The following is a 115,343-nucleotide window of genomic DNA, read 5'->3' on the forward strand; positions in this document are numbered from 1 at the left end:
TGCCTCTTCCAAAGGAATCTTGCCATCCATACGCACATGTACTTCAATGGCACAATAACTCCCAATACGACGTGTACGCAAATGATGCGGTGAACTGACACCGGGAAATGACAGAATGGTCTCCTGTATCTGATTTTCCACCTCGACAGGCAACGATTTCTCCAGTAGTTCATCTACACAAGGTATGAGCAACCGGATAGAGACTTTCATAATAAAGAAGCTTACTATCACTGCCGCTATCGGATCGAGTACCCGCCAATGGGGACCCAACAAAATTGCGCCACCAATACCGATAGCTGTGCCAATGGAAGAAAGTGCATCACTCCGGTGATGCCACGCATTGGCAATCACTGCCTGTGAGTTCAATTTCTTTCCCTTAAATACTGTATAGCGATAAATAACTTCCTTTGAAACAATGGATATCAACGCTGCTGCCAGTGCCAGAATACCCGGTTCCTGCAAAGAACCTCCCTGCAAGAAACGATAAATGGACGATACACCGCTCCAAAGAATACCAAATCCCACAAACAGCAACAGAATACCGATAATAGCCGTAGCCAATGTCTCGTACTTTCCGTGCCCGTAATCGTGGCTTTCATCCTCGGGCTTGGCAGATATACGCACAAACAGAATCACTATAATATCAGTGACAAAGTCCGACAATGAATGAACCGCATCTGCCAGCATAGCAGCACTATGACCGAAGAAAGCGGCAAAGAATTTGAATACAAGCAAGAGGAAATTTACAATACTACCCATCACAGTCACCCGGTAAATTCCTTTTTCCCGTTCAGTGTTTTGCTTGTCCAACGCTTGTTCCATTATCCAGCCGTTTTTTTATAAATCGTTGCAAATATAGTACATAAATCCGTTTGTTTCTGCAATTTACCGGTTATTTTCTACCAACAAAGAATATTTTGGGGATAGATTGAACGAGTGATAACAATTATTTGTTTACTTTGTAGGCGTGAGTTAGCTACAAGTTACAAGCTACGGGCTACAATTGCCATGCGGCTCGATGCTTATGTAGCAGTTTTTATACTTGTAACCTGTAGCTCGTAACTAAAAACTTTTAAATATATGGCTAAGAACAAAGAAAAGAAAGCCGGCAAACGGATGAAGAAAAAAGAACTCATCGCCGCGCTAATGGATTTTTTCCATTCAAAACCCGACGAAGTACTGTCTCTGAAATACATATTTGAACAACTTCATCTCACCACGCATCCCCTGAAGATGTTATGCAGGGATATCCTGAGTGACCTGTTGTTGGACGACTATATCACTGAAGTGGACAAAAGCAAGTATAAGCTGAACAACCACGGCGTAGAAATGGTGGGTACTTTCCAACGTAAAAGCAACGGAAAGAACTCTTTCATTCCTGAAGGTGGCGGCGATCCGATATTCGTTGCCGAACGTAACTCGGCACACGCTATGAACAATGACAAAGTACGCATCTCCTTCTATGCCAAACGTCGTGGACGTGAAGCCGAAGGGGAAGTTATCGAAATACTGGAACGTGCCAACGATACCTTTGTCGGTACATTGGAAGTAGGCAGTTCATACGCTTTCCTCGTAACGGAAAACCGTACACTTGCCAACGATATCTTTATCCCGAAAGAGAAGCTGAAAGGCGGGAAAACAGGTGATAAGGCCATCGTGAAAGTGGTGGAATGGCCTGACAAAGCCAAAAACCCCATCGGGCAAGTCATCGACATCCTGGGTAAAGCAGGTGACAATACCACGGAGATGCACGCTATCCTCGCCGAGTTTGGTTTACCTTACGTTTACCCTTCTTCCGTAGAAAAAGCTGCAGACAGAATCCCAGCCGAGATTTCCGCCGAAGAGATTGCCAAGCGCGAGGACTTCCGGAATGTGACTACTTTCACCATCGACCCGAAAGATGCCAAGGACTTCGACGATGCTCTCTCTATCCGTAAAATAAAGGATGGCTTGTGGGAAGTAGGTGTGCACATTGCTGATGTCACCCACTACGTCACCGAGGGCAGCATCATCGATAAGGAAGCTGAAAAGCGTGCCACATCTGTTTATCTGGTAGACCGTACCATTCCGATGCTTCCCGAACGCCTCTGTAACTTCATCTGTTCCCTGCGTCCCGATGAAGAGAAACTGGCATACTCGGTCATCTTTGAGATCAATGAAAAAGGAGATGTGAAGGATTCACGCGTGGTACATACGGTAATCAAGTCCGACCGCCGCTTCACTTACGAGGAAGCACAACAGGTGATTGAGACTAAAGAAGGTGACTTCAAGGAAGAAATCCTGATGCTGGATACCATTGCCAAGGCATTACGTCAAAAACGTTTCGTCTCCGGAGCCATCAACTTCGACCGCTACGAAGTGAAATTCGAGATAGATGCAAAAGGCAAACCCATCAGCGTTTACTTCAAAGTGTCCCAAGATGCCAATAAGCTGGTAGAAGAGTTCATGCTGCTTGCCAACCGTACCGTAGCCGAGAAGATCGGTCGCGTACCGAAAAACAAGAAAGCAAAGGTATTCCCTTATCGTATCCACGATCTTCCGGACCCGGAAAAGCTAGATAACCTGGCGCAATTCATTGCCCGATTCGGTTACAAGCTACGTACCAGCGGTACGAAGACGGATGTATCCAAGTCCATCAACCACTTACTGGATGATATTCAAGGGAAGAAAGAAGAGAACCTTATCGAAACCGTATCCATCCGTGCCATGCAGAAAGCGCGTTATTCCACGCATAACATCGGGCACTACGGATTGGCATTCGATTACTATACGCATTTCACCTCCCCCATCCGCCGGTTCCCGGATATGATGGTACACCGCCTGCTCACCAAATACCTAGCTGGCGGACGCAGTGTTTCCGAAACTAAGTACGAAGATCTCTGCGACCATTCCAGCAACATGGAGCAAATTGCAGCCAATGCCGAACGTGCTTCTGTGAAGTACAAACAGGTAGAGTTTATGACGGAACGTCTGGGACAGATATTCGACGGTGTAATCTCCGGTGTAACGGAGTGGGGGCTGTACGTAGAGTTGAACGAAAACAAATGTGAAGGTATGATACCTATCCGTGACCTCGATGATGATTACTATGAGTTCGACGAAAAGAACTACTGTCTGCGTGGACGCCGCAAGCACCGCACGTATAGTCTGGGTGATGCAATTACGATTAAAGTGGCACGCGCCAACCTGGAGAAGAAGCAACTGGACTTTGCTTTGGTAGACTAAATAATCTAAATAATGTATGAAGGTGCGGAATCCGTGCCTTCATACATTATTATTGTTTCTGCTTTACATATCCGGAAGGTGAAACCCCATACTCATTCTTGAAACATTGCCGGAAATAAGCCACGCTACTAAATCCCGTCATATAGGAAATCTCTGAAATTGTATATTCACCAGATATCAACATCTCCACACTTTTACGCATCTTTACCTTACGAATAAACTCATTGGCCGACATATCTGCCAAACCTTTAATCTTCCGATATAGGGTAGAATGACTCATACACATCTTATCTGCAATGAAAGCCACATCCATCTTCTCCATCTCTATGTTCTCCTCGATGATCTGCGTAATTTTCTGCATAAACTCATTATCCAGCCTGTTCAGTGAACTTACAGCTTGTTCCTGAGCAGGCTTTACATCGGCCAGTAATAATTGCGAAGCAATCTTCTTGCGTGTTTCCAGCAAGTTATTGATACAGCTATGCAGCAGTTTTGCACTGAATGGTTTCGTCAGATAAGCATCCGCACCCGAGGCATAGCCTTCCTCCTTGTCATGCAAAGAATCCTTGGCCGTCAGCAGGATAACCGGAATATGACTGGTACGCATATCCTCTTTTACTTTCTTACAAAGTTCCACTCCATCCATAATCGGCATCATGATGTCCGATACTATAACATTCGGAATCCGCGCTTGTGTCAATTCCCAACCTTCTTGTCCGTCTTTGGCAGTAATCACTTCATAAATATCAGCAAACGAACTTTTTATATACTCACGAATATCAGAGTTATCCTCCACCACGAGCACAATGGGACATCCGTCCAAAGCAGGATCCATTCCGCCCATATCCTCCGTTGGAATGGGCAGTTTTTTCACCTTGCTCTCCACATGAATTGCATTAGGATAAGTATTCTCCGTCAACAAACGCAAGATAAATGTGGTTCCCACTTCTGGTGTACTTTCCACCTTCAGCATACCTTCGTGCAAATCGGTAAGTCCTTTCACCAGTGCCAGACCAATACCTGAACCTGATGCCTGAAACTTACTTTTAGCCTGATAATAACGGTCGAAGATATGCGGTAATGCTTCCGGCTCGATACCATGCCCGGTATCTTTCACACTGATTTCCGTATATTTTATCTGCATTTCCTCTACCGAACGCAAGGTCAGTGTTATCTCTCCTTCCGAAGTATATTTGACGGCATTACTCAATAGATTATCCAATATGATAGTGACCATATCCGCATCATAGAACAGCTCGGCATCTTCGGTTTCAATATGAATATGGTAAGCCACCTTATTGTTGGGATTCAGCTCTTTATAACGCAGCCCGATTTCCTGTACCAGTTGTGCCAGATTTCCCCTTGCCACTGCCAGTTTCCGGTTTTGAGTCTCTGTTTTACGGAACTCCAGAATACGATTGATTAGATTCAGCAGGCGGGTAGCACTATCGTGGATGATACTGATCTTATTGGCATGCTTGGGAGATAGGGTACCATCACTCAACAGATCTTCCAATGGTCCCAGAATCAGCGTTAGCGGTGTACGCAACTCGTGCGTAATATTAGTATAGAAACGCAGCCTTTCATTGTTCAGTTCCAAGTCATTCTGACTTTTTCTGCGTTCCAGATCCAATGAACTTTCCAAGTCTATCTTATGCTTATAGAAATGAAGTAATCCATAGAGAGCCAGGACAAAGAGCAATACATAAACCAGTTTGGCATACCATGTGAGCCAAAACGGTGGCTGTATATGAATCACCAGCGAAGCCTCTTTCTCATCCCATTCCTGGTTGCGAATACGTGTCTTTACTTTAAAGACATACGTACCGGGAGAAATATTACGAAAAGTTACCTGATTCTCTCCTTGCGTGTTATACCAGGCTTTTTCTAACCCCTCCAGCATATAAGTAAATTCTACTTGCGGGCTTTGGGTATAGTCCAGCACATTGAAAGATATCTTGAATGTATTCTGATTATACGGTAAATTTATCTCCCCATCAGCAATAGGCATCGGCAATTCCTCGTCATGACTCTCTTTCATACGGTGATACGTACAAAAACGGGTAATGACAATAGAAGATACCTCACGGTTAGTAGGAATATCCTTGGGATTAAAATAACACGCACCATTCTGTGAACCAAAATACATGGTGCCATCAGAAGTCATGCAGGTAGATCCATTCATAAAATCACCCATAGGTACTCCGTCGTGATGGCTATAATTATAAAACACCTTCTTCGCCTCATCCAGCCGGGAGACTCCACCATTCGTACTGATCCATATTTGATGAAGCTTATCCTCAGTAATAGCACGCACCTGACTGTTTTCCAAGCCATTCCGTTCTTTAAAGACTTCGTACTTCTCCGGATTGGCCGTATCATGGAAAAGTGCCACTCCCTCACGCGTAGCAACTAATATCCTTTGTCGGGAATCCTGCATCATATGGTTGACGGCATTCGAACAGAAACCATTTTCAACTACGAAATTATATATAAGCTTATTGTTCAGATCGAATACCGAAACACCTTTGCCGAATGTTCCTATCCACAGTTTATCTTCTTTATCCCTCAAGATACCATGTATCTTTGTATCCGGCAGCTGACTTTGAATGAAACCTGCCACTTCCAGCTTTCCGTTTTCATAGATATAAAGTCCGCTCTCCGTCCCAACCCAGATACTCCCGTTTTTATCTTCATAGAAACAATGAACATTCAGGGTTTCCTCGTGAGACGTTTTACCGATACGGGTCATTTTCTTGTTTTGCAGATCATACAGAAGAATACCGTTCAGATAAGTCCCCATCCACAACCGGTCCTGAGAATCTTTATACACAACATTAATATGAGTATTGGATTGAGTCTGATAAGAACGCAATAAGAAAGTATCTATCAGCTTATTCTTCTGAAAAACAGCAAACTCACCTTCGCCCCCAACCAACACTTTATCATCTTTTGCAAATAATCCCCAAACTTGTTTACTACTCTGTTTACCGTCTCTTTCCACTGTGTAGGGCAACATATTAAAAATGGGCTGTGCATAACTTATAAAATCGACTCCTCCCCGGTAATTCCCCAGCCAGATATTCCCGAAGCTATCTTGAAAAGCACATCTGGCATTAGGTCCCGACAGGCCGTGCACATCATTGGTAGCAGGTATATTCTGAAAATGTATATGGGTTGGTGAAGTAAATGCATTCTGTTGCATATCGAGTATACTGACACCACCCATATTGGTGCAGATCCACAACCGTCCATCCCTCATCTGTTTTATATCCAGCACCTGATTGGAAAGCAACGAGTTCTCATCGCCCGGAATATGCCTGAAAGTGGTGAACTTTTCGGTTGCAGGATTAAAGATGGAGAGTCCTTTATTCGTACCTACCCATATATTTCTTTGTTCATCTACACACAAGGCAACGACAAGTCCTCCCGGAAGGCTATCCGGATCATTGGAAACGTGCTGATACCTTTTTATTGTATGATCCTTTAATGAAATGACACTCATCCCCTTGCCATCATGCCCGACATACAGATTTCCCCGACCATCATCACAGGCTATATAGTTTTTCAATCCACCCAGTCCTTTCACATTGTGTTCATAGTAATGAGTGAATTTCCCGGTTTCGATATCATAATAATGGATACCTACATGATAGGTGGTAATCCACAACCCTTTTTTGTCGAAGGAAGGGATGATATTGGTAATATCATTGGTTGCAATAGTGCCATCTCCCGCCCTGTATACAGTGAACGTATCCGCATCACAATCGAACACACACAGGCCTTCACGTTGGGTACCTATCCACACTTTATTGTCGCGCGGATCGGCACACACACAGTTCAGTTCATTGGCACTCAGCTTCGAGGTATATTTTTTATAAACCGTAAACTGCCTGCCATCGAATTTATTCAGCCCGCCCTCGGTGGCAAACCACATGCATCCTTGTTTATCCTGGGTAATCCCCACCACGTAATTACTGGACAGCCCGTCTTCTACCCCCAGTCTTTTAATCGTATAGGGTTGTGCTCCCGATTTTGCAACCAAAAGAATAATCAGTCCCAGAAATAGCAGAGTGTTCTTCATTTGAATCTGTTTTATTTTAAAAGTAATAGCCTGGAACCTGTATATAGTTCCTTACGAAGTAGTCCCAAAGATGCACTAAAAATTCAACATAAACCAACCAATAATTCGTCTTGAACGATTTTTGTATTCTACTTGCCTATTTTTCTATCTATGGCTTTCCATTTAGCATCTAATTTTGCAATGACAAAAGTATAAAAACTAAAAAATCTAATATTAATGAAAAGAAGAAATTCTCCAAGTTTTTTAGGTAACCGGCCTCTCATTGAAGGAGCCGATTTATCCGGATTACTAATTTAATCACCTTATTTGGTCTAATAAAAAAAGAAAAACGATGAAAGAAAACTCGTTCAAAAGAAACCGGAAGGTCCTCACAGCCTTATTGCTTTGCACTGGTTTCATCGCAGCTCAGCCCCTCGCAGTAATGGCTGAAGACAGTGTAACTTCCGTACATGCAGTTCAGCAACAGAAACAAACCGTCACAGGTATTATCAAGGATGCAACAGGAGAAGCCATCATCGGTGCCAGCGTATTGGAAAAAGGCACATCGAACGGCACAATCACTGATTTGGATGGTAAATTCACCCTAAGTGTCACTCCCAACGCAACATTAGTTATTTCGTATATCGGTTATCAGACACAGGAACTACCTGTTGTCGCCGGAAAAGTAATGGATATACAAATGAAAGAAGACGCCGAAATGCTGGATGAGGTAGTAGTAGTAGGCTATGGTACTACCAAGCGCAAGAACTTTACAGGTTCGGTTTCTACCGTAAAAGCCTCGGAAACTCCGCTGGCACTGATGCCTACCTCCAATGCAATGGACATTCTGCGTGGTACGGCTACCGGTATCACGGTATCGCAGCAACAAGGAGCCGGACAGGCACCTTCATTGCAGGTTCGTGGTCAGAAATCAGTAAATGGTGGTTCTACTCCGCTGATCGTAATGGACGGTGTGATCTATATGGGAAGCTTCCGCGACATCGATCCGACAACTATCGAAAGCATGAGTATCCTGAAAGATGCTACTTCACTCGCAGCTTACGGTTCGCAAGCTGCCAATGGTGTAATTATGATCACTACCAAGAAAGGAAAGTTGGGTAAACCCGTCATCAACGTCAATACTTCCTGGGCTTTCTCTACAGCAGCAGCAAAACCGGACTTGTTAAGTCCCGAAGATTATGTAAAGAAAGTAAACCTGTTGAGTGGTCTGGCAGAGGACGCCGATCCTACATGGATGCGAGAGTTCGAATACGAAAACTACAAAAACGGAAATACCATCGACTGGTACGACTATTGTACCCGCACCGGATTGATGCAGAACTACTCAGCTTCTGTTTCGGGAGCTACGGAGAAGATTAATTACTATCTGTCCGGTACATACACCGACCAGCAAGGAGTTGTGAAAGGAGACGATTACGACCGCACCGCCCTGACAGCACGCTTGCAATCGGACATCACAGACTGGTTGCAATTAGGCGGACAGGTAAACTACACCTACAACGACTATTCCGGAGCCAGCGTATACGACCTCTACCAAGCCATCCGTCTGAGCCCTTACGGTCGTGCCGAACGTGCCGATGGCGGTGGATTGGAGAAATTCCCCTGTAATGAGGGTATTTACCGTATCAATCCGATGTGGAATGTAGAGAGCGGTACTATCGACGACCATGACACGTATGCCACTACCTCCATGAAAGGACACGTATTGGTGAAATGTCCCTGGGTAGAAGGTTTGACTTACCGCCTGAACGGTAGCTATTCCGTAGAAAACATCGAACGCGATTACTTTACGCATGAAGGATATTACGTAAAAGAAGGTTCCAGCGACGACCGCTATTCCGCCTCTACTGTAGCCAATTACTTGGCCTCAGCAAACGGTTACAGCGCACGCACAAAGAACACATCATGGGTATTAGACAATATAGTAAACTGGCAGCGCCAATTCGGTAAGCACTATGTAGACCTGACTTATGTATATACGCGTGACTCTTACGAGTACAGCTACCGTCGTTTCGACGGTTCCGACTTTGCCGCACTGGGTAACACCAACCTCAGTTACGACGGACTGAACCTGGCAACCACACAGAAGATCAACGGTCTGAACTATACACGCCACACCAACGTAGGTTATCTGGGACGTGCCAACTACAACTACAACGATACATACCACCTGAGTATTTCCGTACGCCGTGACGGTTCCAGTGTCTTCGGTGCAAACCACAAATGGGGTACTTTCCCGGCAGTAGGTCTGGCATGGACAGCATCCAACGAGGCTTTCATGAAGAATATTAAAGCCATCAGCTACCTGAAGTTGAAAGCATCCTGGGGTAAGAATGGTAACCAAAGCCTTTCTCCTTACGAAACACTTTCCAAAATCACATTGGGACAGTCAGGAGGTTACAGCTATCCGTTCGGTAACACTTCATTAGTAAGCTGGGGACAGCGCATCACCTCGATGGGTAACTCCGACCTGGGATGGGAAGAAACCGAATCATTCAACTACGGCTTCGACCTGGGATTAATCGACAACCGCATCCGCCTGGAATTCGACGGATACTTCTCCAAGACCACCAACCAGATATTCAACCGTAACATTCCGGTTATGATCAATGGTCTGACCAGCATGAAAGCCACCATGGGACAGGTAAACAACTGGGGTATCGAAGTTAACCTGAATACTACCAACATCCAGACAAAAGACTTCAACTGGGGTTCCACACTGACTTTCTATATGAACCGCAACAAGCTGAAAGAACTCTACGGAGACGGTCAGGACGATATTACGAACTCCCTGTTCTTGGGTAAGTCATTGGGTGCTATCTATGGTTACAAGAACATTGGTATTGTACAAGAAGAAGATACAGAATATATGGCAGCCAACGGTGCAGAACCGGGTGACGTGAAGTTTGCCAACCTGGACGGTAGCGAAGACGGTAAAATTACAGCCGACGACCGTACCATCCTGGGATACAAAAAAGAAAACTTCCGCATGAGCTTTGGCAATACATTCCGCTACAAGGACTTCGAACTTTATATGTTGTTCACCGGCATCTTCGGTGGAAACGGCTACGGACAAGCTGTAAACTACTACGCTTTCCGTACTTCTTCCGACGTACAGGGCGACAATAACTTCAACCACGGCTGGTGGACTCCCGAAAACAAGAGTAACAAATATCCGCGTATCAACTATACCGACGGACGCTACACTCCGCTACAAGGATATGGCTTCGTGCGTCTGCAAGACCTCAGCCTGTCCTATACTTTCCGCCAGCCTTGGGTACAGAAAGCAGGTATCGGGAATCTGAAGGTTTACATGGCTTGCAAGAACCTTTTCACCATCTCCGGATGGGAAGGCGGTGACCCTGAAGTTCAACAAACATTAGGTAGCGGTTACACTTACGGATACCCGTTGTCGCGTACCGTTTCGTTTGGTCTGAATTTAACGTTCTAACTCTATTAAAAACACTAAAGATGAAAACAAAAAAATACATATTCATAGCTGCCGCAGCTTCCATGCTTGGCATGACGACGTCTTGTGACGATGAAGGCTTCCTGACGGAAAAGCCGAAGACAATCTACACCACCGACAACTCGTACGAAACGATTGACCAGGTGAAGGCTTGTATCACTAACTTGTACATCCACATCCGCTACTGGTATCAACAAGACTACTTCCTGAAAGGACTGGGTACTGATGTGCTGGATACCCCCTATTTCCGCAGCACGGGTAACGGTTACTGTAACTTCGCCAACTGGTCGAGCACCAACAGCAGTTCCAATAAAATTTATGATGCCATGTTCCAAATGGTGAATTATGCCAACCAATCACTGGAAGGTTACAATAAAGAAGGTCTGCCCTGGGAGAGTGAAGCACAGCGTAGTGAAGCCTATGGTGAAATCATGTTCTTCCGTGGCTACGGTTACCTGACAATGGGTGAGTTGTTTGGTGGAGTTCCCCTGGTAGATCAATTCTATCAGACATTGAAACTGGACTTTGTACGTTCCAGCCGCGAAGAGACGTATAACTTCGCTATTACCGACCTGGAAGCTGCGGCAGCAGCACTGCCCGACTATCCATCGGAAGCCGGACGCGTGTCAAAGGGAGTCGCTTACCATTTCCTGGCCGAAGCCTATCTGGCACTGGCTACCATCAAGAGCAATGACACCGAATGCCTACGGAAATCCATCGAATATGCCGACAAAGTAATGGCACTACATCCGTTGATGACAGAGCGTTTCGGTACACGCAGCATCCCGGGAGGGGGAACAACGAAAAATGGCATAGCTGCCTACTATGAAGATGGTAATGTATTCTTCGACCTCTTCCAGCAAGGAAACTACGATTATGCTGAAGGAAATACGGAAGCACTGTGGACTTTGCAGAACGATTATACGGTGTATCACGAATATGGCGGAAACAACTTTGTAGGTTATCCCCGTGAAATGTCTCCCGTTCTTCGTGACGTAGTGTGGAAGACTGAATATGCCGAAAACGGTGCAGCAGCCGGACCGTGGGCTGGCAATATCGACGAAAGCGTATATCCGGGCGGAAACGTATCAGCCTACGTAGGTGGACGCGGTGTAGCCAATATGGCTCCTACTACTTATGTAATTAGTGACGTTTGGGAAGGCGATTACGAAGATGATATACGCAATGCACCCTGCAACATCCGCCGCCAGTTTGTGTGCATGGATACGAAGCATAGCATGTACGGTAAACCAGTTCCTTACGAAATGCTGGATTATAATACTCAGAAGATAACAGAATTCTTCCCTGTCTGGACTAAACTTGCTCCAATCGACGACTGGGGATATGACGACCTGGCCGACGGCGGTAACCGCTCTAACATGTATTGCGACCAGTATGCACACCGTTCGGCAGAAACTCTGCTGCTACGCGCCGAAGCCAATTTGCGTGCAGGTGACAAAGGCGCCGCTGCTACCGACATCAACAAACTGAGAAACCGTGCACAATGTACAAAACTGGCTACAGCAGACGAAATAACACTGCAATACATCCTCGATGAACGGGTGCGTGAGTTATTCGGTGAAGAAAGAAGATGGGCAACTTTACTCCGCATGGGAAATGAAGGAATCGAGAGTCTTAACAACCATGCAATGTATATTGCAGACCAGCCTTTCTGGGGCGGATATTTCAAATCGGACAAAGCTCAAGTTACGAAGTGGAACCTCTTCCCGATACCACAGACAGTGATCGATACGAACACCGGAGCTATAATAGAACAAAATCCGGGCTGGTAATTCCAACAAAGCCGATAATATAATAACTCTGCTCTACAACGGAAAATGATTTTCCATTGTAGAGCAGTTTTTATATCTTTGCACCAAATAAAAAACACTTATTCAGCCCTATGAAGACAATCGCAATCACCGACCCAGCTGAGATTGAAGCAATTATCCGCAAATGCCCTTACTGTACGGTAGGTATCACCGATTCGGAAGGCAATCCCTATGTAATCCCCATGAACTTTGCTTACCGGGACGGTATCATCTATCTGCATTCCGGTCCCGAAGGCGGCAAAGTGACGATGGCAGAACACCACCCGCGCGTTTGTATCACCTTCTGCGAAGGGCACGAACTGGTATATATGCATCGCCAAGTGGCATGCAGTTACAGCATGAAGTCGCGTAGTGTGATGTGCCACGGAAACGTCCGTTTCATAGAGGATATGGATGAAAAGCGACGTATACTCGACATCATCATGCAGCAATACGTCGACTACGAGTTCAAGTATAGCGAACCTGCCGTGCGCAATGTGAAAATATGGGAGATCAAGGTAGACAAGATGACTTGCAGATCCTTCGGGCTTCGACCTAGCGAAGTATAGGTTTACGCCCCTCTCGTACGCACGCGAACACCCGCGCGCATTTACATCATCATATTCCTTCTGATAGAAAACTTGACAATCGCCATCGCCTGTATAGATGCGAGTGGAATATCCATCGGTTCATGATGCGGATTGTAGCTCACCAGCTTGATGCAACCTTCCACATCGGAACGGTTCACATACTTCACTGACAAGTATTCGTCGCCGTCAATGCAAAATGACACCAGATACATCTCTCCGTAAATGACGCTGCTGAAACTGTTAACTTCCTTAAAGCCCACAACATCCCCCGATTTCAGAATGGGATACATACTGTCTCCACTGATGTAGAGTGCTCCGTCGCAGGCAGGTATGTTCGGAATCTGTATCCTTCCCACCACATGCTGATCCTTGTTGGCAAGCAATGTTTTCAAGTTGGCGGCAGCGGTGATGTCATACAACGATATGCTACGATTATCCAGAGCCTCAACCGCTTTGGGGTTATGTATCATCTCCACTTCGCCCTGCACTATCCCACTGTTGCATATTTTCGTCTGATGCACAGGAGTTCCTTTACCTACCAACAACCAGTTGTAGTCCACATCCTTCAATTTCTCCAGCAGCAGCGGAAAGTCAATGCTGTTTCGTGCACACCAGTTACTCAGGGTAGAACGGGAGACACCAAGGTAGGCGGCTAATGCCGCATCATTCCTCAGGTTCAACACAGTCTTTGCACGCTTCACTATTTCCGAAACATTCAATACTAAGTCCGATTTTTTCTCCATAATATTATTGTATATAAGTCAAAATATGATAACGGTTCATTTACAATCCATTACGCATTTTCTGAAAATTAATTGCTAAAACAATTTGGGTTGTATCCGAAAACAACTCTATATTTGCAGTGGCAAAAGTAAGCAAGTTATTTTTATATCGCAAACAAAAAGAGAAGAATTATGAAAAACAAACATTTCAGGTTTCGAAATAGAGAACCGCCCGCAAGATATATAGATGCAAGGCGTAGCATATATAGATGCAACACGTTGGATATATAGATGCTACACACAGGATATATAGATGCTACACACAGGATATATAGATGCTACACGACAGATATATATACTCAGTCAACAGGATATACTTACTAAGAACATTTCACTATGGAACAGACACTTACCCCTACCTTATACACTTGTAGATATTGCTTGAAGGAACTTCCCGCCGAAGCCTTCTACATAGACAAACGTACCCGGAAACCGGAAAGTCGCTGCAAAGCATGCCGCAGCGCCGCCTATAGAAAACGCTACGTAGATTCGCGCTTTGTGAACATCGCTTCACACACTCCCCTCCTAATCACCGACATACAAGATCAGAAGCGGCGTATGACCCTCATTCTGCATGCCCTCCAAGTGGTGAAAGAGAGCGTAATCCGCAAACGAAGAAAACTCATCGAAGCTGACCTTCACCAAGAATCATTAATTATTAATCATTAATAACCACCACCATGTCCAGAATCAAAAAACGGGGACTCGATTATTTCCCCGTCGACATCGGCTTCATGAACGACCGCCTCGTGCGCCGTATCATGAAGCGCGAAGGCGAAGGTGCCCTCGCCACCTTAATGTGCGCCTTCTCCTGCATCTACGGCGGCGAAGGCTACTATGTCCATGCCGACGACCTCTTCTACGACGACCTCTCCGCCAACCTCTACAATCAGTCGGCCGCCGATGTGAAACGCATCCTCGGCCTCGCCATTGAGTATGGTATCTTCCATCCCGGTATTTTCAGACAATACGGTGTGCTCACCAGCGGAGAAATACAAAGCCAATACCTCTTCAGCACCAAACGCCGCAAGTCCAGCGTTATAGACGAGCGATTCCGTATCAGCAACGGAAGAAAGGAAGAGCCAAAGGAAGTGACTCCAGAAAAGACAGAAGAAGAAACCAAGGGAGAGCTCGAAGCTGTTACAACTGAATGCCAACACATTACTGCCGGCAAAAAAGAAATAGCTTCTTCCGAAAAGAATGAAATGGAAGAAAATAATGTAACATTTAAGTTCCAAAATGAAACATCCGGTACACATAGCATAGCACAGAATAGCATAGCACAGAATAGAAAAGAATATCCCCTCCTCAATAGTTCCCCCGGCGGGGGAACTCAGAACGCGGACTTGAAGTCCGCGGAGGAAAGGGAGGAGGAGATTCTGTTTTCACAAAGAGAAGCGGGTTCGGAAGATGCCGTACTCAAAGAAATGTCTTCAAAAAAAGCCTCTTGCAATCGCCCGCCTCGCAAGAAATGGACCGATGACGATATCTCACGCCTGCAACCGCCCCAGGACGGACTAAAACGCAATCTGGACGGACTGGTCTTTAATCTCCGACAGCACCACATCACACAGCAGGAACAGTACGCCATCATCCTCAAGAGCAACTTCGGCATTATCGGACATCCCATCTGGAAAGGTTTCTTCGACCTGCGCGAAAGCCACGGAAAAATACGCTTCCCGGGAAAGTACCTGCTGAGCTTGTGCGTGAAATAAGACAGGTTACACATCGCAAATAATTCAAAAACACTTTCTGATAAAAAACGGATAAATTCACTTTTTAGTTCACAAAAGAAGTCTTACATTTGCAATGTGGTTAAGCTTAAGACACAAAAATCAAACATTTTTATTAACAATTTAAAACCAATGCAAATTATGCCAGTATTTTATAAAGCAGCCCAATCTATTTTAGAAAACAAAGCCGGCAAGAAACTATTTTACCCGCGTATTGTACTGAAAGGCAACGTAACTACCGATCAGATTGCCCGTGAGATTGCAGAATACTCTTCCCTCTCCAAAGGCGACACTAAGAACACGATCGACAACCTGGTGAGAGTAATGACCACTCATCTGCAATCTTCAGAAAGCGTCACCCTGGATGGCTTCGGCACATTCCGTATGACCATGAAATCCAATGGAAAAGGCGTGGAAGCCGCCGACAAGGTTTCGGCAGCACAAGCCACTCTGACGGTACGCTTCCTGCCCAGCTACACCAAAAATCCCGACCGCACCGTAGCCACCCGCTCCATGGTGACAGGTGTCAAATGCCTCCCTTACAACTCCAAAGTAACCGGAAACGGTTCCGGTGGTGGCAGCAGCAGTGGTGGCGACGGCGGAATCGAGGATAATCCGCTGGACTAAACGCCAATGTACCTCCGCAACTCATCTACGTCCAACAACACGTGCACAATACTAATACTACGGCTTAGCCAAACTATTCACTATTTTACTAACTAAACTATTTTAATCCAAAAAGAATCATGAGAAGTATCAACTTAATCGTGGTGCATTGTAGCGCCACCCGGGCAGATCATGCCCTCACGACAGAAGAACTGGAAACCATTCATCGCCGTCGCGGCTTCCGTGGCATCGGCTACCACTATTACATCCGTCGGGATGGCACTGTAGCCAACACCCGTCCCCTGGAGCTTATCGGTGCACATGCAAAGGGGCATAATGCTCATTCAATAGGCCTTTGCTACGAAGGCGGGCTGGACTGTAACGGACATCCTGCAGATACCCGTACGCCGGAACAAAAAAGTGCGCTCCGCCTGCTGGTGCACCAGTTGTTGAAACGGTACAGGAACAGCTACGTCTGCGGGCACCGCGACCTTAGTCCGGACCTGAACGGGAACGGGGTGATAGAACCGGAAGAGTGGGTGAAAGTATGCCCGTGCTTCGAGGTAGGAAAGGAATTATAAACAATTAAAACATTAAACATTATGAAAATGAGCAAAAACACTTGGAAGATCATTCTGAAGGTAATCGTGACCGTGGCTACAGCCATTGCAGGGGTACTGGGAGTGAAAGCCATGACACCGTAAAAGGTAAACCCGCTACCCCAATGCGATAAGATGCGATGCATTGGGGTAGCCTTCCAATAAGAAAAGAGACAACAAATTATTCTATTCACTTTTATATTTATACAGCAATGGCAAATCATAAAATTTACTATCTACTACTATTTTTCCTGCTCCCATTTTCTTTTTTAGGAGCGCAAAACGGAGTAGCCGACCAATTACTGAAAGCTACATTCCATCCCAGCCCGCAATCTGCCGCCTATGCCCGCTATGGGGAATATCCGGTGGATCATTCTACAGGAGTTCCCAAAATAGAAATTCCGATCTACACACTGAATACCGGAGACTATGAACTCCCTATCTCTATTTCATATCATGCTTCGGGCATCAAAGTATTGGATGTTTCCGGTCCAGTAGGACTGGGATGGACGCTGAATGCCGGAGGGGTAATAACTCGTACGGTATGCGGAGCACCTGATTTCGAAGGTTTTAATTACCGGATGTTCTTCAAAAGTAAGGCAGATGTAGAAAAACGACTATCAGAATCGGCCATGGAACCAAGATTGTGGAACCGTGTATTTGCAGGCGTTCCCGAATACGATTCCGAATCAGACCGATACAGCTATAATTTTGCAGGCAAAGCCGGTATGTTCCGCTACAATGTTTATAATGAAACTCCTTTTACCATCCCTCATGAACCAATAAAAATAGAGAGAACAAGCAAAGGATATAAAGTAATTGATACCGATGGCACGACTTATTACTTTGAGGCAAAGGAATCATGCAGGTCGCCCCAAATGAACATCTATACCAGTGCCTGGTATCTGACCAAAATAGAAACTGCAGGCCGCAAGAATGTGATAACCCTTTCATACACCCCAGGAGATAGTTATATTATAAGATATCGCTCTCAGTTTCTGCACAAGGGGAATGTGGTTACCTACAGTGAAGGAATGGGACAAGACTATGTCGCGAATGAAACCACCGGTAATTTTGGTGGAGATGTATCTATGCCAATTTATTTATACCAAGTTCCCATGTTAAGTTCCATCAGCTGGAACAATGTCAATATAACTTTCAGTTATGCCAAGGATAGACTGGACACACAGAAGGAGCGTCTAACGTCCATTACGGTAAAAGACAATAATTCAACCGTCAAACATGTTACTTTCAATAATAATGCATACTTTGGCAACCATTCCTCCAACTACAGGATGAAACTTGGCAGTCTTTCCATGAAAGGGAACACAACCAATACCATAGCCGACAACTATACATTCTCGTATGACACATCGACACCTCCGGATCATTACAATGCTTCCAATGCAGGAGCCCCTGCAAATTCCTATTGCCGTGAAGACTATTGGGGATATTATAATGGAACGCAGAATTATAATATGATTCCCGATGGTGTATTCCCAGCCTCAGGTTTGGCAGACCGAAATGCTTCTCCTTTACACATGCAGATGTGTATGCTTAAAACAATTCAGTACCCGACCGGAGGCAGCACAACCTTCAACTTTGAAACCAACCGGACTGGTGCTTATTCATACATCGGTGGATTACGGGTTGCGGAAATTATTAATAAGGACCACAACGGCACTATCTTAGAGCAGAAAACTTATGAATATGGGCGAGGAGAAGCTACAATGGAAATCTTAAACGAGTTGTTCTCCTATGAGGATTACTTCCTTTATTTTATACGACAAGCAAATGGAGCATACCAATGTAGGGGCAACCTGCATCAGATTGCCGTGGCTTCACCCATCCTTCCCCTTACCGGTTGGAGCGGCAGTCCCGTCTTTTACAATGAAGTGACAGAATACAAGGGACTAAGATCGGCCAACGTAGGAAAAACTGTTTATAGGTTTACGCAAGACTTTGAGAGCAGCTATCCCGGAGCAGAGGAGGAAGATGTGCCCGTCCCCGTACCTTTGCGCTTTTATTCCGGCCTTTACAACAATGACGAAGGCTTGGTTCCGGCTTTGCTGAAAGAGAAAAATCTCTACAAAAACAATAATGGCACTTACGTCAAGCAGTTGTCGGAAGAATATGAATATACGGAACTTGTACCTCCCAATGACTCTATCTCTATCGGTGTACGCTTAGGAAGATTGGGAATAGGGGTGATCTATTACGAAAATGTACTCTCCAGTTGTGCTCCTTATTCCAGTTTGGACGAATTTTACAATTCCATCGTATATACCAATGTACGCGGTTACAGGAAGCTGCGCAAACTGACAAGCGTAAAGACAACGGATTATGAACGAAACGTAGTCGCAACCCGTACCTATCAATACGACCCTCAACTGCGCTGCTTGCAGCCGATAACGGAAACCACAACCAATAGTGACGAGGATAATTATACCACTAAAACCTATTATCCCTTTCAACAGGCCGGAACAGTTTACAGCAATATGGCTGCAAAGAATTATGTGGATACTCCCATAAAGAAAGAGAAATATTGCAACTCCGCCCTGTTGTCTACCGACCTTACTACCTATCAGCAAGTGGGCGACAAGTTTCTGCCGGATAACATCAGCCAGCAGAAAGGCAACAATGTAAGCAGGGTACTGGTACGCTACGAGAGATATGACAGCAAGGGAAATCCGCAATACCTGACTACGCTCGGCAACCGGAAAATTGTCATCCTGTGGGGATACAACTACCGCTATCCCATAGCACGCATAGAAGGGTTGACTTATAGCGAAGTAACGGCGAAAGTAAGCGAAAGCACAATTTCGTCAATAGCTTCCGGCACTGCTCCCACTCAGGCACAACTGGACAACATACGTTCCTCTCTATCCAATGCATTAGTCACTACTTACACCTATGCCCCTTCTGTAGGAATAACCACAGAGACTGCGCCGAATGGATATAAAAAGACCTATCCGTACGACGTAATGGGACGCCTGAGTCAAATAGCCGACACCAATGGGACAGTGGAAACTTATCAATATCAATATAAACAGTAATACAACAGAATGAATATGAAACGAATTTATCTATTATATCTATTGTTGCTGCTTCAGGCAACGGCAGGACATGCCCAGGATAGTTCTCAGAACTACATCCTGACCCGCACCATGCTTAAATCCGACACGAAGTCTTACTTGAGCAAAGTGGTTTACTATGATGGATTAGGCCGTCCGTTCCAGACAGTGAACAAGGCGATAGAGAATACTAATAAGAAAGGAGTGTCTCTTGCCACCCTCCAAGAATATGACGCTGCGGGGCGAGAGACGAAGACCTGGCTTCCGGCGGTTATAACCCCTGATTATCTTGCTCCGGCCAGCTTCAAAAGTAGCGCACCCGCCAGTCACGGTAATGACTCCCGCCCTTATCAAGAAGCCGTTTACGAGACTTCTCCGCAAAACCGCATTGTGAAGCAATACGGCGCGGGGGCAGACTGGCACAGCGGACATCCGGTTGCAACGGAGTTTATGGGCAACAGTGCAACCGCACAGCTACGCTGCACCCGGTATAAAGTAACTTCGGCAGGTGCTTTAGAGGCTTCGGGAGACTATGCCAACGGCACACTGAACGTAACCCGAACAACGGATGAAGACGGAAATATGTCCTATACCTTTATGGACAAGATAGGGCGCACACTACTTGAACGCAGAATGAACGGCAGCGAAGCGCTTGATACTTATTATGTATATGATAACTATGGAAATCTGTGTTATGTATTGCCACCGGCTATAAATGGCAATATCAGTACCGATAACCTGAATCTTTATGCGTATCAATATAATTACGACGGATGCAACCGCTGCATCCGGAAGAAACTGCCAGGCACACAATACATCGAATATGTATATGACAATTCCGACCGGTTGACATTCTCTCAGGACGGCAGTCAGCGTGCTTTATCCGCCCAAAACTGGACCTACTATAAGTATGACCAATTGAACCGTCTGACCGAACAGGGCTTGTGCACCAACAAGGTGACGACCTCCGGAACCACCGTACACATCATGAACTATTATGACAGCTATAGTTTCATTGGGACTCAAGGTTTTACCGGTAGTAACTTCTCCACAGATACATCCGGCTACGGTAAAGGCGCTTTGACAGGGCAAATGGTGGCAGGCATAAACGGTAATCCCGTCTGGAAAGCTTTCTACTATGACATTCGTGGGCGTGAAGTAAAGCGTGTGGAAAGCAACGCCATGAACGGTTACGACGTGACTACAACTTCCTACAGCTTCACCAACAAGCCGCTGACCCTGACCCATGTGCACACTTCAGGAAGCAAAAGCCTGACAGAAGTCCACACCTACAGCTATGACTACGCCGACCGACTATCAAAAGTGCAACACAAACTGGACAACAATACCATCGTCACCCTTGCCGAATATACCTATGATGATCTTGGTCGCATGGAGCAGAAGAAGCTGGGTGGAACTGCACATAGTTCAACCTATTCCTACAACATCCGCAGTTGGCTGACCGGCATTACGGGTAGTAAGTTCACCCAAACGTTGGCCTACAATAACAGTACCGCCGGCTACAACGGCAACATCACCGCAATGGGCTGGACGGCAGACGGTGACAGTCACAGCTATACTTTCACCTACGACGGCTTGAGCAGGCTGCTGAATGCCACACACGGCGCAGGGCGTTTCACCGAAAAGGTGACTTCGTATGACAAGAATGGCAACATTAAAGGATTGCAACGCTACGGACAGACAGGTGCTTCCACCTATGGCTTAATCGACAACCTTTCGTATACATTGAACGGCAATCAATTGAACCGTGTGGATGATGCCGTGAACGCCTCTGCTTATAATGGAGGTTTTGAATTCAAGGATGCTGTGAAGCAGGCAAACGAGTATGCCTATGACAATAATGGCAATTTAACTAAAGATTTAAACAAGGGAATAGAAGAAATTCAATACAATTCACTAAATTTGCCAAAACTGATAAAGTTTAAGGATCAGAGTACTATTACTTATACTTATGCGGCAGACGGGACAAAGCTCCGCGTGGAACATAAGATAGGAAGTAGCACTACCCGGACAACTTACTGCAGAAATGTGATCTATGAAGGTAGTATAGCCAAGTATTTATTGACGGAAGAAGGATACGTCTCTTTGGATAACGGAGAGTATTATTATTACCTGAAAGATCATCAGGGAAATAACTGGGTAGTTGTAGATCAGAATAGTAACGTGGAGGAAACAAATCATTATTACCCGTTTGGCGGTGTATTTACAAATACAAGAAATGCACAACCTTACAAGTACAATGGCAAGGAACTTGATACAAAGAAGGGGCTGAACTGGTATGACTATGGGGCGAGAATGTATGATGCAGCACTGGGAAGATGGCATGTGGTAGATCCGTTGGCGGAGAAATACTATTCAGTTTCCCCTTATAACTATTGTATGAACAATCCAGTAAATGCAATTGACTCAAATGGGGAGAAAATAGTTTTTGTTAATGGTTTCTTAGGTTTTGGTTCACCGACTGGAGGTTCGGCATATTGGGGAGGAACAAATAGTAGTTTTGTCAGAGGAGCACAGGCTTTTTTACAAGATAAATCTACTTATTTTGCAAATATTGAATATAACTATTGGCGTAGTTCTACTTTCTTACGCAATTTGGATGGATATAATTATGCTAAGGAAAATTATTCTCAATTAATAAATGGAATGAATTCAAAGGATGTGTTTCATTTTGTATCTCATAGTATGGGTGGTGCTTTCTCCGAGGGGATGATCAGATACCTTGAAGAACAGGGATGGACTGTCAATACAGTGTTTCATTTAAATGCATGGCAGCCAACTGAATTGTATGGTGTAAAAGGACCTCTTCGCGTTGACGCTACGATAACGAATGATTGGGTGCAAGGTTTAAGTCTTCCAATCAGTGGTAATCGTGATATTCCAAATGCTGATTATAAAATAAGAAAAAAGAGTACAAAAGAATGGAAGTCTATACATCGAGACTTAATTGATGATGGAGACTTTTGGAATATCAATAATGAGATGAGTTGGAACGACGCTATGTCGTTGATACAAAAATGGATACAGCAAAACCCAAATATAAAAGTAAATGGAAACTAAAACCCTTTTCAGAATATTATTAATTATTTTAGGATTCTATGCCTTAGGATTCCAGTTTGTGAATTTTATTTTTGGAACTACGGTTTGTAAATGCTCAAATGATTATATATTATTTTTTTGCTATAAAATTGAAAGTATATTTCATTTATTTTCTATCTTAATTTACATTTGGTTTATTGTATATCAAATAATTATGATACAAAAGAGAAACTTAGATTCCATCCATAGAAGGACAACATCCAAATTGAACAAATATTTTATCCCAAAAAATAGATTAAAAAACTTTGTTAGAATACTGTTGATTGTATTTGGAATAGGTGCATTAGGCTTTCAACTTTATCATTTAGTTTTCACGACCATGATTAAAATAAGTACATTTGGGATAAAGGATTGTTTTATGGGAGAATTTGTTCCGCATATCTTATCTATAGTGATTTGTATTTGGTTTATTCTACATAAATGGCAATCTTTAGAATTAAAATAAAGATATTTCCTTAGATAGATAAATTAAAGTCAGAGTATTAGCATTTCCTATATCCGCACTAAATTCAGAATCCTTGCCTGCACAGATGCACATTTGTAAAGGCAAGGATTATTTATTGCTCCCTGTACCTTTACACTTATACTCCATCTTTACAATAATGATAAAGGGATGATTCTGGCTTTGCTTGATGAAAAGACTTCCTATAAGAGCGACAATGACACTTACATCAAGCAATTGTCGGGAGAAATATGAATATAAAGCAACGCCATGAACGGTTACGACATGACTACAACTTCCTACAGCTTCACCAACAAACCGCTGACCTTGACCCATGTGCACACTTCAGGAAGCAAAAACCTGACAGAAGTCCATACCTACAGCTATGACTACGCCGACCGCCTGTTGAAGGTACAGCACAAACTGGACGGCGATACCATCGTCACCCTTGCCGAATATACCTATGATGACCTTGGTCGCGTGAAGCAGAAGAAGCTGGGTGGAACTGCACATAGTTCAACCTATTCCTACAACATCCGTAGTTGGCTGACCGGCATTACGGGTAGTAAGTTCACTCAAACGCTAACCTACAACAACGGTACCGCCGGCTACAACGGCAACATCACCGCAATGGACTGGACGGCAGACGGTGACAGTCACAGCTATACTTTCACCTACGACGGCTTGAGTCGACTGCTGAATGCTACCCACGGTGCAGGACGTTTCACCGAAAGGGTGACTTCGTATGACAAGAATGGCAACATCAAAGGATTGCAACGCTACGGACAGACAGGTGCTTCCACCTATGGTTTAATTGACAACCTTTCTTATACATTGAACGGCAACCAATTGAACCGTGTGGACGATGCCGTGAACGCCTCTGCTTATAATGGAGGTTTTGAATTCAAAGACGGTGTGAAACAGGCAAACGAGTATACCTATGACAATAATGGCAATTTAACTAAAGATTTAAACAAGGGAATCATCGAGATTCAATATAATTGTTTAAACTTACCAAGCAAGGTCGTGTTTAGTGACGGAAAGGAAGATATTACCAGAATTTAATCAACAATAATAAATTATGAGATAAAGAAAAAATGGACAACTAAGAATACACATATAAAAAAGAATGCTAATCAAGATTATGTTGAGCCCGAGAAATGGTATGATAAATTAGGAACATGGATTGCAATTGCAATTCTAGTTATTTTGTTAATTGCTCTAAATAATCATATTGTCGGTTATGATAATTTTATTGGTATTCCAAGTGAATGGGTAAGATCTTTGTTCGATTAGTTATTTATTAGCTCCGTTAGTCTAAAAATGGCTAACGGACTATTTACGAACTTTGAATGAAAAAAGGACGACTATGTAGTTTCAGAAGGGATTGACACGGACGGACAGACCATCACCATAATACAGGGAACAGCCCTAAAAACAGGTTCGCCCGATAAGAATTATATCTGGACTATATCACTTATTATGACAATCCGAATTATTAAGGGGAAATATCCATACATTAGTAAAATGCAATATCAAAAAGGCCTTATCTGTCAAATAATAATCATTTCATCCCAAACCCTATAACCATCCTTCTACCAGGGCTACACCCTTTTGGTCTAAAGGTGTAGCCATCACCGCAAAATGGTGTAGCCATCCGGGGTAAAAGGTGTAGCCCTACCAAAGTAGGGCCACAGGCACTTCTAAAGGACATAAAAGAAATATTTATCTATACCATTCCAAATTCAGTCTGTACGACATTTTCAATCAGAATACTTCTTCACTCCGAAATCCGATAACAAATATCCAACAGATTTTCATTAAAAGAATCCGTCAGACATCTTACAGCGGATATTCTTCGAACGCATACAGCAACGTCGAAAGATAACGTTCGCCTGTATCCGGCAATAATACGACTATTGTTTTTCCTACGTTTTCAGGAAGAAGTGCCAGACGGGTAGCTGCACTGACTGCTGCTCCGGACGAAATTCCTACCAACAAACCTTCCAACTTAGCCAATTCACGACCCGCACGAATAGCATCATCATTCGTTACCTGCAGAATTTCATCTACTACTGCCGGATTGTAGTTCTTAGGAACAAAACCGGCACCGATCCCCTGTATCTTATGTGCTCCCGGTGCACCTCCCGAAAGTACGGGAGAATCGGTAGGTTCCACTGCCACCACCTTCACCCCCGGATTATGCTTCTTCAGGGCGGCACCTACACCGCTAACGGTTCCACCGGTACCGACACCGGCTACAAAAATATCAACAACACCTTCCGTATCCCTCCAGATTTCCTGTCCCGTAGTACGTTCGTGCATGGCAGGGTTTGCAGGGTTATCAAACTGCTGAAGAATTACCGCACCCGGAGTAGCAGCTTTCAGTTCTTCAGCACGGGCTATGGCACCCTTCATACCATTGGCACCCGGTGTAAGCACCAGTTCGGCACCAAGGGCTTTCAGCAGGTTACGGCGTTCTACACTCATGGTGTCGGGCATCGTAAGAATCAGTTTATAACCTTTTGCAGCAGCTACAAATGCAAGCCCGATTCCGGTGTTTCCACTGGTAGGTTCTATAATAGTGGCTGCGGGGTTCAGTAAACCTGAAGCTTCCGCATCTTCAATCATCGCCAATGCCACGCGGTCTTTCACACTTCCGGCAGGGTTAAATGACTCCAGTTTCACGATCAGACGGGCTTTTAAACCTTTCGCTTTATTGTAATTGCTCAGCTCCAGCAAGGGAGTGTTGCCCACAAGATCAGTGAGCTGTTTTGCTATCTTTTTCATAACTTATTGGGTTTTAATTTATACTCTTCTTTATAAAGTACAAAGATAGCGAGATAACGGTTCACAAGAAATACCATATTTGTGGGATTTTCATACTATAAATGAGGGATTTTCGCTGAGAATAGTTACCTTTGTGCCCACCTTATTATAAAAGGATATCCCAATGAGTCCATTGAACTTTACTCACATTTTGACACAGGCAGTCGATGAACTATCGGAAAGTTCGTCTTACAGAGGACTGTTTCATCAGCACACGGACGGTAATCCATTGCCTTCGGCCAAAGCGTTGCATGACATCGTAGAGCTGTCGCGTGCCATACTTTTCCCCGGTTATTTCGGTAATTCCACAGTCAACAGTCGTACCGTAAAGTACCACATCGGAGTGAATGTTGAACGTTTGTTCGACTTACTGACCGAGCAAGTGCTTGCAGGTCTTTGCTTTACCGGCGACGGCGAATGCAGTTGCTGCACCGAACTCCAACGTGAAGAAGCTGCGTTGATTGCCGCCAAGTTCATCAGCCACCTGCCGGAAATGCGCCGTGTACTGGCTACGGATGTAGCGGCTGCTTACAATGGAGACCCTGCCGCACATAGTTTCGGAGAAGTAATCAGTTGCTACCCAGCCATACGCGCCATCAGCAATTACCGTATTGCGCACGAACTGCTGAGGCTCGGTGTTCCTCTCATTCCCCGCATTATCACCGAAATGGCCCATAGCGAGACGGGAATAGATATCCACCCGGGTGCCGTCATCGGCAGCCACTTCACCATAGACCACGGAACAGGTGTGGTAATTGGTGAAACATGCATTATCGGCAATAATGTGAAACTGTATCAGGGAGTGACGCTGGGTGCCAAGAGTTTCCCACTGGATGCTGACGGCAAGCCGATCAAAGGTATTCCACGCCATCCGATATTGGAAGACAATGTTATCGTCTATTCCAATGCCACCATCCTAGGACGCATCACCATCGGACAGGGTGCCACAGTAGGCGGTAATATCTGGGTAACGGAAAATGTGCCGCCAGGAGCGAGAATTGTACAGACTAAAGCAAAAAAATAACCGCCGCGCAGGTCAAAGCAACCCGTTCGCAGGACACAAGTGTTCCGGCAGAACGACACAAGTATTTCAGAAAAGCCACACAAGTGTTGCATACGGAAAGTACAAGTGTTTCAGAAGAGAGAGAAATTGAATATATAATTATAAAGAAAAACAACAAGATAGAAGAAGTTGCAACAACTTCAGCCATCAAATTGTAAATCGTAAAATCAAAAACAAATAAATGGAATCCTTTCAAATGATTGCCAAAACCTTCCAAGGACTGGAAGAAGTACTGGCACAAGAACTGACTGCATTAGGAGCAAACGACATAGAAATAGGCCGACGCATGGTGTCTTTCAGTGGAGACAAGGAAATGATGTACAAAGCAAACTTCTGCCTGCGTACAGCAATACGTATTCTAAAACCAATCAAAAGCTTCACTGCCAAGAACGCCGATGAAGTGTATGACCAAATCAAAGCTATCTGCTGGGAAGAGATCCTGAATGTAGAAAAAACCTTTGCCGTAGATGCCGTTGTATTCAGCGAAGAGTTCCGCCATTCCAAGTTCGTTTCTTACAAAGTAAAAGATGCCATTGTGGACTATTTCCGTGATAAGTTTAACAAACGCCCGTCCGTACGCATCAACAAACCGGATGTATTGCTGAATATACACATTGCACAGACCACTTGTACGCTCTCTCTCGACTCATCGGGCGAGTCACTGCACCGCCGCGGGTACCGCCAGGAAGCGGTAGAAGCTCCGCTAAACGAGGTACTGGCTGCCGGAATGATATTGATGACAGGATGGAAAGGGGAATGTGACTTAATAGACCCGATGTGTGGTTCGGGTACAATTCCCATTGAAGCGGCACTGATTGCACGCAACATTGCTCCGGGAGTGTTCCGCAAGGAATTCGCTTTTGAGAAGTGGAATGACTTCGATCAGGATTTGTTCGACATGATTTACAATGACGATAGTCAAGAACGCGAATTTACGCATAAGATATATGGCTACGACAATAACCCGCAAGCTAATGAAATAGCTACACACAATGTGAAAGCGGCAGGTGTATCGAAAGATATTGTCTTGAAGTTACAGCCGTTCCAGCAATTTGAGCAACCCGCGGAGAAATCAATGATCATCACCAACCCGCCTTATGGAGAACGTATCTCTACCAACAACCTGCTGGGATTGTATCAGATGATAGGCGAACGCCTGAAACATGCTTTCATCGGAAACACGGCATGGGTGCTTTCTTACCGTGAAGAGTGCTTCGACCAGATAGGACTGAAACCGACCGCCAAGATACCTTTGTTCAACGGTGCACTGGAATGTGAATTCCGTAAATACGAGATTTTCGACGGAAAGTATAAGGAGTTCAAGAAGCAGGAAGGTGAGGGCGAAGGCGAAAACGAAGAATCCGGCTTCAAGTCTAGAGAACCGAGAGAATTCAAACCAAGGGAATCTCGTAAACCGGGCGAATTCAAATCCAGAGACGACAGACCGAGGGAGTTCAGACCAAGAGACAGCAAACCCCGTGAGTTTGGTTCAAAAGAAGATAGGCCGAGAGGTGAGTTCAAGCCGAGGGAGTTCCGCAAGGATGGAGACCGGGAACGGAAACCGTTCGACAGGGAACGCCGTCCGGGAGGAAGCGGAGAGTTTAAGCCGAAAAGGGAGTTTAAGCCGAGAAAGAGGGAAGACGGGGAGTAAGTTGCTGATAAACAGTTTGAGGTCACAAATTGTGACCTCAAACTGACAAAACATAAAAGAGATAAGTTACAAGTATCAACTTGATATTCCAAATTGGGAGTTCAAGTCAGGGAAGTAGAAGATAACTTATTGGTAGACAATATAAGGTCGCAATTTACGACCTTAAAAGGACAAGGCATAAATGGATGATCTAATTATTATAGAGAATAAGATATACGAAATCAGAGGTCAGAAGGTGATGCTGGACTTTGATTTGGCGAAGATGTATGAGGTAGAAACAAAATACCTCAAACAAATGGTAAGAAGAAATGCAGAGCGATTTCCTGAAGATTTTATGTTCCAATTATCAAACGAAGAAGTTAACTGTCTGATTTCCAGTTTGAGGTTGCAAATTGCAATCTCAAACAAAGGCGGTACCCGCTACTCCCCTTTCGCCTTCACCGAACAAGGCGTCGCCATGCTTTCCGGTATCCTCCGGAGTCCCAAAGCCATCGAAGTCAACATCAACATCATGCGCGCCTTCGTCCGTATGCGACAATATCTTCTCTCCCACGTCCCAAAGCAAGAGCTTGAAGAACTGAGAAAGCGTATTGAATATTTGGAAGAAGACGTCACTTCCGACAGAGACAGTTACGAGAAACAATTCGACGAGCTCTTCTCCGCCTTCGCAAAGCTGAGTGCTGCAATACAAGTGAAAAGCACTCCGATGGACAGAATAGAAATAAAAGGATTCAGAAAAGAGAATGACAATAAATGACTATGAACATGAAGATAATCTGTAAATGGATGGGAATAGCGCTATTGGCGTTACCCACTCTCTTTGCAACAAACGTTATGGCACAAGTTTTAAAGAAACCAACGCTGGAAGATTTGCTTCCTGGCGGAGAAACCTATCGCATTGCTGAAAACAAATGGTATCAGTGGTATGGTGATGCCGCATGCTTAGAATTGGGTATCGACAGTATAAAAGGCATCTGGGCAGTAAATGGAGTAGGAGCAAAAGCAGGAGAAAATTTCACAGTCATTACCCTGAAAGAGGCCAATAAGCTATTGGCAGAAAAAGAGTTAGGAAAGTTGCGTAACTTCTACTCCGCAAAGACCATCAATACTCCCCACAGTGCTGTTATTGGAATTCTGCTCCAAGTAGACCCACTCCTTTTGCTGAACACCGGTAAATACCGCGTACTTATCGACTGGAAAAAGAAAGAGTTAATTTGGAACCAACCGTGTCCCGCCCAAGCTGCCAATGAAGATTGGAACGAAGTGAGCCGCCACTTGGCCTATACACTCAACAACAATCTCTACGTAATGACCAATGACGGACAAACTCGTCAGGTAACCACCGAAGCTGAAGGTATCGTATGCGGCCAAAGCGTACACCGCAATGAATTTGGTATCAACAAAGGTACCTATTGGAGTCCCCAGGGAAACCTGCTCGCTTTCTACCGGATGGATGAGAGCATGGTAACACAATATCCATTGGTAGACATCACAGCACGCATAGGTGAACTGAATAATGTACGTTACCCTATGGCAGGCATGACAAGCCATAAAGTAACGGTAGGCATCTATAACACCGAAACACAGAAAACGGTCTATCTGAACACAGGTGATCCCACAGACCGTTATTTCACCAATATCAGTTGGGCTCCGGATGCCAAAAGCATCTATCTTATCGAATTGAACCGCGACCAGAATCATGCCAAACTATGCCAATACAACACCGAGACCGGTGAATTAATGGCTACTCTCTTTGAGGAAACGCATCCCAAATACGTAGAACCTCAACACCCCATCGTATTCCTGCCATGGGACAACAACAAGTTTATCTACCAAAGCCAGCGTGACGGATTCAATCATCTCTATCTATACAATGTAAAAGGAGAATTGCTGAAGCAACTGACCCAAGGCGAATGGTTGGTACAACAAGTATTAGGATTCAACCGGCAGACGCAGCACGTCATTATTCAGAGTACCGAAACTTCCCCTCTACAAAGCAATATTTACTCTGTCAGTCTGAAGGACTGTAAACGAAGCCTTTTAGGAAACTCTGAAGGAATTCATTCGGCACAGCTATCCGGCTTTATGGGTACCCATCTCATTGACAAATCTTCTTCGCCCACTTGCCCCCGTAGCATAAAGATAATGTCTGCCAACCCGAAAAAACATCGGGAATATACACTGCTTACAGCAGAAGATCCGTTCAAGGGCTTCACTATGCCAAATATAGAAACCGGTACCATCAAGGCGGCCGACGGCGTGACCGACCTCTACTACCGCCTTGTGAAACCCGCAGACTTCGACCCGGCAAAGAAATACCCCACCATCATCTATGTATATGGCGGTCCGCACGCACAGATGGTCACCGGTGGCTGGCAAAACGGTGCACGCGGCTGGGACATCTACATGGCAAACAAAGGTTATATCATGTTCACCCTTGATAATCGCGGAAGCGATAACCGTGGTCTTGAATTTGAAAATGTCACCTTCCGCCATCTCGGCATCGAAGAAGGAAAAGACCAGGTGAAAGGTGTGGAATTCCTGAAAAGCCTGCCTTACGTAGACGGTAACCGCATCGGTGTACACGGATGGAGCTTTGGCGGACACATGACTACAGCCCTGATGCTCCGCTATCCGGAGATATTCAAAGTAGGTGTTGCAGGCGGGCCGGTTATTGACTGGGGATATTATGAAATTATGTACGGAGAACGCTACATGGATACGCCGCAAAGCAATCCGGAAGGTTACGAACAATGCAACCTGAAGAATCTGGCAGGCAATCTGAAAGGACATCTATTACTGATTCACGATGACCATGACGATACCTGTGTGCCACAACACACACTTTCGTTCATAAAAGCCTGTGTGGATGCACGCACGTATCCCGATTTATTCATTTATCCCACGCATAAGCACAATGTCATAGGACGTGACCGAGTACATCTGCATGAGAAGATAACACGGTATTTTGAAGACAATTTATAGAATAAAATAGAAGCAATAAATTAAACGAAATATAAAGATGAAGATATTATTATTAGGAAGCGGCGGCCGCGAGCACGCTCTGGCATGGAAAATAGCCCAAAGCCCGAAAGTAGAGAAACTTTTTATCGCCCCCGGTAATGCCGGTACCAGTGCAGTAGGCGAGAATGTAGCTATCAAAGCTACCGACTTCACTGCCCTGAAAACTTTCGCCCTGAAAGAAAAAGTAGATATGATTGTGGTAGGTCCCGAAGATCCGTTGGTAGAAGGTATCTACGACAACTTTACCGGAGACGCCGCCACACAACATATCGCCATCATCGGCCCTACTGCCAAGGGTGCCCAATTGGAAGGCAGTAAGGAGTTTGCCAAGGGTTTCATGGAACGTCATGGCATCCCCACCGCCCGCTACAAAAGCATCAATGCCGAAAATCTGGAAGAAGGACTCGCTTTCCTTGAAACCCTTGAAGCACCCTATGTGCTGAAAGCCGACGGTCTTTGCGCAGGAAAAGGCGTACTGATCCTTCCTACACTCGAAGAAGCCAAAAAGGAACTGAAAGAAATGCTTGGTGGTATGTTCGGTCAGGCCAGTGCCACGGTAGTTATCGAAGAATTCCTCAGCGGCATCGAGTGCTCCGTATTTGTGCTGACAGACAGCAAGAACTATAAAGTGCTGCCCGTTGCCAAAGATTACAAACGCATCGGCGAAGGTGACAAAGGTCTGAATACCGGTGGTATGGGAAGCGTGACTCCCGTTCCTTTTGCCGACGAGGTATTTATGGAAAAAGTGCGTACCCGTATCATTGAGCCCACTATCCGCGGACTGCAAGAAGAAGACATCCTTTACAAAGGTTTCATCTTCCTCGGACTGATCCGTGTGAAAGGCGAACCGATGGTCATAGAATATAATGTCCGCATGGGAGACCCCGAAACAGAAAGCGTCATGCTACGTGTACAGAGCGACTTCGTGGAACTTCTGGAAGGTGTACGCGACGTGAACCTCGATACAAAGACATTGACAATGGACCCGCGTACGGCTGCTTGCGTCATGCTCGTCAGCGGCGGATATCCCGAAGCTTACGAGAAAGGTAAAGTAATGACCGGATTTGAAGAAGCTGCCGCTACAGACAGCATCCTCTTCCATGCCGGAACAGCAATGAAAGACGGCCAGGTGGCAACAAACGGCGGACGCGTGATTGCCGTATGTTCGTATGGTGAAACCAAAGAAGAAGCCCTTGCCAAGAGTTATAAAGTTGCGGAAATGATTCAATTCGACAAGAAATATTTCCGCCGTGATATCGGTTTCGACCTTTAAAAGAGTGATAAGGTGATAGAGTGATAGGATGATATTATCACTTTATCACCCTATCACCTTACCACAATTAATATTATGATACGAAGTAAACGACTACAGAACCGGATCACAGCGGGACGTTTCACACTGCCCGCTGCCATCCTCTTGTCACTATTCTGCTGGATACTGACCTCTATTCTATTGCCTGAAGTTCCGGTAATAAAAAGTAGTTATCTCCTGTGGGATACTATCATAGATGGATATATTCCGGCATGGGCAAGTACACCTTTAAGTTTCATCTTCTATGGCGTCGTCGGTTACTTCCTGATAGAACTAAACAATACTTTTGCCATCATCCGTATGCGGGCATCCGTACAAACGGCCATTTATTTCCTGTTTATATCCGTTTGTCCGGCCCTGCATCCAGTTTATGCCGGGGACTTTGCCTCGATAGCATTTCTTATATCTCTGTTCTTCCTGTTCAAGGGCTACCAACATTCCCGTCCGGCAGGCACTATGTTCCATTCGTTCCTCTTTATCGGGTTGGGTAGTCTGTTCTTCCCACAACTGACACTGTTTATTCCCCTCTACTGGATAGGTGCACACAGTTTTCAGGCACTCACTCCAAAGAGCTTTTTCGGCAGTCTGGTCGGTTGGGCTTTACCCTACTGGTTTCTATTGGGACATGCTTACTTCTACGATGAAATGGGCTTATTTTACCAGCCTTTCATCGAACTGGCAACATTCCACCCTATTAATCTCTGGGACTTCCCCTTGTGGGAAATAGCTACATTGGGCTATCTGTTCGTATTATACCTAGTCAGTTCCATCCACTGTCTGGTGGCAGGTTACGAAGATAAGATACGTACCCGCAGTTATCTGCATTTTCTTATTTTTCTGAGCTTCTGCATCTTTGCCTATATCCTGTTGCAACCGGTTTTGACGGTTCATCTCCTGCCTCTGCTGCTGATAGGTGTCAGTATCCTGACAGGACATTTCGTGGTGCTGACGAACAGTCGGGCTTCCAATGTGTTTTTCATTTGTGCCCTCGCAGGGCTTGTACTTTTATTCGGATTTAATATATGGACGCTTTTGTAGATTCACTGGTTCAACTCCTGATAGACTGGGGCTATTTCGGCCTTTTCATCTCCGCTTTACTGGCGGGAAGCATCATTCCGTTCAGTTCAGAGCTGGTAATGATAGCATTGGTGAAAGTGGGGCTGAATCCTGCCATGTGTGTCCTCTCTGCTACATTGGGGAACACAATAGGCGGTATGACGTGCTACTACATGGGGCGTTTAGGTAAGATAGACTGGATAGAGAAATATTTTAAAGTAAAAAAGGAGAAAGTAGACAAGATGCAAGCTTTCCTGCAAGGAAAAGGTGCTCTGATGGCTTTCTTTGCATTCCTGCCTTTTGTGGGCGAGGCAATAGCCATTGCGCTGGGTTTCATGCGCAGCAATGTATGGCTGACTACCTCATCCATGTTTGCCGGAAAGCTGGTGCGATACATCTTGATGCTGTTGGCATTGCAAGGAGTAATATCAATGTTTTAAGAGTTATGAAACGAATCATAGAACATACGGAAGATGGAAGTGCAACGCTGTTTGTACCGGAACTGAATGAACATTACCATTCGGTAAAAGGAGCACGTACAGAATCGCAACACATCTTTATAGATATGGGGCTGAAAGCTTCGGCTGCGCCCCAGCCGCATGTTCTGGAAATAGGTTTCGGTACCGGGCTGAATACCCTGCTTACACTGGAAGCTGCCGAACAAGAAAAGCGTCCCGTACACTATACCGGTATTGAACTTTATCCTCTTGCCTGGGAAGAAGTCGATGCATTGGGATATAGTGACAACCCGCTGTTTAAACAGTTACATACTGCACCATGGGAAGAGGATGTGAAGATATCCCCGTACTTCACTCTGCGAAAAATACAGGCGGATGCAAACAGTGACAAGGTGTTGGTGATTAGTGATAAACATGATACAACCCACTCATCACTAATCACTAACACCTTATCACTAAATCCTGATCTCGTTTATTTCGATGCCTTCGCCCCCGAAAAGCAACCTGAAATGTGGAACGAGCAGCTATTTCACTCACTTTACGTATCTATGAATACAGGGGGCATATTAACGACGTATTGCGCCAAAGGTGTTATCCGCCGTATGTTGCAAGCTGTCGGCTTTCTTGTGGAGCGCCTTCCGGGGCCTCCGGGTGGAAAACGGGAAATACTGAGAGCAACCAAGAGAACAAACAACTAAGTTATAACGAATATTGGAAACCATAAATATAATAAAGAAATGAAACGAACATTCCTGTACATCCTCGCTGCTTTGCTTGCCATGTCTTGCAAGAACAACAGCGTTCAAAATAAGAATGAAGACGATAAACCCGTCATCACTGTCACCATCGAACCGTTACGCTACTTCACCGAAGCCATTGCAGGAGATAACTTCAACGTTGTCAGCATGGTACCCAAAGGTAGCAGTCCGGAAACGTACGATCCTACTCCGCAACAACTTGTCGATCTTGCCAAGAGTAAAGCTTACTTCCGCATCGGTTATATCGGTTTTGAACAAACCTGGATGGATAAGCTGACAGATAATGCGCCACATTTGCAGTTCTTCGACACTTCCCGCGGTATCGATTTGATTTTTGATTCCTCTCACGTCCACCACCATCACGGCGACGACGAAGCGCATGCCCACGATTCTATCCAGGAAGATGAACACCACATCCTCGGTGTAGAACCACATATCTGGAGTTCCGCTTACAACGCGCAAATTATTGCCGGAAATATTGTAAACGCCCTGTGCACCATCGACAAGAATAATGAAGAAACTTACATGGAGCGTTATAAAAACCTCTGTAATCAGATAGAACATACCGACAGCCTTATCTGCCATATGCTTTCTGCCCCCAATGCGGACCGTGCCTTTATGATTTATCATCCGGCATTGTCCTACTTTGCACGCGACTACGGTTTACATCAGATTTCTATTGAAGAAGATGGAAAAGAGCCCTCTCCCTCCCATCTCAAAAACCTGATAGATACCTGCAAGGAGGAAAAGGTACGCGTCATCTTCGTACAACCTGAATTCGACCGCCGCAATGCAGAAATCATAGCTAAACAAACAGGTACGAAGGTAGTTCCTATCAATCCGCTTTCTTACGATTGGGAAGAAGAGATGTTGAACATTGCCAGGGAACTGGTCGTTAAGAAGTAATCGGAGACTGTAAAATAGAGTAAAGAAATGAATACGCCCCTTATCGAAATAAAAAATCTCAGCGCCGGTTATGATAGCCGTACAGTGCTGCGTAATGTAAACCTCACCGTTTACGACCGGGATTTTCTAGGCATCATCGGCCCCAACGGTGGCGGAAAAACAACGCTCATCAAGTGTATTCTCGGCCTGCTGAAACCTACAACAGGAGAAATCTTATATAGAGTTACAACAGCCTCGAACAATAATCCGGCATTCCTTGACAACAGCGCAACCAACTCTCAATTCTCAACTCTCAACTCTCAATTCTCCATGGGGTATTTGCCTCAATACAATAGCATTGACCGTAAATTTCCTATAACAGTGGAAGAAGTGATTCTTTCAGGACTCAGTTCACAAAAGTCACTGATTTCACGCTTCACTGCGACGCATCGGGAAAAAGCCCGGCAAGTGATTGCCCGCATGGGATTGGAAGGTCTGGAAAAACGTGCTATCGGTGCATTGAGTGGCGGACAATTGCAACGTGCCCTACTGGGACGTGCCATCATTTCCGATCCTGCACTTGTTGTCCTCGACGAACCCAGTACGTATATAGACAAACGCTTCGAAGCCCGGCTTTACGAATTGCTGGCTGAAATTAACCATGATTGCGCTATCATTCTTGTTAGCCATGACATCGGCACAGTGCTGCAACAGGTGAAATCCATCGCTTGCGTGAATGAGACGCTGGATTACCATCCCGATACGGGTGTAAGCGAAGAATGGCTGGAACGGAACTTCAATTGCCCGATAGAACTGCTGGGACATGGAGCTCTGCCGCATCGCATATTGGCGGAACATAAGCACGGAGATGAATGTGGATGTTGTAACTGCAAACATTGAAAAGAACAGGGAAGAATACAAATCATTACCAGAACAAGTACAAAAATAGTGTTTTGCACATATTTCAAACAAAGTTATACATAGATGTATTATACATGAATGTATAATTTGTATATTTATCTTTGGAATCAAGCCTTGAATTATGCTCATTATGGATAAGAAATGGAGCAAATGATTAAGCGGTACTATCAAAAGCGAACTGATAAATCATCATTTCATTCCTATCCGCACAGAAATGAACTAAAGATCGCTGATGGTTTTTTTATTAATTTACTGATAATCAACAAATAGCATTTACCGACTGTTTATTGTAAAATGTAAAAGCATTTACCGCCGTATGTAACGGCTTTTACTCCTTATTGTAACGACCTTTACCGCGGCATGTAACGGTCTTTACCGCGGTATGTAAATGGAGTTACCGTGTGGAGTGAACAAAGTTACCATTTGGGGTAAACTGAATTTTCATGAAACTTTTATCTACCAAAAATCAATGTATATCTTTTAACCTATCCTAATAAATATGCATTACTTCCACAGTTTTAGCAGTTAAATCACTATATTTGCGCCCGTATACGCTAAAATACAGAGATATAACTTAAAAACATAACGAATTATTTCCGAATGAAACAGTACAGAACCATAAACAACCTCGTAGGTTGGATTACTTTCATCATTGCAGCAACGGTCTACTGCATGACTATAGAACCGACTGCAAGCTTTTGGGACTGCCCGGAGTTTATCACTACCGGCTACAAACTGGAAGTAGGACACCCACCCGGAGCACCTTTCTTCATGCTGGTAGCCAACCTCTTTTCACAATTTGCTTCAGATCCGAGCACCGTTGCTAAAATGGTGAATTATATGAGTGCACTGATGAGTGGCGCTTGTATTCTGTTCCTGTTCTGGAGCATCACGCATCTGGTACGCAAACTTGTGGCTACAGATGAAAATAATATTACTAAAGGACAGTTGATTACCATCATGGGTAGCGGCCTGGTAGGTGCACTGGCATATACATTCAGTGATACTTTCTGGTTCAGTGCCGTTGAAGGTGAAGTTTATGCATTCTCTTCTCTCTTCACAGCCGTTGTATTCTGGCTGATACTGAAATGGGAAGATGTGGCTAACGAACCGCACAGCGACCGTTGGCTTATCTTGATCGCATATCTGACCGGATTGAGTATTGGTGTACACTTGCTGAACTTGCTTTGTTTACCCGCCATCGTACTGGTTTACTACTACAAAAAAGTGCCAAACGCAAATGCCAAAGGCTCATTGCTGGCATTACTTGCTTCCGGCATTTTAGTAGCTGTCGTACTCTATGGTATGGTACCGGGTATTGTAAAAGTAGGCGGCTGGTTCGAACTGTTCTTCGTAAATACGTTAGGAATGTCCTTCAACAGTGGTGTAATGGTTTATATCATTGTGCTGGCAGGCTCCATTATCTGGGGTATATACGAAAGCTACACGGAGAAAAACAAGATGCGCATGGCCATCTCCTTCGTGTTGACTATCGCCCTGTTGGGTATCCCATTCTACGGACACGGAACAAGTGCTGTAGTAATAGGTATTATAGTTATCGCTTTCCTGTTCTTCTATCTCAGCCCGAAGATGCAGGCAAGCATGAAAGAGAAATATCGCATTTCCGCGCGTACGCTGAACACATCATTGCTTTGTACAATGATGATCGTCATCGGATATTCTTCTTATGCCATCATCGTGATCCGCTCTACAGCCAATACGCCGATGGACCAGAACTCACCTGAAGATATCTTCACGCTGGGTGAATATCTGGGACGCGAACAATACGGAACCCGTCCGTTGTTCTACGGACAAGCATTCTCTTCTAAAGTTGCCCTCGATGTAAAAGACGGTTATTGCGAACCACGCGTTTCATACAGTGGTACCAAATTTATCCGCAAAGAAAAAGCTACGCCCGATGAAAAGGATAGCTATATCGAAATTCCCGGACGTATCGAATACGAATATGCTCAGAACATGCTTTTCCCGCGCATGTACAGCAGTCAGCACGCCAGGGAATATCAAGCTTGGGTAGACATAAAAGGTAATGACATTCCTTACGACCAATGCGGACAAATGGTGATGGTGAATATGCCTACACAGTGGGAAAATATCAAGTTCTTCTTCACCTATCAGCTCAACTGGATGTATTGGCGCTATTTCATGTGGAACTTCGCCGGACGCCAGAACGATCTGCAGGGTAGTGGAGAAATAGAACATGGCAACTGGATCACAGGAATTTCGTTCATCGATAACTTCCTGGTAGGCGACCAAAGCCTGTTGCCACAAGAGTTGCAAAACAATAAGGGACACAACGTCTTCTACTGTCTGCCTTTGTTGCTCGGTATCATTGGCCTGTTATGGCAGGCATACCGTGGACAAAAGGGCATCCAGCAATTCTGGGTGGTGTTCTTCCTATTCTTTATGACGGGTATCGCCATTGTGCTCTACCTGAACCAGACACCGAGTCAGCCGCGTGAACGTGACTATGCATATGCCGGGTCGTTCTATGCCTTTGCCATCTGGATAGGTATGGGTGTGGCAGGTATTGTCCGTCTGTTGCAGCATTATGCCAAGATGAAAGAACTTCCCGCCGCAACTCTGGTATCTGTTGTCTGCCTGCTTGTCCCCATACAGATGGCAAGCCAGACATGGGATGACCACGATCGCAGCGACCGCTATCTGGCACGTGACTTTGGTCAGAACTACCTGATGTCTCTGCAAGAAACCGGTAATCCGATTATCTTCACCAACGGTGATAACGATACATTCCCCTTATGGTACAATCAGGAGACAGAAGGTTTCCGTACAGATGCACGTACCTGTAACCTCAGCTACTTGCAAACGGACTGGTACATCGATCAGATGAAACGTCCTGCCTACGACTCTCCGTCACTGCCCATCACTTGGGACCGTATGGAGTATGTAGAAGGAACTAACGAATACATCCCTGTACAGCCTGATTATAAAAAGAGCATCGACGCCCTCTATGCTGAGGCTGAAAAGCAGGCACTGAACGGTAACCCTGAAGCATTGGTAAATGTGAAGAAAGAATTCGGAGAAAATCCGTACGAACTTCAGAACATCCTGAAATACTGGGTACGCAGCAAGAATGATGACCTTAAGGTGATTCCTACAGACAGCATCGTGATGAAGGTGGACAAGGAAGCTGTACGCCGCAGTGGTATGATGATACCGGGTGACAGTATCCCCGACTATATGCACATTTCACTGAAAGGTAAACGTGCCCTCTATAAGAGCGAACTGATGATGCTTGAAATGCTGGCTGAAGCCAATTGGGAACGTCCTATCTATATGGCAGTCAGCGTAGGTACGGAAAACCACCTTGGCATGGGCAACCACTTCGTCCAGGAAGGTCTGACTTACCGCTTCACTCCGTTTGATACTGAAAAAACAGGTGTCAAGTTGGATAGCGAAAAAATGTACGACAACCTGATGAACAAGTTCAAATTCGGTGGAATTGATAAGGAAGGTATCTATATTGATGAGAATGCTATGCGTATGTGTTATTCTCATCGTCGTATCTTCTCACAACTCATTGGCCAGTTGATACGCGAAGGCAAGACGGATAAGGCTAAAGCAGCCTTGGAGTACGCCGAGAAGATGATTCCTGCCTATAACGTACCTTATGACTGGCAAAATGGTGCTATGCAAATGGCAGAAGCATACTATCAGTTGGGTGAAAAAGAGAAAGGCGACAACATCATGAAGGCACTTGCCGATAAAGCTGTGGAATACCTCACATGGTATCTGAGTCTGGATGACCAACGCTTTGCAATGTCCAGCCATGAAGTTGTTGACTATCAACTGCCTATCCTCAGCACAGAAGTTAAACTCATGCAGAAGTATAACTCAGAATTGGCTCCCGTATACGACAGCAAGCTGAACGAGCTATATCAAATGTGTGTTGACCGGATGAAATAAAGTTATTAGCAGATAGTGATTAGTGATTAGCGACTGTAGCCCCCACTGCTAATCGCTAATCACTAATCATATAAATCCCTAACTACTAACCGCTAACTACTAACAATCGTGTTTATAGAACAACCTCCTGAGTTTGTCCGAAAGTTATATCCCGGTGCCATCTGGCGAATGGATCCGAACGAAAAAGCCGTCTACCTGACTTTTGATGATGGCCCTATTCCCGAAGTAACCCCTTGGGTACTTGAATTATTGGATAAACACAATATTAAAGCCACCTTCTTCATGGTGGGAGACAATATACGTAAGCATCCTGATGTATTTCAGATGGTAATAGACCGAGGACACCGCATTGGCAACCATACTTTCAATCATATTCGCGGATTTGAGTATTTGTCTGATAATTACCTTGCCAATACAGACAAAGCAAATGAACTAATGAAAACAGACCTCTTCCGCCCACCACACGGGCATATGCGTTGGGGGCAATATTTCGTATTAAAAAGACGCTATAAAATCGTAATGTGGGATTTGGTAACCCGTGATTACAGTAAGAAGTTACGTGGTCCGCAAGTACTTGCCAATGTGATGAGATATGCAAGAAATGGCTCTATTATCACTTTCCATGATTCATTAAAATCCTGGAATAACGGAAACCTGCAATATGCATTGCCACGGACACTTGATTTTCTGGAAGAAGAAGGGTACGAGTTTAAGTTATTGTAATCCCAATTACATAGTTATATAAGAAATGAAGGTGTGTCAAAATAGGATTAGAACACAAATTACACAAATAATATTTTTTTTAGACTTCTGATAATCAGAGCTTATCTGATTGGTTATTTGCGTAATTTGTGTAATTTGCGTTCTTTTATTCAGTTTTGACACACTCTCATTTTTATTCTCTATACAGTATCCGATTACTTAATTGTCACCGTCAACGGATTGCGTACTTGCTGAGCATAATTTGCCATATATGCATTCCATGCTTCCGGAGTCTTGATGTCAGCCTTGTCCCAAGCTGCACCCCAGTAGTAAACATATTCTGAACCCGGCTCGTAATCGCTGATAGCCAGTACATGACCATCGGCACCACCACGCAGTTCATTCTTCTCCTTTTCAGGGAAAAGCAATGATTTAGCTTCTTTTACAGTAGCCGGGAAAGCAGCACCTACAAAAATCTTACCGTTGTTGTTATTCACATTATCTGTAGGATCTACATAGGTGATATAACCGTTAGCAGCATCAGCTACTACAGCACCATCCGGTTCGTGCAATACGATACCAGCAACTACCGGAGTAGTTTCTTTCAGGTTATCATAAACCACAACTGTTTTATTCAAATGAGAACCTGCATCTAACGTAATAACACGTGTTTCAACTACTGTAGAGTCCCCCTTGATGTTCAGCGGATTATATACCAGCTTCACAGTGAAACGCAACGGACCATTGTCCAGAATATCCTGTGTTGCATAGCAATAAGGATATACGATTTCACCATCGGGCATCAGAGCAGCAGTACCACCACCCAGTGTAGGACCTACTTTATAACAGTCCAGGCCGTTTCCATGATCTACGTGATAAGAAACTGATTTATACAATTCCTGTGCAGCTTTCGGGTCAGTCTTCTTCAGTTCAGCAATCTTAGCTTTGGTCTCCGGGTTCAATTCGCTTGCATAACGAGCTTCTACAACTGGTTCAGTAGTATTGTACTTTGTCCAAACATCATAACCGAAGGCACGTTCACCACTCTTTTGCAAAGCAGGACCATAGGTACGGAAAGCAACCAAGTCGTTTTCCCAAGCTACGTCATCCACACGTTCAGGATAATATCTACCACAAGCCTTTACAGCGAAATTCTCAGGTGTACCTGCCTGAATAGTATAGACAGCTGTGCCATTCGCAGCTACGCTTGCAGGAAAAATTACTTTTTCATCGTAAGTAATCTGATAGGGGACCTGTTGTCCGTCAGCATTCAGAACTACAATCTGAGCTGTGTCAGCCAGTTTCAGTTGGTTAGAGATATCACTCATAGCCACTTCAACCATTTCATTGGAACGCTCCATTGCTAAAGGATTACTTACCGTTACAGTAACCACATCCTTAGTGTTGGTGCAGGCAAAACATACAAATGCTGTTGCCAGTAAAAGGAATAACTTTTTCATATTGCTTAATCAATTGATAATTGAAAACGGATAATAAAGATATAAATAATGGGAAAAATGGATAACTGACAGCATCAATTATCCATTTCCCATTATCTATTCATATACTTATTTAGGCTGTTTGCCAATGTAAGCCAAGATACCACCGTCAACGTAGAGTACGTGACCGTTTACGAAGTCAGAAGCGTCGGAAGCCAGGAATACGGCAGGACCCATCAAATCTTCAGGAGTACCCCAACGTGCAGCCGGAGTCTTAGCAACGATAAATGCATCAAACGGGTGACGAGAACCATCAGCTTGCGGTTCGCGAAGCGGTGCAGTCTGCGGAGTAGCAATGTAACCCGGACCGATACCATTACACTGGATGTTATATTCACCGTATTCAGAAGCGATGTTACGAGTCAGCATCTTCAAGCCACCCTTAGCAGCAGCATAAGCAGATACAGTTTCACGGCCCAACTCACTCATCATAGAGCAGATGTTGATAATCTTGCCGTGACCTTTCTTTATCATAGAAGGAATAACGGCTTTTGATACGATAAACGGAGCATTCAAGTCTACATCGATCACCTGACGGAATTCAGCAGCAGACATTTCGTGCATCGGAATACGCTTGATGATACCTGCATTGTTTACCAGAATATCAATCACGCCCACTTCTTTCTCAATCTGGGCAACCATAGCATTCACCTGCTCTTCATTCGTTACGTCGCATACATAACCTTTAGCGTCGATACCTTCAGCTTTGTAAGCAGCCAAACCTTTGTCTACTAATTCTTGTTTAATGTCGTTGAACACGATTTTGGCACCGGCTTGTGCGTAAGCAGTTGCCAAAGCGAAACCAATTCCATAAGAAGCACCGGTTACAAGTGCTACTTTGCCTTCTAATGAAAAGTTTACCATAATTTATTTACTTAGGTTTAATAGTTATTTGTTTCTAATTTACGATTCAGAGTCGTGATTTACTCAATATATTACTTCAGGTCGGTAATCAAAGAGAAATCCTGATCTCCATAATCCAGGTTTTCACCGCCCATACCCCAAATAAAGGTATAGTTGTGAGTAGCGGCAGCAGAGTGAATAGACCATTCAGGAGACAATACAGCCTGATCGCCCTTCATCCATACATGGCGAGTTTCATCAACTTCACCCATGAAATGGCAAACTGCATGGTCTTCGGGCACTTCAAAATAGAAATAAGCTTCCATACGACGGCTATGAACGTGTGCCGGCATTGTATTCCATACACTACCCGGAGCAAGTTCTGTCATACCCATCTGTAACTGGCAGGTCGGCAATACCTGATTAACCAACATCTTATTAATATTACGGTGGTTGGAACCTTCCAAGCTACCCATTTCAGCAACTACTGCATCAGCTTTCGTCACTTTCTTATCAGGATAGTTACGGTGAGCAGTCAGTGAGTTGAAATAGAATTTAGCAGGATTCTTTTCGTCCTTGCTTTCAAAGGTCACTTCACGGTCACCTGAGCCCAAATAAAGAGCTTCTTTATAATTCAATTCGAATACAGCGTCTCCGGCTTTTACTACACCAGGACCACCTACGTTATAGATACCCATTTCACGACGAGTCAGGAAGAACGGAGCTTTCAGCGGATCGATAGCTTCCAGCTTCAACACTTCGCCTACCGGCATTGCACCACCCACAACCATACGGTCGTACATGGAATATACCATATTTACTTCGTTAGCAGAAAATACTTTCTCAATGAGGAAATCACGACGGATGCGTTTGGTATCGTAACTTTTTGCATCTTCGGGATGCGCTGCATAGCGAATTTCATAGTTCGTTTTCATAATCCTATTACGTTTTAAAGTTTATAATAATCGGTTATTGGCATACTTCGTTTACGTACACGATGCAAATGTAGCAAAAGAAAACGGAGAAACATTGTGTTTTTGTCCCAATTATGTAGTATTATTGTTCAAATGGATAAAAATAGGAAATCTTTAACAGAAAATAATACAATAGAGAGAGCCATCAGAGTAATTCTAAATAAAAAGCCCCGAAAGATTTCTCTTTCAAGGCCTTCTTTGGTTGGACTACCAAGATTCGAACTTGGACAAACAGAACCAAAACCTGTTGTGCTACCATTACACCATAGTCCAAACTTATGCGCTTTCTGTTAAAAAGCGGTGCAAAGATAGAAGTATGCCCCGAAATATCCAAATATTTCGGGGCATTTTTTCATATCTGTTATTAATTAACCGTTTATTTGGCAATAATCAGATAGTAATTCTTCTTCCCGCGCTGTACAAGCAGGTATTTTTCATCCAAAAGATCAGCAGAAGTAATCACTTGGTCAAAGGCTTCCAGCTTCTCTTTGTTAAGAGAAACACCACCACCCTGCACCAGTTTACGCATCTCACCTTTGGAAGCAAAGATAGCCGCGTTCTCAGTGAACAGATCGACTGCTTTCACTCCAGCCGCCACAGCATCCTTAGACACTTCGAACTGAGGCACACCTTCGAATACAGCCAACAGAGTATCTTCATCCAATTTCTTCAAAGCATCAGAAGTTGCATTACCGAATAATATATTGGATGCATCCACTGCTGCATTATAATCTTCTTCAGAATGAACCATAATAGTCACTTCTTTTGCCAGACGCTTCTGAAGAATACGCAGATGCGGTGCAGCTTCATGTTCTACTATCAGAGCATCTATTTCTTCTTTGCTCAAAGAAGTAAATATCTTAATGTAACGTGCAGCATCAGCATCGCTCACATTCAACCAGAATTGATAGAATTTATACGGAGAAGTATAGCGAGGATCAAGCCAGATATTACCGGACTCAGTCTTACCGAACTTACCGCCGTCAGCCTTCGTAATCAGAGGACTGGTCAGTGCAAATACCTCACCACCGTTTGTACGACGAATTAACTCGGCACCTGTTGTAATGTTACCCCATTGATCGGAACCGCCCATTTGCAGTTTGCAACCTTTGGTTTCATACAGATGCAGGAAGTCATAACCTTGTAATAACTGATAAGTAAACTCAGTGAAAGACAAACCGTCACGAGCTTCACCATTCAGGCGCTTCTTTACAGAATCTTTCGCCATCATATAGTTTACGGTGATATGCTTACCTACTTCGCGAGCAAAGTCAAGGAATGTGAAGTTCTTCATCCAGTCGTAGTTGTTCACCAGTTCTGCACGGTTGGGAGCATCTGATTCAAAATCCAGGAACTTGCCCAACTGCTTCTTCATACCATCCATATTGCGTTGCAGAATCTCTTCTGTGAGCAGATTGCGCTCTGCCGACTTGCCGGAAGGGTCACCAATCATACCTGTAGCACCACCAATCAATGCCATCGGCTTATGTCCGCAACGTTGGAAATGACGCAGTATCATTACACTGCAAAGGTGTCCAATGTGCAACGAGTCCGCCGTAGGGTCAAAACCTATGTATGCGGTCACTTGTTCCTTAGCCAGAAGTTCTTCCGTACCAGGCATCATATCGTGGAGCATGCCACGCCATTTCAATTCTTCTACAAAATTCATCGAATGATTAACTATTTAAATATTTGATATACTTTGTAATTGCAAAAGTACGACTCTTTATCTGAACTAACAACTCTTATCGCCTAAAAAAGATTTCCTCCACATTCTTCCGAACCGTTTCCCTGAGTTCCCCAGAGGGAATTTTACGAATCATAGCTGCTCGTTCATAAAGCGTATCAATAGAAGTCATGCTCTCATCCGTTTCCAAAAACAGCCTGTCAGATGGTACGATTCGCAATGCTTCTTCCTGATACCTTTCTCCGAAAGAAAGGTGAAAACCATGTCGGAGATATTCTTCTGCCAGCACTGCTTTTCCGCGAAATCCATGAATAATCCACGGTTTCACCGGACGTATCTTCTGCTTCAATTTTAAGAGTTCATCCACAGCCTTCACCAGATGAATAACCAGCGGCTTATCAGTTTCTTCAGCCAGCCGTGCCTGATATTCGAAAACTTCCCTCTGTAAAGGCAGAGAAGCATCAGCCAATTTATCCAATCCAGCTTCACCCATAGCCAAAACCTGAGGATGATACAATAGCTCCTCCAAGCATCTCTTTTTTTCAGCCAGAGATACAGTGGAAGAAGTTATATACCACGGATGTATTCCCACAGAATACCACCCTTCCAGTTGCGGAACAAATGTTTCGGGAAAGCAATTCACAATAGCTTCTCCAGGCACTTCCGGTTGGCAATGAGTGTGTATATCAGCAGGAATTATCATACAGTAAAGATATTATGTCTTTATGGAACAGGATCATATCCGGAACCTCCCCAGGGATGACAACGCAGTATACGCCTGATTGCCAAATACAATCCCTTAAAAGGACCATGTTTCTTGATCGCCTCAACGGCATATTGTGAACATGTGGGAGTGAAGCGGCACGAAGGAGAAGTCAGGGGTGAAATGCACTTCTGATAAAAATAAATAGGAAGCAACAGCAGGTATGAAAGCAGCTTTTTCATAAGGAAGCTACTTTCTCCGTGATACGAGCCAACGCAATCTTCATCCTTTCTTCAATTTCCATCGAGTCAGTCAACCGGTCGGAAAGATAAATGAAAGCCACAGCAAGTTGCTGCTCCTTATCCTGGAGCGCCTGCAATAGTCCGTGCTTGTTTTTCCGATACGCCTCACGTATCTGACGTTTCACACGGTTACGTTTCACCGCCCGTTTAAAACGGCGTTTTGATACACTGACCAGTATGGAAACAGGAGCCTCCAACTCCTCCACCGGCAGATATACCACACGCAAAGGGAAGACGGAAAACGAACGCGCACCGCCTGAAAACATCTTATCGATGACTTTCTTCTTATCCAGCCTTTCGGTCTTATGCAGGGTATTAAGCATTCTTAGCTACGAGTTACAGGCTAAGAGCTACAAGTAGCTCCGCAGTAAACAAGTTACGAGCTACAAGTTAAGCTATAAATGGCATGCTATTCCGCATGGCACTCGTAGCCTGTAGCTTGTAGCTCGTAACTCTAAATTTATTTTCCTTTATTGTTCTCTTTGATGAACATATCCAGTGCTGCCGTCATAGACGGAGCTTGTACACTGGGAGCTTCCAGATCGAGACGGAGTCCGGCATCGCGTACAGCTTGTGCTGTAGTGGAGCCAAAGGTACCAATCTTGATTTCCTTCTGTTGGAAGTCCGGGAAATTCTTCTTCAGAGAAGTTACTCCTGCAGGACTAAAGAATACAAGCATGTCATAATCAAATTCTTCTTCCGCAGTAAAGTCATTACTTACTGTACGATACATAACAGTTTCTGTATGCTGTATCTTGCTTTTTTCCAAGAGATTTTTGATCTCGTCTGTGTGCACATCAGACATCGGAACCAGATACTTCTCAGTTTTATGCTTGATGATAGAAGGCAACAAGTCTTCAAACTTTCCTGTATTACCAAAGAAGATCTTACGCTTGCGGTATTGAATATACTTTTGGATATACAATGCAACAGCTTCTGTCACACAGAAATACTTCATAGTTTCCGGAATGGAAACACGCAATTCTGTACACAGGTGAAAGAAGTGGTCGATGGCATGACGCGATGTAAAAATAACAGCGGTATGATCCAGGATTGACACTTTTTGCTGTCTGAATTCTTTAGCAGACAGACTTTCCACCTTGATAAACGGGCGAAAATCAATTTTCACACCGTACTTCTGGGCGATGTCGTAGTAAGGAGATTTCTCTGATGCCGGTTTCGGCTGCGACACAAGTACTTTCTTAATTTTCAACGTCCTAAAAATTTATTATCAAATAATCATTTAGTTGTAACACACCTCGATATACAATAAAACAAGGTATGATTTCAAGGGCACAAAAGTACAAAATTAAAAGCAAAATGCCATATAAATTGCTACAAAAAAGCTTTATCCACTTATATAACATCAATATTTTAGTAAAAAACATCAGAAATAAACCAATTATCACAGTTGCAAGTAAACTCAAATCGAAGTAAACAAGGAATAAAGCAAACGGGAAAAGGGCAAATCCAAGGTAATAAAGCAGTGTAGAATAAGACTCCATCCAGAGGCTTGTACGGTTTCCGTCAAAAAAAATCCAACCCAGGAAAGAGTAAGTCACCCACTTCCAGAAAAGATAAAGTAAAGCTATCGCAAGATATACTCCAAGCAGGATATAAGGAGGAATGCGTTCTCCCAGTTCCGGACGGACATCTATAAAATAATTGAAAGTGCAGACAGCCCCCAGCACACAAGTCTGCAAGATCAACAGCAACATATAACGCATATCCGCTGCCGTAGTGGCTGCAAAGATACTGGTCCGCTCACGGTTGAGCAGAAAGTCTTTCACCAGTTGCACCAGAAACTTACGGCTACGGGATAAGACATAGGCAGATATGAAAAAGCAGCACAACAGGAGTATAGTGATTCCGTCATCCAATTTAGGAGAATAAGGAATAGGCATTCCCTCGAATCCCGCAATCCATGTCAGCAGTAGCCTGATCATATTGCCGCAAATTTACGTATGGAACTATCCCAGACAGGTATGGTATGAATCAGTTCGACAGCTTCCTGCGGTGTACTTGCCACATGCCAGATAGCACCGTGTTGCTCGCGCATAAAGTTCTCATCCATCGCATGCTGCAACATAGCCAAGAGAGGATCGAAAAAGTTGTTGGTGTTTAAGATAACAACAGGATTCAAGTAGAGACCCAGTTGTTTCCAAGTAATAATTTCCAGCAATTCTTCCAAAGTGCCGCATCCACCGGGCAGTGCGATGACCGCATCACTCAAATCCGCCATCTTTTGCTTGCGCTGATGCATGTTTTCTACTTCTATCATTTCCGTAAGCCCTTTGTGTTGCCAGCCCTGTTCCACCATAAAGTGAGGAATAACGCCGGTCACCTCTCCACCTGCCGCCAGTACTGCGTCGGCAGTAGCTCTCATCAGTCCGATGCCTCCCGCACCATTTATCAAACGGATGTGGCGCTGCCCCAACAAAGTACCCAATTCGCGGGCTGCTTCAAAATAAGCAGAAGCAATCTTGGTGCTCGAAGCACAATATACGCATACGGAAGTTATCTTATTCATGGAAAATTGCTATACCTTATATTATTAATGCGCACAAAGGTATGGATTTTCAACGATATCTTAAAAATATCACTAATTTTGTGAGCACAAAGCATTACTTTAATAAGAAACCGGAATTCTCAAAGTTCCAAAGAACAATAAACCGAGTTTACCATCACCTATAAAGACGATAGATAATTATGATTAAACAAGATTACCTGATACGAATGATTCAAGAAATCATTTCTTTGATTGTGAACGCCCTACTCAAAAAAAAGAAGTATCGTTGGAATGAATGGACTGAATATGACGGTCTGACCCGACAGATACTAGGCTTCCCTACTGATGAGTTGTTGAGCATGAATACACAAGAGTTAATAGACCGATATAAAGGCGATCCCAATGAAATGGGAAAAATAGAACTTGCCGCCATGACTATGCTGAAGATATCCGATGATATGGAAGCAGAGGACTTGCTACGGAAATCCAAGCTTCATCAGGATGGGCTTGAATTATTGAAGTATGTACAGAAAGAAAGCACCAGTTTCTCTATCCAGAGGGTGCAACTGATTAATATGCTGGAAACGTCGCAATTATTATAAATGCAAAACCTGATATACCCCTTTCTTTTTCCCCTAAAGTTTTAAGATTAATGTCATTATGCTATAAGCAAAACCTCGTTTTCCAGTTGAGGGCTGTATAGTCCACAGTTGCGGGATGCACACCCCCATATGAAAAACGTAGAGCCCGCAACTGTAGGACAAAGTTTTGCTATAGGCAAAAGAACAAAAACAATAAAGCAAAGCATGATTTTTATATGACCTTCTTCCGATCCTGCTTATTGTTCCTAAGTTTGGGGTGTAGGATAAAACTTACCTACGCCATCCTACATCTTCTTCAAACCATATATTTATCTGACAATCAGATTAAAAAGATTATGATATAGGAAAGAAGAGGATTTTTCTTTCTATCCGGCAGACGAATCTTACCCTCCTAAAAAAATCCTCCCCGAAAGCAAAATAGTAATCCAGCACGAAGCATTAGCAGAGTAATTTTATGCTCAGTATCCACTTAAAATAGGAAGTTCACTGAGTTGTTAATTTTATATCTAAATTTTATTCTAATGCTTATGAAAAATGTATTAAAACTTATTTTTTCTTCTTTGTTAATGTTCCCATTCACTATGAATGCCCAACAGCAAGATTTTCCGGCAGGAACCACTCCCAATGAACATAACATCAATGGAGCTGATTATCCCCGTATAGGTGAAGACAGACGTGTACACTTCAGAATACACGCTCCCAATGCCCAGAAAGTAGAAATCAGTTTCCGAGGTGAAATGACTAAAGAGGCAGACGGATATTGGTCGCTCGTATCAAAAGAACCTGAAGTAATAGGCTTCCACTACTATCAGGTAATAATAGACGGAGTAAGTGCCGCCGATCCCAATGGTAAACCATTTTTCGGTATGGGCAAATGGGTAAGTGGTATTGAAATCCCGGAGAAAGGTGTGGACTACTATTCCATCAAGAACGTACCTCACGGACTGATCAGCCAAAGCTGGTACTACTCTGATATCCGCAAAGAATGGCGCAGATGTATCGTCTATACTCCGGCGGAATATGACAAGAACCCTACCAAGAAGTATCCGGTGCTCTATCTGCAACATGGTATGGGAGAAAACGAAACGAGTTGGGCAAACCAAGGCAAAATGAATTTTATTATGGATAACCTGATTGCTGAAGGTAAAGCCAAACCAATGATCGTAGTCATGGACAATGGAAATATTGAAGTATTCAAGACCAATTCGGGTGAGACTCCTGAGGATGCGAGAAAAAGATTTGGTGCAGAGTTTCCTGCTATTTTAGTGAATGAAATCATTCCTCATATCGAATCCAATTTCCGGACACTGACCGATAGGGATAATCGCGCCATGGCCGGACTTTCCTGGGGTGGACTTCTTACTTTCAACACCACACTGAACAATCTGGATAAATTTGCTTATATCGGCGGATTTAGCGGAGCAGGCAGCATCGATCTGAAGCAACTTGATACCGTGTACGGCGGTGTATTCAAAAATCGCAAGGCATTCAACGACAAGGTACACGTCTTCTTCCTGGGCATCGGTTCGGAAGAACATCCGGAAAGGACCAAGAACCTCAGCGACGGCTTGCAGGCCGCAGGAATCAATACGATCTATTACGAATCGCCGGGCACTGCCCACGAGTTCCTCACCTGGCGCAGATGCCTGAAAGAATTTGCTCCCCTATTATTTAAAACGAAATAATGTATAATCCATAAAACAGACTATAACAAGATGAATATCTTCCATCTAAAATCATTCCTGGCGGCTTGTATCGCGGTTATGATGGGTATACATGGCTATGCTCAAGAAAGTGAAGCGTCCCCCCGGTTGTCAGACTACTTTTCTCCGGCAACCTCGAATACAATATCTCCGGACAATGAAGGCTTTATCCAGCGCTGGCTATTGCTGGAACCCATCGACAAGCCCAACCGTTCCAATACGGTATTTACCGACAGTTACATTCGCGAAGCATTTGCAACCGAGTATTTCTCCAATCAATTCACCGTCCTGCCCAAAGACGGGGATAAAGTGAAAGTAGGCAAACAGAAGCTGGCTTGGCATGCGTTGGACAGCAAACTGTTCAACGTGAAGCTCTTCCGTTTTGCCTCCGGCCTGAAGAAGCAAGTGTACGGAGTGCTGTTCTGGGTAGTCACAGTCATCGAATGTCCCGAAGACATGGAAAACATCCGGATGTCAGTAGGTTCCAACTCCGCATCCATGTGGTGGCTGAACGGTGAGGAAGCCGTAATCCTTTCGGGCGACCGGCGTATGGTCAAAGATGACTGCCTCTCACGCCGGCTGACCTTAAAGAAGGGCAAGAACATCATTCGCGGAGCCGTCATCAACGGTCCCGGAATGAGCGATTTCTGCGTTCGCTTCCTCAATGAGAATGGAACACCCGTTAAAAACATTACTATCAGCCATAAATGATCATGAAAACAAAAGCTATACTTCTGGGCACGGCAGCCCTGATGTTTACATTGACATCTGAAAAAGCAATTGCACAAATCGGCACTCCATACATCCACGATCCGTCCACTATCATGGAGTGTGATGGTAAATATTATACTTTCGGCACAGGCGGAGGCGGATTGATATCTGAAGACGGCTGGACATGGAACGGCGGCGGAGTAAGACCCGGCGGAGGCGCCGCGCCCGATGCCGTGAAAATCGGCGACCGCTACCTGGTTGCTTACAGTGCCACGGGAGGAGGCCTCGGCGGAGGACACAGCGGCAAAGTATTGACCATGTGGAATAAAACCTTGGACCCCAATTCTCCTGATTTCAAATATACGGAACCCATAGAAGTGGCCTCCTCCGCGTATGATGAAGATTGCGATGCCATCGACGCCGGGCTTCTGCTCGACCCGACAGACGGACGCTTGTGGTTGTCTTACGGCACGTACTTCGGCTTTATCAGGCTTGTGGAACTCGACCCCGCAACCGGCAAACGGATGGAGGGCAACAAAGAAATAGACATCGCCATCGACTGCGAAGCAACCGACCTGATCTATCGTGACGGCTGGTATTACCTCTTAGGGACGCATGGCACCTGCTGCGATGGTCCCAACTCTACCTACAACATCGTAGTCGGCCGCTCGCGCAAAGTGACGGGGCCGTATGTCGACAATATGGGACGGAAAATGCTGGAAGGCGGCGGCAAAATGGTAATTGCCGCAGGCAACCGCCAAACCGGCCCGGGACACTTCGGGCTTTTCAAGGTGGCCGACGGAGTGGAGAAGATGTCATGCCACTTTGAAGCCGATTTCGACCGGGGTGGACGCAGTGTGCTGGGCATACGCCCGCTTTTATGGAAGAATGGCTGGCCCGTTGCCGGTGAAGTATTCAAAGAGGGAACGTATGAGATTGAATCCGAGCGTAGAGGTTATGCCCTTGAACTTGCCGTCGATTTTGTACGTATGGAATATACCAGACACCGCTTCTGGGAAAAAGACGACACGCCCGTCGTACCCTTGAAACCGCAAACATTGGAAGACGTGATCGGAACTTGGCCACAAGGAAAAATCAACGTAAGAATCGGTGATTATATGTTCCGTCCTCATCAGAAGTGGACCATTACTGCCGTGCCCAATGGGGGCGGATACCTGGGCGGCCCTTATTACAAGATTGTGATTGAAGGAACCAATCGTGCACTGGCCGCTACAGCAGGTGCGGAAATCATGACTGTTCCTGAATTCACAGGAGCCCCCGAACAACTGTGGCGAATCGACCAGTTGACAGACGGCACCTACCGAATCATGCCCAAAAAAGTGCCGGGAACAGACAAGGAACTGGTTCTGGTGTCCGTAGGCGACAGCACTCCATCTCTCGGCATATTCGATATGAACAGTGACAATTCCAAATGGAATTTCCGCGACCATTAGCAACAGGCTCATTCCCCTAAAGTGCTATTGCCGGGCAATCGCACTCAAACGTGACGAACCGGTTCAGACAGCTCCATTTGAATCAACAATGCAAATCAACAGTTGGCTTGCCGATGCGGAATGAATGGCTTTTTCCCTGTGCCCCCAAAAGGGCCAAAGCCGGAGTTGGGCAATAACCGAACCGTACCAACTCCGTATCATCTTCGGTCAGAGGTACCCCTGTCTGGGGATGATACGGAGCAAACAGGGGGTTGCCTCCTCTCTGGTATGGCTCCGGCAGAATGCCGGACAGCCCCCCCTGATTCCGCCAACAGGCCTCAAATAATTAAATAATTAAAAGCTATGAAATATATGTATGATGACGGTCATTAGCTATTGTAGCAATAGCTAATGACAAAAGAAAAAATGTGATTATTAACTCTTAAACTAATTATGATGAAAAATGTAGTCAAAAAAAATCAGAAGATTCCTTTTCTGTTTATGCTTATGCTTTTGGCATGTATGTCAGCATCGGCGCAATTTCAAGTCAAGGGTACTGTTGTCTCGGCCAATGATTCTGAGCCGATGATTGGGGTGACTATTCTGGAGAATGGAACCCACAACGGTTGTATTACCGACCTCAATGGTAATTATTCTATATCAGTTGAAAGTAGTAATGCTACCCTTGAAGTATCTTTTATAGGGTACAAGTCACAGACTGTAAAAGTGAGTGGTCGTAACGTAATCAACTTCCGTCTGGAAGAAGACACCGAAGTACTTGACGAAGTAGTGGTTGTAGGTTATGGCGTGCAACGCAAGAGTGACCTTACCGGTTCGGTAGCTTCAGTAAAGGCCGATGAGCTGAAAGGTTTGTCTACCACCGATGCTGCCGCTGCTTTGCAAGGTAAGGCATCGGGTGTACAAATTCTGAATGGTTCCGGTAAACCGGGTCAAGGCGCATCAATCCGCGTTCGTGGTTATTCTTCAAACTCAAACAACATCGGTCCTTTGTTGATTGTTGATGGTTTGCAAGTCAGCTCTATCCAATACCTCGATCCTTCTATGATTGAATCAATGGAAGTATTGAAGGATGCTGCTTCGGCTGCTATCTATGGCGCTGAAGCCGGTAACGGTGTTGTTCTTATCACTACTAAATCGGGTAAAAAAGGACGAAGTTCTATTACTTATAGCGGCAAGTGGACTAACCAATCACTCGGTGACGTACCCAGTCTTCTTAACGCTACTCAATTCAAGGACTGGATGACTATGCAGCTTGGCGCTGAATCTGTGAATGCCGCTTTGGCTGATGCTCAAACGCAATACGGATGGGATCCTAATACCAATACAGACTGGTTGAAGGCTTATTTCGAAGATACTTGGGCTCAACAACACACCCTTACTTTAGAAGGTGGCAACGACCGCGGTTCATATTTCTTAAGTGTGAACCATGTGAACCAAGACGGTATCGTTAAGGGTAGCAAAGATAAGTACGAACGTCTTACTGCTCAAATCAATGCCGATTATATGATTAAGGATTGGTTGAAAGTAGGTACCAACACCTCTATTGAGAAATGGAGTACTCGTGGTATATCCGAACAAGGTTATGGTTCTTCCTTCGAGATGCTTCTTTTGATTGACCCGCTGACTCCGCTCTACTGGACAAAACCGGAACAAATGTTGGGTGAATATCGTGACTACTACAATAAAATTCAAGCAGGTGATTCTAACTACACTCTCTTTGGTGATGAAAACGGCTATTATGCTACTTCCTACTTCAACCAACGTCTTGCCGGTGGCAACCCCTTCTCGCAACGCGACCGTTCAGAATCACGCAACAGTGGCGTAAACGTTAATGGTACCGCTTACATGAACGTTACTCCTGTCAAGCAAGTGACTTTCACTTCTCGTTTGGGTTATCGTATCTCCTTCAACAACGAATCTGACTATCAATACCCCTACTACCTCAATGGTCAAACCAAAGGTGACAACTACATTATCTCTGGCGCTAGTAGAAACTCTACTTGGTATCAATGGGAAAACTTCGCCAACTATAACGATATCTTCGCCGGCAAACACGCTGTAGGTGCCATGGCCGGTATGTCATATCGCCAAAGCGATTCAAATTTTGTCAGCGCCAATGCTTCCGGTTTGGACATCCTTAAAGCTTATTCTTCTAACTTCATCTACCTCGATTGTGTAAATGCTAATGAAGGAACAACGAAGAACATCGGCGGCATAAAGGGCACTACTCGAGCACTCTCTTACTTCGGCCGTGTAACTTATAGCTACGACAACCGCTATAGCGTTCAGGCTAACTTCCGTGCCGATGCATTCGACTCTTCTAAACTTTCGAAAGACAACCGTTGGGGTAAGTTCTTCTCTGCATCTGCAGGCTGGACATTCTCAAACGAAAGCTTCTTCAAAGATAACGTCAATCCAAGCATCATGTCATACGGTAAGCTCCGTGCATCTTGGGGACAGAATGGTAACGTAAACGTATTGAGTAACTATGCATATACAGCCGGTATTAGTACGAATTCACAATTCTATAACTATGGTTCAACAAGTGCCGTTACTTTTGGTTCAATGCCTAACGGTATTGCCAACCCTAACCTGACTTGGGAAACTTCAGAACAAATCGACTTGGGTGCTGACTTCCGTTTCTTAAACGACAGATTGAGCGTTGGTCTCGACTATTACAAGAAGAATACCAAGGACTTGCTTGTAAGTGCTCCCACTATGCCTGAATCAGGTGTTTCTTCTATGACAATGAACGCCGGTAAAGTTGAAAACAGCGGTTTCGAAGTAGAACTTAGCTGGAAAGACCATATCGGTGACTTCAAATATGGCATATCTGCTAACATGGCCACACTTCACAATGAAGTGACTTACCTCGATCCATCTATCGAACGTATTTCCGGCGCAACTGTTGAAGGTGCATCTCCCGAAGTTGTTCGTTGCTACTTCGAGCAAGGCGAACCCATATGGTACATGCGCGGTTTTAAGTATGCGGGCCGTGCTGCTGACGGTACTGCACAATACTACACCAAAGATGGCGAATTGACCAACGACCCACAAGCTTATGACATGACCAACATCGGTTCCGGTCTTCCTACTTTGACTTACGGTATTACCTTGAATGCTGAATACAAGGGGTTCGACTTCACTTTGTTCGGTACCGGTGCTGCCGGTAACGATGTCTACTACGGTCTCTATCGTTCAGGCTACAACAACTTATCAGAAGGTATTTATAAAGACTTCAAGTCTGGCAAACTTCCTGACGCAGCTTCTGTAACAGGTAGCGGTACATTCTGGCGTTCATCTGCCATGGTTTACGATGGCTCGTTCTTCAAGATTAAGCAAATTCAACTTGGTTACACATTGCCTAAGAGGATCACCAATAAAGTATTCATCGACAACGCACGTTTTTACGTATCATTGGACGACTTCTTCACATTCACCAAGTATCCGGGTCTTGACCCTGAAACCTGTACAAATGAATACAACTGTCCGGGTCTCGACAAGGGTGCATATCCTATCATGAAAAAGATGGTATTTGGCGTAAGTGTTACATTCTAATTATAATTAATCGAAAGAGATATGAAAAAAATATTTTTATCAATCGCTTTGCTTTCAAGTATGATGTTTACTGCGTGTGAAGACATGCTTGATGTGGAACAGAAAGCAACCAGCAGTACAGCTAACTTCTACAAGACTGATGCGGATGCCGAATCCGCGTTGACAGCCATGTATGCTACTTATATCGGAGAAATCGGTGCTACTGAAGGTATCTGGAATGCATATATCATGGGTCTTAACTACTCTGCCGACGACGTGTTTGCAGCCGGTGGTAACATTGACGACCATGCAGATTTCCGTAGACTTAATGAGTTCCGTTATGATCCCAGCTATGCCCCTATCAGTACGCTTTATAATCACATCTATAAGGCAATCTATTCTGCCAACTTGATAATTCACTATTTTGGTGAAACAGCTGATACTCCTGTTAAGAAACAAGCTGTTGCCGAAGCTAAGGTGATGCGTGCATGGGCACACATGCTGGCTGCACAGGTGTATTATCAGCCCCCTTTGATTGATCACCTCATCACCGATGAAAAACCGGTGAATGCAGAGTCACAGAAGGCTATCTTTGATTGGTGCGTGAAAGAATGTGAAGAGGCTCTTTCTGACTTGCCCGAACGTAAAGGTAAGAATGATCAAGAAGGTGCTTGGGTTGTAACTCAAGGTTTCGCTCGATTCGTAGCCGGTAAGTCTGCTCTTTTTGCAGGTGACAATGCCAAGGTGATTAGCGTAATGAAACCCCTTGTAGAGTCTCAAAACTACGACCTCGTTCCGGGTGAACGTTTCCGTGACTTGTTCCACGTAGAAGGTGATGGTTGTGAAGAAAAGATTTTCGAATTCAACTATGTTACTAATACAGCGGCCGCAGGTGGTACAGACTCATGGAGAGGTGGTAATAATCGTGGCCGTTGGATGGTGGCCAACGTACTCAACTGGCGTGGTGATGATATTAAAGGTGGTGGTACGAGTCCACTTATTTGCTCAGCCGGTGGTTGGGGTGGTGGCTCTATCAATCATGAGTTTGCTCACAAAATGCTGGCAAACGATGGTGACAGCTATCGTCGTAAAGCTACTTTCTTGACTTCTGACGAATTCTTTTACGATGAAAAACTCTGCGGTTGGAAAAGCGATGCTACTTGCACTACTCGCGCAGATAAAGAATTTGACGAAAACCGTGGCATCACCAATACTTATGGTTCATTCTCTCGTAGTGACGTGATGGAAGTGAAGATGATGATGCATCCTAACGACGCTGATCTCTCTGTAGGTGACAACTGTAACAATACAAACCTCTGCATTGCCCGTTTGGGTGAAGCTTATCTGATTTATGCAGAAGCTTGTTTATCAAGTCAGCCGGATGAAGCTAAGAAGTATATCAACAAGATTCAGCAACGCGCAGGTTCAGCAACCGTATCTGCCACTGTTGACCTCGAAGTGCTTCAAAACGAAAAGCAATATGAACTTTGGTTCGAAGGCTGCCGTTGGTTCGACATCGTTCGTTGGGGTATTGCCAAGCAGTGCTACGACAAGGTGCTTGATAACGTTCCTTATCAAACTGACGAATATTGGACTTCCGGTGGCAGTAGACCTCACAAGCTTGTGTATGACATACGTCACCCATATGCCGAAGCTAACATTACACTTAAATTCGTTGAGGGCAAGAACGAATACTGGCCACTTCCACAAAATATAATCGAAATCAACGACCAAATACATCAGGTACGCGGTTGGGCAAATTAATAAAAATGATATTCATTATTTCAATAGGACGATAGATATTATAGGTAAAGTTCATGAGGGCCATACTGAAAGAAATATTAGTATGGCCTTTTTGTCGTTATGAGTAGACCATCAATATATCCGCTTTTCAGCCCTCACATCCTTCACCTTATCTTTTATCCAATTGCCCGATAAGTTCTACTTTTTTATGGAAATGAGCTATAGAGAAAGGTTTATGTTACATGGGAAGTGATTTAAACCGCAAAAAAAGTCTTTCTTTGCAATGCACTTACTGCATTTGAAAGCAAACGAGTAGAAACCTTATAATTGAATAGAATGAAAAAGCTGTTATTATTTATCGCATGCTTGTTTTACGCACTCACCGGCAATGCCGAAAAACTTAGAGCAAATTATTATATTTATTATCAATATAAAATAAAAATGAAAAGTATAAAACTTATTATGGCTTTGTTGGCAGGTCTGCTTCTTACAAGCCTGACTGTATCTGCACAAGATGCAAACTTTTATATCTATCTGTGTCTGGGACAATCGAACATGGAAGGGAATGCCCGCTATGAGGCTCAGGACACATTGGTAAGTCCGCGTTTCCAAGTGTTGTCAGCTGTAGACAATAAAGAATTGGGCAGGGTAAAGGGTAAATGGTATCCGGCACGTGCTCCGCTGTGTCGTCAGCGTACGGGGTTGACTCCCGTAGACTACTTTGGGCGGACAATGATAGAGAACCTTCCGGAAAATGTACGTGTGGGTGTGGTGCATGTAGCAGTGGGCGGCTGCAAGATAGAACTTTTCCAGAAAGACAAGCGCGGGGAATATATCAAGACAGCTCCGCAATGGATGTTGGGTATGCTCAAGGAGTATGACAACGATCCTTATGCCCGCTTAGTGGAGATGGCTAAAATAGCACAGAAAGATGGCGTGATAAAAGGTATCTTATTGCACCAGGGTGAATCGAACACGGGAGAAGAGGAATGGCCTGCAAAAGTAAAGGATGTATATGACAACTTGCTGGCTGATTTAAATTTGAAAGCTGAAGAAGTTCCTTTACTGGCCGGTGAGGTAGTGAATGCCGACCACGGGGGTACTTGTGCCGCCATGAATCCGATCATAGCAACCTTGCCGCAGGTGATAAAGAACTGTGCCGTTGTTTCGTCAAAAGGCTTGAGCTGTGCTGCCGACCATCTGCACTTTGATGCTGCCGGTTATCGCGTTTTGGGCCGCCGCTATGCTGCCGCCATGCTGAAGATAATGGGTAAGGAACTTCCCACCACAGAGGAAGTAATAAAGAATACGGTGGAAGCCTCATCGAATATGCACGGTTGCGATTTTCCACGTCTGGATAAGGAGAACCGTGCCTATTTCCGCATCTTTTCACCCGACGTAAAACGCTTGCAGGTGGATATTTGCGGCAAGAAGTATGATATGGATAAAGATGAACAGGGTTGGTGGACAGTGAAGACTGACCCGTTGGTAGTTGGTTTCCACTATTACTTCTTGTTGGTGGACGGTTTCTCGGTTATCGACCCCATGAGTTGTACTTACTTTGGCTGTAGCCGTATGGCAAGTGGGATAGAAGTGCCTGAGGGTAAAGAAGGCGATTATTACCGCCCACAGAATGTGCCCCACGGACAGGTGCGCACCTGTACTTACTATGCTGAAAGCCAGCAGCGTTTCCGTCGTTGCGTGGTCTATACTCCCGCCGAATATGAAAAAAATACAAAGAAACGCTATCCGGTGCTTTATCTGCAACACGGCATGGGCGAGGATGAAACCGGATGGAGCACACAGGGCTACATGTACAACATTCTCGATAACCAGATTGCCGAAGGTAAATGTGTGCCCATGATTGTGGTGATGGAAAGTGGCGATGTAGAAGTGGGATTCCGCCCGCGTCCCGGAAAGAATGTGAATGATGAACGTAACCTGTATGGTTCTTCTTTTGCCACTCTGATGATAAATGACCTTATCCCGATGGTGGACAAAACATTCCGTACTTATACTGACCGCGAACACCGTGCTATGGCGGGGCTGTCATGGGGTGGCAAGCAAACTTTCGACATTACTTTGACCAATCTTGATAAATTTTCGTATATTGGCAGTTTCAGTGGAGCTATCTTCGGACTGGATGTAAAGAATGCCTTCAATGGAGTGTTTGCTGATGCCGATATTTTCAACAAGAAAGTACATTACTTGTTCCTGGGCTGCGGAACGGAAGAAAATATGGGAACCGCACAACTTATTGAGGCTCTGCAAGGCATGAATATCCGTGTAGCTTCATATAAATCGCAGGGAACAGCCCACGAATGGCTTACCTGGCGCAGATGTCTGAATGAATTTTTACCGAATTTATTTAAGAAGTAATATCTAATTTATGAAGAAACAAATTTTATTTTGGAGTATGATGTCATGGATGGTAAGCGTAGGCTTACCATCTTTTGCGCAGACAGTGGAGGATTTCAAACCATCGGAAGTGAATCAACCGGGGAAGCTTTATCCTCAGGTCAATTCGGAGCGTAAGGTTCGTGTACAAATTTCGGCACCCGAAGCAAAGGTAGTACAACTCGATTTGGGTGGCGTGAAGTATGACCTTACCAAAGATGAAAAGGGTGTGTGGACAGGCGAGTCCGCTCCGCAACAGGAGGGATTCCATTATTACCAGCTGAATGTGGACGGAGCAGCTGTTCCTGATCCGGGTACCATTTATTTCTATGGAGCGGGTCGTTGGGGCAGTGGTATAGAGGTTCCGGCTCATGATGCCGATTTCTATGCCTTGAAAGATGTTCCTCACGGCTTGCTGAGTGAGATGAATTATTATTCCAATCTGACAAAAGCATGGAGGCGTTGTTTTGTTTATACTCCGGCGGGATATGGGGATAATAAAGATAAACGTTACCCGGTGCTTTATCTGCAACATGGTAGTTTTGAGGACGAAACGGGATGGGGAAGACAAGGTAAGACCAATTTGATTCTGGACAATCTGATTGCCGCCGGAAAGGCAGTTCCTATGTTGGTGGTAATGGACAATGGATACGCTACGAAGCCCGGTGAAAAGTCGCCTTTTGCTGCTTCTATTTTTGAAGAAGTGCTGATGAACGAAGTCATTCCGATGATTGATGCGAAGTTTCGTACCTTATCCGGTCGTGAAGACCGCGCCATTGCAGGATTGTCGATGGGGGCTAACCAAACTATGCATATTGCCATGAATAATCCCGGGCATTTTGCCTATTATGGTGGTTTCAGTGGTACGTCCAATTATCCGAGTACCGAACCGCTGGATGCAACTACTTTCCTTAATGGGAAGTTTAAAGATGCTAAGGCTGTAAACGTTCAGTTTAAGGTTTTCTTTCTGGGACTTGGTACGGCCGAACCGCATCCTTTCCCCGGAGTAGTAAAGGCTTTCCGGCAGATGATGGACAAACAGGGAATTAAATATGTGTATTATGAATCTCCCGATACGGCCCATGAATGGCTCACGTGGCGCAGAGCATTGAATGAGTTTGCTCCGCTTCTTTTTAAATAATTGTCAACTTTTTAATAAACTGAAAAATATGAAACTTGTTTTTGGATTTGTGTGTGCGTTGTTCTATTCATTCATGTCTTTCGGACAGATTACGCAATGGACTGATATCAACTATGCTAATGACAGTCTGGAGGGACATAAACTCGATATTTATCTGCCCGATGGAGGACAGACTGAATATAAAGTGGTGGTCTTGATCTACGGTAGCGCCTGGTTTGCCAATAATATGAAGCAGATGGCTTTCCAGGCGATGGGGAAACCGTTGCTCGACGGGGGATTTGCGGTGGTTTCCATCAACCATCGTTCCAGTGGCGATGCGAAGTTTCCGGCGCAGATCAATGATGTGAAGGCAGCTGTGCGCTTTATCCGTGCCCATGCTGATGAATACCGGCTCGATACATCCTTTATCGGTATCACCGGATTTTCATCGGGCGGCCATTTGTCTTCACTGGCCGGCACTACCAATGGAGTCAAAGTATATAAGGTGGGTGATACGGAGATGGACATCGAAGGAAATGTGGGAGATTGCACTTCCTTTAGCAGCCGGGTGGATGCAGTGGTGGATTGGTTCGGACCGATAGACATGACGCGCATGGAAAACTGTGCTACGACCAAAGGGGCAGATTCACCTGAGGCGGCCTTGATAGGAGGGACACCGGCTGAACACATGGATGTGCTGACCCTTTTGAATCCGATGACTTATATCGACGAAAAGGATCCGAAGTTTTTGGTGATTCATGGGGATGCCGATACCGTTGTTCCTCATTGCCAGAGTGTCTTCTTTAAAGATACTTTAAGTGCAAAAGGACGATTGGAAGAGTTTATTACCGTACCCCAGGGACAGCACGGTCCTATAACTTTCAATGAGCAGACTTTTAAAAAGATGACTGAGTTTTTCAGGAAGCAGGCTGCCATGGATTTGTGTCCTGCAAATATAACACTTGTGCCACATATACGCCCTGGCAGCAAGAAAAATCCTCCTCAAAAACAGTTTTATACCCTTTATTAAGGGGATTACCTGTTATTTTTGCACTTAACATTAACATTCGAATAGTTATTTTGGAAAGTATCATAGCCGGCCCAGGCTTGATATTCAAATGATACTTCACATAATACAGATGTAGTTTTAACAATACTTGCAACTATGAAGATACTGTTTCATTTCACAATAACTCTGTTCGTTCTTAATCTGGTTGCCTGTAACCAGACTAAGAGCCCAGAGCCGATAAAACAATATACATTTATTGGCGGCAAGGAAGGAGATAAGATAGACACCACTTCCTTTGACTCTTTACAGCTAAGCGATCCCTTTATCCTGGCCGATGAAGAAACACAGATGTATTATCTGGTTGGAAGTGGCGGTAGTTTATGGAAAAGTACAAATATGAAAAAGTGGACAGGCCCCTATCAATACATTACTGTGGATACAACTTCCTGGATTGGAACCGCGCCAAGAATATGGGCTCCGGAGCTCCATAAATATAAAGGTAAATACTATTGTTTCGTTACCTTTACCAATCCCAAGATCATAGTAGACACTGTACCTGATAGATACAATGTACAACGCCGTGCCACCCATATCCTTACATCCGACAAAGCAGCAGGTCCTTACCATCCCATCAGCGACAAGAACTATCTGCCGGAGGACTGGTCTACACTCGACGGTACTTTCTGGGAAGAAGACGGAGTGCCCTATATGGTCTTTTGTCACGAATGGATGCAAACCGTAGACGGGATGATCGACTACGTTCAACTGACTCCGGAACTATCAGAATCAATAGGAACCTCTACCACCCTTTTCAGAGCATCCGATGCCCCATGGCCAAGAGAAATGAAATCGATAGGCGAGCTCACTATCGGTATGGCACTAGGAGGTTATGTGGCAGATGGGCCTTTTCTGTTCCGGACGGATACGGGACGTTTAGGAATACTGTGGTCCAGTTGGAGTAACAGCCGTTGTGCACAGGGAGTGGCTTTCTCCGAGTCGGGTAAACTTGCAGGTCCGTGGGTTCAGTGCAATACTCCTCTGATATCCAATAACTCAGGGCATGGTATGTTGTTCCGTACATTCGATGGAAAGTTGTTAATGTGCCTGCATCACCAAAGCCTCGACTCCGAGAACCTAGGCCCACGAAGACCAATATTGTTCGAAGTCGATATTTCAGGAGACGAAATTAGAATACTGGGGAAATATCATCCTTAGCAATCAAGAAATGAAAACATAATTTTATACCATGAAAACAACATTATTATGAAAAAGGTATTAGTAATCTGTGGTTTGTTATTCTCCCTATCGGGGTGGGGGCAAACATTGCCGTATCAGAATCCTGAACTAAGTCCGGCAGAAAGAGCGAAGGATTTAGTAAAACGCTTGACTTTAGAAGAGAAAGCGCTCTTGATGTGTGATGATTCGGAAGCCATTCCACGCTTGGGAATAAAGAAATTCAACTGGTGGAGTGAAGCCCTTCACGGAGTAGCCAATCAGGGAAATGTAACCGTCTTCCCCGAACCTGTAGGAATGGCCGCTTCATTCAATGACAAACTGGTATTCGAAATCTTCAATGCAGTCTCCGATGAAATGCGTGCCAAACATAACGAACGCGTACGCAACGGACTGGAAGACGTCCGTTTCCACAGTCTCTCCGTCTGGACTCCCAATGTAAACATTTTCCGTGATCCCCGTTGGGGACGCGGTCAGGAAACTTACGGGGAAGATCCTTACCTGACTTCTCAAATGGGTATCGCAGTGGTAAAAGGATTACAGGGACCTGAAAATGAAAAGTATCGTAAATTGCTTGCATGTGCCAAGCATTATGCCGTACATAGTGGTCCGGAATGGAGCCGTCATACAGCCAATCTGAACAACGTCAGTCCCCGTGACCTATGGGAAACTTACCTGCCTGCATTCAAGGCACTGGTACAAAAAGCCGATGTACGCGAAGTGATGTGTGCCTACCAGCGCTTGGACGATGATCCTTGTTGTGGAAACACCCGTCTGCTTCAACAGATACTCCGTGATGAATGGGGATTCAAATATCTCGTAGTCTCCGATTGTGGAGCCATTGCCGACTTCTGGACTTCCCACAAAAGTTCCTCCGATGCCGTACATGCAGCCGTCAAAGGAACCATGGCAGGTACAGATGTGGAATGTGGATACGGATACGCTTATCAGAAACTACCGGAAGCCGTATCCAGAGGATTGATAACGGAAGAAGAAGTGAACAAACATGTGCTCCGCCTGATGGAAGGACGCTTTGAACTCGGAGAAATGGATGACCCGTCATTAGTGAACTGGACAAAAATACCGATGTCGGTAGTCAACTGTAAGGCTCACAAAGATTTGTCACTGAATATGTCACGCCAGACAATGACACTCTTACAGAACAAGAACAATGTATTGCCTTTAAGTAAATCCATCCGCAAGATTGCGGTTATCGGTCCTAACGCTGATGACAAACCTATGCTGTGGGGCAACTACAACGGAACTCCGAATCAGACCATTACCATCTTGGACGGCTTCAAAAGTAAACTGAAAAAGAATCAGATCGTCTACATGAAAGGCTGTGACCTGGTGAATGACCAAACATTGGAATCCTATCTTGACCAATGCAGCATAGATGGGAAACCCGGCATAAAAGCTACATTCTGGAACAATCCAGAACGCCAGGGAGAGCCTGTCTCTTCACTCCGTACCACCCAGCCTATCAACGTGACTACATACGGATTACATACTTTCGGCCCGGGAGTGAATCTTGAAAAGTTCTCAGCCAAATACGAAACCGTATTAATCCCGAAGGAATCAGGCGAAATTCTCCTCAATCTCGAAGGTTGCAGTTACTTTGAATTATTGGTAAACGGCAAGTCGATGACTAAACACCGCACTTGGAGAACCACCGATACCCGCACCATGCTACAAGTGGAGAAGGGGAAAGAATATAAGATAGAAATACTCTATGCACAAGTAGAAAACTGGGCTGCAAACCTGAAGTTCAACCTCGGAAAAGAATTCCCGATCAATTACAGTGAAAGCATTTCGAAACTTAAAGGCATAGATGTAGTGGTCTTCGTAGGTGGCATTTCGCCACAACTGGAAGGGGAAGAAATGCCTGTAAATATTCCCGGCTTCAAAGGGGGTGACCGTACAGATATAGAATTACCCGCCGTACAGCGAAACTTCCTGAAAGCTCTGAAAGATGCCGGAAAACAAGTAGTATTTGTCAATTGTTCCGGATCGTCTATGGCATTGCTGCCCGAAACGGAAAGTTGCGACGCTATTCTCCAGGCATGGTATGGAGGAGAACTGGGTGGATATGCTGTAGCCGATGTGCTGTTCGGTGATTATAACCCCTCCGGCAAGCTGCCCGTCACTTTCTACAAAAATACGAAACAACTTCCCGACTATGAGGATTACTCCATGAAAGGACGTACATACCGATATATGTCCGACCCTCTGTTCCCATTTGGATTCGGATTAAGTTACACGGATTTCGCCATAGGTACAGCCAGTTGCAACAAAACCCAACTCCGTACAGATGAGTCGCTGACCTTGACTGTACCGGTCTCCAACACAGGCAAACGGTCCGGAACTGAAATCGTACAGGTTTACATACGCAAAACAGATGATGCTGATGGACCATTAAAGTCCCTGAAAGCCTATGCACGTGTAGAACTCGCAACAGGAGCCCAACAGGATGTCAAGATAGAGTTGCCATCCGAATCATTCGAATGTTTCGATCCTTCTACAAATACCATGCGTGTGGCACCGGGTGAGTACGAGTTATTCTACGGAACAAGTTCCGCAGCCCAGGACCTGCAATCTGTCAAAGTCACTTTACAATAAAAGGAAGTCGCCCTATTTCGGGGCTTCCTATTATTTTTATTTTATCTTTGTGTCCGGATGAAGAAATAGAAAGCCCGTACACATTAAAAACAGTCAACTTATGAAAAACAAAAGACTATTTTTATTATCCGCATTTCTGGTAATAATAGGTACATTAAAAGCTCAGAATCCCATTATTACGGATCAGTTCACTGCCGATCCCACCGCCAAAGTTTTTGAAGGCAAGATGTATGTCTATCCTTCACATGACATTCCAAGCCCCATCGAGCGTCTGAAAGAATGGTTTTGTATGGCAGATTACCATGTTTTCTCGTCAGACAATCTGGTAGACTGGACAGACCACGGAGTGATCCTAAGCCAGAAAAATGTACCTTGGGTGGCTCCTGACTCCTATTCCATGTGGGCCCCCGAATGTGTATACAAGAATGGGAAATATTATTTCTACTTCCCATCCACCCCTAAAGGCGAAGGCAAACGCGGTTTCAGCATTGGAGTTGCCATAGCCGACAAGCCTTACGGCCCTTTCACCCCGCAGGCCACTCCCATCGAAGGAGTCAACGGCATCGACCCTTGCGTGCTCATTGATAAAGACGGGCAAGCCTACATATACTGGTCAGGCCGCGGAATGTCAGTAGCAAAGTTGAAAGACAATATGCTTGAACTTGCCTCAGAACCCATGCAAATTCAAGGATTACCCGAAGGTTTCAAAGAAGGACCTTTTGCCTTTGAACGCAACGGAAAATATTACTTCACATTCCCCTGGGTAAAGGAAAAAACGGAAGTTCTGGCTTATGCGATGGGAAACAATCCCATGGGCCCCTTCGAGTTCAAGGGTATCATTATGGATGAATCACCAACCGATTGCTGGACCAATCACCACTCATTGGTGGAATACAAAGACCAGTGGTATCTGTTCTATCACCACAACGATTACTCCCCCGAATTCGATAAAAACAGATCGGCACGGGTCGACTCCTTATTCTTCAACGCGGACGGCACTATCCAAAAAGTAACCCCTACCCTGCGCGGAGTGGGCATAACAGACGCCCGGAAAGAAATTCAACTGGATCGCTACAGCCGGTTAAGCAATCAGGGAGCGACCATCGATTACCTGAACCAGGCAAACAAATTCGAAGGTTGGAAAACTTTATTGAGCAAAAACGGTGCATGGGTGCAGTACAACCGGGTGAACTTCGGAGATAGTACTCCCCGGAAAGTGAAAGCAAGAGTAACCTCGGACAACGGAGGAACACTGCAAATACGTATAAACGGAACAAACGGTCCGGTTATCTCGGAAATAAAAGTTCCCAAAACCGATAAATGGACGAATATTGAATCCTCGGTTCGTTCCGCTCAGACCGGTATCCACGATTTATACGTGTCTCTAAAAGAAAACGGTAAAGTTGAAATCGACTGGATCAGTTTTCAATAACTAAATCTCCGGGCCGGATATGAAGTATACGAAGACAATAACGCTAATCACAACCCTGCTCTGCTTCCTGCAGGGGCAGGGTTTAGCACTTGCTCAGAATAATCCAAACCAATACAATTACCTTTATCTTACTATCCGGAACGGATTATGCGACAACTCCATCCGAACCATACACAAAGATCGCAACTCATTCATGTGGTTCGGAACCTCCAACGGGCTCGACCGTTACGATGGTTACGAACTGAAACACTACTCCACAGCTCCCAGGCAACCGTATCAGTTTATTGAAAGTAATTATATTAATGACATTGACGAAGACGACAACAACTATTTGTGGGTAGCTTCCGAAGCCGGCATCATGAGCATTGATCTCCTTCACGAAAATCTCAACTTCTATAAGGAATACTCCGGTAAAAATAATAATGTGCTTTACTCTCCCGTTCAGGCCCTGCTTGTCGACGATTTCAATAATCTCTGGGTGGGTAAAAGTGACGGACTCGCCTACATCATTCTGAACGAAGAAAGGCAGATAAAAGATATCCGGATATTGAAGAAAGACGTGAATATCAAAACCATTGTAAAACACGGTAGTGATATCTGGGCGGGAGGCGACAAGTGTTTATTGCATTTCACCCCTTCGGGCAAACAAGATTATAGCAATATACCCGTAGTTACAAACTTAGATACTTCTCAGTTAATCTTCAACCGCCTGTTTTCGTATGGTGACTATCTGTGGATCGGTACTCAAAGTGGTTTATACTGCTATAACACCCAGAATCAGTTCTGTATACTCTATCAGCATAACCCCAATGATCCTCACAGCATTTCCTCCAACTTCATCACGGATATTGATAAAAACTCATCAGGCGACATCATTATCGGAACCAGAAACGGAGTGAACATATACCAGCGAAATGATCAATTCGTTACTTTCAGCAGAGGCATACAAACCCGGTCCCTGAATGATAATATCATCAACCGGATATTTGTTGATAAGAATGATAATATCTGGGTAGGGACCGACTTCGGCGGAATTAATATCATGGCTCCGCAACGCATAACTTTCAATTATTCACTGCAAGGGTATGAGAAAGGAGTACCCAACATCATCAGCACAGTGCTCGAAGACAAAGAAGGAAACATCCTGGCAGGAATTGTAGATGGCGGACTTGCTATTAAGAGGAAAGGTGCTGACTCCTTTTCGCTCTTCAAACACAGCCCGGGAGATCCGCGCTCACTGGCTCACAACAACATCTCGGATATCATTCAGGACCTGCACGGCAATTACTGGATATCAACAATAGGCGGAGGGCTGGATAAACTGGACAAAAATAATCTATCACATCCCGTATTCGAACATTACAACAGTTTGAATTCCTCCCTGACCTCCGATGACATCCATGACATAGCCTTGGACTCTGTCCGGAATGCATTGTGGATATGCAACGGCAGCCATATCAATACACTCGACTTCTCTACGGGAACCATCAACCGGCTAAAGTTCTACACACAGTCCAAAGAACCCGTTCATAACATGAATACAATCTTCATCGACTCACAGTCAAGATTATGGATTGGCGGAAACGGCGTGTATGTCATCGATCTGGAAAATTCCAGAAATACCTACGAATGTATATACTATCAGCACAAACTGGATGATCCCGAAAGCAAAATCAATGAAAAGATCACTTGTATATTCGAAACTAAAAAGGGGGAGATTTATCTGGGTAGCCTCGGAAATGGCATCTACCTGTTGGAAGACAACGGCAACAACGAAAAATATACATTCAAGAACTATGCCGTGCGCTGCGGTCTTTCGGACACCAGCATCTCGAACATTCTGGACGATGAGAACGGGAACCTGTGGATCAGTACCCTAAAAGGTGTTTACTTCTTCGATATCAACACAAAACGGGCCTTCAAATTCGATGAAGGAGACGGGTTGCTGGTGCCCCAGTTCTATAAAAGATCGGGCTGTAAGACCATCAATCACAATATGTTACTGGGAACTATCGATGGTTTCGTAACTTTCAGCCCGCTAGTAAACCTGCCCAAGCAAAAGCAGCGGACGATAACCCTCACCAGTGTTGTCTGTAACGGCAGCCAGCTGATACCTTATCTGAACAGCGATAATCTGCCTGTAAGTATCTCAACAACCAAGGAACTGCATTTATATCCACCGCAGAATTCCTTTGAAATCACATTCAGCTGCCTGGATTATATCGAACAGGAAAAGGTATTCTACTTCCATCGCATTCATGAACTGGAGGAGCACTGGAACACAGGATTGGTAAAGAGAAACGCCAAGTACACCAACCTGCCGCCGGGAAAATATACGCTGGAAATACGATGCACCAACCAAGACAACACATGGTCTACCAAGGCCACCTGTCTCAGCATTATTGTACATCCTCCATTCTATAAAACAGGATGGTTCTACTCACTTATCGCTATATTGATAATGTCCATTCTACTTTATATCATCTATTGGTATAATGCAAGGCAACAACATATCCAGAAACTTCTGAAAGAAAAGATAGAAATCATGTCCGAACAGATGGAGGCTATCAATAAAGAGAAGTTATCCTATTTCACCAACCTCGCACACGAGTTTAAGACACCCCTGACCCTGATACAAGGACCGGCAAGCCAGCTTGTCAGGCAAACTACCGATCCCAAAGAAAAAGAGGACTTACAGATTATCAACCGGAATGCTCAATACCTGCTTTCACTGGTCAACCAACTGATTGACTTGCGCAAGATCGATACCCAGAACTTAACGCTCAATTACTCTCAATTCAACTTCAGCAAGTTCCTGAACACAACAACAACCGACTTTTCCAGCCTGATGAAAGAACGAAATATCAGCTTTGAAAAGATATACCGCCTGAAGAGTGACCATATCTATTCTGATAAGGAAAACCTGCATAAGATACTGTTCAATCTATTATCCAACGCCATCAAGCATACTCCCGATAAAGGAAAAATCACATTGCATGCCAACCAATTCATCGACAAGTCGAACAAACTCATGCAGTTTATCTCCGTCACCAACAGTGGCAGCATAATAGCTCCTGACGAAATAGACAAAATATTCAACCGTTTCTACCGGATACCCGAACAGAACAAATATACAAACTACGGACAGAGCAGTACGGGCATCGGACTTCACATCGTAAAAGAGCTTATCAACCTATTAGGTGGAACAATTAAAGTCAAGAGTTCGGAAAAAGTAGGTGTATCTTTCAGATTATATTTCCCCATTGCGCTGGCGGACACAGCGGAGAATGAAATTCATGAAGAATATAAAGAGCCCGTACCCGTTGAAGACAAAATCGAGCCGTTCATTCCTATAGACAGGAGCAAGCCGACTTTGTTATTGGTAGAAGACAATCCCGATATGCGTCATTATATCAAGAATATGCTGAAAGAAAAATACAATATCGCTGAAGCAAACAACGGTGAGCAAGGCTATAAGACAGCCCAGAATATCGTGCCCGATTTTATTGTATCTGATCTAATGATGCCCGTATGCGATGGTTCCGACTTCTGCAAAAGACTGCGCGAGGACAAGTTTTTAAGTCACATTCCTTTCCTGCTTCTCACGGCAAATTCAAGTGAGACTGCCCGGATAGAAAGCTATGAAAACGGAGTAGACGGATATATCACCAAGCCTTTCGAACAATCCGTATTATTAGCCCACATAGACTCCATCTTGAAGAACAGGGATTTGCGTCAGAAGAAATTCGTAGAACAAGACTTAAATCCTATCCTGCTGGAAGTGGGACAGCCCGACCAGCAGTTCATGAACGAAGTTATGAATATTCTGGAAAAGAACTATGCTGATCCTCAATTCGGTGTAAAGGATCTGACAGAAAGACTGAACATCAGTTATACAGTAATTTATAAGAAATTCGTATCACTCACCGGACTTCCACCGGTACGTTTCATCCAATTATACAGGCTACAGATTGCCAAGAAAATATTAGAGAGTAGCACCAATAATGTCATTGTATCAGAAATAGCCTACCGGGTGGGATTTAATGACCCCAAGTACTTCACCCGTTGCTTTGTGAAACAATATAAGCAAACACCAAGCTCATTTTCCAAGTAGCATTACCTTAAAATTATGTTTATTTACGGCAATTTGCAGAAGGATTCATTTTATAACTTCCAGATCCCCTTCCGTAAATCCAACAGTTATGTGCTCCACCTGAAAGAGATTTATCTCCCCTAACTCAACCTTCAGTTCTTTCAAGACTTTTACCAGTCCTTTCAATATATTCTCCCATGGGATTGCACTCGAAAGTTGCAATGCATCACAGTTTCTTAGTCTTGGATCAAAATCCTCTTCGCATGCCCAGTCATCATCTTCTGCATCATACTGTTTGGCACCCGTCAACTCAAGTGTATAGCAACTTCCACCATCTTCTTCAACAGCTTCCCACAGATTGAAGTTCAATGCAACGATATCATCCGGTATAGTCTCATATTCATCAATGGACAAAAGCCAGTGCTTTACAATAGCCTTTACTTTCTGTTCATCAAAAATCTCCATAAGAGTACAGCAAGTCTGGAAATCCGGTTTACTTTCATTATCTCTCGTTAAAGAGAATATTTTTTTAAAGATATTGCCCATTCTTAATCAATTCAAAAGTGAATCTTCAATTATTTAATAACACCGTTGGCATTATTCCAAGCCTACAAAGATAATGACAAATCACAAATAAATTATATCTTCGTAGCCATATAAATAACTCTTTATTCAGAGAAAATGTTTTATTATTAAACAGAATAATCTAAAAAAGCGCACATCTACATTATTATTGAGAAGTCTATTCGCCATAACTTGCATAGTAAACACCAGTTTAGCTCCCGAACAAATGAGTGGGAAAAGTCATGGAATGGCTGATTAAGAAGATGTAACAAGAAAATAAAAAGCCGTCCTCTCCCCCGCAAAACGGAATGGAGAAAGACGGCTTCTATATAAATAGCTTGTAAAGCTACGCTGATTACTAACTGAAAGGAAAATACTACAGACCGAAAGCAGCCTTCACTTTATCCACATAATCCAGCTTTTCCCAAGTGAAGAGTTCTACTTCTACATCCTTGTCACCTTCATAACGAGATTTGAAGTGCTTGGTAATTACTTGCGGTTCACGTCCCAAATGGCCGTAAGCTGCAGTTTCCTGATAAATCGGATTACGGAGTTTCAAACGATCTTCAATGGCTTTCGGACGAAGATCGAAAAGTTCATCAATCTTCTTTGCAATCTCACCATCACTCATCGCTACATGACCGCGTCCATAAGTATTGACGTAAATATTGATGGGACGCGCCACACCAATAGCATAAGATACCTGTACCAGCATCTCGTCGGCTACACCGGCAGCTACCAGATTCTTGGCAATGTGACGGGCAGCATAAGCAGCACTGCGGTCTACCTTACTGGGGTCTTTACCTGAGAAAGCACCGCCACCATGAGCACCCTTACCACCATATGTATCTACAATAATCTTACGCCCTGTCAGACCGGTATCTCCATGAGGTCCGCCGATAACGAACTTTCCGGTAGGATTGACGTGATAAGTGATATGATCATTGAACAATGCCAAAACTTTCTCTGCATGAATGGAAGCTATGACACGTGGCATCAGGATATTAACGACATCCTGACGAATTGTGGCAAGCATTTCTTCATCCGCTTTCAACTGGGCAGCCTCGCTGCCGTCAGCCGGCTGAATGAAATCATCATGCTGAGTAGAAACTACAATCGTATCGATGCGTACGGGCGTGCCGTTATCATCGTATTCAATGGTTACCTGGCTCTTAGAGTCCGGACGAAGATAAGTCATTTCCTTACCTTCGCGACGGATGTCGGCCAGCACTTGCAGAATGCGGTGTGACAGGTCGAGAGAAAGAGGCATGTAATTTTCGGTCTCGTTAGTAGCATAACCAAACATCATACCCTGGTCGCCTGCACCCTGTTCCATAGGATCCTGACGCTCTACGCCACGGTTAATGTCGGGACTTTGCTCATGAATGGCGGACAATACACCGCACGAGTTACTTTCGAACATGTACTCGCCTTTTGTATAGCCGATTTTCTGAATTACTTCGCGCGCAATGAGTTGTAAGTCAACGTACGCTTTGGTTTTCACTTCTCCAGCCAGTACTACCTGTCCGGTAGTTACCAGAGTTTCGCAAGCTACTTTCGAACTGGGGTCGTAAGCCAACAGTTTGTCAAGCACAGCGTCCGATATTTGATCGGCCACTTTGTCGGGGTGTCCTTCAGACACCGATTCGGATGTGAATAAATATCCCATTTCAAATTAAAAATTAGAAATTAAAAATTAAAAGAAGTATGGAGATAAATGTGAGTAGAAGCATCAGCACGGAGCCGTCAGAAAAGGATGTTGTTTTAGCATTTTTTTCTGTGGTTGCAAGCTACTCAAATCTTTCCACATTTCATTTTCGGGTGCAAAGATAAAGGTTTTCGATGAATATAGTATATAATCAGGAAAGTATTAACACTTCTATAAACAGAATACCCACTTGTAGGTAAAGTGATCGGGATGCCTGAAGAGGCTTTAACATTCGGAAGAAGGCGGATCACCCGGTTTTCTATTGCCAACCTTTATCAATACCATGCCGATAACGATCCATAACAGTTCACGCAGCCGGGTAATCAGTCCCACATAAACACCCAGTGCCGGAGACATATGTAAGCCATCTACAGCCAGGGCCAGTCCACCTTCACGCGCCCCCAGCTGCATCGGGAAGAAGAATATCAGATTGCTGAACAGCGAGGAGAAAGCCAATATCAACACACAATCCCATCCACTCACTTCCGGGGTGAAGACGCGCAGAATGATGTATATTTCAAGGCTGGAGAATATGCGTGCCGAAAGCTCCAACAGCAGCGAACTGTAGAAAGTAATCTTATGTTGGCTATGCAACAAGGCTATCTGACTATCAATCTGTTCCAGAGTATCTTTTTGTTTCACAATGAAACGATGTGCCCACCGTTTGACAAACGGTACCTTCTGCAGAAACCGGAAAGTCTTCACCGTCATTCCATTCTTATATCCACGGGCAAAGAAATAGATAGCCAGCAGGCAGAATGCTCCTATTGCAGTGAGCAATATCGACATAAAGGTATTCACAGGATACAGGAAGATATATAAGAATATGGAAAGAAACCAAAACCAGAAGTGAGAAAAGATATGCATCATCACGTACAGAATGACGGAAGAGGTAGCCTTACTTACACCCACATAGGGAGTCAGCTCCATAATCCGGTACGGTTCGCCTCCCATCAGTCCGCCGGGCGTGGCATAATTGATGGCAAAACCGGTGATCGACAGTTTGCAGACCGTCCAGAAAGGAACGCGATACTTACGGTCATCCCTGATTATCAGATACCACGAACAGGTATTTATCAGATAGACAAAGAACCACAACAGCATGATCACAGGAAACCAAAAGCCCACGCGCTTCAGATTCTCCCATATATCGGAATAATCCATATCCATCGTGCAAAGCATGACAACGATAGCCAGCACACCAAAAAGCAAGAACAAGTTGCGATATTTATTCTTCATACTGTTTTTATAACACAAGCATTCTATTCCTACAACACAAGTATTTCATTTTTGTAACACAAGTATTCTATTTCTGAGACACAAGTGTCCTATAAAGCTCCTGCATAGTCTTTTTTAACACAGGATGCAGTACATCAGGGGCAATTTCCGCCAGCGGTTCCATCACAAAAGCACGTTCCTGCATCAACGGATGGGGAAGTTTCAATGTAGGGGTATCCAGAATAAGATCATCATACAACAACAAGTCGACATCTATCACACGGTCACTATACACACCATTTACAGATTTATGAATACGTCCCATCTCCCGCTCAATGGACTGCGACTCAGAAAGTACCTCTAAGGGAGAAAGCATAGTTTCTATACAGACAGCAGCATTCAGGAAAGCATTGTCCGAGGAGAACCCCCACGGAGCAGTAGCATAAAAAGCGGACAGGGAAATCACTTTCCCTATCCGCTTCTCAATATATTGCACGGCAAGACGGAGATTCTGCTCCTTATTGCCTAAGTTAGTCCCTAAACTGAAATAGACGTACATTACTTATCCGTAATCAACATCGCATCGCCATACGTACCGAAACGGTAACCTTCCTTCAGAGCCACATTATACGCCTCCATTACCTGATCGTATCCACCGAAAGCAGCAACAATCATCAACAAAGTAGAAAGCGGCATGTGGAAATTGGAAATCATCGCATTTGCCACTGTAAAGTCGTAAGGAGGGAAGATGAACTTGTTCGTCCAGCCTTCGTACGGTTTCAGATGTCCGTCTGTACTTACGGTGCTCTCGATAGCACGCATCACGGTAGTACCCACGGCACAAACCTGTCTGTTCATATCCTTGGCACGGTTCACAATGCTGACGGCTTCTTCGTTCACAACCATTTGTTCAGAGTCCGTCTTATGCTTCGTGAGGTCTTCCACATCAATGTCGCGAAAATTACCCAAACCAGCATGAAGAGTAATATAAGCAAAATCGATACCCTTGATTTCCAAGCGCTTCATCAGTTCACGGCTGAAGTGCAGACTGGCAGTAGGAGCCGTTACCGCACCTTCATTGCGAGCAAAGATAGACTGGAAACGTTCTGAATCATCCGGTTCTACAGGACGATTGATAATGCTATGCGGCAGTGGGGTTTCGCCCAATGCGTACAAAGCTTTCTTAAACTCATCGTGCGGACCGTCATAAAGGAAACGGAGCGTACGACCGCGAGAAGTCGTATTGTCAATAACTTCAGCCACCATAGAATCGTCGTCACCGAAATACAGCTTATTGCCGATACGTATCTTACGGGCAGGGTCTACCAATACATCCCACAAACGGAGTTCTTCGTTCAGCTCGCGAAGAAGGAATACCTCGATACGGGCACCGGTCTTTTCCTTATTACCATACAGACGGGCAGGGAATACTTTCGTATCATTGAAGATGAACACATCTTTGTCATCAAAGTAGTTCAGAACATCTTTGAATTCCTTGTGCTCAATCTCACCTGTCTTTCTGTGAAGCACCATAAGGCGCGATTCATCTCTATACTTTGTAGGGTGCAAAGCAATCTTCTCTTCCGGAAGCTTAAATTTAAATTGCGACAGTTTCATATCTATTCTTTCTTTAAGTTATTCTTCAATTTCTATCTCCTGAGCATCTATCCACTCTTTAAAATTCATCGGGTCAAGGCAATCTTCCAATCGGACATCGCCTACGCGAGTACGTTCCAAAGCCGTAAGATGAGCACCGCTATTCAGCGCTTCACCGATGTCACGTGCCAAGGCACGGATATACGTACCTTTGCTGCACACCACGCGGACTTTAATCTCCGGCAAGTTACATTCCAGCAACTCTATCTCGTCAATCACCAACAACTTCGGCTTCAACTCTACCTCTTCACCTTTACGTGCCAGATCATAAGCACGTTTGCCATTCACCATACAGGCTGAAAAGGCGGGAGGCACCTGTTGTATCTCACCGATAAATGTCTTCAACGTCTCTTCCACCAACTCCCGCGTAATATGCTCCGTAGGGTAAGTGGCATCTATCTCGTGTTCCAGATCGTAGGAAGGAGTGGTGGCGCCCAACTGAATGGTGGCAACATATTCCTTCGTATGGTACTGAAACTCTTCAATTCGCTTCGTAGCCTTACCTGTGCAGACAATCATCACCCCTGTAGCCAAAGGATCGAGTGTACCGGCATGGCCTACTTTCAATTTCTTCACTTTCATCCGTCGGCAGATGTGGTAACGCGCATGTCCCACAACTTTAAACGAAGTCCATCCCAACGGTTTATTGAAATAGAGTACTTCTCCTTCTTTAAACTTCATCTGCTATCCTTGCATTTGTGAAATTACAAGGGTCACAATACCGGCAATCGCACAATAAACCGCGAAGTATATCAGTTTCCCCTTTTTCACAATATTAATCATCCACTTACAAGCCAAACAACCCGATACAAAAGCCGCAATGAAGCCTATCAACAATGACAACGTTGAAATACTTCCGGCAATATCTTCGCCTTTCATCAACTTCATACCATCTAGCAGGCCTTCACCCAATATCGGTGGCATCACCATCAGAAACGAGAACTGAGCCAACTTTGCCTTATTATCGCCCAGCAATAACCCTGTAGCAATTGTAGTTCCGGAACGTGAAAGTCCGGGAAGTACAGCACAAGCCTGAGCCAAACCGATAATGAATGCATCTTTCATAGAAATATTCTCTTTCTGCTTCGGCTTATAATAATAAGAGAAAGACAATAAAGCAGCCGTCACCAGCAACATACAGCCTACGATCAGTAAACCTGAACCAAAGACCGTTTCCACCTCATCTTTAAAAAATACACCTACAATACCGATGGGCACCATAGAAATCAGGATATTAATTACATAGCGTGTCTCTTCATTCATCTGCCACTTGAACAGCCCCTTGAAAATCCATTCTATCTCTTTCCACAGAACTACCAACGTACTGAACACCGTAGCCACATGTACTACTACCGTAAATGCCAGATTTTCTTCCCCTTCAATACCAAATAATGCCGAACCGATAGCCAAATGTCCGCTACTACTTACCGGCAAATACTCTGTCAAACCCTGGATTATCCCAAGGATGAGCGCCTCAAACCATTCCATGTAGTTTATTTATGATTTATAATTTATGATAGAAGGCACATCCTCCCACACATAGCATTTCATTCTTTCATTCCTTCATTATCCGTTTGCTTGTCACGCGGTTTACGCAACACTGCATATATCATAAGTAAGAAGCCCGCAAGGCAAACCACCGGAGCAACTTTAATACGTCTTGCACTAAAAATATCCGGTTCAAAGTGCGTCGGTGTAGACACCGGACCGGTCATCAGGATAAAGCCGATAATCACTACCGCCATTGCAACTGCAAGCAGGATAAAATTGGTTTTATCGAAAGCAAATTTCTGTTTACTCATCTCTTTATTTATGATTTAATTATTTACGGTTTAACTTCATTCAAAACATTTCTTATTTTTCCATTCATGTATAGTTCCGATTGAAGCAATTATACTTATATGTAATACAGTGTACTTGCCTTCATCCGCAGGAACTTATTAATGGACAGGTATGCACAGAACCACGTAATGCACACCCCGAACACAAGCACCGATACGGAAACCAGCATCATAACATTAGGCGTAATAACACTGATCAAATCTGGCTCATACACCACCAACCAGTAGGCAGCACCCCACAAAATCCCATCGGCAATGACAGCAGCCAATACACCTATCCAAAAGTTACGCCACAGGAACGGACGGCGTATAAAACTCCAACTCGCCCCTACCAATTTCATTGTATGAATGAGAAAGCGCTTGGAATAGATTGTCAACCGGATGGTATTATTAATCAATGCAAAGGATATGAACGCCAATAATACCGCCAACCCCAGTAACATCAGGCTTATGTTGCGGATATTCTCATTGACCATGTTTATCAGATCTTCCTGGTAACGCACTTCCTGTACATTGGTATTCTTCTTTATCTGTTTCTCTATTTTAGCTATACTGTCGGTATTCGCATAATCAGAGTGCAACTTCACTTCGATAGATGCATGAAGCGGATTATAACCCAGAAAATCTTGCGGGTCTGTTCCCATTGCTTCAATCTGCTCGCGAAGCGCCTGCTTCTTCGAAATATACTCCGTAGACCGTACAAACACTTCCTTATCCAGCCTCTTTTGTAACTTCAGAATATCTGCCTCCTTCATATCATCACTAATGATAATAGAGAAATTGATATTCTCCTTCACATACACAGACAGATTATGGGCAGTCAGCACGAAAAACACCACCAACCCCAACAACAGCAATACCAACGTAGTACTGATACTGGAGGTAATGAACTGCATATCAAAATAGGATACGGAATTATTTTTGCTTTTCGTCTTCATACCTTCATTTCTTCCTTTATCACCTTCTTATCACTCTATCACTTTACCACCCTATCACCTTTTATCTTATCCCCCTACTTCTGTTTCTTTCTGAATACATAAATCATCGAACTGCTCCGTTCCTTGCTTCCCAATGCACTGAACCATGCCAGCGTACCACTAAGCATGCCCCGGAAGAAAGACAGAGAACGTCCCATATACTTTTCACTCAACATCGATACATAGAATGCATCAAATGGCATCGGATAGCGTGCAGCCAATATAAACTCATGCTTGGCACCCAACTTCTGAATGGTACCCGGCGTAAAATGCCACAAATGGCGCGGAACATCATAAGCAGCCCAATGTGCACCATACTTCTTAGCATCATAAGAAGAACAGTTAGGCACTGCAATAATCAGTACACCCTTTTCCGTCAGGAGTTTATTCAATGTATCCCACGTCTCATTCAAATGTTCCAAATGCTCCATAACGTGCCACAAAGTAATGACATCAAAGCTGCCGGGAGCAAAATCCTGCAATGCGGTATCAGGCTTTATATCCAGATTGAAGTGTTCCTTAGCAAATACGCGTGCCTGCGCATTCCTTTCCACTGCCTCCACCTGCCAGCCTCGCTTCTGCATAGCATCGGCAAAATATCCTGTTCCCGTACCGATATCCAGCAGACGTCCTTCCTTACGATGTGCTTCGCGAACCACCAAGCGCGCCTTACGGCCCAGCATATAGCTACGCACCCAGTGGTACACCCTGTTCATAAGGCCTTTTTTCGTATCGGAATGGGAAATGTAATCGGGAGTTTCATAATATCTGCCTATCTCGGCTTCCACAGGAAAATCCTGCGTAAAGAGAAAGCTACAATCCTGACAACGACACAGATAGAATGCTTCGCTGGAAGCATAATGGTCTATGCAAGTCATAGCACGCTCTATATGTGCACTACCGCATACCGGACAGACTTTTATGGTGAGTTTATTCATTGAACATTATGCAATAATGAAGTGCAGTCCGAATCAATCAGACCACACTATACCCGAATTTGGTGCAAAATAACAAATAAAAAGTGACGCTACGGGCTTTCTTTAAGGAGTTTTAATAAAAGAGAGGAATAAACGCTTGTTTTAAATGAAAAAAACATATATTTGCGGAAACAACAACACTCAATTCAAAACTATATGAAAAACGCTTTATTGACTTTACTATGCTATCTTTGCTGTCTCCAACTATTTGCCGACGAGCAAACAATTATTCCCAATCTAAAGTTTGGAAAACCTACCATGGAAGAGTTGACCATGACTACCTATGCGCCCGACTCTAATGCCACCGCCGTTATTCTATGTAAACTGACCAATGTCAGCTACAAATGGGGGCTTGAAAGCTTCCGCCTCGTTTCTGAGTATAAAGTAAAAATCAAAGTACTCAAACCGGAAGGTACATCTTACGCCAATGTTACGATTCCCTACTATGAATTGGCCAACAACACCATGAAAGAAAATATCATCGGTTTGGATGCCAGCGCTTATAATATGGAAAACGGGAAAATGGTACGTACCAAAATGAAAAAAGATATGGTATTCAAAGAGCGCCTTAACGAAAACCAGATGACTCTGAAATTCTCCATCCCGCAAGTAAAAGCAGGGACTTTGATAGAATATGAATACCGGTTAGAATCAGACTTCTTCTTCACCATCGACAGCTGGAAAGCACAAAGTGACATTCCTACTTTATATGCTGAATACGATATAATCATTCCCGAATATTTCAAGTTCAATACAGACATGCGCGGCATGGAGAGTCTGGAGACAAAAAGCGAATCCACTTCTCTCAGTCTCTCTATCGGGGGACAGTTCTTCCAATGCACCGGATCACACATGAATTTTCGGGGAACTCAACTACCCGCCTTGAAAGACGACAGTTACGTGTGGTGTGCAGATGACTACTGTACACAGGTAAATTTAGAACTACTGGGAATTGATTTTCCCGGTTCTCTCTATCAATCGTTCACAAAAAGCTGGGAACAAATTGATGAAGCATTGCTCAAAGACAATGAATTCGGTGGCAGACTGAAAATGAGCAATCCTCTTAAAGAAGAGATGAATGCACTACATCTTGAACAGATGAAAGGAACAGAAGAAAAGATATGTGCCATCTACACTCTACTCAAAAATAAGGTGAAATGGAATGAGAAATACAACTTATACGGTAAAGCCCCAAAGCAAATACTGAAAGAGGGTACAGGAAGCAATGCTGATTTAAACTTCATCCTCATCAGTATGTTGACAGATGCCGGAATACCTGCCTATCCGGTAGTAATGAGCCGGCGGAATATGGGCATACTCCCCCTGACCCACCCCAGCCTTCAGAAACTAAATACTTTCATCGTAGGTATTGCCCACACAGACACCACCTTGGTTTATCTGGACAGTTCAGTAGAAGACGGCTACCTCAATGTACTGCCTCCTCTACTTATGACCAACCGCGCCCGGGTCATCATTCCGGGTAACCACAGTCAATGGGTTAATCTGGAAGCTCTCGGAACAAACCAGTTGAGATCCGCCGTTATTGCCAGCATTTCTCCTGAAGGTACCATTTCTGGTACACGCGAAACACTTTATGCAGGTCAGTATGCTTCCCGCTTACGGAATAAGTTCCGCACGGCAAAGGACAGCACCGACTTTGTCAACAAGCTGGCTTCCGAAGAAAACATCCAGGTCAAGTCACTCCGGATAGAAGGAAGAAACGGCTTCTCACCACAAGTACGTGAAGTAATGGAATTCGAAAAACAATCTACAGTTAACGACCAGTTTATTTACGTCAATCCGCTTGTATTCCTGCATGTTTCCGAATCCCCTTTCAAACAATCAGAAAGAAAGCTCCCTGTAGAATTTCCTTATACGGACCATCTGTCACTGACCGCTAATCTGACTATCCCAGAGGGATATGTAGTAGATGAGAAGCCGGAAGGTCTAAGGGTGCAAACAGGTGATGAGAAAGTATTCTGCCGGTATACCATCACCCAGCAAAACAATCAGGTCACTCTCAGATACCTTTTCAGGTTGCAAAAGCTATTATTCCTGAATACCGATTATCCCGAACTGCAGCAATTATGGGAAATAATAGTAAAGAAGAATAATGAAATAATGGTTTTAAAGAAACTCTAATAGAGAGATTTATGAAAACAAACAAGTTCTTGATCGGATTTCTGTTACAAGCCACCGTTTGTTCCAGTGGTCTGCACGCCCAAACAGATTTACATGCCAATGCTTATTCCATCATACAGGATGCCGTAACGGATATTGTATGTACCTCTCCTACCGATGCCATTCAGAAAGAGAAACGCGTAATACAAATACTGGATGAAAAAGGGAAAGGGGATGCCTCTTTTGTCTGTATGTGCGACCGCTTTTCCTCTTTAAAGAAATTCTCCGGAGAAGTCCGCGATGCCTCCGGCAACGTCATCCGTAAGATAAAAAAGAGCGAGCTGAAAGTAACCGAATACTCGGATGAACTTGTTAGCGACGATTATTATTATTTCTTTGAATACACTCCATCGCGATACCCTATAACCATCACCTATGAATGGGAAATAAAGAATAGCGACGGTCTCATCGGCTATCCCAGTTTCCTACCACAAAAGAATTATAACCAGTCCGTCGCACAAGCAAGTTATCGCATTCTCACTCCGGCCGATAATCCCTGTCGTTACCGTACAATCAATATGCAGGCAGAGGTCAGCCAAAAGCAAACGGCGGACGGAAACTGGCTGACAGAAGTTAAAGTTCAGTCCCTACCCGCCATTCAGAAAGAGCCTTACAGCCCTGCCCTCTCCGAACTATTGCCACGCATCTATTTCACTCCCCGGAATTTCTCTTTTGAAGGAACTAAAGGAAGTATGGATAACTGGCAAACATACGGTGCATGGCAATATCAGTTACTAAGCGGCAGAGATCAGATTCCCCCGGCACTAAAAGAAGAACTGCAAAGGCGGACAGCAAACTGCAATACCCCTTATGAGAAAATAGCCGCAGTATACCAGTATCTTGCATCCACTACACGTTATGTCAGCATACAACTCGGTATCGGTGGCCTACAGCCCATTGCCGCTGCCGATGTACACCGTACCGGATTCGGTGATTGTAAAGGACTATCCAACTATATGCGTGCCATGCTTACAGAGTTAGGAATTCCATCTACCTATACTGTAATCAGTACTACAAACAGACGCCTGTTAGCCGATTTTGCCAGTGCCAACCAGAATAACCACGTCATCCTGCAAGTGCCGTTACCTAACGATACACTTTGGATCGAATGCACTAACCCTACTCTGCCCTTGGGTTATGTACATCACTCCATAGCCGGACATGATGCTTTACTTATCGGCCCTGATGGCGGAACACTTTACCGACTACCGACCTATGCCGATTCCTTGAGCACCCAAGTCAACGACGCTCTCATCTCCCTTCAACCGGATGGAAGCGCCAAAATCGAAGTAAAACAAAGTTCACGCCTGTTTCAATATGAAGATAAAGCAGATATCATAAACATAGAACCTGCCCGGCAGAAAGACTGGCTACGCTCAGACATCAGTCTTGTACAAGCTAAAGTAGATAATATTCGCTTCAAAGAGACCAAACAAAAAGAGCCTCAACTGGATATTCATTACACCATCGAAAGCAGCCAGTATGGAAATAAAACCGGAAAGCGTCTGTTCATCCCCGTCAACATATTCCATAAAGGCTTCTATAGCCCAAGCAACCAAGGTGAGCGTACTCAAGATATTCAAATCAATTACGGTTATCTTGATATAGACAGCCTCAACATCCGGTTACCGGAAGGATACGAAATAGAATCACTACCTAAAACTACAGATATGGAAACTAAATTCGGCAAATTTCATTCTTCCATCACCTTAGAAGAAGGTGGAAATATTCTTATTGTGCACCGGCTATTGTTCCATCAAGGAAATTATCCCAAAGAAGATAATACAGACTTCATGGATTTCCGCAAAAATGTCGCTACACAATATGCAGCGAAAATCATAGTGAAAAAGAGCGGGGAGTAATCAAATAGAAATCCTTCATAGCATATAGCATGTAACCAATAAAGAGTTATTGGTTACATGCTATATGTTTTAAACTCATGTTTTAAAAAGAATAAATATTTCGATTTATTTCTGATCACTGTTCGATAATGAGCGGACAGTTGTCCGATAATGAACAGGTTGCACTCTTAAACAGCCACTGATTATCAACGCATTATCACTTTGGCACAGGAATTGACTTCTATTAAGCGAAAGCGGTCAGCAAAAAAATAAAGATTAACTGCCACTTTTCAGCAAGTAGTTCCGTCTAACAGATAAGAGCGAAAACCCAATAGAATTAGTAACAATTTAAAAATAAAGATTATGAAAACTACAAGTTTATTTAAAGCAGTCGCATTGGTAGCTATTATGATAGCAAGTGTTCTTAACTCCGAAGTGAAAGCTCAGGATGGTTTCATAACAAATCAGGTGATGAACGGCGAATTGGTAGCATCAAAAACTATCTTCAAAAAAGATGGCTCTTACCTCCAACGCCACATGCAGTACACCTTTTCATACGATGATCAGAACCGTTTGATCAGCAAAGAGGCTTCCAAATGGGATGGTGCAAAAGATGAATGGGTACCCTATTTCAAAATGACTTACCAGTACAGCGATAATGAAATAATAATGAACTATGGTCGCTGGAACGAATCTCACAAAGCTTTTGACGAAGCAATTCAGAAAAGTGTATACGAACTGAATGATGCAAATATGCCGACGGCTTACAAAGCCTACAAGCAAGATAATAAATCAGATTGGACTCTGGTTGACCACAAACAGATGGACTTCACAACTAATCTATTGGCAATTGCAAAGTAAAAATACAGAAATTAAAGTTAACCATTAGTTAAAGAGCACGGATCGAGAGATTCGTGTTTTTTTATAATAAGGTTCAGGAGATATCTATGGAGATACCCCGAACTTCACACATTGTATTCACCGGTTCCTCTTTATTACAAATTGACTTTTCCATAGTTTGCGACATGGCTATTACCCTTTCTATAAAGAAGCTCCGGCTTCCTATCCTCTACGCCTGCAACAAGTCATTACTACCATTCTTGAAAATGACCTGCCTGCGGTAGAAAAGGTAGAGTATGTTTCTATCAAAAAGATGAAACGCCTATTGATGATTGTTTCACAAATGGTTCCTTCATCATGCTTTATTCCGAAAAGAATAATATGCAGCAGCTTACCAAATGGAAAATCCAGTGTAAGCTGTCTGTTATTACTCTGCCGCTCATTGCAGGCCACCGATAAAAAAGCAATCAAAAGAATTATTAAAGCTATATTGTTTTTCATTGTATCCGCCATATTACTATAAGTTGTAGCGCAAAGATAGAATTTTATATCAAAATGTAAGAATAGTTTGGTAATAGTTTACTTCAATACAAAGAATATAACTTTAACCCCGTCAACCGGATTGCAAAATGGCTACACCCTTTCACCCGGATGGTGTAGCCCTAAGCATAAAAGGGTGTAGCCATCCGGGAGAAAGGGTGTAGCCATTACAGGGAACTGATTATTAACTATTTATAAGTTTCTAAATTCATAAAAATGAAGAAACAGACATGGCCGGAAAGACATCCGCACCTTCTCATAAGTTTCTCCGTTGTATAAAAAAATCGGTTAATCCTTCAGATATTGCAACCGTTTTCCCCAGTCTTCCATAACTGCCTGACGCCACTTGTAGACAGTCTCAGCCCCCTGAAGGTTCCGCCAGAACAATGCAGGGTCACTCTTGTCAGTGTACCAGTTGGGACCCACCTTGCAGTCGGTGGCAGACTCCCGGCCCGGCCACAGGTTTTCAATGGTTATGGCACCTTCCAGCGCAGGAAAACCGGGTATATCGGAAGTAATGGTATAGGGGAGCGTGCCGAGGTAATACGTAGAATGACGCACGGCATAATCACCACCTCCGAGGTGGAATCCGTCCCACTCCTGCCGCCCTATAGTAAGGGTGAAGCAGGCCGAGTCCGCTGGAATATCGGGACGGTCGGGACCTTTGACATGAAACTCGATAATCGAATAGATGGGTACGGTGTCCGCAGCCGTGGTAAGCCGGTGGAAGACCGGTCGCGAACTGCGTGCGGTTGGTTCGAAGCTGCCTCCCCATGACTCGCCCTCAGGATCATCGGGATTGCCGTCCATCACATAAAGAAGTGCCGGTGTGTCGCCCATCTTGGGGATGCCCTTGTAATAATTGATAAAGTCTGCGCCAAGATGCCCTGCACCTTTGATGTAAGCATCATAATATCCGGCATTGTATTTATCTTTCACTTTATTTTGGGTGATAAAACCCCGATAAGAAGCGTTGTCTTCAATCATCCACAAGTTGGGAAAATTCTCGACTATATAGGCATAACTGTTAGTACTCCACTTTTTGTTAGGACCTCCAATCCAGTAGACACGGATTTTGTCAACAATGTCAGGCGCATCGTGAAGGGCTTGAGCCACGTCGTCAAGTCCGCCCCACACAGATATCCACAGCGGGCGTTCATCCTGCCGACGCGCACATTGCACTATCCACCGGGAACCTTCGGTGGGAGTAAGGAATCCCCGATAAGGAGCCGCTCCCTTACGCCCTTGCTTGGTTATGGCGCGAAGTTCTGCGGGAGACATCAGCCCCTTAATATGTTCGGACAGTTTGGGAAGGTCTTTCTCGTAGAGGTCGATCATGCGGAGAATTTCTTCCCGGTTTCCCGAACCGTAAGAAGGAGAAGAGACAATTCCTTCAAGGTCAAGACAATCAGTATACATCAGCAGATGAGCCATTGACTGATTGTCGTCAGGATCCGTTCCCCCGATGTCAGTACTAACGAGCACACGCGGTTTTATAATGTCAGTAGCCTGAATCTGTGTCCCGATCAGGCCTAAGATCAAAATGGCAAGTAATACTAATCTTTTCATGATAGTTTGCTAATTTAAGATTTATTCTGCAAATTTACGCTCGAAATTCAATTTAAACCACCCATAAATTCGTAAAAACATGTCAGATTCCGAGAAATTGAAGACTTTCGATGAAAAACGTGACGAGTTTAAGCCCTACGGCCTGACGTGTGAGATCTGGCGTCCGCAGCTTATGCCGAAAATCGATCGTCATAACGAGATTGAGCTTAATTATATTCCCGAAGGGGGTATTACCTATTTCTTCCCTACAGGAAAAGTGACGGTTCCACCTCGCAAAATTACGCTGTTTTGGGGGCTTATACCCCACAAGATCATTAAAAGTGAATCTGACGCACCCTATTTTGTGGTCACTATACCGTTTAACCTCTTTTTAGGCTGGAGATTGCCTTCAACCATTGTCAATAGAATTCTCGGAGGGGAAGTTGTAGTCGAGACCGTCGAGTCAGAGTGCAGACTCGACAAGCCAATGTTTGAGAGGTGGGTTTCTGATATGGCAAGCAAGCAAAATCAGGAGGCGGTAAGCCTTGAGATTCAAGCCCGAATATTGCGGTTAACAAAAAATATGTCTGTATCCGAAGCCAAGCCCACTGCCATACTTAACCCTGCCGACGCGTCGATTTTGGAAAGGATTGTAGTCTATATTGCCCACAACCATAACCGCCCAATAAAAATTTCCGATATTGGACGGGCTGTGGGGCTTCACCCCGATTACGCCAATGCTATTTTCAAGAAGGCCTTTGGTTGCACGTTAAGTCGTTATGTAGCAGAGGAACGGATAGGCCAAGTCAAACGCAAACTTATTCTGACAGACATGAGCATAACGCAGATAGCCTTTGAATGCGGATTCAATTCAATCAGCCGTTTCAACAATACTTTTTTTAACATCTGCGGACAGACTCCCCGATGCTATCGCGAACAAAACAAGTGAAACTATTTCAGGCTGCTATATAAGTAAGTTTTATCAAAGCCATACCAAAGCCTATCATGCCACTTGAATATACACACTTCACATGATAATTACCATAGGATAATATATTTTCCTCCTATGATTGTTTCTCCCTAAATGCTCCATTTTGTGATGCCTACAGATGTGATTCAGCAGCGTCACTACTATGAAGCACGTGCTTCACAGTTGTAAAGCACGATACCCACATCCGTGGTCACTACTAAAATAATGGTTATCAACAAAATACAGATGATTAGTTTTCTTAATGAACATAAGGGATTGACATTTACAATCCCTATTTGGAATGGACAAAAACAGGCAGGTGTAAGTAACTTTACCTACACGCCGTTTTTATCTACCTACACCACACTCTAACACCGATGAACAGGGAGGTACAGAGCATGAGTGCAAGCGTGCAAGTAAAAGTATACTAAAATCTTATGTATGTTTGAGGTCAGACTTCTTCCCCCTTCAGCGTTGCGGAACTGGCTTCGGTAATCTTCACCATTACAAAATCACCCACGCGATGTGTACCCCGGTCGAATACTACCACCCGATTTTGCTCCGTACGTCCTACAAGCTGCTCACGGGAACGTTTGGAAACACCTTCCACCAACACTTCATACGTCTTGCCGATGCAACGGGCGTTAGACTCGGCAGACAGACGATTCTGCAAAGCGATAATCTCATTCAGCCGACGTATCTTCACCTCTTCAGATACATCATCCGGCAGATGCTTGGAAGCATACGTACCCGGACGCTCGGAATATTTAAACATGAAAGCCGAATCGTAACCACATATTTCCATCAAGGAAAGGGAAAGCAGGTGATCTTCCTCCGTTTCGGAATGGAAACCGGAAAATATATCTGTAGACAGACCACAATCGGGGATGATACGACGAATAGCATCCACACGTCCCAAATACCACTCACGGGTATATTTACGATTCATCAATTTCAGAATACGAGAGCTTCCACTTTGTACAGGCAGATGGATATGCTTACATACATTAGGGACTTGTGCAATGACTTCCAGCGTTTCGTCACTCATATCTTTAGGGTGCGAAGTAGTGAAACGGACACGTACCCCTGGCGCAGCCTCGGCTACAGTACGGAGCAGCATAGGGAAAGTAACAACCTCCCCATCCGGTTTCTCAAAACGGTAGGAATTTACGTTTTGTCCCAACAGAGTAACTTCCTTATAGCCTTTAACCACGAGGTCGGACACTTCGTTAAGGATGCTTTCCACATCACGACTACGCTCCCGCCCACGGGTATAGGGAACGATACAATACGTACAGAAGTTATTACATCCGCGCATGATGGATACAAATCCGGAAATGTGGTTTCCACAAATACGCGAAGGGATCACATCTCGGTAAGTTTCGGTAGTAGAAAGCTCCACATTGATAGCTTTCTCGCCTGCCTCTACAGCTGCAACCAGATCAGGAAGAGTGAGATAAGCATCAGGCCCTACCACCAAGTCGACGTGATGATTCGTTATCAAATCATCCTTTACCCGCTCGGCCATACATCCCAATACTCCCACAATCAGATTTCGTTTTTTCTTTTTAAGTGAATGGAAGAACTCTAAACGATTCAGGATTTTCTGTTCGGCATTGTCGCGAATGGAGCAGGTGTTCATAAACACGGCATCCGCTTCTTCCAACGTATCTGCCGTTGAGTATCCCGCCATCTGCATCACAGAGGCAATCACTTCACTGTCCGCCACGTTCATCTGGCAGCCATAGGTTTCAATGAACAACTTCTTGTTGTCATCAGCAGTTGCAGATTTAAAGTCTGCTCCCGTTATTTTTTCCATAATTTCTTTTTTTTTATTTCGGTTGCAAAGATACGCCTTCGGCACTAAATTACAGATGAAATGAGGAAAAATAACACTCAATAGTTAGAAAATGAAGAATTTCTGATAATTAATGTTAAGAGACTAAACATTTTTGAGGTAGATGTTTGGCGTAAAGCAATTAATTTCACAATTTTGTGCAATGAAAGAAACATTAGATTTTTTCATAGTTAAGGTTTAGGTTAAAAAAAATAAGGGGAGCTGTGAAGCTGCCCTTTTTTCATGTTTAAAAATTGGCTGTAATTCAGATAATTTAGTTACCTTTGGCGATGAAAAACTTAAATGAGTATGGATGACATATTACAGTTTCTGTTAATCGCAGGCATAATCGTTATCGGAATTGTCAAACAATTCAAGAAAGAAGCAAAAAAGAACGCTGACAACAGCCCCGCTATGCCCATGCCGGACACAGACTTTGACGATGACGCACTGCCCATTCCTGAAAGCTGGGGAAAGACTTATGGCGGATATATCCCCGAAGGTCCCCGACCGGAACCAAAACCCGTTTCCACAGCTAAAGAAGAATACCAATTCTCTTCTTCAAAACATATTTTTGGAGGAGATCCTGCAAATACATCCCCCAAACCTATTACGGCTCCGCCGAAACAGAAGATTTCTCCTCCTCCATCCGTACAGCAAAAGCCCGAAACTGATTCCGAATATGCGATCCATTCGGCAGAAGAAGCACGAAAAGCTATTATCTGGTCGGAAATACTGCAACGAAAGTATTAACAAACGGAAAGTTGAGAGTTGAAAATGAAGAGTTGAGAGTAACTCTTCCGGTAACTTACGAATTTTCACACAGAAAAAATAACTAAATACATTATGGCACTCAATTACATCTCGGCAGCGGAAGCTGCAAGCCTGATTAAACATGGCTACAACATCGGCTTGAGCGGATTTACTCCCGCAGGAACAGCCAAAGCCGTTACGGCTGAATTAGCAAAAATAGCAGAAGCAGAACATGCAAAAGGTAATCCCTTTCAGATAGGTATCTTTACCGGTGCTTCTACGGGTGACTCCTGCGACGGCATACTTTCACGCGCCAAAGCTATCCGCTACCGTGCTCCTTACACAACCAATTCTGATTTCCGTAAAGCTGTGAACAACGGAGAAATCGCTTATAACGACATCCACTTGTCACAGATGGCACAGGAAGTCCGTTACGGTTTCATGGGCAAAGTAAACATTGCCATCATCGAAGCTTGTGAAGTGACTCCCGATGGTAAAATCTACCTGACTGCAGCCGGTGGTATCGCTCCTACAGTTTGTCGCCTTGCCGACCAGATCATCGTGGAACTGAATGCTGCTCACAGCAAGAATGCTATGGGTCTGCACGATGTATACGAACCGCTTGATCCGCCTTACCGTCGTGAAATTCCTATCTACAAACCGAGCGACCGCATCGGTCAGCCGTATATTCAAGTAGACCCGAAAAAGATTGTAGGTATAGTAGAAACCAACTGGCCGGATGAAGCACGTAGCTTTGCCGATGCCGATCCATTGACTGACAAGATTGGCCAGAATGTAGCCGACTTCCTGGCTGCGGACATGAAGCGTGGTATTATCCCGTCAACATTCTTACCGCTGCAATCCGGTGTAGGTAACATTGCCAACGCCGTACTTGGTGCACTGGGACGTGATAAAACGATTCCGGCATTTGAAATGTACACAGAAGTGATTCAGAACTCCGTAATCGGACTGATTCGCGACGGTCGTGTGAAATTCGGTAGCGCTTGCTCACTGACTGTAACCAACGACTGCCTGCAAGGCATTTATGACGATATGGATTTCTTCCGTGATAAACTGGTACTCCGTCCTTCGGAAATCTCTAACAGTCCCGAAGTCGTTCGCCGTTTAGGAGTTATTTCCATCAACACAGCTATCGAAGCTGACCTCTACGGAAATGTAAACTCTACGCATATCGGCGGTACGAAGATGATGAATGGTATCGGTGGAAGCGGTGACTTCACGCGTAATGCTTATATCTCCATCTTTACTTGTCCGTCCGTTGCCAAAGAAGGCAAAATCAGTGCTATTGTTCCGATGGTATCTCACCACGACCACACAGAACACGACGTCAACATCATCATTACCGAACAAGGCGTTGCTGACTTGCGTGGCAAGAGTCCGAAAGAACGTGCACAGGCAATCATTGAAAATTGTGTTCACCCGGATTACAAGAATATCCTCTGGGATTACCTGAAACTAACCGATGGTAAGTCTCAGACTCCGCAAGCTACCCGTGCTGCACTGGCTATGCATGCAGAACTTGCCAAAAGCGGAAATATGCAAAACGTAGACTGGGCACAGTACAAGTAAATACTTTAAAAACGGGGCTTGCCACCATACAGATAGCAAGCCCCGTTTATATTTTCTACAAAAGTCATTATACGGCAATCCAACTGCCCAATATTTTTCCTGCATTATAAACAATACAAAAACAGAAAGCAACAATACCTATATAGACCAACCAACGAGTAAATTCATTTCCCATAAGCTTTTGCCAAACACTCTTCAATACATCAATTATTCCTTTCATTTTAATTGTTTTTCTTACATGAATGATCTACTTTATCTTCCTCTAATCACTTCATCACACACGGCATCCTGAAAAGCACGCGCCTTAGCTCCTGAAAGTACATTTTGGTTCATGATGGCAAAAGCAATCTCATGTCCGTTTGTTGTCCGCAGATAACCTGCCAGACAATTAATAGCTGTAAAAGAACCCGTCTTGGCATGTACATTCTTATAAGAAGGAGTTCCGCGTTTCATACGATACTTCAATGTTCCATCTACACCACCGATAGGTAAAGCTTTATATAGTTTCTGAAAAACATCCGTACGCGAATAGGCAAATTTAAGAAAAGCAATCAACAAATTGGGAGAGATATAGTTATAATTGGAAAGTCCACAGCCATCAGCCAGTTTATAATAATCCGGATCTTCTCCCAAAGCTTTTATCTGTTTACGGATAACAGAGAGCCCATCTTCATCGGAAATATGCTTTTTACCAGTGGCCTGCGCGCCCAGACGACAAAGCAAAGCCTCAGCATTCAGGTTATCGCTTTCTTTCATAATCTGGTTGATTACATCCTGAATGGCAGTTTCAAACAAAGCTATTTGAACCGAAAGACTATCCTTCTGCAATTCGTTGAAAGCATAATTTACAGGACATTGAATACCTTTCGCCTGCAGACGTTCGAGGAAAGTATGCATAAAGAAATCCCGTGAAGAATAAATATTCACCATACCGGTACGCTTGCCTTCTACATTCCCTTTTACAACTATGTTGTTACCATTCTGTAGCCAATCCCGGGAAACCCCGAAACGCCCGGCAGCAGGAGTACGGGATTTGGTTTCATTCGTTACGGTATAATAAGAAGAGGCAGGAACACAATCGAGACTTGCCAAATGACCCCGTTCACCGGGAGAAGCCGTAACAGTGACCAGACCTTTATTCAGCATCAATGGCGAGAGATAAGGTTGATAGGAGGCAGGCGTATCATCCCAAGCCCAACCGCTTCCCCAATAAATGGAGTCTTTCATAGAAACATCTCCATATACATGGCCCGATATCACCGAGAATGGGAAACGACTTACCGCATTTACCAATGAATCCAGAGCTTCATCATCAAATTCAGGGTCATATCCACCCACAACATACAAATCACCTTTCAGCGTATCTTGTTCAATCACGCCCTGATACCATACTTCTGTTTTAAAAGGATCATCCGCATCCGGATGGGAAAGGGCGGTAATAGTAGTCAGCAGTTTCATAGTAGAAGCCGGACGAGAGAGCTTATCCGCCTGATAAGTGTATAAAGACTTCCCGTCAGTCAAGTCGTATATGGATATGCCAACGTTGGAGCCGACAGGAAGTTGATATTTAATCAAGGTATCCAGACGGGAAGAGAGACCCTTAGCAGCCGTATTTTGCCCCCATACGGTCACAGGGATAAACAAGAGGGAAAGAACAAGAGACAACAGATATTTTTTCATGTTTATCGGGTTACAACGCTTCTTTAAAAATCTCTGAAACCGTGGGATGCGGGAATACTATTTTCTTCCAGGCTTCGGTAGTCAGTTTCAGTTCGATAGCCATGCCTGCCAGAGTGATAATTTCAGAAGCCGGATTACCCAGTATGTGCGCTCCCACTATGGTCTCGTCATCTGCTATCAGAAGTTTACAAACTCCGTTCACTCCTTCGTTCTCAGCAACAAAACGACCGGAATAAGCCATCGGGAGTTTTACAACGCGATAATTAATACCTTTCATTTGCAGACTTTCTTCCGTCTGCCCTACTCCTGCAATCTCCGGATTGGTATATACTACACCGGGAATAGCCCAATAGCTCATGACATCTTTCTTGCCAAGTATTGTATGCACAGCTACTTCCGCCTCACGAACGGCTGTATGTGCCAGTAAAGAATAACCAGTCAGGTCACCACATATATATACTCCCGGAGCAGAGGCTTGCATCTGTTCGTTTGTACAGATATTCCCTCTTTCCGTTCTTTTTAATTCCAGATTCTCCAACCCGAAACCTTTCGTTACCGGACGACGACCTACACTCATCAATAGTTTCTCAGCAAGCACGCTGCCTGTACCTTCTGCATTCTCAAAATTAACCTGTACTTGTGGCTTCCCGTCTTCGGAAGAAGCCTCAGCAAGAGATACGACCTTCGTACTAAGCATAAACTTGATTCCACGTTTAGCATATTCCGCACGCAGAAGAGCGGAAAGCTCTTTATCCATACCTCCCAGGATTTCATCAAGCATTTCGATAACAGTGACCTGCACGCCCAGACTATTAAAGAAAGAGGCAAACTCTATACCAATTACTCCACCACCAATAATGGCAAGTGAAGCGGGAAGTTCCTTATTATCTAGAGCATCGCGGTGCGTCCAGAAAGGTACAGTATCCACTCCGGGAATAGGAGGGATGAATGTTTCCGAACCGGTACATAGAATCAGATTCTCGCACTCATAAGTCTCACCACTACACTGCACGGTATTCTTATTGATAATGGTAGCTTCTCCCTGCACGATATTCACTCCGTGGGCAGTCAGCTTACCTTTAACACCCAACACCAGTTTACGCACCACTTTCTGTTTACGGGCAATAATCTTCGATAAATCAAATGAGGCTTCGGAAACAGTGACTGCATATTTGGAAGCATGACGCGCAGCATCATACGTTTTTGCCGAATACAATAAAGTCTTGGTAGGGATGCAGCCTTCATTCAGACAGACTCCACCTAAACTTTGCTTTTCAAACAACACTACGCTTAGTCCGGCTTTCCCGGCAGCTTCGGCAGCAGTATATCCCGCAGGACCTCCACCGATAATGGCAACTTGGTATTTCATAGTTTCTATTTATTTATAGGTATATTGCAACTCAAGACCAGGATTCTTTTCTTTAAGTGCGGCTATCAGCCCTTCCGGGTCAGCAGGAGTAATCGGGAAAAAGCCTTTCTTCAATCCATTTTGATACCTGACCACCATCTGGCGAACGCGCCATTGCCATCCTTTGGCAGACGGGTTATAGAGGATACAGTTCACTCCGATCGCCTTCTGAGATACACCGAACACTGTCTTCACCCAAAGGTCTCCATTTTCTTTAATGATATATTTCCTTTGGTAATTACTGATCAGGAAAGGAATAGCCACAATGAATCCACATAAGGCAGACGCTTCTTTCAACAACAGGTATGCAACGCACATAAAAGTAAGAACAAATACTATTACCCATTTTTCAGTAGTAGTCATACCTTTCGATTTGAATATTTTTTCCATGTATACAGGGGTTATTTATAAACTGCCTGCAAGTTAATAAAAACCTCTCTTATCTGCACAAAAGAATTATCCTTTCTTTATCTTTTTCACCGTACGCTTCATCTTTAAAGCATATAAATTCAGTTCTATCGAAGATTCGGTTTCTGTTGTATCTTCCATCTCTTCTACAGACAATAATTCGTGAAGTAACTCGCTACTGCGCTGGGTTAATGTTTTCTGTTTGCCTTCATCTGTTTCTGTTGACAAGATATTTAGATTACGAGAGAGCTCTCTCAAATGGGCAAAAGACTCTATAATAGCAAGAGTTGTAGCCGTAGCACGAGGACTTTTCAAAACGGTAGCAAGCATGTAAAGACCTTTTTCGGTGAAAGCTTTAGGTATTGCACGTACTTTAGGGGATAAATTTGCGGTCGAAAGTTTCGACCGCAAATGTCGTATCTCACTTTCATTCAATTCAATAATGTAGTTCTTAGGAAACTTATCCGGATTATTCCTCACCGCTTCATTCACCCTCTTCGTTTCCACTCCGTACAACATTGCCACATCTCTGTCCAACAAAACTTTCTGTCCTCTCAGTTCTATTAAGCATGCTTCTATTTCTTGTTCTCTGATTATCTGTAATTCGTTTTCCATACTTTATATGCATTTTGTTGATTTAAAGACCTACAAGGTACAACTAATATTCTACAAAAAGCACCGCCCCTTATCTTTTTCTTACTAAAAAAACATACCTTTGCTTGCAGTATTCCTCAATAAAATACGTCTATAAACAAAAGCTATTTAAACTAACGGAACTAAAGGTACATGAAACGAACAAACTTATTCCAACTGCTATTGTTCTCCACTTTCATTCTTTTATGTGGGACAGCTTGTGATAACGGTGAAGATGAACGCCTTTCTCCTATGAAGAAAGTCATCATGGAAGGAAATAATAACAGTGTGGAAATTATCATGAGCCGGACCAACTGGAAGATAGTTTCACTTACTTCCCTTGATGGATGGAACCAGTTGGCAAGCGGACTGGAAGGATTTGGCACGATCTATTTTGACTGGGGAAGCATCACAAGAGATAAAGAAGACGCCCTGACCATACAGGCCAACGAGAACCTGGAAGATGAAGAACGGGGACTAATTATCAACCTGAGTACCAGCAGCGGACTCTATACAGAACAGATCATTGTACAGCAAAATCCCGGAGATAAATATGAAATAAAAAGCATCACCTACTCACTGGAAGAAGGAGACGGAGAATTCTGGATGGATTCACGCCCCTATGGCCTTACCTTCCGAAACTATACGGACAATTCCACCACTACTACCATATTTCCTTATGACCATGCACCTGAAGAATATCAGTTCCACTGCCCCAACGATCTTGCCTTCAAATTATTGAAGTACGAAGAACCTTTAGTGGATGTCCCGGAAATAGTAGACGAAAAAATACAGCTGACAGGTGAGAAAGTGAAATATAGCCTATTTCCACAACAGTATGACAGCAAACTAAAATATACGGAAGTGAAAGTAGAGACTCCCCCTCAGAAACAAACCAAAATTTCGGGACTGATACTCTATAAATTGCACCAAATAACCTATACATTGACACTCACAAATGTACGTACACAAGAAGAGAAAATTGTGAAAGGAGAAATGTCGAGGAAGTTTCCTTACTTTCACACGAAACCCCGTACGGAAGTCAGCGAACTACCTTCGCAAGAATAACTCATTCTCTATTCACTATAATACCCAGCATTGTAATCTCTTCTTTACTAATGCTGGGTGATTGCTTTTCATCCAGCTTACGACAAACCAACTTCGCTACCTTCAAGGCGTCTTCCTTCGTTGCAAAAGCTATTTTCCTCCCTACAGCAGGTATATAAGGCTGACGAATCAGTGTATCTCCCTTATGGAGTACCATATACCCATAGCCACCCTCCGCCTGCATGGCGCGGCAGGTAAATTCCGTCTCATCGGTATTCGTGCAGCCGGAGAAACAAGAAAGGCATACTGCCACCAGGGACAGTACACCAATCTTTACAATAAACACTAGCTTCATAAATCACAAAAACACTAATCAACATCTTCCTGCTCATAGGGCAGGAGTTCATAAACATCATCAAAATAGCTGGTTCCCGAAGCCCCCGTCAATACAAAGCCACGCTTGCCCGTAGAGAAAGATACAGCATAGGCGCGCGACGAACCTCCTGAACTTACATTGTGTACACTCGTAAGTGGAGTATAATCATCATCGGAGTCACCATACCACAAATCCTCACCAGGATCATACACCCAATAATCACTGGTTACGCCACTACGGGTTCCGGTAGCAATATACCCTCTTCCATCTATCACGAAAGATACAGTACCTAAGCGCGCTATAGCATAATCGTCATCATAATCGTCATCGCTATTAGTATTGGCAATGTCACGCAACTGAGCCCAGTTGTCACCATCAAATTTCCACAAATCATCAACCAGCGTGTTATTGTTCTGCCCACAGCAGACATAAGCTACATCATCTATAACGAAAGCCGTACCATACCAACGCTTGTATCCCCCGAATCCATTTACAATTTCCCATTGCTTTCCGGCAGCGGCATTAGGATTAAAGCGATAGAAATCTTTCAGATAATTATCATTGAACCCTGTACCCACATAGCCGTATCCTCCAATCGAAAAAGCCAATGCACCGTAGCGTGCACCACCACCAAAGTCATCCATTTGAGTCCAGGAGTCCGTAGCGGGATTATACTCCCAGGTATCTGCCAGATATGTGGGTTCGGTCTTTTGAATGCCGGTAGTAATGTAACCTCTATCATTCAAGGCAAACGAAGCCACACTATGGCGTCCCGCTGCTGCATCGGGCATATCGGCACATTGTGTCCAATAATCTCCATCCATATTGTACTCCCAAAGGTCTTTCAGATAGGTCTTATTCGACCCACGATAGCCACAACACAGATAACCCTTATTTCCAATGGTGAAACTGCCAGCCTGTCCCCGCGCTACACCGTCCAAGTCCGATCTTCTCATCCATACACCCTGGGTGTATTCATCGTCGTCCGTACAACTGCCAGCCAAGCATCCAACCGCCAGCAGTATCATTCCAAATAATAGTCGATTCATTTTTCTCAGAACTTATTTTGATTTACTATATTTTTGGTAACAAAAGTAGGCTACAGGTACTTCATCAACAAATATAACCGACAAACGGCACTAAATTTCCGGTAAATACCTTTACCGATAAAACCTGCCCGATAGCCGATTTTAATAGGAAGATATAGAAGTTTCATTTTCCTTTGCGACTCTAAAAACCGCAGCAATGAAAAAGTTATTGTATAGTCTGATTATAATGATCGCCGCCATCTGTGCTTGTCAGGATGAAAATTCAGAATTAGGACAAAGTCTGGTGAACAGTTCTTTCTATAATGTATATGTAGATACTTGTACGGTGGACATCAGTACCATTCTTATGGACTCCATAGAGACCAGGGGAGACAGTATTTGTCAGTTAGGACACTATAAGGATGCCTCATGGGGTGAGGTCTCCGCCGCTTACTATGCCGAATACTCTAAAAACAGCTTTACTCCCAACGAGGATTATAGTTACAGCTTCGACTCGTTAGTACTGAGGATGACGCCTTCCGGCAACTTCTGGGGCGATACCTTAACACAGCAACGAATATCTGTTTACCGGCTAAAACAAGCCATCTATCTGGACGATGACGAAGATTTATACAACAGTACTATCCTGCCTACCGAAAGCATGCCTCTATTCAGTTTCACTTTCACGCCAAGCCCCGGACGAAAGAAGGAGTTAGAAATACGTCTGCCCGATGAACTGGGAAAAGAGTTACTGAATGATCTCGTAACAGAAGAAGACTATTTCGACAGCCAGGATAAGTTCAAAGAAAAGTTCCCCGGACTGGCACTCATGGCCGAAAACAGCGGAGAATGCATCACCGGATTCATGGTAAACGATTCATCCATGGCCATCACTCTGCACTATAAAGAGATAGCCAGTCAACGCACAGAAAAAGAACTGATCTTCAGTGTGAACACTGATTATGCCTATACCAGTATCCGTCACGATCGCACCAGTACCCCTCTCGCTACCTTGGAAAGCGGAATAGAGAACCTTATCCACTCCGGCAGTCTGGGCAGGCGGGCATATATGCAAGGATTGACAGGATTCTATAATCAGATAGAATTTCCCCATCTGAATAATTTACAGGATGCAGGAGAAATTGTTTCCATAGAAAGCGCCACACTTTACCTCTATCCGCTGACCGGAAGTTATAACAAGCTAAACCAACTACCGGAAGATATACGCCTTTACATCACAGATGAAAACAATGTATTGGAAGATTATGTATACGGCAGTGATGGTGTTACGGTACAGACCGGAAATCTGACAGTGGACGATATGTTCGGGCGAGATACTTATTATTCCTTTGACGTAACCGAATTCATCCGCAACAACTTCGGTACGTGGGGCATAAAACGACAGAAGCTACTCCTGAGTCTACCAGAGAATGAAATGACAATGACTTTCAATCAAATAATCTTCACCAACGACCCCGACCAGGAGAGACAATGCAGATTAGAGATCAGATTTAAAATATACAACGAAAAATGAAACATTACCACCGGATTCCCCTTATGCTGTGCAGCTTCTGTGCGGTAAGCCTTTCCATCATAGCCCAAAATAACACCAATCTACCCACTTCTATGTATGGAGTGGGTGAACTAAGTACCAGTGACGGCGGACGTTATGCCGGAATGGGCAACATAGGTATTGCCCTGAACAGAACCGGATTCCAAAATACCTTGAACCCGGCAGCCATTACTCGAATGGACAGCACCTGCTTCATATTCGATGTCGGTGCATCGGCTTCATATGCCCGTTATTCCTTTCAGAATGATCACAGTTCCAGTTTTATGGGTAATCCCAACCGCTTCAGCATAGGATGCAGAATCCTGCCACGCTGGTATGCCATGATAGGTGCTGCACCCTATAGCAGCGTGGGCTACATTATTCAGACCGAAGAAGAAGTGGAAGGTATGCCCGGAAGTTATACCTATTCCTTATTTGAAGGATCGGGAGGATTATACCGTTGTTATCTTACTAATGCCTTTGCATTAACCAAACGCCTGTCCGTTGGCATAAATCTGGGTATCATACTGGGAACGGTGACCCAAAGCGAAACGCAAGAAAGTGCCATTGTGGAGTACGAATCTTCTAAGCGTGCTTTTTATGCCGACTTCGGAATACATTATGAATTCAATACCACCGGAAACCAAAAGTGGGCAGCGGGACTTGTATTTGCCCCCTCCCTTCAGGTTAACCACGAAAACAATCTGACCTATAGCAATTCTTCCACCAGTGAAGGTGTCGATAAGAGTTATCATAGCCGGACGCAATATTTGCCTATGCACATCGGTGCCGGAATATCAATGACTACCGAACGTTGGGTAGTGACCACCGATTATAATTACCTGGATTGGAGTCGCAATACCTCATCTTACACTTCCATGAAATACGAAAACCAGCACAAATTGAACATCGGGGGAGCCTATATTACCAATCCACGCCTTCCCCGGTCCACTGAATTGATGGGGGGAATAGGTTTAAGTAATTCGTATATAAATCTGCGAGGTGGAAAAATGCAATACCTGGAAGTGAGTGCAGGAGCAAGTTTTCCTATCCGGTACTCCTATCTTTCATTAGGCGCCACCTGGCGGAAACAAATCAATTCACGCAGCAGTCTGATGCAGGAAAGCCGATTCAGCATGAATCTGAATATTACGTTTGGAGAAAGAATATCACGGTCAAAATTGAGGTAAGGGAATAGTATTCTTCTGACGGGTTATGAACTAAAAGAACAGAATAGCGGTGCATATTGTTTACAAATGATATATAGTCCTAACATAGTCGTATACTGAACCTAATTCAGTCGTATAGTGAATGCCATTCAGTCGTATACTGAATAGGGTTCAGTATACGACTGAATAGGGCATGGTTTAACAATACTGATAATCAGAAAGTTACAAGAGCCTATGCTGCTATCAATAAATTCTAACAAATCCCTGCGATATATAGCGCAGCTACTTTATCGCCCTATCACTTTACCACCTTATCACTCTTTAATTCATTTCTGTAGGATATGAGTCAATTCCGGCAACAAGCATTGAAGCATACTAAAGGACAGAATAATCAGAAATATAATTCTTCAACTTCTTTCGGTAAACCTCTCCGATAGGGATACTTCTTTTATCCAGAGCAATTTTACTGCTCTCTATGGTACGTATGCAATCTTTGCGAATAATAAACGAGCGGTGCACACGTATAAATTCATCAGAAGGTAACCTCTCCTCCATATATTTCATTGTACACAGACTCAGTATAGGCTTTGGTTCATCCTTACTATAAATCTTCACGTAATCGCCCAACCCTTCGATATAAGATATTCTGGATATATCCAAACGGAAAATCCGATTGTCAGACTTTACATAAATCACTTTAGACATTTCGGGCTGAGATGCATCTGCCTGAGACTTTTCGGAAACGACAGTAAGCTGCATCCCTGTTTCACCTTTCAGACTGAACCAGCGCGAAGCCTTATTCACCGCTTCAAAAAAGATAGGAAAATTGATTTCAGATATCAGGTAATCCAATGCATCCAGACGGAAGCACTCAGCGGCATACCGGGGAGTATCTGCAATAAAAATGACACGAGTGAACGGAGAAAGCAATTTACTGAATTCCATTCCGTTGATTCCCTCCATTTCTTCCTGCCCGATTCCTACGAAGTAAAGGTGTACCTTGTTGTCATAATAACCTTTCAATGCCTCAATAGGGTTACTGTACTTCCCACACAAAGAAAGAAAAGGTGTTTTGGCTATGAACATTTCCAGTAGTTCACTCACCTGTTGGTCGGCATGCAAAATAGCACAAGTCAAATTCATCATCATTTCTCTTATTTTTAGAAATTAGACGAACGACTTTCCGGAAGGCTGCAAAAAGAAAATCGAGAATTAATATTTCTTCACTTCACTTAAACGATTAGTAAGAGTTTTTATGAACAGATCTTCCTTCACCGGAAGCAACAAAGCACATTTTCCCTTCGTTCCGTACTTCACCAGCACATAGCGCATCACAGCGAAACGTCCTATTTTCATAGAAGAGGCACGCTCTACAGAAATAATGTCTTTCAGGAGTATTTCCTCCGAACGGGAAAAGCGACCGTAAAAAAGGAGAAGCCTGCCGTCTGTGGTCAGCGTATACGTAGTATGGATGAGGCGCTCGATAGCGATGATGAGCAGGAGCATAAAAAGAATAGCCATAACGGCATGCTGCATCCACATGGCATAAATGACGATGATCGTTGCCAGCACCAAAAACAAATATTGTCCCACAGCAATGCGGGCATGGAAAATACGATTCATTTTATTCTGTTTTTGCTGCTAAGATAGGTATTTTTATGGAACGACGTGAGTTATTCTTCTAATATCTCCCTCAGTTTATCACCTAACTGCTTTTCTCCCTCCAACCTCATTTTCCAACATACCGATTTATGGAACATATATACCTGCTCGGCAGGCAGGCAAAACAGTTTCTCAATTTCTTCTACAGACTGTCCAAGGGCGACCAACATACAAAGCAGTTCCTCATCTTTCGTAACACCGGGAATCAGTTCCTGTACTTTCCCTATAAAGTCCGGATAATGGAAAATAAATATCTCGCGGAAAACAGCACCACGCGCTCCGCAAAGCATATCTTTCGAAGCATAAGGCGAGTCTTCGGAAATCATTTCTATCAAAGCCCGACTGATCTCTTTCATACACAATCGGGATATTTTCTCTACTTTATTCATTGTCGGTTAGTTTTCTATTATTAGTTGCAAATTTGCAGAAACTATAAGATAAAATCATAAACAGCCAATATACAATCCAATATACAAAAATGTATCTTCCTCATTATCAACCATGAATAAAAGTCATAAAATTATAGATATCATTTTCTTTCTTTTCCAAATGGAATTGTATCTTTGCCCAAACAAAGTAAGTTTTTAGAATCATGAATATAAGGAAGCCATTATTCTTGCTCTTACTATTTGTAGGAGCTTGTTCTACTGATTCACATTCTCCAAGCACAGAAGATGTCGGACAGTGGCAACAAACAGTAGAAAAACTCACCACATTACTAAAAAAGGAAAAATTCCGGGAAACTGAAAATATGACTAAAATAAAGTTAGCGGAATTACTGGTAAATGTAAATGATACAGAAAAGAATGACACGCTGATCAAATATGCCCGGCAGATACTTTCTATCTCTTATTACAACTACTTAAAAAGTAAGCAATTTCGTTCCGGCATAGAGTATATGGATAGTCTCAGCCAGATTCCGTTCATACAAGAAAACTGTAAACATGAACTGTTATCCGCCCGGGCAAGTATGCACCAAATGTATGGAGACAATGAACAAGCCATCGAGTTAGCCAATGAATACCTGCAACTACCTGACTATGAGGACACAGACCGCTTTATTCCACAAGCAGAAATAATCAGCGGAGTTTATATCTATTCCGGAAATGATATCCCCCAAGCCATCCGAATATTAGAAAAGGGCATGAAAGCTTACCGGCAGGGAGGAAAGTACCGGAATATGCTTCGCATCATGTCCCGACTCGGTATTTATTATCGCCTCATCGGAGAATATGAAAAAGCTGTCGCCATTAATCAGGAAGCCATCAGCAGTTATACCGACAGCATAGCTCCCCCTAATATCGTAATAGCCTATGGCGAACAAGCCAACCTTTATGCAGAACTGGGCATGTACGACCGTGCCTTGCAACTGAATACGAAAGCCCAACATTACTCGCTTCTGAAAGACAGTTTCGGACTGGGCGATCTCTATCGTTACCGGGCGGCCATATTCGGTCAAACAGGAATTAAAGATTCAATATTCTACTATTTAAACCAGGCTGAGAAAATATCAGCCCTACAAGGTAGCTTCAAAGGAGTATTTGTGAACAAAGTTACTACAGTAGAAGCCTATCTAGACTATACCGATTCTGTACAAAAGGCGTTAACGCTTGCGTTAAGTATCTGTCCGGACAGTTCCCGCATGCCGCAATGGGCCAAATATGAACTGGAACTTCATTTAGGGCGAGCTCTATTACAAACAGGAAAAGCTACGCAAGGAATACCTCTGATAGAGAAAGCCGCACAAGGTTTTATAAGCATGGATATGAGATCCGGAAAACAAAAAGCCAACAATATACTTATGGACTACTACCTAAGTATGAATATGAATGACGCATTTGTCCGTTGCTATAAACGTAGTCAAACTTTTACAGATTCACTGAATTTAGCTGAAAAGATGCGTGCTGTCGCTGCTGCCAATATCCGGTTTGATACCGAACGGAAAGAAAAAGAAAATACTTTGCTCTCAGCACAAGTGAAATTGCAAAAGCAACAGTTATTCTATAATATATGTATTTCAATTACCCTGCTGTTGACACTTATCATTTCTGTTGCCTATTTCATAAATAAACGAAAGTCCAATCGTTTGCTCTTAGGAAAACATAAACAGGAAATAAAGAAATTAATCACCCGCCAGCAAGAACTGAACCGCCGTAACGAGCAGCTAACCGAACAGATAGAACAGGCAATGGCTACCAACAACCTGACTTCTATCCGCCAACTGACCGGGCAGAACCTTCTCAGCAAAGAAGACGAAAATGATTTCAGACAATCGTTTGCTGTAATACACCCACTTTATTTACCCAGATTACGGGAATATTATCCGCAACTCACCCGCAATGAAGAGTTGCTTGCCATGCTCATCTGCATGAACCAAAGTACGGATGAAATAGCTCTGATTATGGGTATTAACCGTAACAGCGTCAATATGATACGTTCACGTATGCGAAAGAACATAGGACTTGCAAAAGAAGAGTCTCTGGATGAAGTTGTTAAACAGTTCTTATCATAATTTTATGAATTAATATACGGGAAAAGTACAATGAAACTACTTATTTCGTAGCTTTGCAGTACTTAAACATACAAAATATGATTAGAGAGTTCGACTTTTTAGTAATTGGTTCCGGTATAGCCGGCATGAGTTTCGCTCTGAAAGTAGCTCATAAAGGTAAAGTAGCGCTCATCTGCAAAACGGAATTGGAAGAAGCTAATACATTCTTCGCACAAGGGGGAATCGCCTCAGTAACCAATACACTGGTAGATAATTTCGATAAGCACATTGAGGACACCATGATTGCAGGTGACTGGATCAGTGATCGTGCCGCCGTAGAAAAAGTGGTACGTGAAGCACCCGGACAAATCAAGGAACTGATAGAGTGGGGAGTAGAATTTGACAAGAATGACAAAGGAGACTTCGACTTACATAAAGAAGGCGGACACTCTGAATTCCGTATCCTGCATCATAAAGACAATACAGGCGCCGAAATACAGAAAAGCCTTATCAAAGCTGTAAAGACGCATCCTAACATTGAGATATTCAACCGCCATTTTGCCGTAGAAATCATCACACAGCATCACATGGGGATTATTGTAACCCGCCATACCCCGGGTATCAAGTGCTACGGAGCCTATGTATTGAATGAAGATACAGGCGAGGTTGATACTTTCCTCTCTAAAGTAACTCTCATGGCTACGGGTGGTGTGGGTGCCGTTTACCGAAATACGACTAACCCATTGGTTGCCACCGGAGACGGGATTGCTATGGTATACCGTGCCAAGGGTTTCGTACAGGATATGGAATTTATTCAATTCCATCCAACTGCCCTTTATCATCCGGGAGACCGCCCCTGTTTCCTGATAACAGAGGCAATGCGCGGGTATGGTGCCGTATTGCGCAACATGGGAGGCGAAGAATTCATGCAGAAATATGACCCACGTCTTTCTCTTGCTCCTCGTGACATTGTAGCACGTGCCATCGACAGTGAAATGAAACAACGTGGTGATGATCATGTTTACCTGGATGTTACCCATAAAGATCCGGAAGAGACCAGGAAGCATTTCCCGAACATCTACGAAAAGTGCCTCAGTTTAGGTATTGATATCACAAAGGATTATATACCTGTGGCTCCTGCCGCACATTATCTGTGTGGTGGTATCAAAGTTAACCTGAACGGAGAGTCTTCTATCAACCGCCTGTACGCTGTAGGAGAATGTTCCTGTACTGGTCTGCATGGAGGCAACCGCTTAGCTTCCAACTCTTTGATTGAAGCAGTTGTCTATGCCGATGCTGCTGCTAAACATGCACTAAGCATGCTCGACCGTTATGAATTCAATCATGAAATACCTGAATGGAATGCAGAAGGTACTGTGACTAACGAAGAAATGGTGCTTATTACTCAAAGCATGAAAGAAGTCAACCAGATTATGGGTGCGTATGTAGGTATTGTACGTAGTGACCTACGCCTGAAACGTGCTTGGGTACGTTTGGATATGATATATGAAGAGACGGAAGATCTTTTCAAGCGCAGCAAGGCATCCAAAGCTATTTGCGAGCTGCGTAATATGGTCAATGTCGGTTACCTGATTACCCGTCAGGCAATAGAACGCAAGGAAAGTCGCGGATTACATTATACGATTGATTATCCGCACGCAAAGAAATAGTATAAGGACCTCCCCTATGAGGGCATACGCTTGTAATGCAAAACGCCCGGATGTTTCTTCAAACGAAACACCCGGGCGTTCTTTATCATAGAAATAAGAATTTCTTAATAGTTTTCTTTCTTCACTTCGAAGTAAGCCTGCGGATGCAAGCAAGCCGGACAAACTTCGGGAGCTTCTTTACCTGTGAAGACGAAACCACAGTTACGGCATTGCCATACTACTTCGCCTTCCTTAGCGAATACTGTAGCATTCTCGATATTATTTACGAAAGCCAGATATCTTTCTTCATGACCTTTTTCGGCAATTGAAATGTTGCGGTACATAGCAGCAATTTCATAGAAACCTTCTTTTTCTGCTACATCAGCAAAGTGAGGATAATCCAGAGACCATTCTTCGTGTTCACCGGCAGCAGCTTCTTTCAGGTTATCCAATGTAGTGCTGATAACACCGGCAGGATAGCTTGCAGTAATTTCTACCATACCACCTTCCAGATACTTGAACATACGCTTAGCGTGTTCCTTTTCCTGGTCAGCTGTTTCAGTAAAAATAGCAGCAATTTGTTCGTAACCTTCCTTCTTTGCTACACTTGCAAAATAAGTGTAACGCATTCTTGCTTGTGATTCTCCTGCAAATGAGGTCAACAGATTCTTTTCTGTCTGAGTTCCCTTAACACTTTTAGCCATAATCTTTTTTCTTATTTAGTTAGTAAATTACGTATCAATTGTCGTTAGTCATTCATATTAACAACACAAAAATAAGTTTTTTGTTTGATATTTACACACTTTTTATTCATTGTATTTATCTATGAAAGCATAGATAAAATCTATTTCCGGAAATATAATTCGGGAAAAACTTTATCTTTGTATTTGGTAAACATAAATACTTCCGACTATGAAAACAATAACTAAATTATTAATTCTCTCATTCATAATGATGGGAATTACAGCTTGTTACACTTCTATTCCGCTAAAGGTAGGTGAATCGGAGAATAATACGACCTATCAGGTCAGTTATCTCTTTGAGCACGATGGGTGCAAAGTATATCGCTTTTATGACAGAGGCAACTATGTCTATTTTACGACACGTGGGGATGTTACCTCCATCAAGAACGATTCGACTCAGGAGCGCAGGGTTACAATCTATAGAGATACGATCTATTCAAGCAATAACGAACTAAAACCTTAATAGTCATCTGTGTAAGTCAGCACCTTCAGTTTTTTCGAGATTCTGTATCATTCTGCACTATTTCTACCACAACCTCTTCTTCATCAGTGTATGGATTTACAATCTCAGCTACTTCAGCAGCAGTCTTCGGCTTCACAGTAATGCCTTCTTTGGTCTGCTCAACATACGCCATACGTCCGTCGGGTAGATAATACAGGTAGTCAATGCACACGCTTCGACGCCCTGTGGCACCGGATTTACTATCTATGGTAAGTATTGCATTATGGTAGAACAGATAGTTTTGTCCCTTGAATTCAATGATTCCCGGATGTATGGTAAAGCTATTTTCTGCCATTCCTGTCAAGACTCCACGATACGTCCATGGGCCATCCATGCTTGGTGCCGTGGCATAGCTAATGGTTTCACGCCCCTTACCCATCGATGCATACGTCAGATAGTAAAGATTTCCACGTTTATGAATCCATGGACCTTCCACAAATTTCGGCATTTTAAGAATCTCTATGTTTCCGTCCAGTTCTGTCATATTGGGTTTAAGTTTCACTAAGAAGCAGGTACCATTACCCCAGCTCATCCATGGTGTGCCGTCATCATCCACTAAAACAGTCGGATCGATATCGTTCCACCATCCACGAGGACCGTTAGGAGTCATATCATCTGTAATAAGCGGTGTACCCCGAGCATCAATGAAAGGTCCCGTCGGACTATCTGACACGGCAACGCCTACTACTTTACTATTATATGGCGCATCAGCCTGCACCGTTGTATAATAATAGAATTTCCCATCTTTCTCTACAACCTGGGAGGCCCATGCTTCTCCAACTCCCCACGAGAAATCCGTAGGTTTCAGCACACAGCCATGATCGGTCCATGTTTTCATATCTTTTGTTGAATAACACAGCCATTCGGTTATGTTAAAGTCCTGTCCTTCTTCAGCCTCATCGTGACCCACATAGAGATACAGTCTACCATTATGCACCATAGGTGCCGGGTCAGCGGTGAACTTATCCGTCACTATCGGATTACCTTCCGAAATAAACTTCACTTCATTACTTTTCTCACCACAAGCGGATAAGATCAGATATAAACTAACAATAAAAAGAGTGTTTCTCATGATAAAAACAATTAAGTAAGTAATTCTATTTTTTTATATTCTCACTGAACCGGTGTAAATTTATAAAGAAGTACCCCATGGGCTGGAACATTGAGAGGCAATGGCTTCCGTCCTGTATCCAAGGTTCTTATATCCTTTTGTCTCCAAAGATCACGCACAGTTTGTTTACCCGTAATATTCAGTTTATCAAAATCACGGAAAGAGATATCAGCCTTTTCGCGGTCGAAATTACAGAAACCAACCGCCTTACTACCATCTTCAAGTTCTTTCACATAAATACGTAATTCCCCTATTGAATATATACATGTGGCTTGTTTACCCAAAGGATCCTGATTAACAGCTATCACCTCATTGTTAGTCAGCAGACTTAGGGTGAAATCATCCATTTTCTCCAAGTCACAACCTATCAGAAGCGGTGCAGAGAATAAACTCCAAAGACTGAAATGGAGATACTGTTCATCAGGTTTAAGCTTGGTTTGGTGAGGATTTCCCCAACCTACAATACCAAGAACCAGCATGTCCGGATCATTCCAGTTACCGGGTTTCGCCCATGCAGCTGCACGGTCTTGAGAAAGAGCAATACCTTTTACACTTTCCCAAGTATCCGTGATATCGTTAGTCGTACGCCAACACTGGCCTCCAACGTCATCTCCCCATTTCCAGACATCTCCCATACCATACTGACACAGGTTATAAACAATGTCCCTGGGCTGCTGACGTAAATAATCACCCATAATCTTAAATGGTTTTCTACCGGCAATTGAATCCCCACCCCCTTGAAATGCCAAGGAAGACACACTGTAAGGATCCTTATCTAAATCACGGTCAAGAACTCCCCCGTAACTGCACCAATCATATTTCAAATAATCAAATCCCCATTTACCATACATATCAGCATCTTGCTTTTCATAACCATAACTGCCTACGCAACCTCCACAAGTCCACGGACCGGGTGAAGAATAAATACCCACTTTCAGTCCAAGTGAATGTATATAGTCCGTTAACCCTTTCATATCAGGAAATTGGGCATTAGGTATGATATTACCCTGATCGTCACGTAACCGTCCACCTCTGGTCCGGTCGTTGGGATCTCTGTGATGTTGCCATGAATCATCTATATTGATATAAGTCCAGCCATAATTCACTAAACCACTTTCAACCATAGCTCTTGCTGCTTGCTTCACTTTCTCAGCCGAGACTTCATGTCCGAAGCAGTTCCAACTGTTCCATCCCATCGGCGGAGTAAGAGCAATTCTGTCACCACACTCAATACGAAGTTTTCTTTCTGCCGTCCCTTTCACATTTTTCGCCTGCAAAACCACTTCAAATGTACCAGCCCTAGTTAGTTTACCCGTAATCAGACCCGTCTCCGGGTGAATCTCCAATCCTGCCGGTAATCCCTCTGCTGCAAATGTCATCGGACGATCGCCTGTAGCCGCTATCTGATATTGGAATGGGGAACCGGGACGCACCCCAAACACAAAAGCCCCATTAATTCTCGGCGTCGCGGGAGCAGGTGGAGTCAGTATATAAGGTTCCGTAGCAATGAATTTAAGTGTAGGAAAACTCTTCTTTCCTTTTGATATAATCTTTGCATCCGCCCAGTCAGCATGATCATAATAAGGCCCGTCACCACCATCAGCAACAATCAGTTCAAGCCTTTTGACTCCATCCAGTGAAACCGAACATAATTTAGGCGCATCTCCCGCCTTTACAATTCCACTGGACCAAAGTCTGGCTCCATCTCCTATTACAACAAACTCGGCAGATGTCTTATGTTCGATGATCTCATCATCCAGCCCTACCTGAGCCGTAAATGATACGGCTTTGCCATCCAATTGAATTGCTATCTCACTGACTGAATGGGTACCTACTCCACGTTCAAACGTTTGTCCTCCGATTGTCAGGGTTTTACCGTCAACCGACTTATTTTTCATAGCTACTCCATTACCTTGAGTCATAGCTGTCAGATCCAAATCATCAAGCCACACAGTATGGGATTGACCACATCCTGTAGTAATGGACGCTATTACAAACCCTACGAGGGCTAAAAACTGTTTCATATTATTCTTCATATTTTAAGATATTTCCAGATCATTGCCTTAAAAAACACTACAGTGATATCACCATTGATTTTCCCTCATAGACAATGCTCTTGTTCACTTTTGGCTGATAAATTCCAGTGCCCGATTCCGGCGTTACAATTACAATATTGAAAGCCATTCTTTCCTTCATTCCTGCAAACGAACCTTTTCTGTCACTGATAGTAAGGGTTTTATCCGAATCATTCCACTTCAGATCAAACGTGCTGAACTGACCTTTCTCATAATTGTAATTGATTCCTTCGTCTTCATAAACAGAATAAGAACCATCAGCCCCCGGATAAATACGGATTTCCCACGGTTGTTCCGTCTCCTCAGCTGCATACTGTTTCTGAGGTCCTAACGGCAATATAGAACCCGCTTTCACAAATAAAGGAGTCTTCATAAGATCCACATTTATATCAGTGAATATCCCTCCCTTATGAGGTGTACCATCCCAGAAGTCTACCCAGCCGGCTGCACATTCCGGAA

General features: G+C 44.0%; 90 protein-coding genes and 1 tRNA gene (2 of these 91 cut by a window edge). 50 read left to right on the forward strand and 41 right to left on the reverse strand.

Going from position 1 to position 115,343, the window contains the following annotated elements; all coding sequences use genetic code 11:
- On the reverse strand, positions 1 to 822 hold the 5' portion of the coding sequence (locus BACINT_RS04510) for a cation diffusion facilitator family transporter (protein WP_007660929.1). 90 nt of this gene lie to the left of the window's left edge; the window shows 822 of its 912 coding nt (coding positions 1-822); it begins with the start codon at positions 820 to 822; its stop codon lies off the left edge, out of view.
- A 258-nt stretch (positions 823 to 1,080) separates the two neighbouring features.
- Here BACINT_RS04510 and rnr point away from each other — a divergent pair, with 258 nt between their 5' ends.
- Positions 1,081 to 3,225: a ribonuclease R gene (gene rnr, locus BACINT_RS04515; RefSeq protein ID WP_007660935.1), complete on the forward strand. Its 2,145-nt coding sequence runs from the start codon at positions 1,081 to 1,083 to the stop codon at positions 3,223 to 3,225.
- Between the two features lie 49 nt (positions 3,226 to 3,274).
- On the opposite strand, the gene BACINT_RS04520 is transcribed toward rnr, so the two are convergent.
- Positions 3,275 to 7,309 (reverse strand): hybrid sensor histidine kinase/response regulator transcription factor, encoded by a 4,035-nt coding sequence (locus tag BACINT_RS04520; protein ID WP_007660937.1) that lies wholly within the window; start codon positions 7,307 to 7,309, stop codon positions 3,275 to 3,277.
- Positions 7,310 to 7,640: 331 nt separating this feature from the next.
- Here BACINT_RS04520 and BACINT_RS04525 point away from each other — a divergent pair, with 331 nt between their 5' ends.
- From BACINT_RS04525 to BACINT_RS04535, 3 genes are all read left to right on the forward strand, one after another.
- Positions 7,641 to 10,760, forward strand: a complete 3,120-nt coding sequence (locus BACINT_RS04525; RefSeq protein ID WP_007660940.1) for a SusC/RagA family TonB-linked outer membrane protein — start codon at positions 7,641 to 7,643, stop codon at positions 10,758 to 10,760.
- Between the two features lie 20 nt (positions 10,761 to 10,780).
- The gene (locus BACINT_RS04530; RefSeq protein WP_007660941.1) at positions 10,781 to 12,571 is read left to right on the forward strand and encodes a RagB/SusD family nutrient uptake outer membrane protein; all 1,791 of its coding nucleotides are present in this window, start codon (positions 10,781 to 10,783) and stop codon (positions 12,569 to 12,571) included.
- A 110-nt stretch (positions 12,572 to 12,681) separates the two neighbouring features.
- Positions 12,682 to 13,158, forward strand: coding sequence for a pyridoxamine 5'-phosphate oxidase family protein (locus tag BACINT_RS04535; RefSeq protein ID WP_007660944.1), 477 nt, complete (start codon positions 12,682 to 12,684; stop codon positions 13,156 to 13,158).
- Between the two features lie 41 nt (positions 13,159 to 13,199).
- Here BACINT_RS04535 and BACINT_RS04540 read toward each other — a convergent pair whose 3' ends face one another.
- The gene (locus BACINT_RS04540) at positions 13,200 to 13,922 is read right to left on the reverse strand and encodes a LexA family transcriptional regulator (RefSeq protein WP_007660945.1); all 723 of its coding nucleotides are present in this window, start codon (positions 13,920 to 13,922) and stop codon (positions 13,200 to 13,202) included.
- 375 nt (positions 13,923 to 14,297) lie between these two features.
- Between BACINT_RS04540 and BACINT_RS04545 the strand changes: the two genes are divergently transcribed.
- The 8 genes from BACINT_RS04545 to BACINT_RS04580 all read left to right on the forward strand — a co-directional run bounded on the left by BACINT_RS04545 (position 14,298) and on the right by BACINT_RS04580 (position 24,600).
- Entirely contained in the window at positions 14,298 to 14,630 is a 333-nt protein-coding gene (locus BACINT_RS04545; RefSeq protein ID WP_007660946.1) for a hypothetical protein, read from the forward strand.
- 11 nt (positions 14,631 to 14,641) lie between these two features.
- Positions 14,642 to 15,676 (forward strand): DUF4373 domain-containing protein, encoded by a 1,035-nt coding sequence (locus tag BACINT_RS04550; protein ID WP_007660947.1) that lies wholly within the window; start codon positions 14,642 to 14,644, stop codon positions 15,674 to 15,676.
- Between the two features lie 159 nt (positions 15,677 to 15,835).
- On the forward strand, positions 15,836 to 16,321 hold the full coding sequence (locus BACINT_RS04555) for an HU family DNA-binding protein (RefSeq protein ID WP_021967765.1): 486 nt from the start codon (positions 15,836 to 15,838) through the stop codon (positions 16,319 to 16,321).
- A 119-nt stretch (positions 16,322 to 16,440) separates the two neighbouring features.
- Positions 16,441 to 16,881, forward strand: coding sequence for an N-acetylmuramoyl-L-alanine amidase (locus tag BACINT_RS04560; protein ID WP_021967766.1), 441 nt, complete (start codon positions 16,441 to 16,443; stop codon positions 16,879 to 16,881).
- Between the two features lie 21 nt (positions 16,882 to 16,902).
- Positions 16,903 to 17,004 (forward strand): smalltalk protein, encoded by a 102-nt coding sequence (locus BACINT_RS24130; RefSeq protein WP_021967767.1) that lies wholly within the window; start codon positions 16,903 to 16,905, stop codon positions 17,002 to 17,004.
- A 107-nt stretch (positions 17,005 to 17,111) separates the two neighbouring features.
- Positions 17,112 to 19,955 (forward strand): hypothetical protein, encoded by a 2,844-nt coding sequence (locus BACINT_RS04565; RefSeq protein ID WP_232288742.1) that lies wholly within the window; start codon positions 17,112 to 17,114, stop codon positions 19,953 to 19,955.
- 15 nt (positions 19,956 to 19,970) lie between these two features.
- Entirely contained in the window at positions 19,971 to 23,054 is a 3,084-nt protein-coding gene (locus BACINT_RS04570) for an RHS repeat domain-containing protein (protein ID WP_232288743.1), read from the forward strand.
- A 751-nt stretch (positions 23,055 to 23,805) separates the two neighbouring features.
- Positions 23,806 to 24,600, forward strand: a complete 795-nt coding sequence (locus tag BACINT_RS04580) for an RHS repeat domain-containing protein (protein WP_044154777.1) — start codon at positions 23,806 to 23,808, stop codon at positions 24,598 to 24,600.
- Between the two features lie 777 nt (positions 24,601 to 25,377).
- Here BACINT_RS04580 and cysK read toward each other — a convergent pair.
- Positions 25,378 to 26,325 (reverse strand): cysteine synthase A, encoded by a 948-nt coding sequence (gene cysK / locus BACINT_RS04585; RefSeq protein ID WP_007660957.1) that lies wholly within the window; start codon positions 26,323 to 26,325, stop codon positions 25,378 to 25,380.
- Between the two features lie 163 nt (positions 26,326 to 26,488).
- Here cysK and epsC point away from each other — a divergent pair, with 163 nt between their 5' ends.
- The 12 genes from epsC (at position 26,489) to BACINT_RS04645 (ending at position 42,160) form a co-directional block, all read left to right on the forward strand.
- A complete protein-coding gene (gene epsC, locus BACINT_RS04590; protein WP_007660959.1) occupies positions 26,489 to 27,388 on the forward strand; it encodes a serine O-acetyltransferase EpsC in 900 nt (299 codons plus the stop codon).
- A 220-nt stretch (positions 27,389 to 27,608) separates the two neighbouring features.
- The gene (locus BACINT_RS04595) at positions 27,609 to 29,078 is read left to right on the forward strand and encodes a THUMP domain-containing class I SAM-dependent RNA methyltransferase (RefSeq protein WP_007660961.1); all 1,470 of its coding nucleotides are present in this window, start codon (positions 27,609 to 27,611) and stop codon (positions 29,076 to 29,078) included.
- A 181-nt stretch (positions 29,079 to 29,259) separates the two neighbouring features.
- Positions 29,260 to 29,835 (forward strand): ORF6N domain-containing protein, encoded by a 576-nt coding sequence (locus tag BACINT_RS04600; protein WP_007660962.1) that lies wholly within the window; start codon positions 29,260 to 29,262, stop codon positions 29,833 to 29,835.
- Between the two features lie 2 nt (positions 29,836 to 29,837).
- A complete protein-coding gene (locus tag BACINT_RS04605) occupies positions 29,838 to 32,063 on the forward strand; it encodes a S9 family peptidase (RefSeq protein WP_044154862.1) in 2,226 nt (741 codons plus the stop codon).
- A gap of 37 nt (positions 32,064 to 32,100) precedes the next feature.
- The gene (purD, locus tag BACINT_RS04610) at positions 32,101 to 33,375 is read left to right on the forward strand and encodes a phosphoribosylamine--glycine ligase (protein WP_007660964.1); all 1,275 of its coding nucleotides are present in this window, start codon (positions 32,101 to 32,103) and stop codon (positions 33,373 to 33,375) included.
- Positions 33,376 to 33,453: 78 nt separating this feature from the next.
- Positions 33,454 to 34,452, forward strand: a complete 999-nt coding sequence (locus BACINT_RS04615; protein ID WP_044154863.1) for a hypothetical protein — start codon at positions 33,454 to 33,456, stop codon at positions 34,450 to 34,452.
- Positions 34,437 to 34,910 (forward strand): YqaA family protein, encoded by a 474-nt coding sequence (locus BACINT_RS04620; RefSeq protein ID WP_007660966.1) that lies wholly within the window; start codon positions 34,437 to 34,439, stop codon positions 34,908 to 34,910. The genes BACINT_RS04615 and BACINT_RS04620 overlap by 16 nt, the downstream gene beginning before the upstream one ends.
- 5 nt (positions 34,911 to 34,915) lie before the next feature.
- Complete coding sequence (gene mnmD, locus BACINT_RS04625) at positions 34,916 to 35,626, forward strand: tRNA (5-methylaminomethyl-2-thiouridine)(34)-methyltransferase MnmD (RefSeq protein WP_007660970.1); 711 nt, start codon at positions 34,916 to 34,918, stop codon at positions 35,624 to 35,626.
- A gap of 39 nt (positions 35,627 to 35,665) precedes the next feature.
- Complete coding sequence (locus tag BACINT_RS04630; RefSeq protein WP_007660971.1) at positions 35,666 to 36,592, forward strand: metal ABC transporter solute-binding protein, Zn/Mn family; 927 nt, start codon at positions 35,666 to 35,668, stop codon at positions 36,590 to 36,592.
- A 27-nt stretch (positions 36,593 to 36,619) separates the two neighbouring features.
- Positions 36,620 to 37,471: a metal ABC transporter ATP-binding protein gene (locus BACINT_RS04635; RefSeq protein WP_007660972.1), complete on the forward strand. Its 852-nt coding sequence runs from the start codon at positions 36,620 to 36,622 to the stop codon at positions 37,469 to 37,471.
- A 621-nt stretch (positions 37,472 to 38,092) separates the two neighbouring features.
- On the forward strand, positions 38,093 to 41,437 hold the full coding sequence (locus BACINT_RS04640; RefSeq protein ID WP_007660973.1) for a protein O-mannosyl-transferase family: 3,345 nt from the start codon (positions 38,093 to 38,095) through the stop codon (positions 41,435 to 41,437).
- A 108-nt stretch (positions 41,438 to 41,545) separates the two neighbouring features.
- Entirely contained in the window at positions 41,546 to 42,160 is a 615-nt protein-coding gene (locus BACINT_RS04645) for a polysaccharide deacetylase family protein (RefSeq protein ID WP_007660974.1), read from the forward strand.
- A gap of 194 nt (positions 42,161 to 42,354) precedes the next feature.
- Here the strand turns inward: BACINT_RS04645 and BACINT_RS04650 are convergent, their stop codons facing one another.
- The 11 genes from BACINT_RS04650 to BACINT_RS04700 form a co-directional block, all read right to left on the reverse strand.
- Positions 42,355 to 43,599 carry a DUF4861 domain-containing protein gene (locus tag BACINT_RS04650; protein ID WP_007660975.1) on the reverse strand — a complete coding sequence of 415 codons (1,245 nt, stop codon included), beginning with the start codon at positions 43,597 to 43,599 and terminating at the stop codon, positions 42,355 to 42,357.
- Positions 43,600 to 43,707: 108 nt separating this feature from the next.
- Positions 43,708 to 44,502, reverse strand: coding sequence for a gluconate 5-dehydrogenase (locus BACINT_RS04655; RefSeq protein WP_007211540.1), 795 nt, complete (start codon positions 44,500 to 44,502; stop codon positions 43,708 to 43,710).
- 71 nt (positions 44,503 to 44,573) lie between these two features.
- A complete protein-coding gene (kduI, locus tag BACINT_RS04660; protein WP_007660981.1) occupies positions 44,574 to 45,416 on the reverse strand; it encodes a 5-dehydro-4-deoxy-D-glucuronate isomerase in 843 nt (280 codons plus the stop codon).
- A 238-nt stretch (positions 45,417 to 45,654) separates the two neighbouring features.
- Positions 45,655 to 45,728, reverse strand: a tRNA-Gln gene (locus tag BACINT_RS04665).
- Between the two features lie 103 nt (positions 45,729 to 45,831).
- Positions 45,832 to 47,124, reverse strand: coding sequence for a tyrosine--tRNA ligase (gene tyrS / locus BACINT_RS04670; protein WP_007660984.1), 1,293 nt, complete (start codon positions 47,122 to 47,124; stop codon positions 45,832 to 45,834).
- Positions 47,125 to 47,200: 76 nt separating this feature from the next.
- Positions 47,201 to 47,845 carry a TatD family hydrolase gene (locus BACINT_RS04675; RefSeq protein WP_007660985.1) on the reverse strand — a complete coding sequence of 215 codons (645 nt, stop codon included), beginning with the start codon at positions 47,843 to 47,845 and terminating at the stop codon, positions 47,201 to 47,203.
- Positions 47,846 to 47,865: 20 nt separating this feature from the next.
- Entirely contained in the window at positions 47,866 to 48,087 is a 222-nt protein-coding gene (yidD, locus tag BACINT_RS04680) for a membrane protein insertion efficiency factor YidD (RefSeq protein ID WP_007219099.1), read from the reverse strand.
- Positions 48,084 to 48,470: a ribonuclease P protein component gene (gene rnpA, locus BACINT_RS04685; RefSeq protein WP_007660986.1), complete on the reverse strand. Its 387-nt coding sequence runs from the start codon at positions 48,468 to 48,470 to the stop codon at positions 48,084 to 48,086. Before rnpA ends, yidD begins: the two co-directional genes overlap by 4 nt.
- Positions 48,471 to 48,607: 137 nt before the next feature.
- On the reverse strand, positions 48,608 to 49,360 hold the full coding sequence (locus BACINT_RS04690; protein WP_007660987.1) for a uroporphyrinogen-III synthase: 753 nt from the start codon (positions 49,358 to 49,360) through the stop codon (positions 48,608 to 48,610).
- A gap of 4 nt (positions 49,361 to 49,364) precedes the next feature.
- Positions 49,365 to 50,093 carry a DUF4271 domain-containing protein gene (locus BACINT_RS04695; protein ID WP_007660988.1) on the reverse strand — a complete coding sequence of 243 codons (729 nt, stop codon included), beginning with the start codon at positions 50,091 to 50,093 and terminating at the stop codon, positions 49,365 to 49,367.
- Positions 50,090 to 50,677 carry an LOG family protein gene (locus BACINT_RS04700; RefSeq protein ID WP_007660989.1) on the reverse strand — a complete coding sequence of 196 codons (588 nt, stop codon included), beginning with the start codon at positions 50,675 to 50,677 and terminating at the stop codon, positions 50,090 to 50,092. Before BACINT_RS04700 ends, BACINT_RS04695 begins: the two co-directional genes overlap by 4 nt.
- A gap of 179 nt (positions 50,678 to 50,856) precedes the next feature.
- Here BACINT_RS04700 and BACINT_RS04705 point away from each other — a divergent pair, with 179 nt between their 5' ends.
- The 13 genes from BACINT_RS04705 (at position 50,857) to BACINT_RS04765 (ending at position 74,330) form a co-directional block, all read left to right on the forward strand.
- Complete coding sequence (locus BACINT_RS04705; protein ID WP_007660990.1) at positions 50,857 to 51,258, forward strand: hypothetical protein; 402 nt, start codon at positions 50,857 to 50,859, stop codon at positions 51,256 to 51,258.
- 527 nt (positions 51,259 to 51,785) lie between these two features.
- On the forward strand, positions 51,786 to 52,943 hold the full coding sequence (locus BACINT_RS04710; protein WP_044154864.1) for an alpha/beta hydrolase-fold protein: 1,158 nt from the start codon (positions 51,786 to 51,788) through the stop codon (positions 52,941 to 52,943).
- Between the two features lie 30 nt (positions 52,944 to 52,973).
- Complete coding sequence (locus BACINT_RS04715; protein ID WP_007660994.1) at positions 52,974 to 53,672, forward strand: hypothetical protein; 699 nt, start codon at positions 52,974 to 52,976, stop codon at positions 53,670 to 53,672.
- Between the two features lie 2 nt (positions 53,673 to 53,674).
- Positions 53,675 to 55,126, forward strand: coding sequence for a family 43 glycosylhydrolase (locus BACINT_RS04720; RefSeq protein ID WP_044154866.1), 1,452 nt, complete (start codon positions 53,675 to 53,677; stop codon positions 55,124 to 55,126).
- A gap of 432 nt (positions 55,127 to 55,558) precedes the next feature.
- Positions 55,559 to 58,684 carry a SusC/RagA family TonB-linked outer membrane protein gene (locus tag BACINT_RS04725; protein WP_007660998.1) on the forward strand — a complete coding sequence of 1,042 codons (3,126 nt, stop codon included), beginning with the start codon at positions 55,559 to 55,561 and terminating at the stop codon, positions 58,682 to 58,684.
- A gap of 21 nt (positions 58,685 to 58,705) precedes the next feature.
- The gene (locus tag BACINT_RS04730) at positions 58,706 to 60,427 is read left to right on the forward strand and encodes a RagB/SusD family nutrient uptake outer membrane protein (RefSeq protein ID WP_007661000.1); all 1,722 of its coding nucleotides are present in this window, start codon (positions 58,706 to 58,708) and stop codon (positions 60,425 to 60,427) included.
- A 420-nt stretch (positions 60,428 to 60,847) separates the two neighbouring features.
- Positions 60,848 to 62,785: a sialate O-acetylesterase gene (locus tag BACINT_RS04735; RefSeq protein WP_052302173.1), complete on the forward strand. Its 1,938-nt coding sequence runs from the start codon at positions 60,848 to 60,850 to the stop codon at positions 62,783 to 62,785.
- 10 nt (positions 62,786 to 62,795) lie between these two features.
- The gene (locus BACINT_RS04740) at positions 62,796 to 63,944 is read left to right on the forward strand and encodes an alpha/beta hydrolase (RefSeq protein WP_007661004.1); all 1,149 of its coding nucleotides are present in this window, start codon (positions 62,796 to 62,798) and stop codon (positions 63,942 to 63,944) included.
- 28 nt (positions 63,945 to 63,972) lie between these two features.
- A complete protein-coding gene (locus BACINT_RS04745; protein ID WP_044154778.1) occupies positions 63,973 to 64,953 on the forward strand; it encodes an alpha/beta hydrolase in 981 nt (326 codons plus the stop codon).
- A gap of 135 nt (positions 64,954 to 65,088) precedes the next feature.
- Positions 65,089 to 66,147 carry a glycoside hydrolase family 43 protein gene (locus tag BACINT_RS04750; RefSeq protein WP_007661006.1) on the forward strand — a complete coding sequence of 353 codons (1,059 nt, stop codon included), beginning with the start codon at positions 65,089 to 65,091 and terminating at the stop codon, positions 66,145 to 66,147.
- A 48-nt stretch (positions 66,148 to 66,195) separates the two neighbouring features.
- Positions 66,196 to 68,784, forward strand: a complete 2,589-nt coding sequence (xyl3A, locus tag BACINT_RS04755) for a xylan 1,4-beta-xylosidase (protein WP_007661007.1) — start codon at positions 66,196 to 66,198, stop codon at positions 68,782 to 68,784.
- 100 nt (positions 68,785 to 68,884) lie between these two features.
- Positions 68,885 to 70,216, forward strand: coding sequence for a family 43 glycosylhydrolase (locus BACINT_RS04760; protein WP_007661008.1), 1,332 nt, complete (start codon positions 68,885 to 68,887; stop codon positions 70,214 to 70,216).
- A gap of 19 nt (positions 70,217 to 70,235) precedes the next feature.
- Positions 70,236 to 74,330, forward strand: coding sequence for a hybrid sensor histidine kinase/response regulator transcription factor (locus BACINT_RS04765; RefSeq protein ID WP_007661009.1), 4,095 nt, complete (start codon positions 70,236 to 70,238; stop codon positions 74,328 to 74,330).
- A 45-nt stretch (positions 74,331 to 74,375) separates the two neighbouring features.
- Here BACINT_RS04765 and BACINT_RS04770 read toward each other — a convergent pair whose 3' ends face one another.
- The 10 genes from BACINT_RS04770 to BACINT_RS04815 form a co-directional block, all read right to left on the reverse strand.
- Positions 74,376 to 74,774 (reverse strand): hypothetical protein, encoded by a 399-nt coding sequence (locus tag BACINT_RS04770; RefSeq protein ID WP_044154867.1) that lies wholly within the window; start codon positions 74,772 to 74,774, stop codon positions 74,376 to 74,378.
- A 475-nt stretch (positions 74,775 to 75,249) separates the two neighbouring features.
- The gene (metK, locus tag BACINT_RS04775) at positions 75,250 to 76,542 is read right to left on the reverse strand and encodes a methionine adenosyltransferase (protein ID WP_007661011.1); all 1,293 of its coding nucleotides are present in this window, start codon (positions 76,540 to 76,542) and stop codon (positions 75,250 to 75,252) included.
- 264 nt (positions 76,543 to 76,806) lie between these two features.
- Positions 76,807 to 77,820 carry a lysylphosphatidylglycerol synthase transmembrane domain-containing protein gene (locus tag BACINT_RS04780; RefSeq protein ID WP_007661013.1) on the reverse strand — a complete coding sequence of 338 codons (1,014 nt, stop codon included), beginning with the start codon at positions 77,818 to 77,820 and terminating at the stop codon, positions 76,807 to 76,809.
- Positions 77,821 to 77,887: 67 nt separating this feature from the next.
- Positions 77,888 to 78,358 (reverse strand): 2-amino-4-hydroxy-6-hydroxymethyldihydropteridine diphosphokinase, encoded by a 471-nt coding sequence (folK, locus tag BACINT_RS04785; protein ID WP_007661014.1) that lies wholly within the window; start codon positions 78,356 to 78,358, stop codon positions 77,888 to 77,890.
- Entirely contained in the window at positions 78,358 to 79,416 is a 1,059-nt protein-coding gene (gene queA, locus BACINT_RS04790) for a tRNA preQ1(34) S-adenosylmethionine ribosyltransferase-isomerase QueA (RefSeq protein ID WP_007661017.1), read from the reverse strand. The genes folK and queA overlap by 1 nt, the downstream gene beginning before the upstream one ends.
- Before the next feature lie 18 nt (positions 79,417 to 79,434).
- Positions 79,435 to 80,136: a tRNA pseudouridine(55) synthase TruB gene (gene truB, locus BACINT_RS04795; RefSeq protein WP_007661020.1), complete on the reverse strand. Its 702-nt coding sequence runs from the start codon at positions 80,134 to 80,136 to the stop codon at positions 79,435 to 79,437.
- Positions 80,137 to 80,139: 3 nt separating this feature from the next.
- Positions 80,140 to 80,943 carry an undecaprenyl-diphosphate phosphatase gene (locus BACINT_RS04800; protein ID WP_007661023.1) on the reverse strand — a complete coding sequence of 268 codons (804 nt, stop codon included), beginning with the start codon at positions 80,941 to 80,943 and terminating at the stop codon, positions 80,140 to 80,142.
- A 59-nt stretch (positions 80,944 to 81,002) separates the two neighbouring features.
- Positions 81,003 to 81,257, reverse strand: coding sequence for a DUF3098 domain-containing protein (locus BACINT_RS04805; protein WP_007661024.1), 255 nt, complete (start codon positions 81,255 to 81,257; stop codon positions 81,003 to 81,005).
- Between the two features lie 95 nt (positions 81,258 to 81,352).
- Positions 81,353 to 82,234, reverse strand: coding sequence for a cell division protein FtsX (locus BACINT_RS04810; protein WP_007661027.1), 882 nt, complete (start codon positions 82,232 to 82,234; stop codon positions 81,353 to 81,355).
- Positions 82,235 to 82,308: 74 nt separating this feature from the next.
- Complete coding sequence (locus BACINT_RS04815) at positions 82,309 to 83,211, reverse strand: class I SAM-dependent methyltransferase (RefSeq protein ID WP_007661030.1); 903 nt, start codon at positions 83,209 to 83,211, stop codon at positions 82,309 to 82,311.
- A gap of 195 nt (positions 83,212 to 83,406) precedes the next feature.
- On the opposite strand from BACINT_RS04815, the gene BACINT_RS04820 reads away from it, so the two are divergent.
- The 4 genes from BACINT_RS04820 (at position 83,407) to BACINT_RS24135 (ending at position 88,635) form a co-directional block, all read left to right on the forward strand.
- Positions 83,407 to 85,392 (forward strand): DUF3857 domain-containing protein, encoded by a 1,986-nt coding sequence (locus BACINT_RS04820; RefSeq protein ID WP_007661031.1) that lies wholly within the window; start codon positions 83,407 to 83,409, stop codon positions 85,390 to 85,392.
- A gap of 11 nt (positions 85,393 to 85,403) precedes the next feature.
- Positions 85,404 to 87,293, forward strand: a complete 1,890-nt coding sequence (locus BACINT_RS04825; protein ID WP_007661032.1) for a DUF3857 domain-containing protein — start codon at positions 85,404 to 85,406, stop codon at positions 87,291 to 87,293.
- A 342-nt stretch (positions 87,294 to 87,635) separates the two neighbouring features.
- A complete protein-coding gene (locus tag BACINT_RS04830; RefSeq protein ID WP_007661033.1) occupies positions 87,636 to 88,133 on the forward strand; it encodes a DUF3836 domain-containing protein in 498 nt (165 codons plus the stop codon).
- Positions 88,134 to 88,290: 157 nt separating this feature from the next.
- Entirely contained in the window at positions 88,291 to 88,635 is a 345-nt protein-coding gene (locus BACINT_RS24135) for a hypothetical protein (protein ID WP_007661035.1), read from the forward strand.
- Positions 88,636 to 88,940: 305 nt separating this feature from the next.
- On the opposite strand, the gene BACINT_RS04835 is transcribed toward BACINT_RS24135, so the two are convergent.
- On the reverse strand, positions 88,941 to 90,221 hold the full coding sequence (locus BACINT_RS04835) for a nucleoside hydrolase-like domain-containing protein (protein WP_007661037.1): 1,281 nt from the start codon (positions 90,219 to 90,221) through the stop codon (positions 88,941 to 88,943).
- Positions 90,222 to 90,300: 79 nt separating this feature from the next.
- On the opposite strand from BACINT_RS04835, the gene BACINT_RS04840 reads away from it, so the two are divergent.
- Positions 90,301 to 91,149, forward strand: a complete 849-nt coding sequence (locus BACINT_RS04840) for a helix-turn-helix domain-containing protein (RefSeq protein WP_007661040.1) — start codon at positions 90,301 to 90,303, stop codon at positions 91,147 to 91,149.
- Between the two features lie 472 nt (positions 91,150 to 91,621).
- Here the strand turns inward: BACINT_RS04840 and miaB are convergent, their stop codons facing one another.
- Positions 91,622 to 92,989, reverse strand: a complete 1,368-nt coding sequence (gene miaB, locus BACINT_RS04845; RefSeq protein WP_044154781.1) for a tRNA (N6-isopentenyl adenosine(37)-C2)-methylthiotransferase MiaB — start codon at positions 92,987 to 92,989, stop codon at positions 91,622 to 91,624.
- 327 nt (positions 92,990 to 93,316) lie between these two features.
- Here miaB and BACINT_RS04850 point away from each other — a divergent pair, with 327 nt between their 5' ends.
- Positions 93,317 to 93,760, forward strand: coding sequence for a hypothetical protein (locus BACINT_RS04850; RefSeq protein WP_044154784.1), 444 nt, complete (start codon positions 93,317 to 93,319; stop codon positions 93,758 to 93,760).
- A 93-nt stretch (positions 93,761 to 93,853) separates the two neighbouring features.
- Positions 93,854 to 95,350, forward strand: coding sequence for an acetyl-CoA hydrolase/transferase family protein (locus BACINT_RS04855; protein ID WP_007661046.1), 1,497 nt, complete (start codon positions 93,854 to 93,856; stop codon positions 95,348 to 95,350).
- Between the two features lie 67 nt (positions 95,351 to 95,417).
- On the opposite strand, the gene BACINT_RS24140 is transcribed toward BACINT_RS04855, so the two are convergent.
- The 5 genes from BACINT_RS24140 to BACINT_RS04875 form a co-directional block, all read right to left on the reverse strand.
- Positions 95,418 to 95,570: a hypothetical protein gene (locus BACINT_RS24140; protein WP_007661048.1), complete on the reverse strand. Its 153-nt coding sequence runs from the start codon at positions 95,568 to 95,570 to the stop codon at positions 95,418 to 95,420.
- 32 nt (positions 95,571 to 95,602) lie between these two features.
- A complete protein-coding gene (dacB, locus tag BACINT_RS04860) occupies positions 95,603 to 97,030 on the reverse strand; it encodes a D-alanyl-D-alanine carboxypeptidase/D-alanyl-D-alanine endopeptidase (protein ID WP_007661051.1) in 1,428 nt (475 codons plus the stop codon).
- A gap of 10 nt (positions 97,031 to 97,040) precedes the next feature.
- On the reverse strand, positions 97,041 to 98,399 hold the full coding sequence (lpdA, locus tag BACINT_RS04865; protein ID WP_007661053.1) for a dihydrolipoyl dehydrogenase: 1,359 nt from the start codon (positions 98,397 to 98,399) through the stop codon (positions 97,041 to 97,043).
- 9 nt (positions 98,400 to 98,408) lie between these two features.
- Positions 98,409 to 98,828 carry a hypothetical protein gene (locus BACINT_RS04870; protein WP_007661054.1) on the reverse strand — a complete coding sequence of 140 codons (420 nt, stop codon included), beginning with the start codon at positions 98,826 to 98,828 and terminating at the stop codon, positions 98,409 to 98,411.
- A 66-nt stretch (positions 98,829 to 98,894) separates the two neighbouring features.
- Entirely contained in the window at positions 98,895 to 99,461 is a 567-nt protein-coding gene (locus BACINT_RS04875) for an ORF6N domain-containing protein (RefSeq protein WP_007661055.1), read from the reverse strand.
- Positions 99,462 to 99,632: 171 nt separating this feature from the next.
- Here BACINT_RS04875 and BACINT_RS04880 point away from each other — a divergent pair, with 171 nt between their 5' ends.
- Positions 99,633 to 100,547, forward strand: a complete 915-nt coding sequence (locus tag BACINT_RS04880; RefSeq protein ID WP_007661056.1) for a hypothetical protein — start codon at positions 99,633 to 99,635, stop codon at positions 100,545 to 100,547.
- Position 100,548: 1 nt separating this feature from the next.
- On the opposite strand, the gene BACINT_RS04885 is transcribed toward BACINT_RS04880, so the two are convergent.
- Positions 100,549 to 100,881, reverse strand: a complete 333-nt coding sequence (locus BACINT_RS04885; RefSeq protein ID WP_007661057.1) for a DUF4907 domain-containing protein — start codon at positions 100,879 to 100,881, stop codon at positions 100,549 to 100,551.
- A gap of 14 nt (positions 100,882 to 100,895) precedes the next feature.
- Positions 100,896 to 101,951: a Kelch repeat-containing protein gene (locus BACINT_RS04890; protein ID WP_007661058.1), complete on the reverse strand. Its 1,056-nt coding sequence runs from the start codon at positions 101,949 to 101,951 to the stop codon at positions 100,896 to 100,898.
- Positions 101,952 to 102,147: 196 nt separating this feature from the next.
- Between BACINT_RS04890 and BACINT_RS04895 the strand changes: the two genes are divergently transcribed.
- Both BACINT_RS04895 and BACINT_RS04900 read left to right on the forward strand, forming a co-directional pair.
- On the forward strand, positions 102,148 to 103,464 hold the full coding sequence (locus tag BACINT_RS04895) for a DUF4270 family protein (RefSeq protein WP_007661059.1): 1,317 nt from the start codon (positions 102,148 to 102,150) through the stop codon (positions 103,462 to 103,464).
- Positions 103,461 to 104,672: a hypothetical protein gene (locus BACINT_RS04900; RefSeq protein WP_044154785.1), complete on the forward strand. Its 1,212-nt coding sequence runs from the start codon at positions 103,461 to 103,463 to the stop codon at positions 104,670 to 104,672. The genes BACINT_RS04895 and BACINT_RS04900 overlap by 4 nt, the downstream gene beginning before the upstream one ends.
- 354 nt (positions 104,673 to 105,026) lie before the next feature.
- Here the strand turns inward: BACINT_RS04900 and BACINT_RS04905 are convergent, their stop codons facing one another.
- The 3 genes from BACINT_RS04905 to BACINT_RS04915 form a co-directional block, all read right to left on the reverse strand.
- A complete protein-coding gene (locus BACINT_RS04905) occupies positions 105,027 to 105,800 on the reverse strand; it encodes a LytR/AlgR family response regulator transcription factor (protein WP_007661061.1) in 774 nt (257 codons plus the stop codon).
- Between the two features lie 63 nt (positions 105,801 to 105,863).
- Positions 105,864 to 106,274, reverse strand: coding sequence for a PH domain-containing protein (locus BACINT_RS04910; protein ID WP_007661062.1), 411 nt, complete (start codon positions 106,272 to 106,274; stop codon positions 105,864 to 105,866).
- Positions 106,275 to 106,324: 50 nt separating this feature from the next.
- Positions 106,325 to 106,702, reverse strand: coding sequence for a hypothetical protein (locus BACINT_RS04915; protein ID WP_007661063.1), 378 nt, complete (start codon positions 106,700 to 106,702; stop codon positions 106,325 to 106,327).
- Positions 106,703 to 106,905: 203 nt separating this feature from the next.
- Here BACINT_RS04915 and BACINT_RS04920 point away from each other — a divergent pair, with 203 nt between their 5' ends.
- Both BACINT_RS04920 and nadB read left to right on the forward strand, forming a co-directional pair.
- Positions 106,906 to 108,825, forward strand: a complete 1,920-nt coding sequence (locus BACINT_RS04920) for a tetratricopeptide repeat protein (RefSeq protein ID WP_007661064.1) — start codon at positions 106,906 to 106,908, stop codon at positions 108,823 to 108,825.
- Between the two features lie 77 nt (positions 108,826 to 108,902).
- A complete protein-coding gene (gene nadB / locus BACINT_RS04925; protein WP_007661065.1) occupies positions 108,903 to 110,474 on the forward strand; it encodes an L-aspartate oxidase in 1,572 nt (523 codons plus the stop codon).
- 104 nt (positions 110,475 to 110,578) lie between these two features.
- Here nadB and rbr read toward each other — a convergent pair whose 3' ends face one another.
- Positions 110,579 to 111,157 carry a rubrerythrin gene (gene rbr, locus BACINT_RS04930; RefSeq protein ID WP_007661066.1) on the reverse strand — a complete coding sequence of 193 codons (579 nt, stop codon included), beginning with the start codon at positions 111,155 to 111,157 and terminating at the stop codon, positions 110,579 to 110,581.
- Positions 111,158 to 111,365: 208 nt separating this feature from the next.
- Here rbr and BACINT_RS04935 point away from each other — a divergent pair, with 208 nt between their 5' ends.
- Positions 111,366 to 111,659 (forward strand): DUF4884 domain-containing protein, encoded by a 294-nt coding sequence (locus tag BACINT_RS04935; protein WP_007661068.1) that lies wholly within the window; start codon positions 111,366 to 111,368, stop codon positions 111,657 to 111,659.
- 25 nt (positions 111,660 to 111,684) lie between these two features.
- On the opposite strand, the gene BACINT_RS04940 is transcribed toward BACINT_RS04935, so the two are convergent.
- The 3 genes in view from BACINT_RS04940 to BACINT_RS04950 are tightly spaced (at most 41 nt apart) and all read right to left on the reverse strand, a layout consistent with a single transcriptional unit that may run on beyond the window.
- The gene (locus BACINT_RS04940) at positions 111,685 to 112,770 is read right to left on the reverse strand and encodes a glycoside hydrolase family 43 protein (RefSeq protein WP_007661069.1); all 1,086 of its coding nucleotides are present in this window, start codon (positions 112,768 to 112,770) and stop codon (positions 111,685 to 111,687) included.
- Between the two features lie 41 nt (positions 112,771 to 112,811).
- A complete protein-coding gene (locus BACINT_RS04945; protein ID WP_007661070.1) occupies positions 112,812 to 114,845 on the reverse strand; it encodes an NPCBM/NEW2 domain-containing protein in 2,034 nt (677 codons plus the stop codon).
- 37 nt (positions 114,846 to 114,882) lie between these two features.
- Positions 114,883 to 115,343, reverse strand: the final stretch of a protein-coding gene (locus BACINT_RS04950) for a glycoside hydrolase family 31 protein (RefSeq protein WP_007661071.1). The gene runs 2,161 nt beyond the window's last position; 461 of the gene's 2,622 nt are visible here — the last part of the coding sequence; its start codon lies off the right edge, out of view — the gene reads right to left on this strand; the stop codon is at positions 114,883 to 114,885.

The sequence above is a fragment of the Bacteroides intestinalis DSM 17393 genome (assembly GCF_000172175.1).
In the GTDB taxonomy this organism is placed as follows: domain Bacteria; phylum Bacteroidota; class Bacteroidia; order Bacteroidales; family Bacteroidaceae; genus Bacteroides; species Bacteroides intestinalis.

Excerpts from the sequence above, each read along its gene's own strand:
- BACINT_RS04650 (WP_007660975.1), bottom strand. The coding sequence starts at position 43,599 with ATGAAAAAGTTATTCCTTTTACTGGCAACAGCATTTGTATGTTTTGCC.
- rnr (WP_007660935.1), top strand. The coding sequence starts at position 1,081 with ATGGCTAAGAACAAAGAAAAGAAAGCCGGCAAACGGATGAAGAAAAAA.
- BACINT_RS04520 (WP_007660937.1), bottom strand. The coding sequence starts at position 7,309 with ATGAAGAACACTCTGCTATTTCTGGGACTGATTATTCTTTTGGTTGCA.
- BACINT_RS04840 (WP_007661040.1), top strand. The coding sequence starts at position 90,301 with ATGTCAGATTCCGAGAAATTGAAGACTTTCGATGAAAAACGTGACGAG.
- BACINT_RS04890 (WP_007661058.1), bottom strand. The coding sequence starts at position 101,951 with ATGAATCGACTATTATTTGGAATGATACTGCTGGCGGTTGGATGCTTG.
- BACINT_RS04720 (WP_044154866.1), top strand. The coding sequence starts at position 53,675 with ATGAAAACAAAAGCTATACTTCTGGGCACGGCAGCCCTGATGTTTACA.
- BACINT_RS04705 (WP_007660990.1), top strand. The coding sequence starts at position 50,857 with ATGATTAAACAAGATTACCTGATACGAATGATTCAAGAAATCATTTCT.
- yidD (WP_007219099.1), bottom strand. The coding sequence starts at position 48,087 with ATGAAAAAGCTGCTTTCATACCTGCTGTTGCTTCCTATTTATTTTTAT.
- BACINT_RS04805 (WP_007661024.1), bottom strand. The coding sequence starts at position 81,257 with ATGAGTAAACAGAAATTTGCTTTCGATAAAACCAATTTTATCCTGCTT.
- mnmD (WP_007660970.1), top strand. The coding sequence starts at position 34,916 with ATGAAACGAATCATAGAACATACGGAAGATGGAAGTGCAACGCTGTTT.
- BACINT_RS04725 (WP_007660998.1), top strand. The coding sequence starts at position 55,559 with ATGATGAAAAATGTAGTCAAAAAAAATCAGAAGATTCCTTTTCTGTTT.
- BACINT_RS04760 (WP_007661008.1), top strand. The coding sequence starts at position 68,885 with ATGAAAAACAAAAGACTATTTTTATTATCCGCATTTCTGGTAATAATA.
- BACINT_RS24140 (WP_007661048.1), bottom strand. The coding sequence starts at position 95,570 with ATGAAAGGAATAATTGATGTATTGAAGAGTGTTTGGCAAAAGCTTATG.
- BACINT_RS04635 (WP_007660972.1), top strand. The coding sequence starts at position 36,620 with ATGAATACGCCCCTTATCGAAATAAAAAATCTCAGCGCCGGTTATGAT.
- BACINT_RS04595 (WP_007660961.1), top strand. The coding sequence starts at position 27,609 with ATGGAATCCTTTCAAATGATTGCCAAAACCTTCCAAGGACTGGAAGAA.
- rnpA (WP_007660986.1), bottom strand. The coding sequence starts at position 48,470 with ATGCTTAATACCCTGCATAAGACCGAAAGGCTGGATAAGAAGAAAGTC.
- BACINT_RS04780 (WP_007661013.1), bottom strand. The coding sequence starts at position 77,820 with ATGAAGAATAAATATCGCAACTTGTTCTTGCTTTTTGGTGTGCTGGCT.
- purD (WP_007660964.1), top strand. The coding sequence starts at position 32,101 with ATGAAGATATTATTATTAGGAAGCGGCGGCCGCGAGCACGCTCTGGCA.
- rbr (WP_007661066.1), bottom strand. The coding sequence starts at position 111,157 with ATGGCTAAAAGTGTTAAGGGAACTCAGACAGAAAAGAATCTGTTGACC.
- BACINT_RS04550 (WP_007660947.1), top strand. The coding sequence starts at position 14,642 with ATGTCCAGAATCAAAAAACGGGGACTCGATTATTTCCCCGTCGACATC.
- BACINT_RS04715 (WP_007660994.1), top strand. The coding sequence starts at position 52,974 with ATGAATATCTTCCATCTAAAATCATTCCTGGCGGCTTGTATCGCGGTT.
- BACINT_RS04800 (WP_007661023.1), bottom strand. The coding sequence starts at position 80,943 with ATGGAATGGTTTGAGGCGCTCATCCTTGGGATAATCCAGGGTTTGACA.
- BACINT_RS04850 (WP_044154784.1), top strand. The coding sequence starts at position 93,317 with ATGGATGACATATTACAGTTTCTGTTAATCGCAGGCATAATCGTTATC.
- tyrS (WP_007660984.1), bottom strand. The coding sequence starts at position 47,124 with ATGAATTTTGTAGAAGAATTGAAATGGCGTGGCATGCTCCACGATATG.
- BACINT_RS04630 (WP_007660971.1), top strand. The coding sequence starts at position 35,666 with ATGAAACGAACATTCCTGTACATCCTCGCTGCTTTGCTTGCCATGTCT.
- BACINT_RS04535 (WP_007660944.1), top strand. The coding sequence starts at position 12,682 with ATGAAGACAATCGCAATCACCGACCCAGCTGAGATTGAAGCAATTATC.
- BACINT_RS04940 (WP_007661069.1), bottom strand. The coding sequence starts at position 112,770 with ATGAGAAACACTCTTTTTATTGTTAGTTTATATCTGATCTTATCCGCT.
- BACINT_RS04750 (WP_007661006.1), top strand. The coding sequence starts at position 65,089 with ATGAAGATACTGTTTCATTTCACAATAACTCTGTTCGTTCTTAATCTG.
- cysK (WP_007660957.1), bottom strand. The coding sequence starts at position 26,325 with ATGAAAAAGATAGCAAAACAGCTCACTGATCTTGTGGGCAACACTCCC.
- BACINT_RS04540 (WP_007660945.1), bottom strand. The coding sequence starts at position 13,922 with ATGGAGAAAAAATCGGACTTAGTATTGAATGTTTCGGAAATAGTGAAG.
- BACINT_RS04920 (WP_007661064.1), top strand. The coding sequence starts at position 106,906 with ATGAATATAAGGAAGCCATTATTCTTGCTCTTACTATTTGTAGGAGCT.
- BACINT_RS04815 (WP_007661030.1), bottom strand. The coding sequence starts at position 83,211 with ATGAATAAACTCACCATAAAAGTCTGTCCGGTATGCGGTAGTGCACAT.
- BACINT_RS04830 (WP_007661033.1), top strand. The coding sequence starts at position 87,636 with ATGAAAACTACAAGTTTATTTAAAGCAGTCGCATTGGTAGCTATTATG.
- BACINT_RS04875 (WP_007661055.1), bottom strand. The coding sequence starts at position 99,461 with ATGGAAAACGAATTACAGATAATCAGAGAACAAGAAATAGAAGCATGC.
- BACINT_RS04605 (WP_044154862.1), top strand. The coding sequence starts at position 29,838 with ATGAACATGAAGATAATCTGTAAATGGATGGGAATAGCGCTATTGGCG.
- metK (WP_007661011.1), bottom strand. The coding sequence starts at position 76,542 with ATGGGATATTTATTCACATCCGAATCGGTGTCTGAAGGACACCCCGAC.
- BACINT_RS04655 (WP_007211540.1), bottom strand. The coding sequence starts at position 44,502 with ATGGTAAACTTTTCATTAGAAGGCAAAGTAGCACTTGTAACCGGTGCT.
- xyl3A (WP_007661007.1), top strand. The coding sequence starts at position 66,196 with ATGAAAAAGGTATTAGTAATCTGTGGTTTGTTATTCTCCCTATCGGGG.
- BACINT_RS04565 (WP_232288742.1), top strand. The coding sequence starts at position 17,112 with ATGGCAAATCATAAAATTTACTATCTACTACTATTTTTCCTGCTCCCA.
- BACINT_RS04895 (WP_007661059.1), top strand. The coding sequence starts at position 102,148 with ATGAAAAAGTTATTGTATAGTCTGATTATAATGATCGCCGCCATCTGT.
- BACINT_RS04580 (WP_044154777.1), top strand. The coding sequence starts at position 23,806 with ATGAACGGTTACGACATGACTACAACTTCCTACAGCTTCACCAACAAA.
- lpdA (WP_007661053.1), bottom strand. The coding sequence starts at position 98,399 with ATGAAATACCAAGTTGCCATTATCGGTGGAGGTCCTGCGGGATATACT.
- nadB (WP_007661065.1), top strand. The coding sequence starts at position 108,903 with ATGATTAGAGAGTTCGACTTTTTAGTAATTGGTTCCGGTATAGCCGGC.
- BACINT_RS04545 (WP_007660946.1), top strand. The coding sequence starts at position 14,298 with ATGGAACAGACACTTACCCCTACCTTATACACTTGTAGATATTGCTTG.
- BACINT_RS04855 (WP_007661046.1), top strand. The coding sequence starts at position 93,854 with ATGGCACTCAATTACATCTCGGCAGCGGAAGCTGCAAGCCTGATTAAA.
- BACINT_RS04530 (WP_007660941.1), top strand. The coding sequence starts at position 10,781 with ATGAAAACAAAAAAATACATATTCATAGCTGCCGCAGCTTCCATGCTT.
- BACINT_RS04810 (WP_007661027.1), bottom strand. The coding sequence starts at position 82,234 with ATGAAGACGAAAAGCAAAAATAATTCCGTATCCTATTTTGATATGCAG.
- BACINT_RS04710 (WP_044154864.1), top strand. The coding sequence starts at position 51,786 with ATGAAAAATGTATTAAAACTTATTTTTTCTTCTTTGTTAATGTTCCCA.
- BACINT_RS04695 (WP_007660988.1), bottom strand. The coding sequence starts at position 50,093 with ATGATCAGGCTACTGCTGACATGGATTGCGGGATTCGAGGGAATGCCT.
- BACINT_RS04945 (WP_007661070.1), bottom strand. The coding sequence starts at position 114,845 with ATGAAGAATAATATGAAACAGTTTTTAGCCCTCGTAGGGTTTGTAATA.
- BACINT_RS04735 (WP_052302173.1), top strand. The coding sequence starts at position 60,848 with ATGAAAAGTATAAAACTTATTATGGCTTTGTTGGCAGGTCTGCTTCTT.
- BACINT_RS04885 (WP_007661057.1), bottom strand. The coding sequence starts at position 100,881 with ATGAAGCTAGTGTTTATTGTAAAGATTGGTGTACTGTCCCTGGTGGCA.
- BACINT_RS04600 (WP_007660962.1), top strand. The coding sequence starts at position 29,260 with ATGGATGATCTAATTATTATAGAGAATAAGATATACGAAATCAGAGGT.
- BACINT_RS04640 (WP_007660973.1), top strand. The coding sequence starts at position 38,093 with ATGAAACAGTACAGAACCATAAACAACCTCGTAGGTTGGATTACTTTC.
- kduI (WP_007660981.1), bottom strand. The coding sequence starts at position 45,416 with ATGAAAACGAACTATGAAATTCGCTATGCAGCGCATCCCGAAGATGCA.
- BACINT_RS04820 (WP_007661031.1), top strand. The coding sequence starts at position 83,407 with ATGAAAAACGCTTTATTGACTTTACTATGCTATCTTTGCTGTCTCCAA.
- miaB (WP_044154781.1), bottom strand. The coding sequence starts at position 92,989 with ATGGAAAAAATAACGGGAGCAGACTTTAAATCTGCAACTGCTGATGAC.
- BACINT_RS04525 (WP_007660940.1), top strand. The coding sequence starts at position 7,641 with ATGAAAGAAAACTCGTTCAAAAGAAACCGGAAGGTCCTCACAGCCTTA.
- BACINT_RS04915 (WP_007661063.1), bottom strand. The coding sequence starts at position 106,702 with ATGAATAAAGTAGAGAAAATATCCCGATTGTGTATGAAAGAGATCAGT.
- queA (WP_007661017.1), bottom strand. The coding sequence starts at position 79,416 with ATGAAACTGTCGCAATTTAAATTTAAGCTTCCGGAAGAGAAGATTGCT.
- truB (WP_007661020.1), bottom strand. The coding sequence starts at position 80,136 with ATGAAGTTTAAAGAAGGAGAAGTACTCTATTTCAATAAACCGTTGGGA.
- BACINT_RS04870 (WP_007661054.1), bottom strand. The coding sequence starts at position 98,828 with ATGGAAAAAATATTCAAATCGAAAGGTATGACTACTACTGAAAAATGG.
- BACINT_RS04905 (WP_007661061.1), bottom strand. The coding sequence starts at position 105,800 with ATGATGATGAATTTGACTTGTGCTATTTTGCATGCCGACCAACAGGTG.
- BACINT_RS04770 (WP_044154867.1), bottom strand. The coding sequence starts at position 74,774 with ATGGAGATTTTTGATGAACAGAAAGTAAAGGCTATTGTAAAGCACTGG.
- BACINT_RS04880 (WP_007661056.1), top strand. The coding sequence starts at position 99,633 with ATGAAACGAACAAACTTATTCCAACTGCTATTGTTCTCCACTTTCATT.
- BACINT_RS04730 (WP_007661000.1), top strand. The coding sequence starts at position 58,706 with ATGAAAAAAATATTTTTATCAATCGCTTTGCTTTCAAGTATGATGTTT.
- BACINT_RS04835 (WP_007661037.1), bottom strand. The coding sequence starts at position 90,221 with ATGAAAAGATTAGTATTACTTGCCATTTTGATCTTAGGCCTGATCGGG.
- BACINT_RS04910 (WP_007661062.1), bottom strand. The coding sequence starts at position 106,274 with ATGAATCGTATTTTCCATGCCCGCATTGCTGTGGGACAATATTTGTTT.
- BACINT_RS04570 (WP_232288743.1), top strand. The coding sequence starts at position 19,971 with ATGAAACGAATTTATCTATTATATCTATTGTTGCTGCTTCAGGCAACG.
- BACINT_RS04900 (WP_044154785.1), top strand. The coding sequence starts at position 103,461 with ATGAAACATTACCACCGGATTCCCCTTATGCTGTGCAGCTTCTGTGCG.
- BACINT_RS04935 (WP_007661068.1), top strand. The coding sequence starts at position 111,366 with ATGAAAACAATAACTAAATTATTAATTCTCTCATTCATAATGATGGGA.
- BACINT_RS04675 (WP_007660985.1), bottom strand. The coding sequence starts at position 47,845 with ATGATAATTCCTGCTGATATACACACTCATTGCCAACCGGAAGTGCCT.
- folK (WP_007661014.1), bottom strand. The coding sequence starts at position 78,358 with ATGTACGTCTATTTCAGTTTAGGGACTAACTTAGGCAATAAGGAGCAG.
- epsC (WP_007660959.1), top strand. The coding sequence starts at position 26,489 with ATGAGTCCATTGAACTTTACTCACATTTTGACACAGGCAGTCGATGAA.
- dacB (WP_007661051.1), bottom strand. The coding sequence starts at position 97,030 with ATGAAAAAATATCTGTTGTCTCTTGTTCTTTCCCTCTTGTTTATCCCT.
- BACINT_RS04700 (WP_007660989.1), bottom strand. The coding sequence starts at position 50,677 with ATGAATAAGATAACTTCCGTATGCGTATATTGTGCTTCGAGCACCAAG.
- BACINT_RS04745 (WP_044154778.1), top strand. The coding sequence starts at position 63,973 with ATGAAACTTGTTTTTGGATTTGTGTGTGCGTTGTTCTATTCATTCATG.
- BACINT_RS04765 (WP_007661009.1), top strand. The coding sequence starts at position 70,236 with ATGAAGTATACGAAGACAATAACGCTAATCACAACCCTGCTCTGCTTC.
- BACINT_RS04740 (WP_007661004.1), top strand. The coding sequence starts at position 62,796 with ATGAAGAAACAAATTTTATTTTGGAGTATGATGTCATGGATGGTAAGC.
- BACINT_RS24130 (WP_021967767.1), top strand. The coding sequence starts at position 16,903 with ATGAAAATGAGCAAAAACACTTGGAAGATCATTCTGAAGGTAATCGTG.
- BACINT_RS04555 (WP_021967765.1), top strand. The coding sequence starts at position 15,836 with ATGCCAGTATTTTATAAAGCAGCCCAATCTATTTTAGAAAACAAAGCC.
- BACINT_RS04825 (WP_007661032.1), top strand. The coding sequence starts at position 85,404 with ATGAAAACAAACAAGTTCTTGATCGGATTTCTGTTACAAGCCACCGTT.
- BACINT_RS04620 (WP_007660966.1), top strand. The coding sequence starts at position 34,437 with ATGGACGCTTTTGTAGATTCACTGGTTCAACTCCTGATAGACTGGGGC.
- BACINT_RS04560 (WP_021967766.1), top strand. The coding sequence starts at position 16,441 with ATGAGAAGTATCAACTTAATCGTGGTGCATTGTAGCGCCACCCGGGCA.